The sequence below is a fragment of the Kitasatospora sp. NBC_00315 genome (assembly GCF_041435095.1).
In the GTDB taxonomy this organism is placed as follows: Bacteria; Actinomycetota; Actinomycetes; order Streptomycetales; family Streptomycetaceae; genus Kitasatospora.
Genome location: NZ_CP108025.1, coordinates 1,435,283 through 1,550,625 on the forward strand (window position 1 = coordinate 1,435,283; position 115,343 = coordinate 1,550,625).

The window sequence follows — 115,343 nt, forward strand, 5'->3', positions numbered from 1 at the left end:
CTGGACGCCGGCGAGTTCGCCGTCGCGCAGGACGGCGATGCGGTCGGCGAGCTGGAAGATCTCCTGCATGCGATGGGAGACGTAGATGACGGCGGTGCCCTCGTCGCGCAGGCGGCGGATGAGGGCGAAGAGGGCGTCGACCTCGTGCTCGGAGAGGGAGGAGGTGGGTTCGTCGAAGGCGATGACCTTCGCCTCGCCGGCCAGGGCGCGCATGATCTCGACGAGCTGACGCTGGGCGGGGGTGAGGCGGGAGCCGATCGTGTCGGGGTCGAGGACCTTGTCGAAGCCGTAGCGGTGCAGGTCGGCGGTGATGCGCCGGCGCAGTTCGGTGCGGTCCAGGCGGCGTGCGGCGGTGCGGGGCAGGGAGCCCGCGTAGACGTTCTCCGCGACGGAGACGTGCGGGATGATCTCGGGTTCCTGCGGGATGATCCGGATACCGGCCCGGCGGGCGTCGGCGGGGGAGGCGAGGTCGATGCGCCGGCCGTCCAGGACGACGTGGCCGTCGGTGGGCTGGTGGTCACCCGTGAGAATCTTCAGCAGGGTCGACTTGCCCGCGCCGTTCTCGCCCATCAGGGCGGTCACCTGACCGGCCGGGAAGTCCAGGGTGACACCACCGAGAGCCTGCACCGGACCGAACCGCTTCGTGATCCCACGCACTGACGCGCCTGCGCCGCCGGTACCGGTACCAGTGGTGGCGCTGGCGGTGCTGTGGTCGGTGGGTGGTCGGGGATCCGGGTTCGAGCTGCGCGCTCTGCTCATGGTGCTTCACCTCTGCAGGTCATACGGGAGGGTTGGTGGGTCTGCCGCCCCGGCCCGCGCGGGGGAATACGGGCCGGGGCGGCGGTCATGGGGGGAGCCGGCGTCAGCTGCAGGTGACGCCGGAGGTCTTCCAGGTGGTGGCGTCGACCATGGTGGTGGGGGCGAAGGCCTCGGCGGGCATGTCCTTGCTGTTCTTGAGCTTGTCGTACATGGTCTGGACGGCGAGCGCTCCGACGTCCTTGCCGTTGATGAAGAGGGCGGCCTTCATGCCGGAGGGCTTGGTGCCGCTCCAGTCCTTGCAGGCGAGGTAAGCGCCGAGGCCGACGCCGACGACGTTGTCGGCGCTGACGCCGGCGTTCTCCAGTGCGGTGACGCCGCCCTGGACGTTCTCGTCGTTGCAGCCCCACACCACCCAGTGCTTCACGCCGGCGTTGGCGGTGATCGTCGCGGCGATCTTGTCCTGTGCGCCGGTGGGGGTGTTGTCGGTGGCGACGTCGATGTTCTGGACGCCGGTGACGGCCGCACCGAAGGCGTCCTTGGCGGCCTTGACGCGGTCGCCGCAGACGGTGACGTCCTGCTTCCACGCGGAGATGGTGCGGGTCTCGGCGGGGTTCCAGCCGGCCTTCTGGTACTCGGCGGCGGCGCGCTTGCCGACCTCGCCGCCCATCTGCGACCCGGAGAAGCCGATCCGCGGCACCAGGTCGCTCTTCGCGCAGGCGGACGGGTCCGGGCCGGTGGTGCAGATCTGGTCGTCGGAGGTCAGCAACGCCACCTTGCCGTCCTTCGCGGTCTGCACGACCTGCGGGCCCACCGCCGGGTCCGGCACCACGATGATGATGCCGTTGCTCTTCTGCGCGACGGCGGACTGCACCTCGCTGATGGTCTTGTTCGCGTCGTTGCCCAGGTTGACGACCTTCAGGTCCACCCCCAGCTCGGCCGCCTTCGCCTTCGCACCGGCCGCCTCACCGACGAAGTACTCCTGGTCACCCTGCTTCTGCAGGTACGTCATCGAGATCTTGCCGGACACCGGGGCCGCCGGGGCGTCCGCACTCGTCGCCTCCTTACCGGTGGAACAGGCGGTGGTGAGACCCAGGGCGAGCAGCAGGGCCGCCGCTGCGGCGGAACGGCTGGTGGTACGGGACATGGGGAGCTCCTTCGGGGCCACACCCGTGGCGGTCGGTGCCGTAGGGGGTGTGGGTGGTGTGAGGGCGGCGCGGGCCGGGGGCGTGCGACGGGGAGGAAGGGAAGCACGCCGGGAGGGTGGATGGTACGGCCCAGGGGTGGTGGGTTCACTCACTCGTGGTTCAAACGTAAACCATCAGAATCAAACACTTACGAACGCGATGGGGATATGACACCCCCGTTACGGAAGCCGCGTCAAGGGCCCGGGGAAGCCGAGACGCCCTTGTGATGTTTGCGCAACCTTGACCGGGCGCCCCGGCCCGGCCCCCGACGGGCGGATCCGGCCACCTGCGGCGCTGCCCCGTTCACCGCACGGAACCCCGTCCGCCCTCCGTCCAGCAGGGCCTGACCCCGGCCCGCCACTCGACAGGTGTGTGCGCAGCCACAGTAGGAGTCGGGCTCCGCCGGCGTCGGGACGTGTCGATGGTTTCCGGTTGAACGACTTGTCGGCGCCCATGGAGGCCCGGGCCTCGTCCGACCGACGCCCCCGAACGACGCCCCCGAACGACAACTCCGAACGACAACCCCCGCCGACTGCCGACCGACTGCCGGGTGACGCGCCCGCCGTCACGGCGCGACCACCGCGGACGGCGGACGGCCGGAGCACCGCGCCGTTCACGGCCGATCCCGCCCCGCACAGCCCGGACCGGCATCGCCCCGGACTCCTGAGCACCGGCACCCGGACTGTCCCCCGAACCTGCGCCGGGTCGGCAGAAACCCTTGACACCGCCGAGATGCGCTCCGAAACTCTCACTCGGCTACTTGTTTGCGCCAACATGGCAATCCGCCGCAAGGATGCGACAAGTCGTCAGGTCCCGGCCGACTCCCTGGACAGGAGGAAGCGGGGACACCGGGCGGCACATCACCCCCCACCGCCCCGCGCATGCCCACCCCGGCCCTGGCCCCGCCGGCGGACGCCTCACCTACGCCGGCCGGCCGGGACAGGGCCCATCACATCCGGCCGGCCGGCCGGCTCATCCCCCACCCAGATAGCAGAGGCGAAGAATCGCCCGGCCTCCTCTTCCCCCGCACGGGCCGCAGAGGAAACCGGAGCCTTTCTCCGCCGGTCCGACCACCCACGTGACCCCCCGGCATGTTCGCGCTGCCGTCTCACCTGGTGCCATCGGACCAGCACAAGAGAGCAGAGGTAGCAGAACCGTGCCGCGACTCAGATCCATCCTCTTCCCCACCCTTCTCGCCCTGGTCCTCCCCCTCCTCGGCGGTGTCGGCACAGCCCACGCCGCCGTGTCGACCGTCACCAGCGGCACCCAGTTCGCCGACACCACCGGAAGTCCGGTCCAGGCGCACGGCGGCGGTGTCATCAAGGTCGGCCAGTACTACTACTGGTTCGGTGAGGACCGCAACGCCGACAACACGTTCCACTACGTCTCGGCGTACCGCTCCACCGACCTGAAGACGTGGGAGTTCCGCAAGCACGTCCTGACCGTGGCCAGCAGCGCCGAACTCGCCGCCGGCGCCAACATCGAGCGGCCCAAGGTCATCTTCAACAGCACCACCAACCAGTTCGTGATGTGGATGCACAAGGAGGGCAGCAGCACCGACTACAGCGAGGGCAGGGTCGCGGTCGCCACCTCCAGCTCGGTCGACGGCGACTACAGCTACCAGGGCAGCTTCCGGCCGCTGGGCTACGACTCGCGCGACATGACGCTGTACAAGGACGACGACGGCACCGCCTACCTGCTCTCGTCCTCCAACGGGAACGCGGACCTGCACATCTACCGGCTGAGCGCCGACTACCTCACGGCGGAGGCCCTGGTCGCCAGCCCGTCCAACGGGCAGTGGCGCGAAGCCCCGGCGCTGTTCAAGCGGGGCGGTGTCTACTTCCTGCTGACCTCCAGCGCCACCGGCTGGTCCCCCAACCAGCAGCAGTACCAGACGGCCACCAGCATCACCGGTTCCTGGAGCTGGCTGCAGAACGCCGGCGACCCCACCACCTACCGCAGCCAGACCGCGTACGTCCTGCCCGTCCAGGGCACGGCCGGCACGGGCTACCTGTACATGGGTGACCGCTGGGGCAACTCCATGGGCGGCACGGTCAACGACTCGCAGTACGTCTGGTCGAACCTCAAGTTCCCGACCAGCACCACGCTGACGATGGACTACTCGCCGCAGGTCGCGATCGACACCGCCGCCGGCACCGTCGCTTCCGTGGGCGGCCCCTGGGAGAGCATCAGCGCCGCCAACAGCGGCAAGTGCGCCGACGTCGCGGACTACTCCTTCGCGCAGTCGTCGCAGGTCATCCAGTGGGGCTGTGGCGCGGGGGCGAACCAGAACTTCTGGTTCAAGAGCCTCGGCACCACCGGCTACGTGCAGATCATCGCCCGGCACAGCGGCAAGTGCCTGGAGGTGGACGGCGCCTCCACCGCGGACGGTGCGGCCGTCGTCCAGAACACCTGCACCAGCGCCACCTCCCAGCAGTGGAAGGTCCAGAAGATCACCGGCACCACCACGTACGTCAAGCTCGTCGCGCGCCACAGCTCCAAGTGCCTCGACGTCACCAACCAGTCGACCGCGGACGGCACCGCGCTGGAGCAGTGGACCTGCAACACCGGCACCAACCAGCAGTGGCACCGCGCCACCGTCTGACCGTCTGACCGGCTGACCACCGCTCGGCCGGCTGACCGGCACACCCGTCAGGCCGTCAGGCTCACCCTTCTCGCACCGACACGCCCCTCCCCTCTCCCGACGGGAGGGGCGTGCCGTCTGCCTGCCCTGATCCGGCCGGTCCACACCGGTCCACCCGTCCCCACCCGTCCCGACCCCCGGAGATTCCCGTGTTCCACACACGCAAGAGATCTGCTCCAGGCTCACGCAGAGGCCGTACCAGCCTCGGCGCCGCGGTGCTCGCCACCGCCTCGCTCGTCGCGAGCGGCCTCACGGCCCAGCCCGCGGCGGCCGACCCGAACGCGGCCGTGCTGTCCGTCCGGCTGGATCCGAGCTACCAGCAGGCGCCGTTCCAGGGCTGGGGCACGGCGCTGGCCTGGTTCGCCAACGTGACCGGCGGCTGGCCCGACGCGCAGCGCAACCAACTGGCCGACGACCTCTACGGTGCGAACGGCCTCGGCTTCACCGTGGCCCGCTACAACATCGGCGGCGGCGACAGCCCCGAGACGCAGCCGTACCTGCGCCCCGGCGCGGCCGTCCCCGGCTACTGGAACCGGCCCGGCCCCGAAACCCCCGACTGGTGGAACCCCGCCGACCCGGCCGACTGGAACCCGAACGCCGACGCCAACCAGCGGTGGTGGCTCCAGGCGGCCAAGGCCCGCGGGGCGGACACCTTCGAGGCGTTCTCCAACTCGGCGCCGTACTTCATGACCAACAGCGGCCTCGTCTCGGGCGCCGTCAACAGCTGGGAGGACAACCTCCGTTCCGACCAGTACGACCGCTTCGCGACGTATCTCGCCGGCGCGGTCAAGCGCGTGCAGGCCTCCACCGGCGTCACCTTCAACGCCCTCTCCCCCATCAACGAACCGAACACAACCTACTGGCACGCCGGCGGCCCTCAGGAGGGCTCCCACTGGGAACCCGCCTCCCAGGCGCACATGATCACCAGCACCCGCACCGCCCTCACCGCGGCCGGGCTCAGCACCCCGGTCGCCGCGATGGACGAGACCAACCCCGACATGTTCCGCACCGACTGGGACTCCTACGCGGCCTCGGTCCGGACGGCCGTCGGCAAGCTGAACACGCACACGTACAGCACCGGCGGCCGTACCGGCGCGCGTGACGTCGCCAAGGGCGCCCACACCCCGCTGTGGATGTCGGAGGTCGACCTCGGAGGCAGCGTCGGGCAGAGCTTCACCGACATGACCCCGGCGATCGAGTTCGCCCAGCACATCAACGGCGACATCAGGGAGCTGGAGCCCAGCGCCTGGGTCATGTGGCAGGCCGTCGAGGACTACGAGAACATGACGCCCGCCCACGAGAACTCCAACTGGGGCCTGATCCAGACCGACCTCACCCCGGCCGACCCGGCCGTCGAGCCGCTGCGCAAGAACAAGAAGTACTGGGCCATGGCCAACTACAGCCGCTTCATCCGGCCCGGTGCCCGCGTCATCGACACCGACTCGGACGGCACGCTCGCCGCGCTGCGGCCGAACGGCGGCGCGGTCGTGGTCCACACCAACTCCACGAACGCGCCCCAGACCGTGACGATCGACCTCGCCGGCTTCCAGAGCGTCGACAGCACCGTGCCGGTGCAGCGGTACACCACCGACGCCACCAAAGACCTCCAGCGTGACGCCGACCTGAGTACCACCGCCGCCAAGACCCTCACCACCACGGTGAGCCCCGGCTCGGTCACCACCTTCGTCATCCCCGGCGCGACCGGCGTCGACACCACCGCCGCGACCGCGCCGACCGGCGCCGCCCGCCAGCTGCTCAACGACAACAGCGGCATGGCCCTCGCCGTCGGCTCGACCAACAAGAGCCCGCTGACCCAGCGGACCTCGAACAGCTCCGACAGCGCCCAGCAGTGGACCTTCGCCAAGATCTCCGGCGGCTGGAACAGCACCGCCGCGTACCGCCTCACGAACACCAAGTACGGCAAGGCGCTCGCGGTCAGCGGTGACGCGCTCACCCTCGTCACGCCCGGTACGACTGCGGCGCAGCTCTGGATGCTCTCCACCACCGGGGACGGCCACAACACGCTGATCAACAGCTCGACCGGCAAGCTGCTCGACGTCTCGAACGCCGCCACCAACGACGGAGCGGCGGTGGCCACCTACCAGCCCACCACCGGCAGCAACCAGTCCTGGAAGCTCCGCAGCACCGCCCCGGACACCTGGAACGTGCTGCGCATGCGGAACAGCAACAAGTGCACGGACGTCTCGGGTGCCTCCACCACGGCCGGCGCCGCCGCCGTCCAGTACACCTGCGGCACCGCCACGAACCAGCAGTGGACCATGCGGCCCGCGAGCCCCGGCTACGTCAACGTCGTGGTCCGGCACACCGGGCAGTGCCTGGACGTCGCCGGCATCTCGACCGCCGACAACGCCCCGCTCGTGCAGTACCCCTGCAACGGCGGCAGCAACCAGGAGTGGTCGGTCCGGACCACCGCGACGGGCTACCTCACGCTGGTGGCGCGACACAGCGGCAAGTGCCTGGACGTCTCCGGTGCCTCCACGGCCGACAGCGCCGCGCTCGTGCAGTCCGCGTGCACCGCGAGCAGCAGCCAGCAGGTCCACATCGGCTGACAACACCGGGCTGCCGGGGGCGGTCTCATCGACGCCCCCGGCAGCCTGCTGCCCGGCTCACGCCCGCGCGGCACCCGGGCACGGCCCGGAGCTGGCGCGGACCACCAGCTCCGGAGAGACGGTGATGACCTGATTGGTCCGTGCGCCGCCGTGGCTGTCGATCTGGTTGAGCAGGAGGGCCACACACTGGCGGCCCACCTCCTCGAAGTCCTGCCGGACGGTGCTGAGGGGCGGCCCGAAGTACGCCGACTCGGGGACGTCGTCGAAGCCCACCACGCTCACGTCCTGCGGCACCCGGCGACCCGCCTCACGCAGCGCGAGCATGAGCCCGAGGGCCATGTGGTCGTTCGCCGCGAAGACGGCCGTGACCTCGGGGCGAGCCGCGAGCACCTTGCCGATCCGGTGGCCCGACTCGGCGGTCCAGTCCCCCAGTTCGAGCGCCGGGACGGGAGCGCCCGCGGCCTTCAGGGTGGCGTGCCAGGCGGCGGCCCGGCGGCGTGCGGCGTACGAGTCCTGGGGGCCGCCGACGTGCCAGACGGTGCGGTGCCCGAGGTCGAGGAGGTGCTGCGTCGCGGCGCTCGCCCCGGCCGCCTGGTCGGTGTCGACGGCCGGGAACCGGTGCTCGGGGTCGCCGTCCGCGACGACCACGGGCACCCCGGTGGAGACGCTGAAGCCCGGCCGGTCGAGGATCTGCGCCTCGATCACGACGAGGCCGTCCACCGCCTGGTCGGTCAACTGGCGGACGGCCTGCTGCACCGCGTCCTCGGTCTGTGCCTCGGCGCACACGATGTTCACCGAGTAGCCGGCCGCCTGCGCGGCCCGGGAGATGGCGGCGAGCGTGCGGGCGTTGCCGTGCGCACTCAGGTCGAACATCACCACGCCGAGCACGTGGAACCGCCCGAGGGTGAGGGCGCGGGCCGCGCTGTTGCGCTGGTAGCCCAGTATCCGCATCGCCGACAGGACCTTCTCGCGGGTCTCCGGCTCCACGTTGGAGCGGCCGTTGGCGACCCGCGAGACCGTCTGGGAGGACACCCCCGCCAGTGAGGCGACATCGGCCTGCGAGGCGGGCCGTCGCTTGCCCTCCGCAGCCGGTCCGGGACGGTCGACCTCCGCGTCCACGGGCTTCCCCCTGTGATCCATGAGCTCCTCCTACGTGTCTGCGCGAACATATTAACCCCCAGTAACCCGGGCCCGATCAAGGGGGGGGGTCGGCCTGTGCGGACGGGCGCCGGGCGGCTCTCCCCCGCGTCAACGCGGCAGACACGCGCAGGTAACGATGCCGCAACTCGGCGGCAAGGCCTTGACGGCGCGGCTGCCCGCAGCTGAGACTGGCGGCCAGCCAAGCGTGTTCGCGTAAACATGGCCCGCACATTGCAAGGGATTGAACCGTGCGCACATTGTCACCACCCTCAGCGCAGAGCAGTGGGAACTCGGCCCCGCCGAGCCGCAGGCCGAGCCGCCGACGCTCCAGCACCGCAGGAAACGGCCGGTTCGGGTACGTGCTCCTGTCCCCCTTCCTGCTGGTCTTCGTGATCGGGATCGTCGGGCCGCTGGTCTACGCCGTCTACCTCAGCTTCTTCCGGGAGCGCCTGATCGGCGGCAACACCTTCGTCGGCTTCGAGAACTACGCCCGTGCGCTGGGGGACCACCTGCTGATGGCAGGGCTGTGGCGGGTCGCGCTCTTCCTTGCCGTCCAGGTGCCGGTCATGCTCGCCATCTCCCTCCTCGCGGCGCTCGCGATCGACAGCGGCAGGCTCCGCTGGGCCGCGCTCTTCCGGATCGGCATCTTCATCCCCTACGCCGTGCCGGCCGTGGTCGCCTCCCTCATGTGGGGCTACCTCTACGGCGACAACTTCGGCCTCGTCGGCCAGCTCGGCCGGGCCGTCGGAGTGCAGGTCCCGCACCTGCTCGACCAGTCCTGGATGCTCGCGTCCATCGGCAACGTCGTGACCTGGGAGTTCGTCGGCTACAACATGCTGATCCTCTACGCGGCCCTGCGCGTCATCCCGGAGGAGCTCTACGAGGCGGCCGCGATCGACGGCGCCGGCGAGTTCCGCAAGGCGTGGAGCATCAAGCTCCCCGTGCTGCGCCCCGCACTGCTGCTGGCCACGATCTTCTCGATCATCGGCACCTTCCAGCTCTTCAACGAGCCGAACATCATGCAGTCGCTCGCACCGAACGTGATCACCACCAGCTACACGCCCAACATGTACGCCTACAACCTGGCGTTCAACGGCCAGCAGTTCAACTACGCGGCAGCCGTCGCCGTGATCCTCGGCCTGGTCACCGCCGTGGTCGCCTACGCGGTGCAGTCCCGCGCCACCAGCAGGGAGCAGGCCCGATGAGCACGACGACCGCCCGCAAGGGCCGCTCCCCCCGGCGGAACCGCCACAGCACCGCCCTGACCGTCGCCATGGGCCTGATGCTGCTCTACGCCTTCCTCCCCCTGGTGTGGCTCCTGCTCGCGAGCACCAAGGACAGCAAGTCCCTGCTGAGCAGCTTCGGCCTGTGGTTCGGCGACGGGTTCCACCTCTTCACCAACATCCACGACGTGCTGACCTACGACGACGGCATCTACGTGCGATGGTTCGGCAACACCCTGCTGTACGCGGTCGTGGGCGCCGGCGGAGCCGCCGTCATCGCGACCGCCGGCGGGTACGCGCTGGCCAAGTACCGCTTCCGCGGCCGCAACGCGGTGTTCGCCCTGGTCCTCGGCGCCATCACCATCCCCGGCACCGCCCTGGCCGTTCCGACCTACCTGCTGTTCAGCAAGGTCGGCCTGGTGGACAGCCCCTGGGCCGTGCTGCTGCCCTCGATGGTCAGCCCCTTCGGCCTGTACCTGATGCGCGTCTACGCACAGGACGCGGTACCCGACTCCGTCCTGGAGGCCGCCCGGATCGACGGCGCCGGCGAGCTGCGCACCTTCTTCACCATCTCGCTGCGCCTGCTCGGCCCGGGCTTCGTCACCGTCCTCCTGTTCTCCCTCGTGGCGACCTGGAACAACTACTTCCTGCCCCTGATCGTGCTCAGCGACCCGAAGTGGTTCCCGCTCACCGTCGGCCTCAACCAGTGGAACAGCTTCGCGACCGGCGCGGCCGGCAGCGGTGCCACGACCACGGGGTTCTACCCGCTGATCGTCACCGGGAGCGTCCTGGCGATCGTGCCGCTGGTGGTCGCGTTCCTCTTCCTCCAGCGGTTCTGGCAGTCCGGACTGGCCTCCGGCAGCGTCAAGCAGTAGCCACCGGGCCGACCCTCCCTCTCCGCCCTCCCCCCGCCGCCCGGTCCCACCCGGTACGGCACCCCCTGCAAGGAGCAACCGACATGTCCCAGCACAAGACCCAGCTCAGAAGACTCCTGGCCACGCTGCCGGCCGCCGCCCTGGTGCTCAGCCTCGCCGCCTGCGGCAGCAGCGGCGACGGCGGTGGCAGCAAGCCGGGCGACCCCGCCACGGCGCTGGACACGCCGACCACCCTGACGTTCTGGACCTGGGCGCCGAACATGGACAAGGCGGTCGCGGGCTTCGAGAAGAAGTACCCCAAGATCAAGGTCAACGTCGTCAACGCCGGCCAGTCCGCCGCCGAGTACACGAAGCTCCAGACCGCCATCAAGGCGGGCTCGGGCGGGCCGGACGTCGCCCAGGTCGAGTACTTCGCGCTCCCCGAGTTCGCGCTGAGCAAGCGGCTGGTCAACCTGGACGAGTACGGCGCGGCCGACCTCAAGGCGAAGTTCACGGCGGCCGCCTGGTCGCAGGTGACCAGCAACGGCGGGGTCTACGGCATCCCGCAGGACACCGGCCCGATGGCGATGTTCTACAACGAGAAGGTCCTCGGCGAGTTCGGCATCGCCCCGCCCAAGACCTGGGCCGAGTTCGAGGCCGCGGCCGCCAAGATCCACCAGGCCGACCCGAACCGCTTCATCACCTCCATCGACCCCGGTGACGCCGGCGGCGTGGACAGCCTGCTCTGGCAGGCCGGCAGCCGCCCGTTCCAGCAGAAGTCCGCCACCTCGGTCGGCGTGAACCTCGCGGACGACGGCGCCAAGAAGGTCTCCGAGTTCTGGTCCGGCCTGCTGGCGAAGAAGCTCGTCGACCCGGCGCCCGGCTGGACGAACGAGTGGTGGCAGTCGATGGCCAGCGGCAAGTACGCGATGTGGATCATCGGCGCCTGGGCTCCCGGCAACCTGGCCAGCACCATCCCGCAGACCTCCGGCCAGTGGCGCGCCGCGCCGATCCCGCAGTGGGGCACCGGTGACCCGGTGTCCTCCGAGAACGGCGGATCGGCCAACGTGGTGCCCGTCACCAGCACGCACAAGGACGCGGCCGTCGCCTTCACGAAGTGGCTGAACTCCGACCCCGACGGCACCAAGGCACTCTCCGACAACGGCCTGTTCCCGGCCACCACGGACATGCTGAAGGACCCGGCGTTCCTCGACAAGCCGATCGAGGTCCTCGGCGGCCAGAAGGCCAACCAGGTCTTCGCCCAGTCGTCCGCCGCCGTGAGCCCGAACTGGCAGTTCCTGCCGTACCAGGTCTACGCGAACTCGGTCTTCAAGGACACCGTCGGCCAGGGCATCGCCGGCAACGGCTCGATCTCCTCCGGCATGGAGGCCTGGCAGAAGCGCATCACCGACTTCGGCACCCAGCAGGGCTTCTCGATCACCGCTCCGTGACCTGAGTCGTGGCGTGGCGTGATCTGCGCCCGCGCCACGCCACGGCTCCGCTTTCCCCCGCCCCACCGCATTACCCCGCCTCTCCCCGCACCACCGCCGCGTCGAGTCGTCGGCCTGCTCCGCGGAGCAGGCCGACGGCCCTGTCGGCATCACCACCGACCGGCCGCCACGCACGGCGCACTCACCACCGACCCACCGCTTTCACCGCGAGTACTGGAGCAGCCCATCATGTCCGCCCTTCAGATCGACGCCGAGGGATTCCGGCTCGACGACAAGCCGTTCCGCATCCTCTCCGGCGGGCTGCACTACTTCCGTGTGCACCCGGAGCAGTGGGCAGACCGCCTGCGCAAGGCACGCCTCATGGGCCTGAACACCGTCGAGACGTACGTCCCGTGGAACCTGCACGAGCCGCGCCCCGGAGAGTTCCGGATGGACAGCGGGCTGGACCTCCCGGCCTTCCTCGACCTCGCCGCGCAGGAGGGGCTGCACGTCCTGCTCCGCCCGGGCCCCTACATCTGCGCCGAGTGGGAGGGCGGCGGGCTCCCGTCCTGGCTCCTCACCGAACCCGACATCCGGCTCCGCACCCAGGACCCGCGCTACGTGCGGGCGGTGGAGTCCTACTTCGGACAGCTGCTGCCGCCCCTGCTGCCGTACCTGGCGACCCGTGGCGGGCCCGTTCTCGCGGTGCAGCTGGAGAACGAGTACGGCGCCTACCACCAGGACCCGGCGCACCTGGGCCATCTCGCCACCGTGCTGCGGACCTGCGGCATCGACGTCCCGCTGTTCACCTGCGACCAGCCCGCCGACCTCGCGCAGGGCAGCGTCGACGGGATCCTCAGCACGGCCAACTTCGGCAGCCGCGCGGCACAGAACCTGGTCGAGCTCCGGGCCCACCGGCCCACCGGCCCCCTGATGTGCTCGGAGTTCTGGATCGGCTGGTTCGACCGCTGGGGCGGCCGGCACGTGGTGCGGGACGCCTCGGACGCGGCCGCCTCGCTGGACGAGCTGCTCGCGGCCGGCGCCTCGGTGAACTTCTACATGTTCCACGGAGGCACGAACTTCGGCTTCACCAACGGCGCGAACGACAAGCACACCTACCGTCCGACCGTCACGTCGTACGACTACGACGCCCCGCTCGACGAGGCCGGCGATCCGACCGAGAAGTACACGGCCTTCCGCGAGGTGATCGCGAAGTACGCCGCCGTCCCCGACGAGCCGGTGCCGGCCCGCGGCGACAAGCTCGCCGTGCCCGGCATCCGGCTGGCCCTGAGCGCGCCGCTGCTCCCGCACGCGTCCGCGCTGGGCACGGCGGTCCTCTCCGAGCAGCCGATGACCTTGGAGGAGCTCGGCCAGGACTTCGGCTTCGTCCTCTACGAGACCACCCTCCCCGCCGCCGGGCCGGCGCTCCTGGAGACCCGCGCGGTACGCGACCGCGCCCAGGTGTTCGTGGACGGCCAGCCGGTCGGCGTACTCGAACGGGAGAACCACGAGCACTCCATCGCGTTCACCGTGCCCCGCCCCGGTGCGGTGCTGAGCCTCCTCGTCGAGAACCAGGGACGCGTCAACTACGGCCTCGGCATCCACGACCGCAAGGGCCTGGTCGGCACGGTGTCCGTGGACGGCACCGTGCTGACGGGCTGGACGAACCGGCCGCTGCCGCTCCGCGCCCTGGACGGCATACCCTTCGCCGAGACCGTCGCGTCACCGGTCGGCCCCACCTTCCACCGCGGCACGGTCGACATCGACGTGCCGGCCGACACGTTCCTCAGCACGGCCGGGTGGACCAAGGGCAACGCCTGGGTCAACGGTTTCAACCTGGGACGCTACTGGTCCCGGGGGCCCCAGCACACGCTCTACGTTCCGGGCCCGGTCCTGCGCCCGGGGCGCAACGAGATCGTCCTGCTCGAACTGCACGCCGCGCACCGCGAACGGACGGTCGGTCTCCGCGACACCGCGGACCTCGGGCCCGTCGAGGAGTAGCACCGGCGGCTCGGGATCCCGCTGCACACCGGCGCCCCGGCCGCTCCCCGCCAAGGTCGATCTTGGCGGGGAGCGGCCGGGGCGCCGCCATGTGGGCGGACCGGTCCGGCGGTTCATCCGTGAACGGGCCCGGTCACCACGATCAGCTCGCCGACGGCCTTGCCGAGGACGGCCCGCGCGCGGTCGTCCAGGTACGCGTCGGTGACGAAGACGTCGGCCTCGGCCAGGGCGGCGAACCCGCTGAGACCGACGACGTCCCACTTGGTGTGGTCGGCGACCACCATCACCCGCCGCGCGCAGGAGACCAGGGCCCGGTTGGTCTGGGCCTCGGCGAGGTTCGGCGTGGTGAGGCCGGCCCGCTCCGACACACCGTGGGCGCCCAGGACCAGCAGATCGACGTTCAGCGACCGGATGCCCTGGTCGGCGAGGGGCCCCACCAGGGCGGCCGAGCGCGTCGTGGTGCCGCCGGTGACCAGTAGGGCGGGCGCGGCGTCGCCGCGCTCCCGGGCGGCGGTACGCAGCAGCTCGGCGACCGGCAGGGAGTTGGTGACCACCGTCAGGCGCGGGACGTCCAGCAGGCGGGAGGCGACCGCGAAGGCCGTCGTGCCCGCGGAGATCGCGACGACGCCGCCGGGATCGACGAGAGCCGCCGCGGCGTTCGCCACGGCGGCCTTGGCCTCGGACTGGAGCACCGCCTTGGCTTCGAAGCGCGGCTCGACGACGCTCGCCCCGTCCGTCAGCACGGCGCCGCCGTGCACCTTCTCCACGGCGCCGCTGCGCGCCAGGAGCTCCAGGTCCCGGCGGATGGTCAAGGCGGAGACGCCGAGCCGGTCGACCAGTTCGGCCACCCGCACCACACCGTCACGGCGCACGTCCTCAAGGATGAGAGCACGGCGCTGGGGAGCCAGCAGCCCCGGGTCCGACATGGGCCTCTCTCCGTCTGCGGGTATCCATGGCCAGGTTGAACGGCCGGCGCGGCCGGGCGCTCTCGATCCACCGGAAGCACCCCGGAGGTACGGCTGCGCGCGACCGGCCCGTCGCTCGGCCCCCGGACCTTGGCCAGGTCCGGGGGCCGCCCGCATGTCAGGCTCCGAGGACGTCTGCGACGAGTGTGCGGGCCTCGTCCTGGACGCGGGCCAGGTGCTCCGGCCCGTGGAAGCTCTCGGCGTAGATCTTGCAGACGTCTTCGGTGCCGGAGGGGCGTGCGGCGAACCAGGCGTTCTCGGTGCGGACCTTGAGTCCGCCGATGGGTGCGCCGTTGCCGGGTGCTTCGGTGAGGATGGCGGTGATGGGTTCGCCGGCGAGGGTGTCCGCGGTGACCTGTTGGGCGTTGAGGCGGCCCAGCAGTGCCTTCTGCGTGCGGTCGGCGGGGGCGTCGACGCGTGCGTACGCCGGGTCGCCGTGGCGTGCGGTGAGGTCGCGGTAGTGCTGGGAGGGGGTGGTGCCGGTGATGGCGGTGATCTCGGCGGCGAGGAGGGCGAGGAGGATGCCGTCCTTGTCGGTGGTCCAGACGGAGCCGTCGCGGCGCAGGAAGGAGGCGCCCGCGGATTCCTCGCCGCCGAAGGCGACGGTGCCGCCGAGCAGGCCGTCGACGAACCATTTGAAGCCGACGGGGACCTCGACGAGGTCGCGTCTGAGGTCGGCGGCGACGCGGTCGATCATGGAGGAGGAGACGAGGGTCTTGCCGATGCCGGCGGCGGCGGGCCAGTCCTGGCGGTGGCGGTAGAGGTAGTCGATGGCGACGGCGAGGTAGTGGTTGGGGTTCATGAGTGCGCCGTCGGGGGTGACGATGCCGTGGCGGTCGGCGTCGGCGTCGTTGCCGGTGGAGATGTCGTACTGGTCCTTGTGTGCGATGAGGGAGGCCATCGCGTGGGGGGAGGAACAGTCCATCCGGATTCTGCCGTCCCAGTCGAGTGACATGAAGCGCCAGGCAGGGTCGGTGAGCGGGTTGACGACGGTGAGGTCGAGGCGGTGGATGTCGGCGATGCGGGCCCAGTAGGCGACGGAGGCGCCTCCAAGGGGGTCGGCGCCGATCCGCAGGCCTGCGGCGCGCACGGCGTCGAGGTCGAGTACGGAGGGGAGGTCCTCGACGTAGTGGGTGAGGTAGTCGTGGCGGGCGGTGGTGGGGGCGGTGAGGGCGCGGGTGTAGGGGATACGGCGTACGCCGGCGAGGCCGTCGGTGATGAGTTGGTTGGCGCGGTCCTGGATCCAGCCGGTGGCGTCGGAGCCGGCGGGGCCGCCGTGCGGCGGGTTGTACTTGAAGCCGCCGTCGCGGGGCGGGTTGTGGGAGGGGGTGATGACGATGCCGTCGGCGCCGCCGGCCGGGTGGGCGCGGTTGTGGGCGAGGATGGCGTGGGAGACGGCGGGGGTGGGGGTGTAGTTGTCGGCGCTGTCGATGAGGACGGTGACGCCGTTGGCCGCCAGGACCTCCAGGGCGGTGGCGAGGGCGGGTTCGGACAGGGCGTGGGTGTCGGCGCCGAGGAACAGCGGGCCGTCGGTGCCCTGTTGTGCCCGGTACTCACAGATCGCCTGGGTGGTCGCGGCGATGTGATCCTCGTTGAAGGCGGTGTCCAGGGAGGAGCCGCGGTGTCCGGAGGTACCGAACGCCACCCGCTGTGCGGGCTCCGCCGGGTCGGGGTGCAGCGTGTAATAGGCCGTCACCAGCCTCGCCACGTCCACCAGATCCCCGGGCTCCGCCTGCAAACCGGCCCGTGCGTGCACCATCGCGATCTCCTTCGCCCCGACACGGGGATGGTTCGGCGGGTGGCGGGCACTCAGGCCCGGTCGTCCGGCCCGCGCTGGTCCGGCACGCCGTCCGGGAGGACGAGGACGGCGTCGCGGCGGTGGCGGACCGCCTCGGGCGAACGGGCACGGAGCAGCGCGGCGTCGAGCGCGTCCGCGGAGCTGTGGGCCCACTCGACGAAGCTGTGCGTGCCGCGGCGCCGGTCCGGGTTGCGCATCGGCAGGGTGACGAGCCACGGCGAGCGCCCGTCCTGTCTCCGGCCCTGCTGGAGGAGACGGACGTGGGGCTGATCGTGGTGGATCGTCCGCGGGTTGGCGGCGGTCGACTGTACCGGGCTTGAGGTGAGGAACACTGGTCGCTCCGACGGTGCTGCGGGTGGAGGGGGGCTCTGTCGCCCGGTGCCGGGCGGTTCCCCCGCCGGCGAACTGTTGGGGCTGTCGGCGGGGGAAGTCGGTGGGGGCGGGCCCGGTGGTCGGCGAGGCGCCGGCGGACTCCGTGACGGCATCGTCGATCATCCTGTTCGGATCCCGCGGCCGGGGTACGGAGCCGTCGGCCGACGAAATCAACTGGCAACATAATCAAACAAGACACATCATTAGTCAACACATAGGACACATGGGGCTCCGCGCCGCGCCGCGGCGCCGTACCGGATCCGGTGGCAGCGGGCAGAGCGGCGGCCCGACCGCCGGCGCCGGATGGCGCCACGCGCCCGACCCGCGCGAATGTTTACGTAAACACACCAGGGGCCGAGTCTCACGTCGGGCCCTCGGGGGTGTCAAGCTCGGCGCGGCGGCGCCGCCGCACACGTCGCACCGACCGGCCGCCGCCCGCAGTGCGCCGACCTGACATCGGCAGCGCACCGCCCTCGCACCGGCACAACCGGCCTCCGCATGGGGCGGGGGCCGGCTGTGCACCGGACGAAACGACCGTACGCACCCGTACTTCGGCCCACCCCGCCGTCGGCGGTGCGGACCGGGACATATCGGCGGGGCCACGTTTCCGCGCACCCCCTTGACACCACCTGCCCCAACCTCGAACAATCTCGCTCCACCAGCCCGTGATTGCGCCAACATGAAAGGGATCCCACCGAGGCGCGGCCCGCTCCCTCCCGGACACCAGTCCCCTCCGGGCCGGACGGCAGAAGCCGCAGGAGCCGCATCCCCCGACCGCGACCGCGCTGCGCACGACACCGGCCGGCCTGAACCGCCCAGCCACCACCGCCCGGCCCTGTCGTCAGGACAGCGCCCGGCCCGACGACCCCGGCCATCGGCCGACCCACCCCACGCGTCCTCGGAGGCTCCCTCCACCACCCGGCACACCCCGCCCCAGGGGGTGTGGTCCGGCGCAGGCCACCCTGCCGCCGAGGCGCAGCATGACGTCCTGCCAAGGCCATCCACTCGCATGTCCGCGCGACGACATGCGGCCACGGCCGTCATGCCTGGATCCACTGATACGAGGTATGTGACCATGCCCAACAAGAAGACAGCCCTGCTCGCCACCCTGCTCGCCCTGGCCGTCGCCCTGCTCGGGGCCTTCCAGCCGGCCAGCGCGGCCGGCACGGACGTGACGATCACCAACGCCACGCAGTTCGCCGACACCACGGGAAGCCCGGTTCAGGCCCACGGCGGCGGTGTGATCAAGGTCGGCGCGTTCTACTACTGGTTCGGCGAGGACCGCAACGCCGACAACACCTTCCGCTACGTCTCCGTGTACCGCTCCAGGGACCTCATGACCTGGGAGTTCCGCCGGCACGTGCTGACCCAGGCCACCAACCCGGAGCTGGCCACGGCCAACATCGAGCGGCCGAAGGTGATCTTCAACAGCACCACGGGCGAGTACGTCATGTGGATGCACAAGGAAGGCAGCAGCACCGACTACAGCGAGGCGCGGGCCGCGGTCGCCACCTCGAAGACCGTCGACGGCAACTACGCCTGGCAGGGCAGCTTCCGGCCGCTCGGCGACCAGATGTCGCGCGACATCACGCTGTTCAAGGACGACGACGGCAAGGCGTACATGATCTCGGCCTCGAACGAGAACGCCGACCTGCACATCTACCGCCTCACCGCCGACTACAAGGCCATCGACGCCCAGGTGCAGAACCTGTGGGTCGGCAAGTCCCGCGAGGCGCCCGCGATGTTCAAGCGCAACGGCGTCTACTTCCTGCTCACCTCCGGCGCCACCGGATGGGGACCCAACCAGCAGAAGTACGGCACCTCCACCAGCATCACCGGCAACTGGAGCGGCCTGAAGGACATCGGCGACTCCACCACCTTCGGCACCCAGACCGCCTTCGTGCTCCCGATCCAGGGCAGCAAGGCCACCGAGTACCTCTACGTGGGCGACCGCTGGGGCAACTCGATGGGCGGCGGCGTCAACGACTCCCAGTACGTCTGGCTGCCGCTGTCGTTCCCCACCAGCACCTCGATGAGCATGGAGTACTTCCCGCAGATCTCCCTCAACGCCGCGACGGGCAGCCTCGCCGGCGTCGGCAACCCCTGGGAGCTGCTGTCCGCCGGGCACAGCGGCAAGTGCGCGGACGTCTCCGACAAGTCCGCCGCGGGCGGCCGCCCGGTCCTCCAGTGGGACTGCAACTGGGGCCTCAACCAGCAGTACTGGTTCAAGGACGTCGGCGGCGGCGCCGTGCAGATCGTGGCCCGGCACAGCGGCAAGTGCCTCTCGGTGAACGGCGGCTCCACCGATGACGGCGCCGCCGTCGTCCAGAACGCCTGCGGCACCGACCTGTCCCAGCAGTGGAAGCTGCAGGCCACCGGCACCGCGTACAACGTGATCGGCCAGGGCAGCGGCAAGTGCCTCGACGTGGCCGACAAGTCGACCGCCAACGGCGCGGCGCTCATCCAGTGGGCCTGCAACGGCGGCAGCAACCAGACGTGGACGCGTTCCACCTGATCCGGTCGTAGGGTCCCGGCCCCGACCAACCCGACCACCCCGGCACGTCCTGGCACGCCCCCTCGCCCGCGCGGCGAGGGGGCGTGCCCCTTCCCCCCTCGTGCACCACCGCCCCGCCATCGGAGCCGACTCCATGAACCTTCCCGACGTACCCCCGGGCGCAGACAGTTCATCACCGGGGTCGCGCTGACCATGAGCGCGGTCGTGCTGCCCGACCACCTCTTCCCGCCCCACCCCGTGCCGAGGCCGCCGTGCCGCCGCAGGTCACCCTGCCGGAACGGGGCATCTACGACACCGTCCCCGCCGCGGCGCGGACGTATGCCCGATTTGCTGGGACGGTCTCAAGCCATTTCCCCAGGTGGAAGCGTTTCGCGTTCGGACCTGGGACAGACTGGGACAGCCCCGCCCGGCCCGGCTGTTGTCCTCTGACAGGCGATCCTGACCGATTGCCAAGCGGCCTTGACCGACGTCGGGTTTCTGTCAGGTGATCTTGACCGGTTGAGGAGCTGTGGCCACGTTGGGTGCGACTTCGCCGTGCCGGTCACCAGGTGGGGCTGCCGGCCCGTTGGGCCGGCAGCCTCGCTCCGTCAGAGGGCGCGGAGCGCGGGGCTCACGACTCGTCCGGCTCGCCCTTGCCGCCGCGGCCGAAGTCCGACGTGAAGGGGGCTGCGGCATCGCCGAAAGTGTTGAGCCCAGGCGTGACGCCGTTGACGGCCGTGATCGCGTCGGAGTACACCGGGCCCCCCATCGCCTCGCCCACTGTGTTGATGACGGGCGCCGACGTCTCGATGAAGTCCTTGAGCTTGTTGAGGGAGTACCCGAAGAACCTCTTCTCGGCATGGGGGGCATCGGCGGCGGAAGCGGCCTGGGCTGCGGGGGCGGCGCCCGTCACGGCTACCAATGCGCCGGCGGTGACAGCCATGGTCTTCACGAACGACTTCACGGAGATACCTTTCTTCGTGGGCGGGCCGCTTAGGAGTGCGGCCGGCACGGATCTCCGTGGACAACGAGCCCGGATCCGATCCGAAACGATCAAGCGCTGGACGGTCACCCACGGGGGCAGCGCGAGCCGGCGCCACCCTGCAGCCACGCGCCGTTCCGATCCTCACCGAAGGCCGACCCGGTGCGGCCGCAGTCCGCTCGGCCGAGCGGTCAAACTCACCTGTCAATCGGTCAAGATCACTTGGCAGAGGACAGCTGTCTGCGGGCTGGAGAGTATGCGCCGGGCCTCCTCGGCCGCGGTCGGCCCGGTCCGGCTTCCGAAGCGATCCGTAGCCCGTTCCGCCCTCGCGGGGCTGGCCGCCGTCCCGCGAGCCGACGCCCGACCCGCAGGTTGACATCCGGCCCGCACCCGGTGTGGTGGGAGCTGCCGTACCGTCGCACAGCCGCAGCGGTCGGCCGCCGGTGAGCCTCCGGTGACCGCACCGCCGACCCCCTGGGAGCGGGGCTTCGGGGACTGCGACGTCCTGCTGGCGCTCCCGCAGCTCGGGGCGGGCTGGCAGCTGGCCGGTTGGAAGACCAACACCCTCGCCTACTTCGTGCTCCACGACGGGGAGATCGTCGGTTGGGTCGAGATCGGCATCGCCGCCGTCCCGCGCAGGGCCGCCATCACCGACGGCCACCTCCTCACCGGCACCGACTCCGGGGAACCGCTCTTCCACGCCAGCCCGGAACTGGCGGCCCGCACCGTCCGGCAGGCCCGCCTCGCGACCGGCGCGCGCAGCCCCCACGCCTGCGCCGGCCAGTCGCTTGCCAGGCGATTGGGCAGCAGTCTGCCCTGCGATTGGCCGTCAGCCCCATTGCCGTGTGGCGGCAGCCGTCCGTGGCCGGCAGCCGCCAGGAGGTTATCCAGGTACGGCCGTGGGCCAGTTGGCTTTGACGACCTTCATTGCGGTGGTCAGCTGCGTCTGGGTCGGGAAGAAGGGTGTGCCCTCGACGGTCGGCAGCTTGGCGGCCAGTGCGGTGTCCAGGGTGCCGTTGTGCGCCATGGCGTCCATCAGGACCGGGCGGGCGTAGTCCACGAGCCGCAGGTTCTGGCCCTCCGGGGAGGCGAGGTACTCCTCCCAGAGCCGGGCCGCGGCGGGGTGCGGGGCGTCCTTGTTGATGGCCTGCGCGTAGTACTGGGCGAAGCTGCCGTCGAAGGGGATAGCCACCTTCCAGTCCACGCCCGCCGCGCTGAGCCCGTCGGTGTGCTGCAGGTTGAGGTAGTCCCACTCGATGCTGATGGGGGTCTGGCCGGCGGCGATGGCCTCCACGCTGGAGTTGGCGTGGTTGAAGTTGCCGATCCGGTCCAGGTGGGCGAAGAAGTCGATACCGGGCTGGATGTTGTCGTACGAGCCGTCGTTGGCAAGGGCGGCCGCGTACACGGCGGCGAAGGCAGACCCCGCCGTGGTCGGCTCGCCGGTGAGCGCGACCATGCCCTTGAACTGCGGCTTCAGCAGGTCGGCGAACGACGCCGGGCAGGTCTTGACGCGTTTGGCGTCGCAGCCGATGGCGACGTAGCCGCCGTAGCTGTTGTACCAGCGGGCCTTGTGGTCCTTCTGGGAGGCCGGGATCTGGTCGTAGGTGGCGCTGCGGTACGGGGCCAGGAGGTCCTGTTCCGCCGCGGACTGGGCGAAGGAGTCGCCGAGGTCGAGCACGTCAGGGGCCTTCGGCTGCCCCCGGTAGCGCTTCATGTCGTCGATCTCCTGCTGGCTGGAGCCCTCCGGGTTGTCGTTGACGACCTTGATCCCGTACTTCTTCGAGAACCCGTCCATCAGGCCGCCGTAGTTTGCCCAGCGGGGCAGCAGGGTGGTCGTGTTGAGCTGGCCCTCGGCCTGCGCCTGCTTGACCAGCTCGTCCATGCCGCCCACCGCCCGCGCGGAGATCGCCTGGGACGCGGGCACCACCCGGTCGGCGCTCTGCCCGCCGCAGGCGCCGAGTCCGACGGCCACGAAGCAGAGACAGACTGACAGCACGACTGCGCGGCCTCGGCGAGGACTGGTCACGACGCCTCCACGAAGGTGAGAGAACGGACGGGTCGCCGGCGCGGGGCAGCGGTACGGCGTCCTCGATGACCGCGGCGCCGCCGCGTGGGCCGAGCCGCGTAGCCGGGGCACCGCCGGCCCGTCTCCCGCTGGACGCGGGCCCGAGCGTTCCGGAAGCGGCATCGCCAGGACGGACCACCGGACGGTCCTTGGAAGGTCACAGCGCGTTCCGGATTCGCGGCCGCGGTGACCGTGATTACCAGACTACCGGCCGACCTGCAATTTCGTCGGCCCCCGGAAGGCCCGACACCTCGACACCCGCGCAGTCCCGGGTGCTGCCACACCCAGTGCCGGCAGCACCCGGGACCACCCGGACGTCCAGGCGGTGGCGCAGCGCGCCGCTCACGGTCCATGGCCGACGGGGCGCCCCCAGCGTGTGGACCCGGCCGGGACAGCCAGGCGGCTGCGGCCGGGCCCGCTCCACGGGGCAGACCTCGGCCAGCAGGTCCGGCAGGTACTCCGTCACGCGGCCACTCGTTGGCCGCGACCAGCACCGTGCTTCCGTCGCGCACGGTGGCAAGAACGGTAAGTCCTTCCTCACGGAGGACTCCACCCCATCAGGATGGTCGACACCACCAACTGGCGGGCCGTGGGTCTCACCTGCAACGGACCCGGACCCCCGCGTCGGGTCGCAGTCCGCCCGTCCGTCCGCAGTCCGACCTTCCCTGCGCAGGGAGAACACCGGGTCCTGACGATCACTTGCAACCCTTTGAGTGTTGACGCAAACATGTGATGGTGAGAGTGTCAGGGTAATCGGTGCTGTCACGAGTTCCGGCCGATTCTGCCTGGCCTCCGAGGGGCACGGTGGGCCAGGACACGCGAGGCAGACCGGATGTGGCAGGGCGTCCGGCTGGTCGGGTCCGCGTTCGGGTCCGCGTCCGGGTGCGGCCGTCCGCAAGGTGGCCGGTCCCTGCGCCGGCTGATCCGGGTGATTCTGTGGGAATCGGCCAGGTGTCCTGGGTGAGGGGTCCCGGCCAGGACGGCGGCGATTCGGCGGGCGCGGCCGGCTGCAGCTGGTGGCAGGTTGGCGAACCGTTCGTCGGTGTCTTCGGCCCCACATACAGCTCGGCCTCGACAGTGCCGACGCGGACCCGGAAGGTCTGCTGAGGCTCTACTGCAAATGTTTTCAAGATCGACGGCAAGGAATGCACATGACGGACGCGCCCGTACGGATCGGACTGGCCGGCTACGGCTTCGGCGGCAGGTACTTCCATGCGCCGCTGCTCGCCTCCACCCCGGACTGTGAGTTCCTCGGGGTGGTCACCACCTCCCCCGAGCGCCGCAAGCAGATCGCCGGTGAGCTGGGCCGGCCGGCGTACGACTCGTTGGAGGAACTGGCCCGGGCCGGAGCGGAGGCGGTCGCGATCTCCACTCCGGCGGCCACACACATCCCGTTGGCCCAGGAGGCGCTGAAACTGGGTTTGGCAGTGGTCTGCGACAAGCCGTTCGCGCTGGACGCCGCCTCGGCGCGGGAGACGACGGAGCTGGCGGAGCGACTGGGGATTTCGCTGACGGTCTATCAGAACCGGCGCTGGGACTCCGATTTCCTGACGCTGCAGCGGCTGCTGGCCGAGGGCGAGCTCGGTACTCTGACCCGCTTCGAGTCGCGTTTCGAGCGGTTCCAGCCCGAGCCGGGCCCGCCGGCCGCGGGCGGCGGCACCCTGCTCGACTTCGGCAGTCACCTGGTCGACCAGGCTCTGGTCCTGTCCGGGCCGGTCGAGCGGGTGTATGCGGAGATGCGGAGCCGCGACGGCGGCGAAGGGCTCGACGAGGACGTCTTCGTCGCGCTGACCCACCGCAGCAGCGCCCGGTCACACCTGTCCGGCAGTTGGCGGCAGGGCGCGCCCGGCCCGCGCTTCCGCGCCACCGGCACCACGGGGACGTACCTGGTCGACGGCGTGGACGGTCAGGAAGCCCTGCTGCTCGCGGGCGCCTCCCCGGCCTCGGAGGGTGAGCGCTGGGGCATCGAGCCCGAGCCGCGTTGGGGCCAGGTGCTGCGCGGCGACCACGCCGAGCCCGCACCGTCCGCCCGCGGCGAGTGGGACCTCTTCTACCCGGCCTTCGCCGCCGCGCTCCGCGGCACCCGTCCGCTGCCGGTGGACCCCTGGGACGCCGTGACCACGGCGACCGTCCTGGATGCCGCGCGCACCAGTGCCGCCACCGGCGAGGTCGTACGCCTGTCCTGACCCCCAGGCGGCCGGGACCGCGTCAGCACGGCCGCAAGGGAGCAACGAAGGCCGGCCCGGGACCTGTTCCCGCTGCAGTCCGGGGCCGGCCCGGTCGTCTCTCGCGCGTCCCGGCCGTCCTCCGCCCGCTCCCTGAGGCCGCTGCCGCCCGCCGGCGGGCGGGCGGGCCCTCGTAGTCCGGGTGTGCACCGGGACGGCCTGCGGGCGTCGGGTCCGGCCCCGGACCGGACCTGCTTCCTGCTTTCCGGCGGGGTGCGGACGGCGCCGGGGGTAGAGGTGCGGACATGGCGCAGGACGTGTGGGACAAGCCGGACGAGGGGCCGGACGGCGCCGAGTCGGTGGCGTTGGCGGTCGGAGTGCTGCGGTGTCGGATGGCCGAGGTGGCGCCGGGTGACAGCAGGCGGAGGGACAGAGGACGGGCGCAGAGCCCGGAATGCAGAAAAATACGCCGTGCACCGCCTCCGGTTTACGGGCGATTTTCCAGGCCTATCTGGTGGGTAATCCGCAGCGACGGTCAGGCTCCCGAAGCATCCCGCCGGAGTCGACAGCAACTGACAGTGACTGGCTGCGACCAATGTTCGCAGGGCACGCGGCGGTGGCCATTACGGAGAGTATCGGCAACCTCGTTCTGCGCAGCCGTTCCGGATATTTCGACGATCCCGCCCAAGAGTTTCTTGCCAGCAGCGTACCGAAGCGGGATAAATAGGGGGTATGAGCCTAAATTCGGGCATTCACTGGAGCTGGACGACCCGCTCCGGTACCTCCGGCAGAGCGGGCCCGCGGCTGCCCGCGGCCGGCGGACGCCCGCAGGCGGACGACGTCCGTGCGCGGGCGCCGGGAGGCTCACCGCGGAAGGAGGAGGCGGCGCCGTACACCCGCCGGCCGAGCCCGCGCAGTTTCGCCCGCGAGGTCTTCCTCCTCCAGCTGGTGCTCGTCCTGTTCCTCGTCGCCGCCGCGGTGGTGGCCCTCGTGGTGCAGACCCGGCACGACACCATGGCCGACGCCCGGCACCGCACCCTCGCCGCGGCCGAGTCCTTCGCGCACGCTCCCGGACTCCTGGCGGCCCTGGACGGCCCGGACCCCACCGCGACGCTCCAGCCGCTGGCCGAGGCCGCCCGGCATGCTTCCGGCGTCGACGCCCTCATCGTGTACCGGCTCGACGGAGTCACCCTCACGCACAGCGACCCCACGCAGCTGGGCAAGCACGTCATCGGTCCGTACGCCGGAGCCGCCGAGGGAAAGCCCTTCACCAGCACCTTCAAGGGCGCGCTCGGCCTCTCGGTGATCTCCGCCGCTCCCGTCACGGACCCGGCGGGCAACGTGGTGGCCATCGTCTCCGCCCCGGTCACCGTCGAATCGGTGCAGAACACGGTGAACCGCCAGCTTCCCGTCTTCCTGGCGAGCGCCGGCGTGGCCGTCGCGCTGGCCGCCGGCGGCGCGGCCCTGGTCAGTCGCCGGCTCGGGCGCCAGACCCACGGGCTGGGACCGGCCGAGATGACCCGGATGTACGAGCACCACGACGCCGTCCTGCACGCGGTGCGCGAGGGCGTGCTCATCACGGAGAACGACGGCCGGCTGCTGCTGGCCAACGACGAGGCCCGGCGGCTGCTGGACCTCCCGGCGGACGCGGAGGGCCGCCGGATCGACGACCTGGGGCTCAGCACCGACACCGCCGACCTCCTGGCGTCGGACCGGATCGCCAGCGACGAGGTCCACCTGGCGGCGGACCGCCTGCTGTCCCTCAACAAGCGCTCCACCACTCCCTTCGGGGTGCACCGCACGAGCGTGGTGACCCTGCGCGACACCACCGAGCTGCGGACACTGTCGGGCCGGGCGGAGGTCGCCCGGGAGCGGCTGCGTCTGCTCTACGACGTCGGGACGCAGATCGGCTCCACGCTGGACGTGGTGCAGACCGCCCAGGAGCTGGCGCAGGCGGCGGTACCCCGGTTCGCCGACGTCGTCACCGTTGAGCTGCGGGACCCGGTGCTGCGCGGCGACGAACCCGAGGGATCGAGCACCGAGCTGCGCCGGAGCGCGGTCGCCGGACTCGCGGAGGACCACCCGCTCTACCCCGTCGGCAAGCTGATCAATTTCGCGCCCGGCACGCCGATGGCTGCCGGTGTCAGCCTCGGCCGGTCCGTGGTGGAGCGGGATCTGGCCGCGTCGGCCGGCTGGTGGTCCCAGGACCCGTCGCGCGCCCAGCAGATCCTGGACTACGGGATCCACTCCCTGATGGTCGTGCCGCTCCAGGCCCGGGGCGTGGTGCTGGGCCTGGTGAACTTCTGGCGGGCCGGAGCCTCCCCGCCGTTCGACGAGGACGACCTGGCCTTCGCCGAGGAGGTCGGCCGCAAGGCCGCGGTGTGCATCGACAACGCCCGGCGCTACACCCGCGAGCACGCGATGGCGGTGACACTCCAGCGCAGCCTGATGCCTCGCGGGCTCCCGGAGCAGGAGGCGCTGGACGTGGCCCACCGCTACCTCCCCGCGCAGAGCGGGGTGGGCGGCGACTGGTTCGACGTGATCCCGCTCCCCGGCGCCCGGGTCGCCCTGGTGGTCGGCGACGTGGTCGGACACGGCCTGCACGCCGCGGCCACCATGGGCCGGCTGCGGATGGCCGTCCACAACTTCGCGGCCCTGGACCTCCCGCCCGACGAACTGCTGAGCCACCTGGACGATCTCGTGGCACGCATCGACAGCCAGGACGAGGACGCCGCCGACGACGTCCAGGCGCTGACCGGCGCCACCTGCCTCTACGCCGTCTACGACGCCGTCTCCGGACGGGTCACGGCAGCCACGGCCGGCCACCTCCCGCTGGCCGTGGCGGGCCCCGACGGGACGACGACATTCCTCCGCCCGCCGGTGTCGCCGCCGCTCGGTCTGGGCGCCGGCCTGCCGATGGAGACCGCCGAACTGACCGTGCCCGAGGGCTCCCGGCTGGTCCTGTTCACCGACGGCCTGCTCACCTGCCGCAACCGCGACGTGGACGCGGCGCTGGAGGTCCTGGGCGAAACCATCGGCGTCCCGGGCCGGGCTCCGGAGGCGACCTGCGACGCCGTCATCGAGGCGCTGCTGACCTGCCGGCCCGACGACGACGTCGCGCTCATGGTCGCGCGGACCCGGCTGCTCGCCCCCGAGCGGGTCGCCGAGTGGGACGTCGCCCGCGACCCGGCGGCGGTGTCGCCGGTCCGCCGGGCCTGCGCCCGCCAACTGGAGGAGTGGGGCCTTGACCACATCGGCTTCGGCACCGAGCTCATCCTGAGCGAACTGATCACCAACGCCGTCCGGTACGGCGCCGAGCCGGTCCACGTCAGGCTGCTCCTCACCGACACCCTGGTCTGCGAGGTCTCCGACGGGACCAGCACCGCGCCGCACATCCGCCGTGCCAAGGACACCGACGAGGGCGGCCGCGGTCTCTTCCTCGTCGCGCAGTACGCCGAGCGCTGGGGCACCCGCTACTCGCCGAGGGGCAAGACCATCTGGACCTCCCAGGTGCTCACCGGCGGCGCGGCGCCGGCCGAGGAGTCCGTCGAGGACATCCTCGGCCAGTGGGACGACGTGGAGCTCTGACCGGCGACGGGCCGGGCGGCGACCGGCCGGGGAAACGCCCATGGGCGGCGACCGGCCGGGGGAGTGACCTGACCGGGGAGCAGGCCGGCACGCCGCCGGGCCAGGGTCGGGCGGGACGGGCGCCGCCGCTGCTCCTACCGCCGGCGCCGCAGGCAGAACGGGGCGGGTAGCACCGGAGCATGCCCGCCCGTCGGACGGGGCACCGGTCGACCCGGCTCATGTTGGCGCAATCACGGTTCACCCCGGACAGACTCCCATCGCCCTGGGCAAGCACCACGAAAAGCCAGCGAAGCGGTCGGCGTTCCCCGCCGCGCTCTTCTCCGGTCCGCCACGGCGGACCAGCTCGCGGGCGGGACCGGGACACCCCCCACCTGGCATGTCGTGCGACTTCCGCCCGAACCGCCCGGCGGTGGCGGCGGCGGGCCGTGCCATCGGACCCGCCCCGTCGGCACGAGCCCCCGCGCGCACCAGGCGCCCACAAAGCCGTCCGCTTCTCCTTGACTCCGGACCATCGACGGTGAAAACTGAGCGCCACTTCCTGTTCGCGCAAACATCTGCGGCTGGGACGCGCTCCCCCGGGTCCCTGTCGCCTGCCTCGCCGAACGGCGGGGCAGGACGGCCGCGTCCCGACGACCGGTGCGCCCGCAGGACTCACGGGACCACCGGCCGCGCGCATCGGCTGCGAACACACAGCTACGGAGAAAAGCACCCTGTGCCGGCCCACAGCAGCCGTGGCGCAGACCTCGTCCGGCCAGACACCCAGCCGAAGGCACCAGCCGCCGGCCGTCCCGTCCGCACCCGCGACGGGACACAGAGGCACCCCCTCCGACCAAGGACGGCCCCGCACCTCTCCCGGCCCGCCGCGCACGGCCGCGCCGGCCGGGGTCCCCGTCCGCCCGTCCCCCCACTCCCTTCGGTTGCGTAGGAGTTCCCCGGATGAACGACGATTCCACCCCCGGCGTGAGCCGGCGTGCCCTCCTCGGCAGCGCGGCCGCCGCGGCCGCCATGACCGCGCTGCCGAGCGCGCTCCGCCGGGCGATGGCCGCCCCGGTCACAGCCGGGACCGGTACGATCGCCGACGTCAAGCACGTGGTGATCTTCATGCAGGAGAACCGCGCCTTCGACCACTACTTCGGCTCCCTGAGCGGAGTCCGCGGCTTCGGCGACCGCAACGCGGTCAGCCTCCCGGGCGGCAGCCCCGTCTGGTTCCAGCCCGCGTCCAACGGTGCGGGCTACATCCTGCCCTTCCGGATGAACACCACCACCACCTCCGCCACCTGCGCCAACGCGCCGGCCATGGACTGGCCGACCGACCTCTCCATCTGGAACGGCGGCCGGTATGACGCGTGGAACACCGCCCGGGACCCGGGCGTCGGCATGGGCTACTTCACCCGCCCCGACCTCGACTTCTACTACCAGCTCGCGGACAATTTCACCATCTGCGACCACTACTTCCAGTCCACCCTGACCCAGACCAACCCCAACCGGCTGCACGCCTTCACCGGCAGCAACGGCCTCTCGACGGGCCGGCCGGCGGTCATGGACAACACGGAGCCGAGCGCCGGGTTCGGCTGGACCACCTACGCCGAGCGCCTGCAGGCAGCCGGCGTGAGCTGGAAGGTCTACCAGCAGGCCGACAACTTCGACGACAACGCACTCGCCTGGTTCAGCACCTTCAAGCAGTCGGGGGCATCAAGTCCGCTCCGCACCAAGGGGCTCGCCACCGTCGCGGACATCGTCACGGCCTTCGGCAACGACGTCGCACGCGACACGCTGCCGCAGGTCAGCTGGATCATCGCCCCGACGGCCCTGTCCGAGCACTCCAACTACCGCCCGGCCGACGGCGAGAACCTCACCGCGAAGCTGCTCGCCAAGCTCGCCGCGAACCCGGCCGTCTGGTCCAGGACCGCGTTCATCCTCAACTACGACGAGAACGGCGGCTTCTTCGACCACGTGCCACCGCCGATGCCGCCGGCCTCCGACTCCGACGGGCTGTCCACGGTCTCCACGGCCGGGGAGATCTCCGACGGGAAGCCGATCGGGCTGGGCTTCCGGGTGCCGCTGATCGTGGTCTCCCCGTGGACCCGCGGCGGGTACGTCTGCTCCCAGGTCTTCGACCACACCTCGGTGATCCGCTTCTGCTCCCAGGTCTTCGGGGTCGCCGAACCGAACATCAGCCCGTGGCGCAGGGCGGTGACCGGAGACCTGCTGTCGGCCTTCGACTTCGGCTCCGCGAACACCACCTGGCCGGCCCTCCCGAACACCGGCACCTACCCTGCCCAGGCCGCCGCACAGTGCAGCAGCCTCCCCTCGCCGACCGTGCCCGCCGTCCAGACGCTCCCCGTGCAGGAGGCCGGACAGCGCAAGGCCCGGGCCCTGCCCTATGCGTTCGAGGCCTCCGGCCGCGTCACCACCGGGGCCTTCTACATCGACATGGCCAACAGCGGCGCAGCCGGGCAGTGCGTCCACCTCTACCCCAACGCCTACCGTGCGGACGGCCCGTGGCGGCACACCGTCGAGGCCGGCAAGACCCTGACGGACTACTTCGTCAGCGGCAGTCCGGCCGGCGCCTACGACCTCTCCCTCTACGGCGCGAACGGCCTGCACCGGCGCTTCCGCGGCAACCGGGTCACCGCGACCACCGCCGGGCAGGCCAACCCCGAGGTCACCGCACAGGCCGACGCCACGAACGGCCGTCTCACCCTCACCCTGGCCAACAGCGGCACGGCTCCGTGCACCATCACCGTCACCGCCGGCGCCTACCGCACCGACGGCCCCTGGACCTTCGCCCTGCCCGCCTCCGCGACCGTGCAGAACTCCTGGACGATCAGCTCCGCCAACGGGTGGTACGACCTCACCGCCACCGCCGACACCACCGACGGCTTCCTGCGCCGGTTCGCCGGGCACGTGGAGAACGGCCGGGAGAGCATCACCGATCCCGCCGTCACCAGCATCCTCAGGACCAGCGTCCGGTACGTCGACAGCGAGGAGACCGGCGGCGAGAACGGCGCCGCGGTCAACGCCGTCGACGGCGATCCGCAGAGCATCTGGCACACCCGGTGGTCCCCGGCCCCGGCTCCCCTGCCGCACGAGATCCAGCTCGACACCGGCGGACCCCACACGGTCACCGCGCTGCGCTACCTGCCGCGGCAGAGCGGCGGGGCGAACGGCCGCATCGGCCAGTACGAGGTCTACGTCGGCAACGACGCCACTGCCTGGGGCACCCCGGTCGCCACCGGCACCTTCGCCGACGACGCCCAGACCAAACTCGTCACCTTCCCCCCGGTCAACGCGCGGTACGTCCGACTTCGCGCCCTCACGGAGGCGGGCGACCGCGGGCCGTGGACCTCCGCCGCCGAGATCTCCGTCATCGGCACCTGATCCCGCTCCCCCACTGACCGATCCCGCTCCGCACTGACTGTTCCCGAGCCGACCGGCTGTGCCTGAGCCGACCCCCGACACCCACCAGATCCCGCCCGATGCATCCGATCGGGCGGGATCTCCGCGTCGTGAGCCGCCGGCGGAGGTGCCCGTACGCCTGCTCGGCGCCCAGTGCCGGATCCCGGGCGTCGACGTCGCGGCGTCACCTCTCTGGCGTGCGCTGGCACTGTGCGCCGGGCTGAAGGCGGTGCTGGAGCGCCAGCAGCACCGCACGGTGATGGTATTCCGGCTGCAGGTCCTCCCCGCCCAGGCAGGGGGCCAACCGACTGGGCAACGCTACGACCGCCACGTCCCCGGGGCCTCTGCGCAGGCGGAGGTCAACCGCGACCCGCTGCCGTCTCCATCGTCCAGGTTGGCGGTAGTGGCTCAGGAATCCCCGGTCTCGATCGCCGCCGAGTCCAAATACAGGTCGCCGACCAGCGAGAACGCATGTGGGGAAATGGTTTGTGTCCCCTCGGACACCAGTCATTTCCCCACGGGGAGATGCAGTGCTCACAAGGTGCGGGTCGAGGTTCACCTCGACCCGCACCTTGCTTTCACCCGGGTAGTAGGTGCCTCGCAGCCCCACGGCCTGGTGGACGGTGTCTTCACCTCGATCTTCGCGTGGCTGATCGCGGCTGCCATGTCGGGCGATCTCGGCGACCGGAGCCCATGGCTGCCATGGGTGCGCTCAAGGCGGCCGGGGGCGAAGGCGCGGCCGATCCGGGCATCCAGTGGCCGGACGAGGTCCGCTTCGCGGACATGGATCCGACCGCCCCACACCCACGGGGCCCAGGCGAACCGGCTCCTGGAGCGAGCCCGTCGCCGCTCCGCGTCGCACGTTGCCGCAGGTCGCCATGAGAACCGCCGGAAACACCCGACCCGTTCCCGGGCGGTTCCCGACCGCCACGGCAGGCCGGAAGCCCGCAGTCGATGCTTACAAGATCCGTCCGGCTCGGGTGTCGCGGGGCGAGAGTCGGTGCGATGCTGAGACCGAGAAGACGCCGGTGAGGCGCTCGCGCGGCTGCGTGGGGCAAGGCAGGAAAGCCGGCCGGAGAGGGCCGGGGAACCGAGGCGCCCATGGCGGAATTCGCACGGGAGAACCGCAGGGCTGCGCCGGACCGGTCGGAGGGATTCGGTGAGCGGCTGCTGGGCCGGCTGCTGGACAGAGCGCACGAGATGCCGCCGCAGCTGATCGCTCCGCTGGTGGCGGACGAGGTGCACGCGATCGGCGGCCGGGACGTCTCGATCCTTCTGCAGGACTACGGCCAACTCATGCTGGTGCCCCTCCCGGGCCGGGGACTCACCGGCGGAGGTCCGGTGCCCATCGACGATTCCCGGGCCGGCGAGGTCTTCCTTCGCGCGACCCCGGCCGAGCACGCCCAGGCCGACGGGATACGGATGTTCCTGCCGCTGTTGGACGGCGGTGACGAGGTCGGAGTGCTGGCCGTCACCCTGGACAGCGTCGATGACGACGACCGCCGGTTGCTACGGCGTCTCGCAGGGCTGGTCGCCGACATGCTGGTCACCAAGAACGGCTACACGGACCGGTTCTTCCAGGCGCGGCGCCGCGAGCCGATGAGCGTGGCCGCGGAGATCCAGTGGTCGCTGCTGCCCCCGCTGTCGATGGACACCCCGCAGGTCGCGGTCGCCGGAATCCTGGAGCCCGCCTACAACGTCGCCGGCGACAGCCTGGACTACGCCCTCAACGACGACATCCTGCATCTGGCCATGATCGACGCGATGGGCCACGGCCTGAACGCCGCCGTGTTGGCGACCATCGCCGTGGGCGCGTACCGGCATGCCAGGCGCGCCGATGTCGGGCTCGCCGAGCTCTACGCGTTCATGGATACCGCCATCGACGAGCAGTTCGGCCCCGACCACTTCGTCACCGCGCAGATGATGCGCCTGGACATCGGCACGGGCCACCTGCAGTGGGTCAACGCCGGCCACCCGGCCCCGCTACTGATCCGCGACCACCGGGTCATCCAGGCCCTGGACAGCCCCGGAACCCTGCCGGTGGGCTTCGGCGGTGACACACCGCAGATCAGCACGCGGCAGCTCCGGCGCGGCGACCGGCTGCTCTTCTACACCGACGGCGTCGTCGAGGAACACCAGAGCGGCGGGGAACAGTTCGGCGAGGAACGCCTGATCGCCACCATCGAGCGCGTCGGCCCCGCCGGTGGAGGCGTGCGGGAGATGGTGCGGGCCCTCTCCCACGGTCTGATGCGAGAGCGGGGCGGAACCACAACCGACGACGCGAGCCTCTTCCTGGTCGAGTGGCGCGGCGGTACCGCCGACCACCTCGCCGACCCAGAGGTGTAGAGCAGGGTGCAGACCCGGCAGGGGGAGCACATGAAATCGGACATCTCCGGCAACCCTTGAGAGCGGGACGCCGACGTACTGCCACCCGGTCCGCAAGTCGTCACCGGCCGACCTCTGCTCCCGGGCGGGCGCCGGCCCTGGCCGGAGTACGGTGGAAGGGCTCGTCGTCGGCGGATTGCGGATTGCTTCGGGGGTGCCCCGGCTGCAGCACCTGGTCGTCCAGAGCCCGGGGTAGGTGTTCGACATGACCGCGACCTTCGATCCCGCCATCGGCCGGCCGTCGGGGCCGGAACCGCCGGTCCGGCTCTCGCTGACGCCCGAGGGGGCCACCCCCGGCCGGCTGGACGGGGCCTGGTGGCCCCGCTCGCACGACCTCCTTCGTGAACTTCCCCCGCTGGCGGCGGCGCTGGACCCCGGGTGGGGGCGGATCACCCGGGTCACCGTGAATCCGGCGCACTGGCCGGTCATCCCCCAGCGGGTCCCGGTCGCAGGCCACGTCATCCACGTCGGATGGTTCGAGCAGGAGCAGGACGCGGACGAGGTGATGGTGTGCTCCTTCGTCCCTCTGCGCCTGGAGCTCCTGGTGATTCCCCCCGACGCCGAGGCCTCCGCCGTCGAGTGGCTGATGACAACGGCGTCCGACCCGGCCAACACGCGCACCGGCACCGACCTCCTGACGGCGGCAGGTGTCGCGACAGCGGACTGGCCGCAGGCAGGCGGATGACGCCACCGGTGACGGGGCGGGCCGAGGCCGCCCTACCGGCTGTGACCGGGCCGACTACTCACGTGACCACTCGCTCTCGGCCTGGGGCTCGCCGACCGAGTGCCCCTCCCAGAGGCGGACCTTGATCGCTCGAGGGCCGGGAGCGGGCCGGGCGAGCGTGCGCACGAACACGTCCCGCAGGTGGCTCGCCGCCTGCTGGGGCGGTCCGTCGTATTCCAGGGGGTTCGGCATGGGCGCGCCGTCCTGCCGGGACCACTGGCCGGCGTCGTCCTGGGCTTCGAGGTCCCACCGGTAGTTCCGCATCCCGGCCTCCTGTGATGACGATCAGCCGCCAGATCACGACCGTACGGGCCCGGCGGGCCGACGGCCACCGGTGGGCAGTTGCCAGGCCGTCCGAAGTGCGGAGCAGCGGCGGCGGATGCCCCGCAGCGGGCACCCGGTCCGATCGGCCCACCGAGTCGACGCGAAGGTGGGCACGGCCGCGGGCATGGTGGTGTTCAGGTCGGGAAGGAGATGGTTGGTGGGTCTAGGACCCCACCGTCGAGTGACGACGCATGGGCGGCAACCGGCGTGATGCCGGACGGCGGTGCGGAGGAGCGATGGCGCGGCTCGTGGTGGAGGGCGATGACCTCATCGTCGACCTGTCGTGGTGGGAGAAGGCCGCAGCGCGTCGCCGTGAGGTCCGCGTGCCCGTGTCCGCAATCCATCAGGTGAGCGTCGAGCCCGACTGGTGGCGTGCTCTGCGCGGCGTGCGGGGACGAGGTACCTGGATTCCCGGCGTCCTGTCCTACGGCATCCGTCCACATGCCCGGGAGAAGGACTTTGCGGCTGTCCGGGTCCGGGCCCGGCAACCCGTCGTCTGCGTCGACCTGTGGGGAGCCTCGCCGTACGCCCGCCTGGCTGTCACCGACCCGGACCCCGACGACACGGTACGAGCCATCCGCACCGCCACCGGCGTCTGACCGCCTCTCGAGTCGCGCCCCCGATGAGTCGGCAGCGGCTGTCAGAGGTGGAAGGCGTGCTCGCGGTCGCCGATGCCGGCGGCGCCGAGGTTGAACTCGCCGATCTGACCGGTGCCGCGTGTGCCAACCTCCTGAGAGCGAAGCGCGCCCGTCTCCCTCGGGAAGCCCCTGACCACGACCCGTTGCGCGTGGCCGGTCGACGGCCGGCTGACCGGTGAGGGCCGATGCCGGTCGCAACCGGATCCCGGGTGACCGGCCCGCCGCCGGGTGGCTCTCGTCCACGATCCAGTCGTGCAGCCGCCGGGAGGCGGGAGCATCATGGGCACCAGGAAGACTGAGGAGGTCCGGGCGATGAACATCTCGTTGGTCACCGATCGGCTCGTCATTCGGGACTGGTCCGTCGACGATGCCGAGGACGCCCTGGCGATCTACGGTTCGCCGGATGTCGCGCGGTGGCTCACTCCGGCGATGGAACGCGTCGGCGACGTGGCAGCGATGCGCTCGGTGTTGCAAGCCTGGCAGGAGGCGCAGTCGAATCTGCCGGCACCTCGGGGACGGTGGGCCATCCAGCGCAGGGACGACAACGCGGTCGTCGGTGGCCTCGGCATCAGGCTGCTGCCGCCGTACGAGGATGACCTGGAGATGGGCTGGCAGCTGGCCCCCGGGGCGTGGGGGCAGGGCTATGCCACCGAGGGCGGCCGCGCACTCATCGCCTGGGCGTTCACCCAGGACGCCGAAGAACTCTTCGCGGTCGCGCGGCCGAAAAACGTCCGCGCCATCACCATGGCGCGGCGGCTCGGCATGGAGTGGGTCGGCGAGACCACCAAGTACTACGGACTCAGCCTGCAGGTCTACCGCATCCGCCCCGGCGACCTGAAGACCTGACCGGCACCCCGCCGGGACCCCGCCGGGACCCGCCAACAGCAACACCGGAAGACCCGGCTGTAGAGATAGATGGCGTCCGGTCGAAAGATCCACACGTGCGCGCCGCCGCCTGAGAAGGCGCAGTTTGCGAGCCCGATCGAGGAGTGGTCCGGCGGCGTGCAGGGGATCCGCCGGCGGACCTGCCATCGGCGGCCATGGGCTGCCGGTGGGCGGGGCCGTCCGGCGGGCCCGGAGTCGGAGTGGCCGTGTTCGCCTAAGCCGACGCCCCGCTGCGGGCGAGGAACGTGTACGAGGGTGCGGGCCTGCTCGAACAGGTCGCGGCGGCCGCTTCACCGGAGGGATCGTCGCACCGGCCGGCCGGCGCTCCTGCCCCGGCGCCGGCGGTGCATTCCCGAGGTACGCCGACAGGTTGCGCGCCTCGGATCAGCCGGTTGCCGTCAGTGCCGCGCGTGCGGTGGCGAGGATCTCCTCGGAGAGCGGGGAGCCCTTGGTGGCCCGGGCCAGGACGAGTGCGCCGAGCATGGTGCACAGCCGGATGATGCCCTCCTCGTCCTCGGTGGCGAGCCACTCGGCGAAGTCGCCCACTCCCTCGGTGTAGACGCGGCGGGCCTCGCGAGCTCCTGGTTCGCGCGCCATGTCGGTGGCGAGCGCAGCGACGGGGCACCCGTCTGCCGCACTGTCGCGATGCCCGGTGGAGAGGTAGGTGTCGATCAGCGCCCGCTGGGCACTGTCGCGCTGCCCGGCGTGCTGTGCGAGTCCGTCCCGGTGGAGCCGGGCGAGTTCGTCGAACGCGTACGCGGTGGCTTCGTCGATGAGCGCCTCCTTGGAGGCGAACTGCTTGTAGAAGCCGCCGTGGGTCAGGCCGGCCTCCTTCATGAGGTCGGCGACGCTGACGTGGGTGCCCTGCTCCCGGAACATCCGGGAGGCGGTCTCCACGACCCGCCGCCGGTTCTCCTCCGCCTGTGCCTGCGATACGCGGCCCATCAGCCACCTCCCGATTGGATGTCGATTGCAATCTATCCTAGACCAGGGTTAGATTGTGGTCATCATCTAATTTCGCGGGTCGCCGGACGGCGCCCGCAGCACCGGGAGAAGACATGGAACTGAAGAACGCGGTCGCGGTGGTCACCGGCGCCAACCGGGGGCTCGGACGGCATCTGGCCACCCGGCTCGTGGCGAGCGGCGCGAAGGTGTACGCGGCGGTCCGCCGCCCCGAGACGGTGGACCTGCCGGGCGTGGTACCGCTGCGGCTGGACGTGACGGACGAGGAGTCGGTCAGGGCCGCGGCACAGCTCGCATCCGACGCGACGCTGCTGGTGAACAACGCCGGGATCTCCACCGGCACCCCGCTGATCGGCGGCAGCCTCGACGCGGTGCGCCTGGAGATGGACACGAACTTCTTCGGTCCGCTCGCCGTGACCCGGGCCTTCGCCCCGGTCATCGAGGGCAACGGCGGCGGTACGGTCCTCAACGTCCTGTCCGTGCTGTCCTGGCTGCACCCGGCCGGGCTCGGCTCCTACGCGGCGTCCAAGGCTGCGGCGTGGGCGCAGACCAATGCCGTCCGCGAGGAACTGGCACCCCGCGGCATCACCGTCTCAGGACTCTACGTCGGCTACATGGACACCGACATGGCCGCCGGCGTTCCCGCCGATCAGAAGGCCGACCCCGCCGATGTCGCCGCACAGGCCCTGTACGCCATCGAGAAGGGGCTGCCCGAGATACTCGCCGACGAGACCACCCGGTACGTCAGGCAGAACCTGGCCGCCGCGCCGAGCGCGGTGTGAGGCGCACAGCACCGCCGTACCTATCGATCTTGAGTAAGGACAGCTGATGCGTTCCACGACCTTCGGACACCGCACCGGGCTGCGCGTGACGTCCAACTGACCCCCAAGCAGTTCGCCCGCCTGTCGGAGGTGAGCGCAGTGTCGCTCGGCGTTCCTCACGAGGCGATCGCCGGTTCCCTGGGCGGCATCCAGGGAGGCGACTCCAGCCGAGTCATCACCCCGGTCGCCCCGGTGGCCTGACGCCCGAGACCCGTGGGCCGGTTCCCGGTGGCGGCGCCGCTCATGGGGCCCGCCACAGCGCCGCACCGGTGACGACCGGCCGCCGCATCGGCGCGGGGCTCCCGAGGAACCGAAGCTGATGCCGCAAAGCGGCTCGTACTGAGAGAAGCCCAGGACGAGCGGAGACCCGCTCCCTTCGCGGACGAGAAACGGAGAAGACGATGAAGGCCTTCATGATCGAGAAGTACGGCGACAAGGCCGGCGTGCACGCCGCCGAGATGCCCGACCCGCAGGTGGGTGCCGACGACGTCCTGGTCCGGATCCACGCGGCCGGCGTCAACCCGTTGGACCTCAAGCTCCGCGACGGGGCCTTCAAGGCGTTCCTGCCGTACCGTCTGCCGCTCGTCCTGGGCAACGACTTCGCCGGCGTGGTGGTCCGGGTGGGATCGGCCGTCACGCGGTTCGCGGTGGGCGACGAGGTCTACGCCCGCCCCGGCAAGGACCGGATCGGCACCTTCGCCGAACTCATCGCCGTCCACCGGGACGACGTGGCGATCAAGCCCGCCACGCTCACCATGGAGGAGGCCGCGTCCCTCCCCCTGGTCGCGCTGACCGCGTGGCAGGCGCTGGTCGAGCGCGCGCAGGTGCGGCCGGGCCAGAAGGTCCTCATCCACGCCGGCGCCGGCGGCCTCGGGTCCATCGCCGTCCAGCTGGCGAAGGCGCTGGGCGCGCAGGTGGCCGCCACCGCGAGCACCGCCAAGATCGACCTGGTCAGGGAACTGGGCGCGGACATCGTCGTCGACTACAGGCAGCAGGACTTCGAGACGGTCCTCGACGGCTACGACGTCGTCCTCGACAGCCTCGGCGGCGAGAACCTCGCCAAGTCCCTGCGGGTCCTCAAACCCGGCGGGAAAGCCATCAGCGTCGCGGGCCCGCCCGACGCGGCCTTCGCCCGCGAGCTGGGCCTCAACGCGATCCTCCGACTGGTGATGAGCGCGCTGAGCTTCAGGACCCGGCGCCGTGCCAAGCGCCGCGACGTGACGTACTCCTTCCTGTTCATGAAGGCCGGCGGCAACCAGCTGCGCGAACTCACGGCGCTCATCGACGCCGGGAAGATCCGTCCCGTCGTCGACCGGGTCTTTCCGTTCGATCAGACCCGAGAGGCCATGGACTACGTCGAGAAGGGCCGAGCGAAGGCCGGCAAGGTCGTCGTCGCGATGACGTGAGGACGGGAACGAGTCCAGGGTGCCGGTCACCTCGGACAACCAGAAGATCCCGCACACTCCGCTCCCCCCGCAGAGACCGGCTTCACCTCGACCCGCACCTTCTTTTTCACCGGGCCGCAGGTGCCCCGCGGCCCCAGGGGTTGGCGGGCGGGCTTCTCCCCTCGATGACCTGCCTCCCCGAGACGGAGCCCCCACCCTCTCGTTCGCCACGGCGGGCCGGATCGCTCCCCGCCGCCCGACCGAAGTACCCGGCACCGCCCCCACCCCGCCTCGGCCTGCCGAACGTCACGCGTAGGCGTACGAGCTCGACGAGTATTCGGAGTACTCCCCACCGCCGTCGGGAAGCAACTGCACGTCACTGTCGCAGCGCGCACACCTGACAGGTCGCCCGCCGTCCGCACCCCGGATGGTGATCCATGCGCCACCGGTACCAGCCAGGATGTTCCTCAGCTTCTCCCTGTCGTGATGCCCGTCGTCCACCGCGGTCTTCACGAAATCCAGGAACGTGGTCACCCGGTCGCAGTGACCGCACTGGTGGTCGATGACCTTGAGCGGCCCCACGATGCTCCCGGACGATGTGGCGAGGTATTCCGCCAGTTCCTCGACTTCGGCATCGCTCATCCGGCGGAGCGTCGGCGAGGTGTCCAGCGGAAGGCGCTCCAGGACATCGCTCGCCACCTCGTAGGTACGGGTGTGCGGCGGTCTTCTCCGTACGAGCTCCATCACATCGTCGTAGCCGAGCTTCACCGCGCACTCCTTCGTCGCTCCGATTTTTTCGCCTTCTGGGACGTCCGAGTCGTAGCGGACGAAGTCCTCCTCGCCGTGCGCGATGTCCTGCACGGCCGCACGACGTATCACCGGTCGGGCACGCCATCGGCGCCTGCGGTAGCCGGCGCGGAAGGTGCGGGTCGAGGCATCGACCCGCACCTTCCGCGTTCCCGGCGTTCCTCCGCCCGCTGCCCCGTCCGGCCCGGACCCGACCGGGCGCCGGACACAGACCGGGCGCAGAAAACGAGCGTCGGCCGCCCCCGCCCCCGGTACTACATCGGCACCGGCCTGATCACCGCGAAGGCCGCGCCCTGCGGGTCCGCGACGACCGCCATCCGGCCGGCCGGCATGTCGAAGGGCGGGACGAAGACGTTTCCGCCCCGCTTGACCAGGGCGTCGACCGTGCTGTCGGGGTCGTCCACCGCGAAGTAGGTCAGCCAGTGCGGGGGCGTGCCGGGCGGGTCGTGGGAGAGCTTCGTCGCGCCGCCGACCGCCTTGCCGCCCACGTTGACCGCGTAGTACTCCTCCATGCCCTCCATCAGGGCGATCTCGATACCGAAGACGGCCCGGTAGAAGGCGGTGACCGCGTCGACGTCGCCCGTGTGGAGCTCGTTCCAGACCAGCGCTCCGGCCTCGTTGACCACCTGGGCACCGATGAAGTCCACCGGCTGCCAGACGCCGAAGACCGCGCCGCTCGGGTCGGCGGCGACCAGCATCCGACCGGTGGTGCCGACGTCCATCACCGGCACCATCACGGTGCCGCCGGCCTCGGTGATGGCGCGCTGGGTGGCGTCCGCGTCGTCGGTCGAGAGGTAGGTGGTCCAGACGGTCGGCGGCGTGGGCTGACCTTCGGGCGCCATCGCCGGGCCGATTCCCGCCACCGGCTTGTCGTTCAGCGCGCACACCGCGTACCCGCCGAACTCGGCCGGCCCGACCTCGCCCTGCCAGCCGAGGACGTCGCGGTAGAAGTCCAGAGCGGCCTGCTGGTCCTTGGCCATCAGGTCGACCCAACACGGGGTGCCGGGCGTGTACGGAGTGGTAACTTCAGGCATCTCGTCTCCCTGGTGGTGCCCCCGACGCCCACCTTCCCCGCTCGGGCCGGGAGCTGCCACCGGAGTGCCGCCCACCGGAGCGCCATCGGTGTTCGCGGCCCGGCACGGCCGCTCCGGACGGACCCCGACACCGGTACCGGACCGACCTGTACCGGCCCGACCCGCCCCGACCCGTACCGACCCGTACCGGCCCGGCCGAGCCCGGCGCGATCAGATCATCGGCCGACCGGCCCGCCGGGTCACCGACGGGGACGGGCCCACGGGCGGAGCAATCCGGCTCGGCCGACCGGGCGACCCTGCGACGGCGGCTACGGGGATCGGCCGCCCGGCTGTGCCTAGTCTCCGGGGGCAGGGCGTGCCGGTCGCGGGGCCGGCGCCCGGGACGGCCCGGTCGGAGCCCTGCCCGTCGAGAGGACCCCATGCCAGAGCAGATCCGCGACAACGGGCGCCGGAACATGATTCGCGGGCTGGTCGGCGGCGGCGCCGTCGCCGCACTGGCCGGCCCGGCGGTGCTGCGACCCGCCGTCGCCCGGGCGGACGCCCCGGCCGCGCCCGGGGGCGACCCGTTCGCGCTCCCGGCGTTCGTCCCCAGTGGCCGGGTCAGGGAGTTCTGGATCCAGGCGGACTCCTTCGAGCACAACGCGGTGCCCAACGGCATGGACGCCATGATGGGCCGGCCCTACACGACGGAGCAGACCACCTTCTGGGCGGTGGGCTTCCGCGCCTACACCGCCGACTGGGCGAGCCCGCTGGACGGCGACTTCGGCCCCGAGGGGATCGGGGCCAACTCCGGCATCCCCGGACCGGTGCTGCGAGCCGAGGTGGGGGACGTCGTGCGGGTGCACTTCCGCAACAACGACGACCACTACAGGTGGCCGCACAGCATGCACCCGCACGGTGTGGTCTACACCCCGGACAACGACGGCGGCTGGCTCTCGGACGACGCGCAGCGGATGGGCAGCGCCGTGGCGTACGGGGAGAGCTACACCTACACCTGGCTCTGCCACCCGAGTTCGGCCGGGACCTGGCCCTACCACGACCACTCCGTGCCGCAGACGCCCGGCGTCGCCGGCGCCTCGACGGGATCGGGAAGCGCCGACGCCGCCGTACGGCACGGACGCGGCGGCCAACCGGCCGAGCAGCGCCGGGACAACGGCCCGGACCACGGCGGAGGCCACGACGACGGCGGCGCGGACGGCGGGAGCAACGGCGGCGGTCACGACGGCGGCGGCGGGAGCAACGGCGGCGGGGACGGCGGGAGCAACGACACGGACCACGCCGGCGGCGGGCAGAACAACCCCGGCTCCCCCGCCGCCCCCGGCGACTCCGGTGCCCCCGCCGCCCCCGGCGACTCCGGTGCCCCCGCCGGCCAGGGCGACAGCAGCCACGACACCATGGTGATGGAGATCGGCGCCGAGCTCGGCCTGTTCGGCATCCTGGTCGTGACGGACCATCAGACACCGTCGGTCGACCACGAGTTCGTTCTCTTCCTGCACGACCTGAGCAAGCGCAGCGCCCGCTCGCTCGCACTTCCGCTCAACATGTTCAACGGCGGCGCCTTCGTCGACAACACGCCGACGTACACGGCCAAGGTCGGCGACCGGGTGCGGTGGCGGATCGCCGCGCTGGGCGAGGAGTTCCACGTCTTCCACATCCACGGGCACCGCTGGCGCAGCAGGCAGGGCTACCAGGGCTGGGTGGACTCGCAGATCGTCGGGCCGTCCACCACCCTGACCATCGAGTACACCGAGGACAACCCCGGCGACTGGATCTACCACTGCCACGTCACCCACCACATGTCCGGCGGCATGGTGGGCCGCTACCGCGTGACCGCGTGACCTCCTGAGCCCGCACCCGCCTACCCTTGGCCCCCGCACCCCCATACCCCCGTACCCCTGCACCCGGGCCCCGAAGAGCCCGAACCGCCCCCGGCCCGTTCGCGAACACGGGCCGGGGGCGGCTGTCACGGCGTCGGATCAGCTGCCGGGCACCGTGTCCGTGAACGTGGTGCCGGCCGTGCGGTACCCGGAGACCTTGCCTGCCACCTGGCTCGGGCTGAGCACCTGGTCCTTGACGAAGTAGACGTAGTCCACCTGCTCGTCGTACGACCGTGCGGTGTTGCCGGTCTGGCCCGCGAGGTCGATCAGCCAGTGGTTGAAGTCGATCCACTGCGGCGTCTCGGGCAGGTACGGCTCGCCGTGGGTGGCCACGACCTGGCCGTCGATGTAGTAGGTGATGTTGCTGCTGTCGATGGTGATCTGCAGGTCGTGCCAGCCGTCCAGGCTGCCGTACTGCTGGCCGTGGGCGTTGACCGCGTTCCACGGGTCCGGGTTGTACGTCTCCCAGGACGTCTCGTACATGATGTTCTGCGTCTCGCCCCAACCGCCGTTGGGCAGGTACTCGAAGTCCTGCTCGCTGTAGTTCGGGTCCATCGGCTGGTTGAGCGGGGTGAAGGTGAAGAAGGTCTGGTTGACGTGGTCGCCGTCCGGGCCGCCGGTCGGGGTGTCGTCGAACTTCACCCGCGCCGCGTAGGTGCCGTTCTTGAACTTGCGCGCGGCGGTCTGGAGTTCGGTCTCCTTGGTGCCGGACGCCGTGCCGTCGGTGGTCAGCCTCATGTTCATGATGCTGTTGCCGCCGGAGGACTGGAAGGTGATGTCCTGCGGGGACCAGGTCGCCCCGGCCACGCCGGGGCCGCCCTGGCCGGACTTGACCGTCCAGCCGTGCTGCTGGACGGCGGCGTCGGCGCTGGTGGCGTAGTTGAAGTCGTCGAAGAGCGCGGGGGCGTTGGGATCGGTGGGCGGGTTGGTGGGAGGGGTGGTCGGCGGAGTGGTGGGCGGGGTGGTCGGGTCGTTGCCGGCCGGGGCGGTGCCCCAGACGACGGCCCCGCCGCGCTGCAGGGTGACCTTGGGGGCGTTGGCGTAGGAGGTCTGCGCGCCGTTGAAGGAGTAGTCGTCGGACTGCGTCAGGGTCTGCCAGTCCGAGCGGTAGAAGCGCAGCTGCATGTCGCCGGTGTTCTGCCCGGGGGCGAGCGATCCGGCGCCGGCCGTGAAGCCGATCTCCAGGTAGCGGTCGGCGGTGGCCGTGGGGTTGGCCAGGGTGCCGAACGTACCGGTGATGTTGGCGCAGCCCTTGACCGCCCAGGAGCAGGCGAAGCGGTAGGTCGTGCTCGGGCCGTCGGCCTTGAAGTAGTACCGCAACGTCACACCGCTGAGTGGCACGGTGGTGGTGCCGGTGTTGGTGATCTCCAGCCACGGTTCGGACTGGTCGGCGGTGGCACCGCCGGCGCTGGTCCGGTACTGCGCGGTGAGCGAGTCGCTCGCGGCCGAGGCCGGGACGGCGACGAGCGCCGCGCAGGCGAGGCCGGCGGCCGTGCAGACGGCCATCGCCGTCCGGACCCGGGCGGGTATGCGGAGTCCTGCAGACACGGTGATCCCTTTCAGAGTGGGGGCTGTGCGGGATTACTGCGGGGTGCGCGATGGTGCGCGGTGGTGCCTACTGCGGGGTGGTGCGGTTGATCCCCAGCGCGTCCAGGCGGGGGCCGTGGTCGCGAAGGGCGGGCAGGAAGTCGGTGGTCCAGTCGCTGGACGGGTTCCACGCGCGGTCGGCCAGCGCGCAGAGCCGGGGGTAGGCCAGGTAGTCCGACTGGGCGGGGGTGGTGATGAACTCGCTCCACAGCTGCGCCTGGGTGCCGAGCACCCGGGCGGCCTCGGCGGGCTCCCAGTGCTCGGGGGCGGGCTCGTTGTCGTGCACGGCGCGCAGGTCGACGACCTCGCCGGCCTGGCCGAGCGGTTCCTCCGGCCCGGCGGACTGCGGGTAGTCCAGGTAGGTGGAGCGGTGCGGCGCCATCACCACGTCGTGGCCGCGGCGGGCGGCGGCCAGGCCGTGGTCGCCGTCACGCCAGGGCATCACCGTGAACTCGGCCGGGAGCGAGGACATGCTGTCCTCGGCCCAGCAGAGCGGCCGGCGGCCGGCGTCCACCAGGAAGGACCCGATCCGCCCCAGGAACCAGCCGTGCAGCTCCTTCGGCGCGGCCAGCCCCAGCTCCTCGGCCCGGCGACGGGCGGCCGGGCTCTCCTCCCACTCCCGGGTCGGGCACTCGTCGCCGCCGATGTGGACGTAGCGGGACGGGAAGACGTCGAGCACCTCGCCGAGGACGGTGCGGCAGAACTCCAGCACCTCCTCGTGCACGCCGAGGATGTTCTCGCACACTCCCCAGTCCGTCCAGACGTCGAGCGTGCGGCCGGGCACGTTGCCCAGGTGCGGGTAGGCGGCGAGGGCGGCCCTGGTGTGGCCCGGCATCTCGATCTCCGGCACGACGGTCACCCCCCGGGCGGCCGCGTAGTCCACCAGGATGCGCAGCTCGGCGACGGTGTACGAGCCGCCGTGCGGCCGGTCGTCGTAGCGGGTGCTGCCGGCCTGCCCGAGCATGGAGCGGGCCCGGGTGGCGCCGATCTCGGTGAGCAGCGGATAGGCGTCGCTGGGCATCCGCCAGCCCTGGTCGTCGGTGAGGTGCAGGTGCAGGACGTTCAGCTTGTGGAAGGCCAGCAGGTCCACGGTGCGCAGCAGGAACGGCAGCGGCTGGAAGTGCCGGGCCACGTCGACCATCGCACCGCGCCAGCCGAAGCGTGGCACGTCGGTGGTCTCCAGGCAGGGGATCCGCCAGGCCACGGCGGGCTGCGGGCGGTCGGCGAGTGCCTCGGGCGGCAGCAGCTGGCGCAGGGTCTGGACGCCGTGCAGCAGTCCGGCGCTGTGGGCGGCGCGCAGCCGTACGGCCTCGGGGGTGACGATGAGGTGGTAGCCCTCGGCGCCGAGGGCGTGGTCCGCCGGGTCGAGGGTCATGGTGATGCCGGCGGTGGAGCCGGTGGCCGGTGCGAGCGGCAGTCCGGTGGCGGGCGACAGCAGGGTGCGCAGCAGCCGCGCCGCGTCCTGCGCACCCTCCGCCGCCAGGACGGTGGTGGTCGGACCGAGTGTGTAGGCCCCGGGGGCACGGACGAGCCGGCCGGGCTTCGGAATGATCACGGTGGGATGCTCCAGGGGGCGGTGGGGGCGGGGTCAGCCCTTGACGGCGCCGGCGGTCATGCCGGAGGTGACCTTGTTCTGCAGGACGAGGAACACCAGCAGGACCGGCAGCATGAACAGCGAGGAGGCGGCCATCGTGGCGCCCCAGTCGGTGCCGAAGACGTTGGCGAAGGAGGAGAGCCAGACCGGCAGGGTCCGGGCGTCCTGGTTCTTGATGATCAGGGTGTTGGCGAAGGCGAACTCGTTCCAGGCGGTGATGAAGCCGAAGAGCGAGGTGGACAGCAGTCCCGGGGCGAGCAGTGGCAGGGTGATCCGGCGGAACGCGCCGGCCCGGCTGCACCCGTCGACCTGGGCGGACTCCTCCAGTTCGACCGGGATCGCGGCGAGGAACCCGCGCAGCGTGACGATGGTGAACGGCAGGGTGGTCATGAAGTAGACCAGCGTCAGCATCGAGAGGCTGTCCAGCATGTCGGTGTCCCGGGCGATCACGTACATCGGGATCAGCAGCGCCTCCCAGGGCGCCATCTGGGCGATGAACACCATCAGGATGAACGCCCGCCGCCCGCGCCAGCGCATCCGGCCGACGGCGAACGCCGCGAGCAGGGCCACCAGCAGGGACATCAGCACGGCGCCGAGGGTGACCATCAGGCTGTTGCGCCAGAACGTGCCGAATCCGGCGGCGTGCACGGCGGTGCGGAAGTGGTCGAGGGTCGGGTGCAGCGGCAGGAAGGACGGGGTGTCGGCCTGGATGTCGGCGGTGGGCTTGAAGGCCGTGATCGCCATCCAGTACACCGGGAAGACCGAGACGGCGAGGACGGCCAGCGCGGCGGTGTTCAGCGGCACCCGGCGCAGGGTGCGGCTCAGTGGGTGCCTCACAGTTCCTCTCCTTCCTGACGGAACATCCGGCGCAGATTGAACACCAGCGCGCCGGTGAGGATCAGCACGGTGAGGGTCGAGACGGCCGAGCCCAGGTCGTACTTGTGCAGGGCCTGCGCGATCTGGAACGCGTAGACCGGGAGTGTCGTGGTGGCGTTGTCCGGGCCGCCCTGGCTGATCACCCAGATCTGGGCGAAGCACTTGAAGCACCAGATCACCTCCAGCGAGGTGACCAGGGCGAACAGCGGCCGCAGCACCGGGAAGGTGACCAGGCGGAAGGTCTGCCAGGCGCCGGCGCCGTCCAGGCGGGCCGCCTCGTACAGCTCGGCCGGCACGGTGGTGAGACCGCCGTAGAGGGTGAGCGCCGCGAACGGGACGGACTGCCAGACGACCAGTGCCACCAGGATGGCGAAGGTCGAGCCGCCGTGGGCGAACCAGGCGTAGTTCCGGAAGGAGTGGAACCCGAGCTGGTCCAGTGACCAGTTGACCACTCCGAAGCGGGACTGGAACAGCCACTGGAAGATCGTGGTGGCGGCGATCACCGGGGTGGCCCAGGTGAGCACCAGGCCGCTCATCACGGCCAGCCGCATCCACCGGCCGAGCTTGTCGAGCATGAGCGCGATCAGGGTGCCCAGGAGCAGGATGAGGCCGGTGTCGAGCGCGGTCCACCAGAGCGTACGGCGGACGACCGTCCAGAACTCCGGATCGCTCAGGATCGCGCCGTAGTTGGCGAATCCGATGAACTTGGCCCCGCCGTGGATGAGTTCGGCCATCCGGTAGTGCTGGAAGGACATCAGGATGTTGCGGGCCAGCGGGTAGAGCAGCAGGAACGCCGTGCCCGCCAGCGTCGGGGCGATCAGCAGGTACGGCCGGGCGGCGGCCACGACGCCGCGCCGGGCGGGGCGTCGTGCCGGCGGTGGCGGCGCCTTGGCGGTCGGCCTGGTCGCGGCCGGGGGTGCGGTGAGCACGGCGTGACTCCCGTCGGAGGTGCTGTTCTGGATCTCAGGGGTGTGGCCCGGGGCGGGCGGGGTGGCTTCGGGAGGTCAGGAGGTGCTGTTCAGCGCCTTGGTGATGGCCTCCGAGGCGGTCTTGCCGGCGACGGCGGGGTCGGCTCCGGTGAGGACCTGGGTCATGTACTGCTTGATCGGGTTGTTCGCCTCGACCGCTGCCCAGTTCGGGGAGTTGGGCGTGGCGTGGCCGTTGACCGCGCCGGCGGCCATCGCGGAGGCACCGGGGTCGCCGGAGAGGACGCCGGCCAGCGAGGTGCGGTTGGGGACGTAGCTCATCTCCTTGGCCATCGCGCTCTGCCAGGTGTCGCCGGCCAGCGCCTTGACCACCTCGTACGCGGCCGCCTGGTGCCGGGAGGACTCCGGGATCACCAGGTCCGAGCCGCCGGTGAAGACGGCGCCGGGCTTGTCGGCGCTCTTGCCGGGGATGGGGAAGAAGCCGAGCTTGTCCTTCAGCGCCGGGTTGGCCTTGAGGATCGCGGCGGCCCCGCCCGGGGTGGAGAGGACCTGCGCGCTCCTGCCCTTGGCGAACACCTCGGCCTGCAGGGGCTTGGCCTCGTCGGAGTCCTTCGGTCCGCTGCCGAGGGCCTGGAGCTGCTGGTAGAACGCCATGCCCGCCTTGGCCTGCGGGGTGTCGAGGGTGCCGGTCCACTTGCCGTCGGCGCCCTTGGCGGCGAGGTCGCCGCCCTCGTCCCAGACGAAGCCCGCCAGTGCGTACCAGGTCTGTCCGGAGAGGTAGATGCCGTCGTTGCCGCCGGTGTTGAGCTTGGTGGTGTCGGCGATCCACTCGTCCCGGGTCTTGGGCGGGGTGGTGATGCCGGCCTGGGCGAAGAGGTCCTTGTTGTAGATGACGACCCGGTTCGCGGCGTACCAGGGGATGCCGTACTGCTTGCCGTCGATCTTCCCCGGTTCGGCCAGGCCGGGGATCCAGTCCTTGCCCTGGAGGTCGTCGACCTTGTCGCTGAGGTCCTGGACGCCGCCGCTGGCCGCGTACTGCGCGACCTGCGTGTTGCCGACCTCGATGACGTCGGGGGCGTCCTTGCTGGCCAGTGCGCTGGTGATCTTCTGGCCGATGCCGTCCCACTCCTGGATCTGGACGTCCAGGGTGGTGCCCTGGTGGGCGCCCTCGTAGTCGGCCCTGAAGCGCTGGAGGAAGCTGTCGGAGACGCTGTCCCGCATGATCCAGACCGTCAGCTTGGACGGTGCTGCGGCGGTGTCGCCGGATCCGGCGGACGAGCCGCACGCGGTGAGGCCGCTGAGGGCCAGGGCGGCGACCGCGACGAGAGCGGCTGCGGAGCGGGGTCGCAGGCGGGAGGACACGGGGGGTCTCATGGAGGACGTCACCTCGAAGGGAGCGGGTGTGGAACTTACCAGTTGCCGACTGGAGCGGCACTGGTAAGAGAAGGTGGCATGGACCACTGGGCGCGTCAACCCCTGCGGTCGTACCGGATTCGCCGGAAACCTCGACGTAACCGGGCCGACTGGTCAGTACCCGGCGAGCGGGGAGAACGCCGATCTGGACCGGGGTCGGCCGGTCCGTGCCACCGGTAGCGCCCTTCCGTCGGATATCGGGCGTTGGCAAACTGGTCAACATCTGGCTAGTCTCAGCTGGTCATATCCAGCGTCAGGAAAGGAGACCCGACCATGGGCGCCGAGGACTCCGGTCCCGTTCTCAAGCGCACGCGAGTCCGTGACTACCTCAGAAATCTCGTCGAATCGCAGGCCGCCGGCGACCCGATCCCCTCCGAACGGACCCTGTGCGAACAGCTCGGAGTGTCCCGGCCGACGCTGCGCGCCGCCGTGGACGAACTGGTCACCACCGGGCTGATCGTGCGCGAGCACGGCCGGGGAATGTTCGTCGCACCCGCGAAGATCACCCAGGAACTGGCGATGGCCACGGAGGACAGCGCCTTCGTACTGCCGCGTGCCGCCGGCAGCTGGGCCAGCCGGGTGCTGGAGTTCTCCGTGATCCAGGCCGGCGCCCGGGTCGGACGCAAACTGCACATCTCCCCCGCCGCCGAAATCGTCTACATCGCCCGGCTGCGGCTGGTCGACGGCGAACCGATGGCGATCGAGCATCTGCACGTCCCGCTGGCCCTGGTTCCGGGGCTGACGCCGGCCGACATGGAATCCGGGGACTTCTACGAACTCCTGCGGGACGAGCACGGCATCCAGGTGCACCAGGCGGTCCAGTCCATCGAACCCACCGTCACCAGCGAGCGGGAGGCGCGGCTGCTGAGCGTCCCCGTCCTCTCCCCCGCGCTGCTCTTCGAGCGGCTGACCACCGACGGAACCGGCCGGCCTGTGGAGTACGTCCACTCGCTCTACCGCGGCGACCGCTACCGGATCGTCTCGCGGATCTCGCTGGCCGACCACGGCGCCCCCGCACCGGCGGCGGAGCAGGACGCCTCGCGTCACCACCCCGGTATCCCCCCGGGCGACCTGACCAGTGGTGCGGGCGGGCGGACGGTGACCGTCGGCGACATCCAGCCGACCGGCTGAGAGCCCGCTGGCCGGCCGCGGCCCGGTGGGGCCGGGCCGCGTAGGGCCACCGAGCGGGCGCCGGCCCGACGGTGGGGCCGGGCCCGGGTAGCGGCACCCGGGCCCGACCCCACCGGGCCGCGGCTCAATCGAAGCGGGGCCCGGGCGCCGCTCCCGCCCCTGTGCCGGGCACCCGTCCGAGCCCCGTCCGACACTCCGTCCGACCACCGCGAGGGCCCGGCCGGTCGGCCCCGGCGGATCACCCCGGCGGCCCGCCGCATGACCGTCGCCACAGTCCACACCCTTGCGCGGGTGGCGGCCCAAGGCGTTGACTAGCATCGCTAGTTAAGAGCGGCCGCTCCCCGACGGACGTCACAACGGTGCGGAGCCGGCCCGCCGGCCCAGGAGAGGACGACCCCGTGCAGCGGTACACGGACCAGTACATCGGCGGGGCCTGGCGCCCCTCCCTCGCGAGCGCGTCCGTGACGGTGGTGGACCCGGCCACCGAACTGGCCCTCGCCAGCGTCCCGGCCGGCGGGGCGCCGGACGTCGACGCGGCCGTCGGCGCCGCCCGGGCCGCCGCGCGCTCCTGGGCGGCGACCACCCGCGAACAGCGGCTGGTGCCGCTGACCCGGCTGCGCGACGGCCTCGCCGCCCGGCAGCAGGAGATCGCGGAAACGATCACGGCCGAACTCGGCTGCCCGATCGGCTTCGCCACCGCCGTCCAGGCCGCCGTACCGCTCGCCGTCGCCGACTCCTACCTGGGCATCCTGGCCGGGTACGCCTTCGAGGAGCGGGTCGGCAACTCCACCGTGCTGGCGGAGCCGGCCGGAGTGGTCGCCGCGATCACGCCCTGGAACTACCCGCTGCACCAGATCGTCGCCAAGGTCGTCCCGGCCCTCGCGGCGGGCTGCACCGTCGTCCTGAAACCGGCCGAGGACACCCCGCTGGTGGCCCGGCTGTTCGCCCGGATCGTGGACGAGGCGGGCTTCCCCGCCGGTGTGTTCAACCTGGTCACCGGCCTCGGCCCGGTCGCCGGCGCCGCCCTGGCCGAGCACCCGCAGGTCGATCTGGTCTCCTTCACCGGCTCGACCGCCGTCGGCCGGGAGATCGCCGCGGCGGCGGGGCGCGGCATCAAGCGGGTCGCCCTGGAACTCGGCGGGAAGTCCGCCAACGTCGTCCTGCCCGGTGCGGACCTCGCCCGCGCGGTGAACGTCAACGTCGGCAACGTCTTCAACAACTCCGGCCAGACCTGCAGTGCCTGGACCAGGCTGCTGGTGCACGAGGAGCAGTACGAGGAGGCGGTGGCCCTCGCCGCCGAGGCCGCCGGGAAGTACGTCCCCGGCGACCCGGCCTCGCCCCGGACCCGGATCGGTCCGGTGGTCAGCGCCCGCCAGCGCGAGCGGGTGCGCGGGTACATCACCGGCGCGCTCGCCGAGGGCGCCCGGCTGGTCGTCGGGGGCGCCGATGCTCCCGAGGGGCTGGACCAGGGCTTCTACGTCCGGCCGACCGTCCTCGCCGACGTCACGCCGGAGATGACCGTGGCCCAGGAGGAGGTCTTCGGCCCGGTGCTCTCGATCCTCCGCTACCGAGACGAGGAGCACGCGCTGGAGATCGCCAACGGCACCGCGTACGGTCTGGCCGGCGGCGTCTGGGCGGGCGACGACGCGAGCGCCGCGGCCTTCGCCCGGCGGATGGACACCGGCCAGGTCGACATCAACGGCGGCCGCTTCAACCCGCTGGCGCCGTTCGGCGGGTTCAAGGGTTCGGGGGTCGGCCGGGAGCTCGGGCGGCACGGCCTGGAAGAGTTCCTCCAGCCGAAGTCCCTGCAGTTCTGAGCCCGTCCGCCGCCCTGTCCTCCCCCGACGAAACCGAGGTACTCCCATGGTCCGCGCCGCCCTGCTCACCGCTGTCGGCAGCCCGCTGGAACTGGTCGAGATCGAGCTGCCCGCCCCCGGCCCCGGCCAGGTCAGGGTGAAGCTGGCCGCCGCCGGCGTCTGCCACTCCGACCTCTCGCTGGCCACCGGCGTGCTGCGCACCGCCACCCCCGTGGTGCTCGGCCACGAGGGAGCCGGCACCGTCACGGAGGTCGGCGAGGGCGTGCTCTCGTTCCGCCCCGGTGACAGCGTCGTGCTCAACTGGGCTCCCGCCTGCTGGTCCTGCCACCTCTGCACGCTCGGCGAACCGTGGCTCTGCGAGAACTCCGGGGCCGGGTCCACCTCGACGTACGCCGCGCTGGCCGACGGCACCGGCGTCCACCCGGGCCTGGGCGTGGCCGCCTTCGCCGAGGAGACGGTGGTCCCCGAGCGCGCCCTGATCCCGCTGCCGGACGGCGTACCGCTGGACGCGGCGGCCCTGCTCGGCTGCGCGGTGCTCACCGGCTACGGCGCGGTGCACCACTCGGCGCGGGTGCGGGCCGGCGAGTCGGTGGTGGTGTTCGGCCTCGGCGGGGTGGGCCTCGCGGTGCTCCAGGCCGCCCGGATCGCGGGGGCCGGCCGGATCATCGCGGTGGACGTCTCCGCGGAGAAGGAGGAGCTGGCCCGCCGGCACGGCGCGACCGGCTTCGTCCTCTCCGACGACGGCACGGCCAAGGCCGTCCGGCAGCTGACCGGCGGCCACGGCGCCGACCACGCCATCGAGTGCGTCGGCCGGGGCGCCACCATCCGTACCGCGTGGTCCTCCACCCGGCGCGGCGGGCGCACCACCGTGGTCGGCATCGGCCGCAAGGACGACCTGGTCTCCTTCTCCGCCCTGGAGGTCTTCCACTTCGCCCGCACGCTCAGCGCCTGCGTCTACGGCAACAGCGACCCGGCGGTGGACGTCCCCGTGCTGGCCGAGCACGTCCGGGCCGGGCGGCTGGACCTGGAGTCGCTGATCACGGACCGGATCACGCTGGACGAGATCCCCGCCGCCTTCGAGCGGATGGCGGCCGGCAAGGGCGGCCGCTCACTGATCGTCTTCCCCTGACCGCCGCCCGCCGACCCGCCACGCGGACCCACTGCGCCGCCCACCGCGGTGATCCGCCGCGCTGACCCATCGTGGTGATCCGCCGCGCCGTCCGGGTGACACTCCGGGCGGCGTGCGGCGGACGGGCCGGGCGCCGCTGCCAGCATGGCCGTGACCGGGAGCCGCGACCGGGCTCCGCCTCCCCGGGAGTGAGGAAGTGCCGCCATGCGACTGCCCGTACGACTGCCCGCCGCCCCGCGTGCACGGCTGCGCGGCCTGCTGACCGCCCTGGGGACGGCGGCCCTCGTCCTGGGGGCCACCGCCCCCGCCGCGCTCGCGGACCAGCCCGCCGAGGCCCCCGAACAGTCCACGCTGATCGGTTGGTTCGCCTACGGCCCGCTGCCGGACGCCGGCGCCCCGCTGGCGCTCGTGCCCGCCTACGGACGCCCCGAACCGCGACCGGCCCGCTGACGCCACACCACCGCGGCGCCGGGGAACCCGCCGAGGAACCCGCCGAGGAATGCGCCGGGACCGTGGCACGGCCGGGTGACGCGGCCGGAGGCGCAACCGCGGACGGGATCGCGGAGGGGATCGGCCGCGACCGGCCGGCCCGCCGCGGGCGGCCGGCGGAGTACCGGCCGGCCCGCGGCGCGAGGCCGCGTCAGGACAGGTCGACGCCCGGGTAGAGCGGGAACCCGGCCAGCAGGTCGGCCGAACGCTTGGCGACCTCCTCGCGCAGCGCCGGATCCAGCACGTACTGGGCCTTGGAGGAGGCTCCGGCGGCCGTGGTGGTGGGCGTGGTGCCGCGCAGCACGCTGTCGATCAGGCCGGCGATCTCGTCCATCTCCACGACGCCGAGGCCCCGGGTGGTCAGCGCGGGGGTGCCGAGCCGCACGCCGGAGGTGTACCAGGCGCCGTTCGGGTCCTGCGGGACGGAGTTGCGGTTGGTGACGATGCCGGCGTCGAGCAGCGCCGCCTCGGCCTGGCGGCCGGTCAGGCCGTGGCCCGAGACGTCCACGAGGACGAGGTGGTTGTCGGTGCCGCCCGTGACCAGCCTGCCGCCGCGCCGCAGCAGGCCCTCGGCGAGTGCGTCGGCGTTCTCGACGATCCGGCGGGCGTAGTCCCGGAACTCCGGCCGGCGGGCCTCGGCCAGGGCGACCGCCTTGGCGGCCATCACGTGCGAGAGCGGGCCGCCGAGCACCATCGGGCAGCCGCGGTCCACGTGCTCCGCCAGCTCCGAGGTGCAGAGCACCATGCCGCCGCGCGGGCCGCGCAGTGACTTGTGCGTGGTCGTGGTGACGATCTGGGCGTGCGGCACCGGGTCGAAGTCGCCGGTCAGGACCTTGCCGGCGACCAGGCCCGCGAAGTGCGCCATGTCGACCATCAGGGTCGCCCCGACCTCGTCGGCGATCTCGCGCATCAGGCGGAAGTTCACCAGCCGGGGGTAGGCGGAGTAGCCGGCCACCAGGATCAGCGGACGGAACTCACGGGCGGTCGCGCGCAGCGCGTCGTAGTCGATCAGGCCGGTGGCCGGATCCGTGCCGTAGCTGCGCTGCTCGAACATCTTGCCGGAGATGTTGGGGCGGAACCCGTGGGTGAGGTGGCCGCCGGTGTCGAGCGACATGCCCAGCATCCGCTGGTTGCCGAGCTCCCGTCGCAGTTCGGCCCAGTCCTGGTCGGTCAGGTCGTTGACGTGCCGCGCCTGCGCCCGGGCCAGTGCGGGGCTCTCGACCCGCTGGGAGAGCACCGCCCAGAAGGCGACCAGGTTGGCGTCGATGCCGGAGTGCGGCTGGACGTAGGCGTGCTCGGCGCCGAACAGCTCGCGGGCGTGCTCGGCGGCCAGCGCCTCCACGGTGTCGACGTTGCGGCAGCCGGCGTAGAAGCGACGGCCGACGGTGCCCTCGGCGTACTTGTCGCTGAACCAGTTGCCCATCGCGAGCAGGACCGCCGGGGAGGCGTAGTTCTCGCTGGCGATGAGCTTGAGGGACTCGCGCTGGTCCTCGATCTCGGCGCCGATGGCGTCCGCGACGCGCGGCTCGACCTGGCGGACGACGTCCAGCGCGTTGCGGAAGGCGGCGTTGGCGGCCGGCGACGCCTCGGTGTGCGGCGCGGCGGGCGTGGTGTTCTCGGAGGCCTGGGCAGGCAAGGGTGTCTCCTCGCTCGGTACGGACGGCCCAGGCGCACGGCAGCAGACGTGAGACACGGAGCCGCTTCCCGATGGTTGAATCCATCCCTGCGCGCCAGTCGCGGCTCACCGGGATGCTACCAACGGGCCCGGGCGCTGCGCCCCGGTGATCTCACCATGCGGGCACGACTCCCCTCGCACCGCCGGCCGGAACCGGCAGGCCGGATCCGGCCGGTCCGCCTCGCCCTGCCGGCCGGCCCGGCCCTCCCGATCCCCGATCCGCCTCGCCCTGCCGGCCGGCCCGGCCCGACCGCCGCGACGACCCTCGGCCCGCCGGGCGCCCGCCGCTTCGGTCGACTGCGCCGCGCAGGGGTATTGATGAGGCGGTGAATCACTGCTTCACTTCTTGCCATGGCCTACCGAAAGACCCCGGCCGTCCAGGCCCGGCTCGACGCCCAGCGGGACGCCGTGCTCGCCGCCGCCACCGAGTTGCTCTCCGAACACGGTTACGCCGCCTGCTCGGTGGCGGCCGTCGCGCAGCGCGCGGGGATCGCCACCGGCAGCGTGTACCGGTCGTTCCCGAACAAGGCCGAGCTGGTGGCGGAGCTCTTTCGCAGCGTCGTCGGCCGTGAGGTCGCCGCGGTGCGGGCGGCCGCCGCCTTCGAGGGCGATCTGCCCGCCCAGGTCGCCTCGGTGATCGGGACGTTCGCGGGCCGGGCCCTGCGCAAGCCCCGGCTGGCGTTCGCCCTACTGGCCGAGCCGGTCGACCCCGAGGTGGACGCCGAGCGGCTGGTCTTCCGGCTGGCCTTCAGGGATCTGATCGCCGGTCTGATCGCCGAGGGCGTGGCCGCCGGCCGGCTGCCCGACCAGGACCCCCAGCTCACCGCGGCGGCCCTGGTCGGGGCGGTGGGCGAGGCGCTGGTCGGCCCGCTGGCCGACTGCTCGTCCGCGGCGGAGCTCGTCCCGGCGTTGTCGGCGTTCGCCCTGCGCGCCCTCGGTCACCCCACACCCTCGCCCGCACCCACCGGAGCCGACAGATGAGCGAAGCCACCTCCACCCGGACGGCCGACCGCGAGCAGAACGCCGAGCGGCTGCTGCGGGTCTCCGCCAGGCACTCCCACGACCCGCTCACCGAGATCGACTGGGACGCCCCGATCGATCCGGACCAGTTCGCCGTCCCGCCGCACCGGGTCTCGCTCTACGGGACCCCGCTCTGGGAGCGGATGACACACCGCCAGCGGGCGCAGCTGAGCGTCCACGAGCTGGCCAGCACGATCTCCGCGGGCATCTGGTTCGAGCTGATCCTGATGGAGGGTCTGGTCCGGCACGTCTACGCGAGCGACCTGACCACCAAGCACGCCCAGTACGCGCTGACCGAGGTCGCCGACGAGTGCCGGCACTCGACCATGTTCGCCCGCTACATCGCCCGGACGGGCTACCCCTCGGCCCGCCCCAGCCGCCGGGCGCAGCGGCTCGGCAACCTGCACATCCTGCTCAACGACACCACCATGACCTTCGCCGGCGCGATCTTCGTGGAGGAGTTCACCGACGCCCTGCAGCGCGAGATGATCCGCGACGAGAGCCTCCAGCCGCTGGCCCGCTCGGTGGCCCGGATCCACGTGATCGAGGAGGCCCGCCACATCGGGTACGCCAAGCCCGAGCTGGAGCGCCGGTGGGCCGCGTTGAGCACTCCGCGCCGGGCGCTGTTCCGGCAGGCCCTGGGCCTGCTGGCCCGGCAGTCGGTCTCCGAGATCATCCATCCCCGGGTGTACGCGTTGGCCGGCCTCGACCCGAGGGCCGCCCGGCAGGCGGCCGCCGGGAACCCGCACTGGCAGCAGGCGAAGACCGACTGGTCCCGCAAGGCGGTGGTGTTCTTCACCGACCTCGGGATCATCGACCACCGCTCGGCCCGCCAGTGGCGCCGGGCCTCCCTGCTGGCGGCCGCGCCCCGCTAAGCCCTGTCTGGAGTTGTGACCGGGCGGTGTCCGGTCGGCCACGGGCCGCCGCGGTCAGTTCGGCGAGCAGCTCCGGGCCGCTCCAGCGGCGGGCCGTGCCCGGGGCCGCCGCCTCGGCCTCCCGGACCAGCGCGATCAGCCGGGCGTTGGCGGGAGCCGGTCGGCCGTGGCGGGCGGCCAGCGCGACGATCTCACCCTGCAGCGCGTCGATCTCGGTGCCGCGACCGCGCTGGAGGTCCTCCCACATCGAGGAGCGGGCCTGCGCGTCGATCCTCAGCGTGGCTCCCGCCAGCCGGTGGAACAGCCGGTCGGGCAGGGCGAGCACCCGCGGCATCCAACCGGCCGGCACCGGGCCGAGCCGGGCGGCGGCGAGCCGGGCCGCCCGGAACGCACCGAGGGCCTCGTACTGGCAGAGCGCGAGGCAGGCACGGTAGTCGCGTCGGCCGAGCTGTTCGCGCAGCGGCAGGCCGGAGAGCGCGTTCACCGCGTTGTTGAGGTTCATCAGCAGCTTGGCTGCCTGCACGGCGGGCATGTCCCGGCGCAGCGTCAGATCGAGCCCGCCCGCCCGGGCCGCCCGCGCGAACGCGGCGCTCCGCCCGTCGACCCGCTCGGGATCGGCCTCCAGCATCACCTGCCCGCCGCTGCCCTGGTGGAAGGCCGCCGGAGCGCTGTGCACCACGTTGTAGGGGACCATGCCCGCCAGCACCCGGTGGCCGGCCAGCTCGGCCCGCAGCAGCCGCGCGTTGTGCAGCCCGTTCTGGAAGCTGAGCACGACCGCGCCGGGCGCCAGGTGCTCCGCGACCTCGCGGGCGGCGGCCACCGTGTCGGCGGACTTGACCGTCACCAGGACGTAGTCGGCCCCGGCCGCCGCGGCCGCCCCGGTGGCCGTACGAAGATCGCGGACCTCACGCCGGGCGGCGTCCGGACCGGTCAGGGTGAGGCCGCGCCGCTGGATCGCGGCCATGGCGTCCGGGCGGCCGATCAGCGTGACGTCGGCGCTCCGGGCGAGCATGCCGCCCAGGTGGCAGCCGATGCTGCCGGCGCCGAGCACGGCGATCCGCGGCCTCGCCGGGCCGGGGGTGGTGGACACGGTCTCGCTCCGCTCGGAGGGTTCGGGGCGGCCGGCGCCCGGCGGGCTGCTCGCCCTGCCGGGGCGCCGGTCGCGCGCTCGGTCGACAAGGTCGGGATCGGGGGCGGTGATCCGGCCCCACCGCGGGCGGGTCTGGAACCGGCCGGCCGCCGGTCTGCGCCCGGGGGGTCAGCGCCGTCCCGCGGTCGACGAGGCGGGGCCCGCCGGCGGCCCGGTCGACGGCAGCGTGGTGCTCACGGCGGCCCCGGGAGGTCGGCGACGGTGCGGACATCCGAAAGATACCCGGTCGGCTCGAACGCCGTTTCCCGGGGCTCCTGCTGACCGCCCTCAGCGCCGAGCACCCGGAGGACGCCACCGGCCCCCGGGCCGGCGCTCCCGCGCACCGGTGCCGTGACCGCAGCCCGACAGCGACGATCCGTCAGCCCGGAGCGGCAGCCGCCCGGTGCACCAGCCGGCCGAGCGCGGCGCCCGCGACGTACCAGAACAGGTCGGGGACGTTGAAGGTGGTGCCGAGGACGAGCCGGGCGAGGACGCTCCACCGGGACAGTTCGGCCGGGATCCCGGTGGCCTGGAAGAACTCCACCGCCCAGCTCACCCCCAGAGCGACCGGCGCGGCCCTCTCCGGCCTGACGCGCGGCGCGGCCAGCACGACCAACGCGTACACCAGCACGGTGTACAGCACGTCCCCGGCCACCTTGGCGCCCTCTCCCGGCAGGACTCCCCTGCTGCCCAGGCCCACCGCGACGGTCAGCGCCGCCGCGCCGAGCGCCGCGAGGCGCACTTTCAGAGCGCGGCCGTTCCGGCGGAGATCATCCATGCCGACAACCCTAGGGTCTTCGGACGCAGGGCCGGGTCGTCCTGCAGAACCGGCGCCGGGCGGTCGGGCGCCGGACCCGCGAGAGCTGCTCCGGCGTCCGCGCACGACCGCGACCCGGTGCCCCGGTGACCCCGGGTGGTGACAGCACTAGCCGGGGTACCACTCCCCCGGACCGAACGTCACCCCCGGGACGGCCGCGGCGTAGCGCAGCCGCTCCTCCTCCCGGGCGGCCAGCCGGACCGTCCAGCCGGAGCGGTCCGGCTCGGACCAGGCGACCGCCAGCAGCCCCTCGCCGACGTACTGCCGGGTGAACAGCTCCGGGCCGGGCAGCCGGTGCAGCGGGGTGAGCAGCCGGGCGCACCGCTCGGCGGTCAGCCCGGCCGCCCCGGCGCCGTACCGGGCGCCCTGGACGGACTCGTGCACGAGCAGGGCCGTCAGGAACTGCGAGAGCCGCAGGCCCTCGTGGTGCGGCTCCCAGTCGTCGCCGCCGCCCACCCAGCGCTGGTGGACCACCGGATCCCCGTCGCCGGGCTCGACCCCGAACTCCTGCGCGCCGAAGTCGTCCCCGCAGAAGGCGAGCAGCCCGCCGTCCTCGTACAGGTCCTGCGGCGCGACGATCCTGTGGTTGAAGAGCACCGGGCGGCCGTAGCCGGCGACGACGCCGTACCACTGCTCCAGTGCCGGTGGCAGGCGCTGCTCCGCCGGGCTGCCCCGCTCCGACGGCTCCGTCACCGGATCCGGCGCGCCGCCGGCCTCCGGCACGACCGCCGGCGGCCCGACCGGCGCGGGCCGGTCGGGCGGCCCGTACCAGTCGGCGAGGAAGCCCTCCGGGCCGGCGTCGTCGAGGAGTCGGTGCACGGGGTCAGTCTGCCGCCGCCGGCCCGCGGCGGCCGGTCAGCCCCGCCGCGCGGTGCTGACGACCAGGCAGACGGCCGCCACCACGATCGCGCCGCCGCACAGGATCGGCCCGGTGAGCGGCTCGGCCAGGACCAGCCAGCCGAGCAGCACCGCGACCACCGGGTTGACGTACGCGTAGGTGGAGACCAGCGTCAGCGGGGCGGACTGCAGCAACCAGGCGTAGGCCGTGAAGGCGACCAGCGAGCCGAACACCACCAGGTAGGCGAGGGCCAGCCAGGAGCGGGTGGAGACCTGGGAGAGCTCGAAGCCGTGCTGCTCACCGCGGGCCAGACCGACCAGCAGGCCGGCCAGGCCGCCGGCGATCATCTGGTAGGCGGCGGCCGCGAAGGCGTTCGGCGGCATGGCGATCCGCCCGGCCGCGAACGACCCGGCGGCCCAGGTGAGCGTCGCCGCGACGACCGCGATCACACCGGCCGGCGCGACGTCGCCGCCGAGCGCGGGCCAGGAGAGCACCGCGAGGCCGGCCAGGCCGAGCAGCACCCCGCCGAGCGCGGCCGGGTGCGGGCGCCGGCCTCCGAAGGCGAGCGGCAGCAGCACCATCCAGAGCGGGACGACCGCGACCAGCAGCGCGGCGAGGCCCGAGGGGATCGAGTTCTCGCCGAGCACCACCAGGCCGTTGCCGCCGGTGAGCAGCAGCAGGCCGACCAGCGCGGCCGAACCGAGCTGCCGGCGGGTCACCCGGATCGCGGAGCCGCCCTGGCGCCAGGCCACCAGGCCGAGCAGCAGCAGGCCGGCGACCAGGGAACGGGAGCCGGCCGAGAGGAACGACGGCAGCGTCTCCAGCACGATCCGGATCGCCAGGTAGGTCGAACCCCAGAGGACGTACACGATGGCCAACGCCGTCCAGACCGTCCCGCTCACCCGGGGGCGCTCCTCCAGGGAAGGCTGCGGCGCCGACGTCCCGACGGGGGTCGAGGGTCTCTGCGGGGCCGGTGCGGTCATGGGTGTCTCCCTGGAACGGTGCTGTACGACGAACGCCATGACACCGCACCACCGGCCTCTCGCGCCAGTGCGATTCCGGTCCGGACGGTCCGGAGCACGGATCCCGCTCCCGCTGCGGGCGCGGCCGGGACACCAGGTGCGGCCGGGGCCACGGGTACGACCGGTGCCACGGCCGCCACCACGGCTCCGACTCCGACCTCCGACCTCCGACCTCCGACCTCTACCGTGGCCCTCTGCCCAGCCCGAGGAGGCTCGCCGTGCCGCCCGATCCCCCTGCGTGTGGCCCCGGCCCGGCCGGTGCGCCCGCCGGGCTCCCCTTCTTCGTCTACGGCACGCTCCGCCCCGGCGGGCGCAACCACCCCGCGCATCTCGCCGGGCGGATCACCGCCGTCCGGCCGGCCCTGCTGCCCGGGGCCGCCCTGCACGCCGGCCCCGGTTTCCCGTACGCGCTGCCGGATCGGGATCGCCACGTATTCGGGGATCTCGTCACCGTCCGGCCCGACCTGTACCCGGCCGTGCTGCTCGCCCTGGACCGCCTGGAGGACTGCCGGCCCGACGGCTCCGGCGAGTACGTCCGCCACCGCCTGCCCGTACGGCTGACGGACACCGGCGCCGCCGTGGTGGCCTGGGTCTACCTGGCCGGCCCCGGAGCGGCCGCCCGGCTGCGCGCCCGGCCCGCGCCGATCCCCTCCGGGGACTGGACGCGGCGCGGCGGATGAGCCGGCCCGTCCGTGCCGGAGCCGCCCGCGCTCCGTGACGCGCGGGCGGCTCCGGTGGACTACGGCCGGTCAGCCCTTCCCGACACCGGCGGCGACCCGGTCGCCGAGATCCTTGTCGACGTTGCGCCAGTACTGGACGGCGCGCTCCAGGACGGGGGCGCTGACGCCGGCGAGCAGGTGCCCGACGATGTTGGAGACCAGCCGGTCGCGGGCCGCGTCGTCCAGCACCTCGCGGACCATGGTGCCCGCCTGGCCCCAGTCGTCGTCCTCCCGGTGCAGCGAGTACGCCTCCCGGACCATCTCGCCCGAGGTCTGCCAGCCGGCCGCCGGGTCGTCGTAGCGCTCCGGGGAGGCGGCCGGTCCGCCCTTGGAGTTGGGGGCGTACGGTGCGGCGACCCGGGCCGGCTCGAAGCGCATCGGGCCGTCCTTGGCGTAGGAGTGCACCGGGACGTGCGGCCGGTTCGGCGGCAGCTGGGTGTAGTTGGGCCCGATCCGGTACCGGTGGGTGTCGGGGTAGGAGAAGATCCGGCCGAGCAGCATCTTGTCCGGCGAGACGCTGATGCCCGGCACCACGTTGCTGGGCTCGAAGGCGGCCTGCTCGATGTGGACGAAGTAGTCCTCGGGGTTGCGGTTGAGCGTCATCCGGCCGACCTTGATCAGCGGGAAGTCGCCGTGCGGCCACACCTTGGTCAGATCGAACGGGTTGAACCGGTAGTCCGGCGCCGCGTCGAAGGGCATGATCTGCACGAACAGCGTCCAGGACGGGTTGTCACCGCGCTCGATCGCCTCGTAGAGGTCCTGGCGGTGCAGGTCCGGATCGGAGCCGGCGAGGCGGTCGGCCTCCTCCTGGGTGAGGAAGTCCACGCCCTGGTCGGTCTTGAAGTGGTACTGCACCCAGAACCGCTCGCCGTCCGCGTTGATCCACAGGTACGTGTGCGAGCTGTACCCGTTCATGTGCCGGTAGGACCTGGGAATGCCCCGGTCGCCCATCAGCCAGGTGACCTGGTGCGCGGACTCCGGTGACAGCGTCCAGAAGTCCCACTGCATGTCGTGGTCGCGCAGGCCGTTGTCCGGCCGCCGCTTCTGCGAGCGGATGAAGTCCTGGAACTTGATCGTGTCGCGGACGAAGAAGACCGGCGTGTTGTTGCCCACCAGGTCGTAGTTGCCGTCCTCGGTGTAGAACTTCAGCGCGAAGCCGCGCGGGTCACGCCAGGTGTCCGGGCTGCCCTGCTCACCGGCGACGGTGGAGAAGCGGGCCAGCATCTCGGTGCGCTTGCCGGGCTGGAAGAGTGTCGCCTTCGTGTACCGGCTGACGTCCTCCGTGGTCTCGAAGACCCCGTACGCGCCGGACCCCTTGGCATGCACCACCCGCTCCGGCACGCGCTCCCGGTTGAACTGGGCCATCTTCTCGATCACGTAGTGGTCGTGCAGCAGGATCGGGCCGTCCCGGCCCACCGTGAGCGAGTGCTCGTCACTCGCCACCGGGATTCCGGCGTTGGTGGTGGTGTTCGGGACCGCTGACTCGGACATGGTGCCCTCCGTTACGTGCTGAGGTACCCCCTCGCGAACCTAACCCGGTGGCGCGTGACCTGCATCTCGCCGGCGACGCCCCGGGCCCCCCACGCTCGGCTACCCCGGGTCCCGGCGGGCAACCGCACCGGCGCCGGCGGCGGTCGGCCCCGCCGTGACCGGTGCCGGGCGCCGTCCGGCCGCCCGGTACCGCCAGGTAGGCTGCCGCTGCCCCCTTCCGGACCTGCGAGGAGTCTCTGTTGGCCACCCCCGTCCCTGCCCCGGCGCCGACGGGCCCGCCGATCACCGTCGTCGGCATCGGCGCCGACGGCTGGCCGGGCCTGGCCGACACCTCCCGCGCGGCCCTGCGGCAGGCGCAGGTGGTCATCGGCGGCCCTCGGCAACTGGACCTGCTGCCCGCCGAGGTCACCGCCGAGCGCGTCCGGTGGCCCTCCCCGCTGCGTCCCGCCGTCGCCGGGGTGCTCGCCGCGCACGAGGGCCTGCGGATCTGCGTCCTGGCCAGCGGCGACCCGATGTTCTTCGGGATCGGCCGCACCCTCGTCGAGACCGTCGGCGCCGAGCGGCTGCTGGTCCTGCCGCACCCCTCCTCGGTGTCGTACGCCTGCGCCCGGCTCGGCTGGCCGCTGGACGCCACCGAGGTGGTCAGCCTGGTCGGCCGTCCGCCGGACTCCCTCACCCGGGCCCTCCACCCCGGCCGTCGGCTGCTGGTGCTCAGCGCCGACGCGCACACCCCCGCCGCGGTCGCCGCCCTGCTCACCGCCCGCGGGTTCGGTGCCAGCCGGCTGCGGGTCCTGGAACAGCTCGGCGGCCCGGCGGAACGCCGGTTGGAGGGCACCGCCGACGGCTGGCCGCACCCGGCCGGGGATCCGCTCAACCTGATCGCGGTGGAGTGCGCGGGCGGGCGCCGCGGATCGGTGGTGCCCGGCCTGCCCGACGACTCCTACGAGAGCGACGGCCAGCTGACCAAACGCCACGTCCGGGCCGCGACCCTGGCCGTGCTGGCGCCGGCGCCCGGCGAACTGCTCTGGGACGTCGGCGGCGGCTCCGGCTCGATCGCCGTCGAGTGGCTGCGCGCGCACCGCGACTGCCGCGCCGTCAGCATCGAGCGGGATCCGGTCCGCGCCGGACGGATCACCCGCAACGCCGCCGCGCTGGGCGTGCCCGGACTGCGGGTGGTCACCGGCCCGGCGCCCGCCGCACTGGCGGGCCTGCCCGCTCCCGACGCGGTGTTCATCGGCGGCGGGCTCACCGTCCCCGGCCTGCTGGAGACCTGCTGGGCGGCGCTCGCTCCGGGCGGCCGGCTGGTCGCCAACACCGTCACGCTGGAGTCCGAGGCGCTGCTCACCCAGTGGTACCGCCGTTGGGGAGGTGAGCTGCTGCGGCTCGCCGTGGCGCACGCCGTCCCGGTCGGCGGCTTCACCGGCTGGCGCCAGGCGATGCCCGTCACCCAGTGGTCCGCCGTCAAACCGCCGGCCGACCGATCCACCAGCCGTCCGGGAGAGCACTCATGACCGTCTACTTCATCGGGGCCGGCCCCGGCGCCGCCGACCTGATCACCGTGCGCGGCGCGCGGACCCTGGCGCGGTGCGGCGTCTGCCTGTACGCGGGCAGCCTGGTGCCGCGGGAGCTGCTGGCCGAGTGCCCGCCGGACGCCCGGCTGGTCGACACCGCACAGCTCGACCTGGACCGGATCATCGGCGAGATCACCACCGCCCACGCGGCGGGGCAGGACGTCGCCCGTCTGCACTCGGGCGACCCGTCCGTGTTCAGCGCCGTCGCCGAGCAGATGCGGCGCCTGGACGCGGCCGGCATCCCGTACGAGGTCGTCCCCGGAGTGCCGGCCTTCGCGGCGGCGGCCGCCGCGCTGAAGCGGGAGCTGACCGTGCCGACCGTCGGCCAGACCGTCATCCTCACCCGGGTCGCCAAGCGCGCCACCCCGATGCCCGAGGGCGAGGACCTGGCCACCCTCGGTCGCAGCCGCGCCCTGCTGGTACTGCACCTGGCCACCGCCTACGTGGACGACGTGGTCGAGGAGCTGCTCCCGCACTACGGCGCCGACTGCCCGGCCGCCGTCGTCGCGATGGCCAGCCGCCCCGACGAACTGGTGCTGCGCGGCACCCTCGCCGACATCGCCGGCCAGGTGAAGGCCGCGGGCGTGGTGCGCACCGCCGTGATCCTGGTGGGCCGCACGCTCGGCGCCGAGCAGTTCCGTGACAGCCACCTGTACTCGGCCGAGCGCGAGCGCCCGCACGAGCCCTGCGGCGCCTGATGGCCGTCGGCAGCGGCGAACGGCCGCGCCATGTGCTGATCCTCGGCGGCACCACCGAGGCCCGCCGGCTCGCCGCCGAACTCGCCCGGCGCGCGGACCTGCGGGTCACCAGCTCGCTGGCCGGACGGGTGGCCGAGCCCCGGCTGCCCGTCGGCGAGGTGCGGATCGGCGGCTTCGGCGGCCCGGCCGGCCTCGCCGAGTGGCTGCGCACCCACCGGGTGGACGCGCTGGTCGACGCCACCCACCCGTTCGCCGAGGTGATGTCGCGCAACGCCGCCCGCGCGGCGGCCGACACCGGCGTGCCGTTGCTCGCCCTGCGGCGACCCGGCTGGACACCCGCCGAGGGCGACCGCTGGCACCGGGTGGCCTCGCTCGCCGAGGCCGCCGACGCGCTGCCCGCCCTCGGCCGCCGGATCTTCCTCACCACCGGACGCCTCGGCCTGGCCGCCTTCGCCCACCTGACGGACCTCGACTTCCTGGCCCGCTCGGTGGACGCCCCGCAGCCACCGCTCCCGCGCCGCACCGAGATCCTGCTCGACCGGGGGCCGTTCACCCTGGAGGGGGAGCGCGCCGTGCTTCGCGCGCACCGGATCGAGGTGCTGGTCACCAAGGACAGCGGCGGGGCGGCCACCGCCCCCAAGCTCGGCGCGGCCCGCGAGCTCGGCCTGCCGGTCGTCGTCGTCCGCCGCCCCGAGCCCCCCTCGGGTGTGCCGGTGGCCGTGGACGTGCCGGGCGCCGTGGCGTGGCTGGCCGGCCGCTGAAGCAGGGCCGGGTGCCGCTGCCCGGGCTGCCGGTCCGGGGCGGGGCCGCCGGCGCGGGTCAGTGACCGCCCGGGGTGGTGGGCCCCAGCGGCTCCGCCCGGCCGACCACGGCGCCCTCCCGGTCGATGCAGATCACGTCGACGACGACCGGTGACCCGACCAGCACGTCGAGCGCGGTGGCCCGGGCTGCCCGCGCGACCAGGTCGCCGAGCGGCACACCGGCCGCCCGGCAGAGCTGGATCGCCTCCAGCGCCGTGTTGGCGTCGGCGACCGCCTGCACCAGCTCCGGCCCGGCGCCGCCGGTACGGGCCAGGGCGGCCAGCTGGCCCTTGTCGACCTGGGAGCGGGCCGAGTGCAGGTCGAGGTGTCCGGCGGCGAGCTTGGAGAGCTTGGCGAACCCCCCGGCGATGGTCAGCCGGGGCACCGGGTGGCGCTTGAGGTACTTCAGGACGGCGCCCGCGAAGTCGCCCATGTCCAGCAGGGCGTCCTCGGGCAGGCCGTGCACCGCGACCGCGACCTTCTCCGAGGTCGAGCCGGTGCATCCGGCCACGTGCGTGCGCCCCGCGGCCCGCGCCACGTCCACCCCGCGCCGGATGCTGTCGATCCAGGCGGAGCAGGAGTACGGCACGACGATGCCGGTGGTACCGAGGATCGACAGGCCGCCCAGGATGCCCAGGCGCGGGTTCCAGGTGGAGCGGGCGATCTCCTCGCCGTGGTCGACGGACAGCTCGACGAGCACGTCCCCGCTGCCGCCGTGGGCCGCCGCCACCTCGGCGACGGCGTCCCGCATCATCTGGCGGGGCACCGGGTTCACCGCCGGCTCCCCCACCGCCAGCGGCAGGCCCGCCTTGGTGACCGTTCCCACCCCCGGCCCGGCCCGGAACACCACACCGGCTCCGGGCTCGCCGTGCCGGACGGTCGAGCGGATCAGCGCGCCGTGCGTGACGTCCGGGTCGTCACCGGCGTCCTTCACCACGCCCGCCATGGCCCCGCCCGGCGTCGACTCCTCCACCGCCAGGGCGAAGGCCGGCTGCTGGCCCTTGGGCAGGGTGATCGTCACCGGGTCCGGGAAGGCGCCGGTGAGCAGCGCGGTGTAGGCGGCCTTGGTGGCCGCCGTCGCGCAGGCGCCGGTCGTCCAGCCGTGCCGGAGCCCGCTGCTCTTCAACTGCGCCGCCCGGCCACCGGGCGCGGCCACCTGCGCCTGCGCCGTCCCGCCGTCCGGGCGGCCCGCCCGCCCCTGCCCGCCGCCCGTGGACGTACCCATCGACGCCACCCGTTCCCTTCGCCCGTCCTGCCGCTCACCGGGCGGCCGGGGCGGCCGCCTCCGTCCATGGTCCCCTGTCGACCGGGCACCGTCCCGGTCGGGTCCGGGTCGGCCGCGGCCCGGCCGACGGGCGGGCACCGGTCGGGCAGGCAGGCAGGCAGGCGGGCGGGCGGGCCGAGAACGCGTCGGGGGCGGGGGCGGGCCGGGCGCCGCCCCGGGCGGATTCACACCGGCGCAGCACGGTGTTCGCACTCCTCGGCCACGCTGGAACGGGAGCGGACGCTCCGTCACCACCTCGGCCCGAGGAGCAACGATGACCATCGAACGCCGCCTTCACCTGGCCCTCTCGCTGGACGGCTTCGGGGCCCACCCGGCCGCCTGGCGGCGCACCTCGCGCACCCCCGAGTCGGCCTTCGGCTCCGGCGACCTGCACCTGGACGCCATCGCGCGGGCCGAGCACGGCCTGCTCGACTTCGTCACGCTGGACGACACCTGGCCGCTGCACGCCGAGCGCCCCGGGCGGGCCCGGGGCCGGCTGGAGGCCGCCCTGGTGCTGGCGGTGGCGGCCGCGCGGACCAGCAGGATCGGGCTGGTGCCGACCGCTCTCGCCAGCCGGCTCCCGGGCGAGGTGGCCGACCGGATCGCCACTCTGGACCACCTGAGCGCCGGCCGGGCCGGCTGGCGGCCCCGGGTGGACGTGACACCCGAGCAGTTGGCGCTGGTGCTCGCCGACCAGGGCGGCCCGTTCGTCGTCGAGGCCTTCGCCGGCGCGGACGAGTTCGTCCAGGCGGTTACCGGGTTCTGGGACAGCTGGGCGCCCGGCGCGTTGGTCGGTGACCGGGAGAGCGGGCGGTTCGCCGACCAGGAGCTGATCCGCCGGACGGACTTCGCCGGGCAGCGGGTACGGGCCTCCGGCAGCGCCGCCGTTCCCCGCCCGCCGCAGGGACGGCCGGTCACCGCGATCCTCGGACACGCCACCGTGCCGTACCGACTGGCCGCCCGGCACGCGGACGTCGCGTTCGTCACCCCGACCGACCGGGACGGGCTGATCGCGATCCGCGAGGAGTTGGAGGGGCTCCGCAAGGAGGCCGGGCGCACCGACGGCGACGGCCGCCTGTTCGCCGACCTGAACGTGGTGCTCGCCGGGACGCAGGCGGCGGCGCACCAGCGGCTGGCGGACCTCGACGGGCTCGACGGCGAGCCCTTCAGCAGTGACGCCACCACCTTCGCCGGTACGCCCGCCGAGCTGGCCGATCTGCTGGAGGACTGGTTCCGGGAGGGCGGCGCGGACGGGTTCCGGCTCCGCCCGGCGCTGCTCGCCGAGGACCTCGACGCGGTGGTGGAGGGCCTGGTCCCCGAACTCCGACGACGTGGCCTCTTCCGCACCGCGTATACGGCCGACACGCTCCGCGGGCACCTTGGCCTGCCGGCCGCGGAGCGCTCGGCGTAGCGACCCGGCCGGACCAGACCGGGCGCCGCCGCACGGGGACGACCCCGCGGCGGCGCCCGGTCGGGTCCGGCGCAGGGGACGGTCCGGCGCGGGCGGCCTTGACAGCGAGGGCGGCCTTGACAGCGAGGGGCATCCGGAATGAACATTCATTCCGTGGCCAGGAACTCCGACATCGCCCAGCTGCTCCTCGACAGCGCCGTCTCCCTCTTCGCCGAGCGCACCTACGAGGGCACCCAGATGCCCGCGGTGGCCCAGCGCGCGGGGGTGGGGGTCGGCAGCATCTACCGGTACTTCCCCAGCAAGGAGGCGCTCGGCAACGCCGCCTTCCAGTACGCCAAGCGCGGGCTGCTCGACCGGCTGACCGCCGCCCTCGCCCCGGACGGCGGGAGCGGGGAGGTCGGCGGCAGCGGCGGGGCACCCTCCGTGCGCGAGGAGTTCGGCCGCCTCTGGCTCGGGTTCACCCGGTACGCGGGCGAGCACCACGACGCGTTCGTGTTCCTCGAACACCAGCAGCACGACACCTTCCTCGCCCCGGAGAGCCTGGCGCTCTCCGCCGAGGTCGACGGCTTCGCCCGCGAGTTCATCGAGCGCGGGCAGCGCGCCGGCGAGATCCGCGACGGGGACGCGCGACAGCTGGTCGCCCTCGCGATCGGCGCGTTCACCGGGTTGGTCAAGCACCTGCGCCCCGGCGGCATCGCCCAGCTCTCCCCCGAAGCCCTGGCCACGGCGGAGGACGCCGTCTGGGATCTCCTGCACCGAAAGGCCACGTCATGAGCCACCCGAGGACCGCCCCGAAGAGCGTCCTGATCACCGGCTGCTCCACGGGCATGGGACGGCGGACGGCGCTCGCTCTGCACCGGCTCGGCCATCACGTCCACGCCACCGCGCGCCGCCCCGAGACGCTGGCCGACCTCGCCGCGCAGGGCCTCTCCACGCTCGCCCTGGACGTCACCGACGAGGGCTCCATGGCGGCGGCCGTCGCCCGGGTCGAGGCCGAGCACGGCGCGGTGGACCTGCTGATCAACAATGCCGCGTACGGACTGCACCTGCCGGTCGAGCTGGCCACCCCCGAGGAGGTGCGCCGGCAGTTCGACACCAACGTCTTCGGGCTGGTCCGGATGACCCAGCTGGTGCTGCCCGGGATGCGCCGGGCGGGCGGCGGGCGGATCGTCAACATCTCCTCCATGGCCGGCCGCTTCTCCCCGCCCGGCGGGGCGTTCTACCACGCCAGCAAGCACGCGGTGGAGGCGATCAGCGACTCGCTGCGGCTGGAGGTCGCCCCGTTCGGCGTGAAGGTGGTGGTGGTCCAACCCGGCCCCACCATCACCGAGTTCGCCGACACCGCGGTGAACACCATGCACGGCGGGGCCGAGCACTCCCTCGGCGACGGCGAGGACCCGTACGGCCGCTTCCGGGCCGAGCTCGCGGACATGTACGCCAACCGGACGTTCCGTCGCCGCAACGGCGCCGTCCCGGCGGAGACCGCGACCAAGGTGATCGTCCGCGCGGCCACCACCGGCCGCCCGCGCGCCCGCTACGCCATCGGCGCGCTGGCCCGCGGCACGATGATGGCCAAGCGGCTGCTGCCGGACGTCGCCTTCGACGCCGTGATGCGTTTCAACTTCCCGGTCGCGGCCGGACGGTAGGCCGCCCGCGCGGCGGCTCCGCCGGGCCACCGCAGGCCCGTACCGCAAGCGCGTACCGCAGGCGCGTACCGCCGCAGGCCCGGCGGGTCGCCCCCGGGGCGGACGAGTCGTCCGCCCCGGGTTCCGCCGGAGCGGGCCGCCTCAGACCTCCGGATAGCGGCGGGGCGTCCAGACCACCTGGGTGCCGTTGCCGCGCGTGACCGCCCGGGTCTGCGAGGAACCGATGAGCAGGATGGTGCGCATGTCGACCTGCGCCGGATCGAGGTCCGCCAGGCACACGGTGCGGACCCGCTCGGTGGGGCCGCCCACGTCGCGGGCCATCACCACCGGGGTGTCGGGGGCGCGGTGCTCCAGCAGCAGGTCACGGGCCAGAGCGACCTGGGTGGTGCGGGACTGCGAGCCGGGGTTGTAGAGCGCGAGGACGAGGTCGGCGGAGGCCGCGGCGGCCAGCCGCTCGGCGACCACCTTCCACGGCTTCAGACGGTCGGAGAGCGAGACCACGGCGTAGTCGTGCCCGAGCGGGGCGCCCGCCCGGGAGGCCGCCGCGTGCGCGGCCGTCATCCCGGGGACGACCCGCACCGGCACGTCGCCGTAGCGCTCCTCGCAGGCGACCTCCAGGACCGCGGTCGCCATCGCGAAGACGCCCGGGTCGCCGGAGGAGACGACCGCCACCCGGCGGCCCTGCCGGGCCAGGTCGAGGGCGAACTCGGCGCGCTCGGACTCGACCTTGTTGTCGGAGCCGTGCCGGCGCTGCCCCGCCCGCACCGGCACCCGGTCGAGGTAGGTGGTGTAGCCCACCAGGTCGTCGGCGGCGGCGAGTTCGCCGCGCGCCTCGGGGGTGAGCCAGAGCGGCCCGGCGGGACCGAGACCGACCACCACGACCTCGCCGACCCTGCCCGCGCTGCCCGCCCCGTCGGCCGCATCGGCCCCGTCGGCCTCAACGGCGGCTCCAACCGCAACCGGCGCCGGTTCGGCGGGCAGTCCGATCCGGCTCGGCAGCACGGCGACGGAGAAGTACGGGACGGTGTCGGGGTCGACCTCGGCCAGCGGGGCCGTCCGCTCGGCGTCCATGGTGGCGCGCTCCACGTACTGGGCGTCCGCCAGCCGGCCGGCCCGCTCCAGAGCCCGTCGCACGGCGGGGAAGGTCCGGCCGAGCTTCATGATCACGGCCGAGTCGGTGGACGCCAGGCGGGCCGCCAACTCCTCCTCCGGCAGCGTGCCGGGCAGGATGGTCAGCACCTCCTCGGCCTCCACCAGCGCCCGCCCGAGCCGGGCCGCGGCGGCGCTGACGGAGGTCACCCCCGGCACCACCTCGGTCGGGTAGCGGTGGGCCAGGCGCTTGTGCATGTGCTGGTAGGAGCCGTAGAAGAGCGGGTCGCCCTCGGCGAGCACCACCACGTCCCGGCCCGCGTCCAGGTGGGCGGCCAGCCGGGCGGCGGCCTCCTCGTAGAACTCGTCGATCGCGCCCCGGTAGCCGCCGGGGTGGTCGGTGGTCTCGACCGTGAGCGGGTAGACCAACTGCTCCTCTATCTGACCGTCCGTCAGATAGCGCTCGGCGATCGAGCGGGCGATCGAGCGGCCGTGCCGGGCACTGTGGTAGGCCACCACGTCGGCCTTGCCGATGAGTTCGGCGGCGCGGACGGTGACCAGCGACGGGTCACCCGGGCCCAGACCCACCCCGTAGAGCCGGCCGGGGCCGCCTGTCGTCGACTGAGGCTGCGTCACTCTTCTTCACTCGCAATCGCGTTGATGGCGGCGGCGGCCATGGCACTGCCGCCACGGCGGCCCCGGACCACCAGATGCTCCAGGGCGCTGGGGTGTTCGGCCAGGGCCTGCTTGGACTCGGCGGCGCCGATGAAGCCGACCGGGACGCCGATCACGGCGGCCGGGCGGGGCGCGCCCGCCTCGATCAGCTCCAGCAGCCGGAAGAGCGAGGTCGGCGCGTTGCCGACGGCGACCACCGCGCCCTCCAGCCGGGGCAGCCACAGCTCCATCGCGGCGGCGCTGCGGGTGTTGCCCATCTTCCTCGCCAGCTCGGGGACGGAGGGGTCGGAGAGCGTGCAGAGCACCTCGTTGCCGGCGGGCAGCCGCTTGCGGGTCACCCCGCTGGCGACCATCGAGACGTCACACAGGATCGGGGCGCCGGCGCGCAGCGCCCGGCGCGCGTCGGCGACCACGTTCGGGGACCAGAGCAGGTCCCGCACCAGGTCGGTCATGCCGCACGCGTGGATCATGCGCACCGCGACCTGGGAGACGTCGGCGGGCAGACCCGCCAGATCGGCCTCGGCCCGGATGGTGGCAAAGGACTCGCGGTAGATGGCCGCCCCGTCCCTCTCGTACTCGATCACTTCGTCCTCCGGGCCCGGGCCACTGCGTCGGGCATCTGTTGCGTTGTCGTTGACTGAGAGGCGGACGGAGCGTGCGGGCGGCGTACCGCCACCTCGTACCCGTCCCCCGTGGCGAGCACGTCCACCCACTCCCCCGCCGGGTGCCCGCACCGCCGCGCGCACCCGGACCAGTGCACGGGCAGCAGGCGCGCCCCGGGCCCGGCGGGCGGCCCGGCGGCCGCCAGCGCGCGCGCCGCGTCGCCGCGGACGTCCGCCAGCGACTTCGCGCAGCCCGGCGTCCCGGTGCAGGCCATCGCCAGCTCCCAGGGCGAGTGCGGATCCAGGCCCAGCCCGGCGGCCGACAGCCGCCCGGCCCACTCGCGGGCGCCGTCCGGCGCCAGTCCGGGCAGGACCACGCCGCGCCAGGGGGTCACCCGGAGCTCACCGGCGCCCTGCTCCGCCGCCCGGGCGAGCAGCCGCCACGCCCCGGCCGGCGCGCGCCCGAAGCGCAGGCCCGCCGAGAGCGCGTGCCGTCCGTCGGGCCCGGGCACCGGACCGGCCTGCGGCAGCGTCCCCGCGAGCGCCGGCAGCGGCGCGGCGACGAGGCCGGGCACGGTGAGCCGGGTGCCGTCCGGGTCCGCCTCGCGGATCCGCCAGGCCCCGGTGCCGGTGGCCCCGAGCAGCGCGAGGAAGGCCCCGGCGGCGGCCAGCGCCGCAGCGACGGCCTCGCCGGCCGGCACCCGCAGCGCACCGGTGGCACGGCCGAGGCGCAGGAGTGCCCCGCCGCCCGGCGCTGCGATCAATGTCACATCGGCGTCGAGCCCGGCGACGTCGCCCCGGCCGTCGTCGAGCGCGAAGAGGAATCGGCCGGAGAGGGCGGCGGACCAGTCGGCGGCGCACAGCGCCGCGTCCAGTTCGCGGGCCCAAATCGTCACGTCCGCAGACCCGTTGCCGTCGAGGCCGGCGAGCGGCGTGGCGACGATGTTGCGGATCCGCTCGTGCCGCTCGGAGGGCAGCAGTCCGGCCGCGCGCAGCCGGTCGCCGAGCTCCGGACCGCAGCCCTCGGACAGGCCGCGCAGTTGGACGTTGCCGCGCGAGGTGGTCTCCAGCCGGCCGTCACCGAGCGCCTCTGCGGCGTCGGCCAGCACATCCGCCTGACGGAACGTCAGGAGACCACCGGGCAGGCGTACTCGGGCGAGCGCGCCGTCGTCGGCCGTATGTAGGCGAAGGGCCCCCGGGCACGCGTCCTCGCGCGCCCGGCCGGGCCCGCCGGGGCCCGGTTCCGCGGGGTCGGGTGAGGGTGACATGGCCGCGAGCATACCCAGGAACCGCCCCGGGACTCTGTCCCGTGGATCACCTGTACCGCCTACTATGCTCCCGGGCGGATCCTTCGGGGTCCGCTCACGCCAGAGACGGCGCAAAGGGGAGGAAACCGGTGCAAACCCGGTGCGGTCCCGCCACTGTGACCACGGTTCACCAGCCGTGGGAGCCAGGAACTCCTGCCGTCCCGACTCCGCCTGCCCCCGGCAGGAGGTACCCCCACGGGGCGCGGACCCCGAGGAAGGCTCCACCTATGCGCCGCCGCACGCCTGTGCCCGGGCTCCCGCCCGCGGCCACGCCCATGGCTCTGCCCCTGCCCGCCCACGAGGCCGGGAGGGCCTTCGCGTGATCCTGCTTCTGTCGACCTCGGACACCGACCTGCTGAGCGCCCGCGCCGCCGCGGGACCGGTCCCCTTCCGGCTGGGCAACCCGGCCCGGCTCACCGCGGACGACCTCCCCGGCCTGCTGGAGGACACCGATCTGGTGGTCGTCCGCCTGCTCGGTGGCCGCCGGGCCTGGCAGGAGGGCCTGGACGCGCTGCTGGCCGGCCCCCGCCCGGTGATCGTGCTCACCGGCGAACAGGCGCCGGACGCCCAGCTGATGGAGCTCTCCACCGTCCCGGCCGGGATCGCCGCCGAGGCGCACGCCTACCTCGCGCACGGCGGCCCGGCCAACCTCGCCGAGCTCGGCGCCTTCCTCTCCGACACCGTGCTGCTCACCGGCCACGGCTTCGCCGCCCCGGCGTCGGCCCCCGAGTGGGGCCCGCTGGAGCGCACCCCGAGCGCCGGGAACGCCGACGGCCCGGTGATCGCGGTGCTCTACTACCGGGCCCACCACATGAGCGGCAACACCGCCTTCGTCGAGACGCTGTGCCGGGCCATCGAGGACAAGGGCGCCCGCCCGCGCCCGCTGTACTGCTCCTCGCTGCGCGGCGCGGAGGCCGAGCTGCTGGCGGAGCTGGGGCAGGCCGACGCGATCGTCACCACCGTGCTGGCGGCCGGCGGCACCCGCCCCGCCGACGCCTCGGCCGGCGGCGACGAGGAGGCCTGGGACGCGGGCGCGCTGGCCGCGCTCGACCGCCCGATCCTGCAGGCCCTCTGCCTCACCTGGTCGCGCGCCGCCTGGGAGGCCAGCGACGACGGCCTGTCCCCGCTGGACACCGCCACCCAGGTCGCCGTGCCCGAGTTCGACGGCCGCCTGATCACCGTCCCGTTCTCGTTCAAGGAGCTGGACGAGGACGGCCTGACCGTCTACGCCGCGGACCCGGAGCGGGCCGCCCGGGTGGCCGGCATCGCGGTGCGGCACGCCCGGCTGCGGTACATCCCGGCCGCCGAGCGACGGTTGGCGCTGGTGCTGTCCGCGTACCCGACCAAGCACGCCCGGGTCGGCAACGCGGTCGGGCTGGACACCCCCGCCAGCGCGATCCGCCTGCTGGAGCGGCTGCGGGCGGAGGGCATGGACCTCGGCCCGCTGGACGGCCCGGACGCCCTGCCCGGTCTCGCACCCGCGCCCGAGGGCGACGAGAGCCACGAGGGCGACGCGCTGATCCACGCGCTGATCGCGGCCGGCGGCTACGACCAGGACTGGCTGACCGAGGACCAGCTCTCCCGCAACCCCGTGCGGATCCCCGCCGCCGACTACCGCCGCTGGTACGCCGAGCTGCCCGAGGGCCTGCGCGAGCAGGTCGAGCGGCACTGGGGCCCGGCCCCGGGCGAGCTGTACGTGGACCGCAGCCGCAACCCCGAGGGCGACATCGTGCTGGCCGGCCTGCGCGCCGGGAACCTGCTGGTGCTGATCCAGCCGCCGCGCGGCTTCGGAGAGAACCCGGTGGCCATCTACCACGACCCGGACCTGCCGCCCTCGCACCACTACCTGGCCGCCTACCGCTGGATCGCGGCCGCCCGGGAGGACGGCGGTTTCGGCGCCGACGCCGTCGTCCACCTGGGCAAGCACGGCAACCTGGAGTGGCTGCCCGGCAAGACCGCCGCGCTCTCCGCCGACTGCGGTCCGGACGCCGCGCTCGGCGACCTGCCGCTGGTCTACCCCTTCCTGGTGAACGACCCGGGCGAGGGCACCCAGGCCAAGCGCCGCGCGCACGCCACCCTGGTCGACCACCTGGTGCCGCCGATGGCCCGCGCCGAGAGCTACGGCGACATCGCGCGCCTGGAGCAGCTGCTCGACGAGCACGCCAACATCGCCGCGATGGACCCGGCCAAGCTGCCGGCCGTCCGGGCCCAGATCTGGACACTGATCCAGGCCGCCCGCCTGGACCACGACCTCGGTCTGGACGAGCGTCCCGAGGACGACGGCTTCGACGACTTCCTGCTGCACGTCGACGGCTGGCTCTGCGAGGTCAAGGACGCCCAGATCCGCGACGGCCTGCACGTACTGGGCCAGGCGCCGGCCGGCACCGACCGGGTGAACATCGTGCTCGCCATCCTGCGGGCCCGCCAGATCTGGGGCGGCGTCAGCGCGCTGCCGGGCCTGCGCGAGGCGCTCGGCCTGGACGAGTCCGCACCCACCCTGGGCGCCGCCGACGCGGCCGAGGCGAAGGCCCGTGAACTGGTCGAGGCGATGGAGGCCGAGGACTGGGCCCCCGAGGCCGTCGAGAAGACCGCCGCCGGGCTGCCGCCGGCCGTCGCCGAGGTGCTGGACTTCGCCGCCCGCCAGGTCGTCCCGCGTCTGGCCGCGACCACCGACGAGCTGGACGCCGTGCTGCACGCGCTCGGCGGCGGCTTCGTCAAGGCCGGCCCCTCCGGATCGCCGCTGCGCGGGCTGGTCAACGTGCTGCCGACCGGCCGCAACTTCTACTCCGTCGACCCGAAGGCGGTGCCCAGCCGGCTCGCCTGGGAGACCGGGCAGGCGCTGGCCGCCTCGCTGGTCGATCGCTACCGGGCGGACAACGACGGCGCCTTCCCGCCCTCGGTCGGTCTCTCGCTCTGGGGCACCAGCGCGATGCGCACGGCCGGCGACGACATCGCGGAGGCCTTCGCGCTGCTGGGTGTGCGCCCGGTCTGGGACGACGCCTCGCGCCGGGTCACCGGCCTGGAGCCGATCGGGCTCGCCGAGCTCGGCCGCCCGCGCATCGACGTGACGCTGCGGATCTCCGGCTTCTTCCGGGACGCCTTCCCGCACGTGGTCAACCTGCTGGACGACGCGGTGCGCCTGGCCGCCCGCCAGGAGGAGGCGGAGGAGGACAACTTCGTCCGCGCCCACGTCCAGGCGGATCTCGCGGTGCACGGCGACGAGCGCAAGGCCACCGTCCGGGTGTTCGGCTCCCGCCCGGGCACCTACGGCGCCGGTCTGCTCCAGCTGATCGACAGCCGGGACTGGCGCACCGACGCCGACCTGGCCGAGGTCTACACGGTCTGGGGCGGCTACGCCTACGGCCGCGACCTCGGGGGCCGCCCGGCCCGCGAGGAGATGGAGACCGCGTACAAGCGGATCACCGTGGCCGCGAAGAACACCGACACCCGCGAGCACGACATCGCGGACTCGGACGACTACTTCCAGTACCACGGCGGCATGGTGGCCACCGTCCGGGCGCTCACCGGCAAGGCACCGACCGCGTACATCGGCGACTCGACCCGCCCGGAGAGCGTCCGCACCCGGACGCTGACCGAGGAGGCGGCCCGGGTCTTCCGCGCCCGGGTGGTGAACCCGCGCTGGATCGAGGCGATGCGCCGGCACGGTTACAAGGGCGCCTTCGAGATGGCGGCGACCGTCGACTACCTCTTCGGCTACGACGCCACCACCGGCGTCGTCGCCGACTGGATGTACGAGAAGCTCACCCAGGAGTACGTGCTCGATCCCACCAACCGCGAGTTCCTGGCGGGCGCCAACCCCTGGGCCCTGCACGGGATCAGCGAGCGGCTGCTGGAGGCGGCCGGCCGGGGGCTGTGGGCCGAGCCCGACCCGGAACTGATCGAGCAGCTGCAGGCCGCGTTCCTGGAGTCCGAGGGCGACCTGGAGGGCGAGGGCTGACCTCCGCTCCCACCCGGCTCCGCCGCCCCGACCCGCCGTGGTCGGGGCGGCGGCGTCGTTGCGGGTCCGCACGGCGTCGCGCTCGGTACGGGGCAGGACCGTGACCGGAGCCCCGAGCCCCGAGCAGGAGCGGGCCGAGGACCGCGGAGCCGTCGCCGGATCCGCCGGAACCGGCCACGCGATCTGGTGACATGCACCCGGGGAGCGGACAATCGGAGGATGTCGCTCCGAACAGCTCTGACCCAGCCGGCCCGTTACGCCTCACTGGTGGCCGGCGCCGTTCCGGTGCTGTGCTTCCCCGCCGCCGGGCTCGGCGCGCTGGCCTGGGTCTGTCTGGTGCCCGGGCTGCTGCTGATGCAGCGCGCGCCCGGCGCGCGGGAGGCGGCCGTCCGGGGCTGGTGGTTCGGCGCCGGCTTCATCCTCACCGCGATGTACTGGCTCATCCCCTCGATCGGTCCCGCACTGCCGGTGCTGGCGCTGCTGTTCGGCGCGCTCCAGTCCGCGGTCGGCCTCGCGGTGTGGCTGCTGCTGCGCCCACCGGTGACGGCCCGGCGGGCGCTGGCCGCGCTGGTGGTCGTGCCCTGCGTCTGGGTCACCGCCGAGTTCGCCCGTTCCTGGCACGCGCTCGGCGGCCCCTGGGCCCTGCTCGGCGCCACCCAGTGGCAGCACCCCGCCGTGCTCGCACTGGCCTCGGCCGGCGGGGTCTGGCTGGTCAGCGCCGCCGTGGTGGCGGCCAACACGGCGGTGGTGGTGGTGCTGTGCGCCCGGGTGTGGCCGGTGCGCGCGCTGGCGGCCGGCGCCGGAGCCCTGGTCGTGCTGACCGGCCCGCTGCTGTTCGCCCTGCGCACGCCACCGGCCCGGGACGGCCACGCGACGGTCGCGCTGGTCCAGCCGGGCATCGTGCAGGACGCCGGGCAACGCCTGGACGCGAGCGCCCGGGCCACCGAGTCACTGGCGGGCCGGCCGCTCGACCTGGTGGTCTGGGGTGAGAGCAGCACCACCGCCGACCTGGACCGCGACGGCGCCACGATGGCCCGGCTGCGCGCGCTCTCGGCCACGACCGGCGCCCCGCTACTGGCCGGCGAGGACGCCCGCAAGGCCGACGGCAGGATCTCCAAGGACGCCGTGCTGATCGGACCGGCGGGCATCGAGGACCGCTACCGCAAGATCCGGCTCGTCCCGTTCGGCGAGTACATCCCGCTGCGGCCGCTGCTCGGCTGGATCGCCGGCGTCAGCCGGGCGGCCGGCGAGAACCGCGCGTCCGGCAGCGCCTTCCACGTGCTGGAGCCGACGGGCGCGGACGGCCGGCCGCTGACCTTCGGCGCGCTGATCTGCTTCGAGTCGGCGTTCCCCGACATGTCCCGGGCGGCCGCCGACCAGGGGGCCCGGATGCTGGTCTACCAGTCGGCGACCTCCACCTTCCAGCACACCTGGGCCCCGGAACAGCACGTCTCGCTCGGCGCGCTGCGGGCCGCCGAGACCGGCCGCCCGGTCGTCCAGGCCTCGCTGACCGGGGTCTCGGCCGCCTTCGACGCGCAGGGCCGCGAGATCGCCCGGCTCGGCACCGACCGCACCGGGGCCCTGACCGTACGGCTGGCGACGGCCGCGCCGGGGAGCCGGACCTGGTACGACCGGGTCGGCGACGTCGTCCCGACGGCGGCGCTCGCGGTGACGGCGGGGGCCGGGGTGCTCGCACTGCGCGCCGGGCGCGGGCGCCGGCGCCCGGGCGGGAGCACCGCCGGCGCCACCGGCGCGGATCAGCCCTCGGTGCCGGCCAGGTAGATCCCGAAGACCGCGCCCTGCGGGTCGCGCAGGACCGCGATCCGCGGGCCGTCCGGCACCGAGGTCGGTGCCATCAGCACCTCGGCCCCGAGCGCGCCGGCCCGGCTCGCGGTGAGGTCGACGTCCGCGACGGCGAAGTACGGCAGCCAGTGCGGCGGCAGCTGCGGCGGGAACTGCTCGCCCATCGCCAGCATCCCGCCGAAGTCGGCGCCGTCGATGCCCCACTGGGTGTACGACTCGCCCGCGCTCACCGTCCAGCCGAAGACCTCGGGGTAGAAGACCCTGGCCCCTTCGACGTCCCGGGTGAGCAGTTCGGCCCAGCCGAGCGCACCCGGGTCGTTGAAGACGCCCGCGCCGGAGAACGTCCGGGCCTGCCAGAGCGCGAACACCGCGCCGGCCGGGTCGGCGACCACCGCGAACCGGCCGACGTCGAGCACCTCCATGGGCTCCATCAGCACCCGGCCGCCGGCCCCGGTGATCCTCGCGACGGTGGCGTCGGCGTCCCGGGTGGCGAAGGAGACCGTCCAGGCGGTCTGCTGCTCCGGGCCGTAGAGCGGGCTGAGCCCGGCCGCCGGGGCGTCGCCCAGGTGCATCACGGTGTAGCCGCCGGCCTCGGGGCGCGGGTCGGTCTCCGCGCGCCAGCCGAAGAGTTCGCCGTAGAAGGCCTTGGCGGCGGCCGGGTCCGAGGTGGCGACCTCGGCCCAGCTGGGCGCCCCGACGGTCACGCTGGTGATCTTCATCCGTGCTGTCCCTTCCGGTGCTGCCGGGAGACCGGCATGCCTTCCCACAGCATGCGGCGGCGCCACCGCGGCGGCCCGGGCCTGATCGGCCGAACGGGGCGCGGCGGCGGAGAAAGGGGAGTTGTTCAAATTGGAACTACAGGGTACGGTCGGCCTTCTCACCGGTTCGGCCAACATCCTGCCCAGCGGTTCGATTCCGTCCCGTCCACCACAGCCCCGGAGGCCTCGGCATGCCGCAGTACGAAACCGCCACCGTGCGCTCAAGCGTGCGCATCCCGTTGACCTTCCCGGACGGCTACCGCGCCGACGCCCAGGTCTTCACCTTCCACGGCCTGGCCGACGGCGCCGAGCACCTGGCGCTCGCCCTCGGCGAGGTACGCGGCACCCCGCTGGTGCGACTGCACTCCGAGTGCCTCACCGGTGACGTGTTCGGCTCCGACCGCTGCGACTGCGGCCCGCAGCTGCGCGAGTCGGTCGAGCGGATCAGCACGGCCGGCGGCTACCTGCTCTACCTCCGTCAGGAGGGCCGCGGCATCGGCCTCTACAACAAGCTGGACGCCTACGCCCTTCAGGACTCGGGCCTGGACACCTACCAGGCCAACACCGCGCTCGGTCTGCCCGAGGACGGGCGCGACTACACCGCCGCCGCGCAGATGCTCAGCGCGCTCGGCGCCACCCGGGTCCAGCTGCTCAGCAACAACCCGGACAAGGCCGGCCAGCTGGCCGACCTGGGCATCGAGGTCGCCGAGCGGGTGCCCACCGGAGTGCACCTCTCCGACAGCAACGTCCACTACCTGCGCACCAAGGCGGGCGGCACCGCTCTCACCCTCGGCCACGGCATCGAGCTGCTCCCGGTCGGCGCCTGAGCGGGAGCGCGCGTGTGACCCGCGGCACAGCGACTTGTGATGTTCCGGCAAAGTTGTCTAGCCTTCGGGCGTCCGCTGGAGCGGACACGCACCCGGTACGCCTAGTCCCGTCCACCGGATAGCGGTCTTCCGAGCATCGGACGGGAGCGGGGGAACCAGGTAAGTCGTCGTACCCGCTCCGCATCCGTGCGGTCGTGGGCACGACTTGGGGTGAAGCCGCACCACAGGCGGCCGGGCTACCTCACGGTCCGAATCCGACAGCTCACCTCGTAGGCGTCGCGAGGTTCTGTCATGCCCATGATTTCCAAGCCCGGGTTGGCCGCGATCACCGCGGCCGGCCTGTTCATCCTGCCCCTGGTCGGCACCACCGGCGCCCAGGCGTACGGCGCCGCCTGGTGGAAGCGACCCGCCCCCAGGCCCACGCCCACCGCGTCCCCCACGCCGACGCCCGCTCCCACGGCCGCGCCGAGCGCGACCCCGACGCCGACACCCACGCCGGCCCCGAAGCCCACGGCCACTCCCACGGCCACCCCCACGGCGACGGCCGCACCGACCGCGACGACGAGCCCGACCCCCTCGGCCGGCGCCTCCGGCACGCCGACGGCCACGGCGACAGCGACGGCGACCGCATCGCCCACCGCCTCGCCCACCGCCTCGCCGAGCGCCTCGCCCGCCGTCGGGGCCTCCGGCATCGGCTGCCCGTACACCGGCGCCACCGCCACCGCCGTCCGCGACGCCTCCAAGGCGCCGTACAACGCGGTCGGCAACGGCTCCACGGACAGCTACACCGCCATCCAGAAGGCCATCGACGACGCGTCCGCCGCCGGGGGCGGCGTCGTCACCCTGCCCGCGGGCACCTTCCTGACCAACGGGCACCTCCAGCTGAAGAGCAACGTGGCGCTCAAGGGTGCGGGCTCCGGCGCGACCACCCTCAAGGCGGGCCCGTCCTTCCTGAAGACCTCCGGCCCCGACGGCGGCTACCCGGTGGTGACCACGCACGGCGCGAGCAACGTGACGATCGCCGACCTGAAGGCCGATCAGAGCGGTGACGTGCTGGATCAGTTCAACCTGTCCGGCCGGCTCGCGGCCTACCTGATCGACGTGCGCAACTCCACCAACGCCGTGGTGAGCGGGGTGGCCACGACCAACCCGGCCTCGTACTCCATCGCCGCGGTCGGCAGCACCCGGTTCTGCGTCCAGCACAGCAGCACCCAGGTCACCACGACCGGCAAGTACGACCAGCTGGACGGCATCCACGTGCTGTCCTCCACCTTCGGGTACGTGCTCGGCAACACCGTCGACCAGCGGTTCAACGGCAACACCGACGGCGACGACGGCCTCGTCGCGCACACCATGACCAGCGCCCCGACCCACGACGTCACCTACGCGGACAACACCGTGCGCGGTGGCAACAACGGCAACGGCATGCAGTTGGCCGCGGGCAACGGCGACATCTACAACATCACCATCCGCAACAACGAGTTCTGGGGCTCCACCGAGGGCATCCGGACGGGCTGGTACGACAACCAGACCGGACGGGTGCACGACGTGGTCGTCGGTGGGTCGGCGGCCGCCGGCAACACGATCCGCGACCTCGTGCCCGGCACCGGCGCGAAGGGCTCCTTCCCGTCCGGCGGCAAGGCGATCTGGTACTTCGCCGCGCCCTCCGTGGCCTCGAACGTCCCCAGCGCCATGACGGTGACGTACAACACGACGTGCCACGCGGGCACCCCGCCCATGTCGGTCGTCTCCGGTGGCAACAACGTGGTCTCCGACAACAAGACCTGCTGATCTCCGGCGGGCGGGGCGCACCGGCGCCCCGCCCGCCCCTGCACGGGGGTCAGTGCGCGGTGCGCCGCTCGACCAGGCCCACCGCGCCCAGTGCCAACCGCCGCAGCCCGGGGTTCGCGCTCACCACCGCTTTGGTCCGGTCGAGCGAGGCCACCTGCCAGCGCCGCAGCGCCGGCAGGGCCGTGCCGCGCTCCACCCGGCCCTGCGCCACCATGACGTCGCCGGTCTTCAGTGACTCCTTGTACCGGTCGTGCCCCTTGCCGAGGTCGATCCGCCGCAGCCCCAGGCCGGCGGCGGCCTCCAGCAGGTGGAGATAGAGCAGCAGCCCCGGGGAGTGGCGCGCCAGCGCGGCGTCGTAGACCGGCAGCCAGGACGAGAGCAGATGCCGGGCGCGCAGCGAGTAGAGCATCGAGACGGGCCGGCCGCCCGCGTACAGCACCGACAGGACGCCGGCGCAGCCCTCGGCCCGTGAGTCGGCCAGCTCCCGGACCACCGACAGCAGCCCCGGCTGGGCGAAGACGTCCCGGCGGCCCTTGGCCAGGCACTGCGCCGTCTTCCAGGCGGCCAGCGTCCGCAGCATCGCGGGATCGCGCTCGTCGAAGACGAAGCGCAGCGGGCCGGTCTCCCGCTCCAGCCGGGCCCCCTTGCCCCGCACCCGGTGGAGGAGCTTCGCCGAGTGCCCGCCGAGCCGGGCGGCGTACGCCTGGTAGCCGTCGCCGACGTCGATGACGGGAGAGGCCGCGCGGTGCACTCCGTTGGCCTCGAAGGCCGTCTGGCCGGCGACGAGGTGGTCGAACTCCCAGACCCTGAGCCCGCAGTCCGCCAGCAGCGAGACCGGGTCCCAGTCCAGTCCGCGGCGGTGCACCAGCCCCTGGCAGTCGCAGAACCCGGCTCCGATCGGCTTGCCGATCCCGAGGGCGCGGCGCTCGAACGGGAAGTAGGCGGCCGGCCCGGAGCCGTCGCAGAGCACCGCCACCCGTGCGGCCGGGCGCCGCCGTCCGACGGCGAGCGCGAACTCCGGCGAGAGGAAGGGACTCGTCAGGGAGTCGTCGCGGAGCTGCATCTGCCGCCAGCCCGCCAGTTCGGCGGCGGTGAGTTCGTCGGGACGGACGGTCGTGGTCGTCATGTCGGTCACCTTCATGGGTGCGCCCCGCCCAGCCGGGCGGCGAGCGCGGCGTAGTCGCCGAGCGAGGCGCCCGGCGTCGCGTGGTGGTGGAGGTCGGCGTCGAAGGCCCACATCAGCCCCCGCAGGCCGCAGGACGACAGCTGGCGCGCCACCGCGTCCATGGTCCCGGGGTGGTAGGCGCTCACCTGGGGGCCCGCGCTCTCCCCGGCGAGGGCGAATCCGCTGCGGTCCGCGACGGCCGCCACCCACCGCACGGAGGACCATGTGCCGGCCTCGGCGGCGGAGGCGCTCGCCACGTCCACCAGCCGGTCCGTGCTCGCGCAGCCGTTGTCCGCGGGAGCGCCGGAGCCGTCGACGACGGAGGTGGCGACGATCCGCACCCCCGGGCCCGGCCGGACGAGCGGGACGGTCCGCTGGAACGCCACGCCCAGGCCCATCCAGCGGGGCTCGACCGTGCCGTCGAGGAGCCGGTCGACGGCGGCGCGGTACTCCCAGGGGCGGATGCCGGTCCCGGGCACGAGCACGTCGAGGTGGCCGCGGAAGTGCCGCGCGCCGTAGAGGTCGATCTGCCAGTTCACCGCGCCGGCGAGGGCTGCGAGGTACCAGCGGGCCCAGGTGTCGGCGTCCTGCGCGGTGAACGGCCGCCCGTCGTGGGCCGCCTCGCCGGGTCGCCAGCCGGGGAACGGGTTGGCGGGCACGCCGGCCGGCCGGGCGCCGTCCCCCGCCGGGGCCTGGGCGCCCGGGTCGAACGCCCAGTAGGCGTTGGTGTGCGAGCCGTCCCCGGCCGTCGGCGGGTAGCTGAACTCGCCGTCCGCGTCGACGCCGACCCGGATCGCCCAGAACTGCCCGAGCCCCAGGTCGCGCGAGACCATGTCGACGTAGTGCCGGGCCTTCTCCCGCGCCGTCGGGCTGAAGACCAGGTTGGGCGCCCCGGTGTACCGGTCGCCGTACTGGTCGACGAACGCCGTCGCCGGATAGACCGAGGCCAGCCAGGCCGGCGGGTGGTTCAGGCCGAGGGACGCCTCGATGCGCAGCCCCGCGCTCCGCAGCGTCCGGATCCGCGCCCGGACCGACTCGACGTACTGCGGGTCGTGGACTCCCTCGCGGGGTTCGTAGCTGTCCCACCGCAGCTCCAGTTCGGCGACGCCCAGGCCGCTGCGGTGCTCCTGGACGGCTCGCGCGGGATCGGTCTGCAGGGTGCCGAAGTAGCGGGCCGCCGTCGGCGCCGGTGTCGGCGCCGGCGCCGCCCACGGGGCGCACAGGGCCACCACGGCCGCGAGCACGAGGAGCACGCGGTGGCGCGGGAGGCGCCGCGACCCGGCCGCCATGCTCAGCCACCCGCCGACCCGGGCAACGGCAGCTCGTACAGCGCGATCGTGCCGTAGGAGCGGCCGTGGAACACGTACAGCAGCCGGCCCTCGCGCATCAGCGCCCGGGCCTGGTCCGGGGTCGCGGTGGAGTAGCCGTGCTCGACGGCCTGCGGGAACACGACCGCGTACCTGGCCTGCGCGGCGGCGCGCTGCGCCGGGGTCACCCAGGCGCCGACCCGGTAGCGGTCGGTGAGGATCAGGTCCGAGTCGCCGCCCACCGTGGCCACCGCGGCCCGCGCCGGCACGTGCGCCGCCATGTAGGCCCGCAGCTCGGAGTACCCGTCGTCGGGCGTGATCCGCCCGGTGGCGTACGCGGCCCCGGAGAGGCCGAGCGCGAGCGTCAGCGCGACGAGCGCGGCGACCGCCGCCCGGGTGACCGGGCGCCGCACCACGGGTGCGGCGAGCACCACCGAGATCATCGTGGGCACGAGCAGCAGGTAGAGCGCCTGCTCCTCCAGGGTGCCGAACAGCAGCGCGTAGACGAGCGTGACGGCCGCCGAGGCGTGCAGGAGCGCGAGCAGGCGCCGGGCCTGGTCGCCGCGCCGCAGCAGCCGGTACAGCGCCACCGCGCCGACGGCCAGCAGCAGGTAGGTCACCCCGAAGGTGGACGCCTGATGGCCCAGCCGGGACCAGAGCGAGGGGGCCCGGGGTGCGTTGAACCCGGTCTCCTGCACCAGGCCCAGGAGCCGCTGGACGCCGACCGTCTTGGTGTTCACCAGGTCGACGAGATGACCGTTGGCCGCCACCACCACGACGTAGACGGTGTACGGCAGCAGGCTCGCGGCGGCCGCCCACGCCAGCAGCCGGCGCGGTGGACCCCAGCCGAGGACCATCGCCACCAGCACGGGCACCGTGGTCATGAGCGCGGCCTCGTCCTTGGTCAGCACGGCCAGGCCGAGGAGCAGGCCGCCCGCCAGCGCCCGGGCTCCGGGACGGGCGGGCAGCGGTCGGCGGGTCAGCCCGATCAGCACCAGGTAACCGAGCAGCACCCAGAACATGGTGGCCGTTTCGAGCAGCACCCGGTCGTTGACCCTCAGCACGAAGGGGTCGAGGGCGAAGAGCGCGGCGATGGCGGCGGCGGCGTACCGCGACCGCAGGCGGGCCACCAGGACGACCAGGACGGCGGCGGTGGCGCCGGCCAGCACGGCGTTCAGGGAGCGCATCTGGTAGATGCCCGCCACGATGTCCGGCCGGTAGCCGAACAGCCGCTGCCAGCCGGCCTCCAGGTAGAAGTAGCCGGGCGGGTGGAGGAAGAACAGCTCGCCGCCGTCCCCGGGGAAGTACGGGAAGCCGCCGGAGGCGACGCTGTTGCCGATGGCCCGGTAGTACACCTCGTCGCCGAAGATGTCCTGGGCCCGGCCGAGGCCGACCAGGCGCAGCAGGGTGGCGACGACGAAGGCGGCGCTCGCGAGGGCCGCTGTTCGCAGCGCCGGTCCGCGGGGCCTGCTGCGGGCGCCCGCGGGCGTCGCTCCGGTGGGTCCCGGGCCGGGCGGCGACGAGGCCGCGGTGCCCGGGACGTCCGCTCTGGTGTTGGCCGACATCACGTCCACTCCTTGGCGCCGGCGAACGAGCGGCTCGCCAGCAGGTAGATCTCGGGGACGAGCGGGACGACGCCCCGGGGGAACATCGCACCGACCTGGGTGCGGTAGGCCCGCACCAGGGCCGCCTTGGCGGCGAGTTCGCGCTCCCAGAGCATTTCGACGGATGCCGTCCGGCGGGCGAAGCCCGGGTCGACGGCGTACCGCTGGTTGTAGGGGAAGTCGCTGTAGAAGACGGCGGGGGCGCCGGCCCGCTCCACGGCGGCCCGCACCAGCAGGTGGTCCACGTTCCCGCCGACCGCCGAGGGCGCGAGCAGCAGGCCGGGCCGGTCGGCCGCCAGCACCTCGACGGAGTTCTGGATGCGGCGCAGCGTGTCCGAGTCCGCGGCGGCGATCCGCCCGGAGGCGAGGTGCAGGCGGTAGGTGGGGTAGACGTGGTCCAGTTCGGGCACCAGCCGGCCGGCCAGCCGCGCCCGCCGGGTCGCGGGACGCGGCCGGCGCCGGAACAGGCCCTCGGTCAGGCCGAGGTGGCACCAGCGCACGCCCATCCGGTCGAGCACGGCCCGGTCCTCGGCGCGGCGGTCGCGGTAGAGCGTGGCGGCGTCGGGGGCGCCGACCTGGTGCAGGTAGCGCCGGGCGGAGAGCGTGTACGGCCGCGTACCCGCCTCGGTGAAGAAGGTGACGACGGTGACCGGCACGCGCAGGGCCGCGTGCATCATCAGGGCGCCGCAGGACAGCACCGCGTCGTCGAGATGGGGGGACAGCACCACGAGCGGGACGCCCTTGTCGATGGCCGTGGTCAACGGGTCGGTACCCATGACGCCTCTCCTTGTTCCGAGGTCGCGGCGTCCGGCTCCGCGGTGGGAGCCGGTCGCAGCAGGTCTCGGGCGAGCGCCAGGTAGCGGCCCGTCGTCTCGTCCCAGCTGAACCGCCGGACCGCCTCGTGGGCGAGCCCGGCCAGGTGTTCGCGCGCCTGACGGTCGGAGGCGACCTCCCGCATCCGGTCGGCGAGCGCGTCGACGTCGAAGGGCGGCACACTGACGTTCCCCGATCCGCCGAGCCAGCGGAGCGAGGGGAGGTCGAAGTGCAGCACCGGCTTTCCGTGGGCCATCGCCTCCAGCGCCGTGATCCCGAACGCCTCGTGCCGGGACGGCATCACCATGAAGGCGCTGCGGGCCAGCAGCCGCTGCTTCTCGGCGCCGTCCACGTGGCCGAGCCACCGGACGCCGGGGCCGGCCCGTCGCAGCAGCGCGGCGAGCTTGCGCTCCTCGGAGCGGGTGCCCGCGCCGGCGAGGAGCAGCGGCATCGGCACGGCCGCCCGGGTGTACGCCTCCAGCAGGAGGTCCAGGCCCTTGAGGTTGGTGTCGATGCGGCCCAGGAAGAGGATGTGCTCGCCCTCTCCCAGTCGGGCGCGGTCCACCGGGCCGGCCTCGATGCCGTTCGGGATGACGTGCACGGCGGTCGCGCCGTGCCGGCCGGCTGCGGCCCGGGCGGCGGCGTTCAGGACGACGAGGTCGCGGTAGCACCGGAAGCCCACGTCCTCGATCAGGAAGAACGGGATGTGGTACTTGCGCCACATCGCCTCGCCGCAGGCGGCCTGGTCGATCCCGACCACCGGGGCGCGGGAGAACAGCGGGAGGAAGCTGGTCGAGAACGGCGGAGTGAAGCTCTCCATCCACAGGTCGTGCGGCATCCGCCGGGCCAGCAGCGGGAGCATCGCGTGGAAGAGCAGCTGGCCGCCGCGCGGGCCCGCCCAGCCGATCGGCAGGTAGTGGTAGCGCACGCCGCGACGGATCCGGGTGCCTCGGCTCCCGGCGGTCACGACCGTGACGTCGAACTCCTCGGAGAGCCGGCGGGCCACCTTCTCGATGACGACCGCGCCGCCGCCGGCGTAGTGCGGATTGTCGACGTCGTCGAAGATCGAGATCACGACGCGCTTCCTGGCGCCCGCGGGCGGGTGCGTGTTCATCGGGTCCACATCCTTCGTGTGCCGGCGACGACCGGCGGCAGGTGCAACCGGGTCCCGGCCACCGTGCGGAGGGTTTCGAGGTCGGTGCGGCCGAGGGCGCCGCGGTCGGGCAGCAGCAGCCACCGCGCGGCGCCGGGGCCGGTGGACCGCCCGGCCGGGTGGAAGGTCCCGCCCGGTCCGCGCGGGACCCAGATCCCGGGCCGGCCGGGGGGCCGCAGCGCCCGCCAGGCGTACCGGCCGAGGGGGGCGACCCGCAGGGTCCGGCCGTCGGCCGTTCCGGGCGGGACGGTGAGGCCGGAGGCCGACCGGGGCATCCAGCAGAGGACTTCGAGGGCCCGGTCCGGGTCGCCCTCCGGCCGGTCCTGGCCGCCGAACAGCAGGTACCCGGGGAGCCCGTCGGCCGGCAGCCCGTCGGCCGGCAGCCGGTCGGCCGTGGAGACCTCGTGCCAGAAGTCCGCCGGCTCGGTCCGGCCGTCGGTCAGCTGGAACGGGTACGCGGGCCCCGGGCGGGCGGGCGGGGCGGGCGGGGCGGCGTCCGCCCCGTCGTCGGCGGCCGGCGGCCGGCCCGGGGCGGTCTCGGCGGCGGCACCCGCCACGGCGGGCACCTCGGCTGTGGCGGCGGCAGTGGCGGGTGTGGCCGAGGGGACGGCACTGTCGGCGACGGGCGGGTCCGAGGCGACGTGGTGACGCAGGAACCGGACGGAGGCCCGGATCCCGACGGCCGCCGCGGCAGCCAGCCACAGCACCGGACGCGGGCTCAGCAGGGCCAGCAGGCCGGCGCAGAGCAGCGGTTCCACCAGCTGCGAGCCGGCGAGCACCCGGCCGCCGTGCTGGCGCCGGAACCGGAGGGCGAGCAGGCCGAGCGCGGCCAGGCCGCCGACGGCCGCCCCGGCGGCGAAGCCGGGAACGCCTCCGAGGCGCCAGCCGACCAGCAGTCCGAGCAGGTAGCAGAGCACGCCGACGACCTGCCGGCGTGCGCAGCGGAAGTCGTCGGCCGCCTGGGCGAACGTCACCAGCAGGCTGACGCCGCCGATCGCGAAGCCGGCGATCGCCGTGAACGCCAGGTAGGTGCCGATCGACCGGTAGCCCGTCGGGAAGACCGCGGCGAGCAGCGCGCCCGGCGCGGTGGCCATCACCGCGGCGAGCGGCAGCGCCACGATGACGTACATGCGCACGGCGCCGGCCGCGAGCGGGGAGCCGGCCTTGCGTCGGGACAGGGCCGGGAAGAAGGCCGTCGCCAGCGCGGTGGCCACGAACAGGGGCACCCTCGCCAGCACCACGCTGGCCTGGTAGCTGGCGACCGCGGCGCGGTCGCCCGGCAGGAGGGTGACCAGTACCTGGTCGACCGCGAGCAGCAGGGCCACCATCCCCTGGAGGCGCGCCATGCCGAGCGAGCGGCGCCACAGATCGCGGTCGGCGGTCGCCCTGCGCCAGGAGCGGCGGCCACCGCCGCCCCGCAGGCGCGGCCACCAGATCAGCAGCGGCAGCAGGCCGGCCCCGAAGGCGGCCAGCGCACCGGCGTCGCTCAGGCCGACGACGCCCACGAGGAGGAGCCCGGCGGCCGTCTTGAGGACGACCTCGCCGATGTCCACGGCGGCCAGGGTCCGCATCCGCTCGGTCCCCTGGAGCCAGCCGATGGTGACCCGGGTGACGTAGATGAGCATCGTGACGGAGGCCAGCACCAGCACCGTGGTCGCGTCGGCGAACTGGGCGGCCACGGCCGCCACCACGGCGCTGACGACGATCCCGCCGCCGGTCGCGATGACGACGGCGAACCGGACCGCGTCGGCCCGTTCGGCCTCGGAGCGCGCGCGTGCCAGCGACTTGGCCAGGACCCACGGCACCGAGACCATGGCGACCGTGGCGGCGGCGAGGAGCAGCCCCTGGCCCGCCGCGAAGCGGGCGTACGCGTCGACGCTCAGCAGGTGGGTGAGGAGCAGCGCGTAGCCGTAGTTCCCGACCCCGATCACGAGGAAGGCCACGGTGAACCAGCGCGCGCCGTGCACCGCGCTGAGCTCGTCGCGGCGTACCGCGCTCGCCCCGTGGACCTCCGCTCCCGTGGTCATGTCGCACTCGACTCGGGCCGCACCAGGAGGTCGCTGCGGCTGGCGAGGGCGACGGCGGCCTGCTGTCCGACGCCCAGCCGCGCCAGAACTCCGTGGGCGAGCACCTCGTCGCAGCCGTGGAGGACCAGCCGGAACGCGTCGCCCCGTCGGCTCCATCCGTCGGTGCCGCGCAGGGCGCCGTCCAGCGTCGCCTCCAGCGCGTCGCCGTCGGCCGTCTCGAAGTGCGTGACGACGGCCAGGTCGTGGGCCTGGCGGCGGGAGCGGCGGTGCCGGCGGACCCGCCGGATCTCCTCCTGGACCACCCGCGCGAGCCGGTCCGCGCTGTCGCCCCAGCCGAAGCCGTCGGCCCAGCCGCGGCACCGGCCGGCCATCCGCTCGCGGGCGGCCGGGTCGGCCAGGGAGTCCAGGGCGGCGGCCGTCAGGTCGGCCAGGTCCGCGCCGGCGGGCAGCAGCCACCCGGTGCGGCCGGGCCGGACGGCGTCCCGCAGGCCGGGGACGTCGAAGGCGACGGCGGGAGTGCCCAGGCTGTTCGCCTCGATGACCGCGAGGCCCCAGCCCTCGGCGACGGAGGGCACCACGGTCAGCCAGGCACGCGCGAGCAGTTCGCGCTTGCGCTCCTCGCCCACCCAGCCGTGGAAGGTCACCGCGCCGCCGACTCCCAGGCCCTCGGCCAGGGCCCGCAGCCGGCCGAGTTCGCCGCCCTGGCCGGCGATGTCGACCCGGAGGTCCGGGTGGCGCCCGAGCAGGGCCGGCAGCGCCCGGACGAGCAGGTCGAGCCGCTTCTGCGGCACCAGCCGGCTCACCACGGCGATTCTCGGCGACTCGCTGCGCGCCACCCGGGCGGGCTCGGAGTGCGGGCTGCCGTTCGGCACCAGGAACACCGGGTTGTGGAAGCCGAGTTCACGGCGCACACCCTCCCGGGTGGAGGGCGAGACGACCACGATCGGCCGGTTGCGGTAGACGATCCGGCTGACCTGCTTCTCCAGCAGGCGCCCGACCGCGTTCGCCGGCCAGCGGAAGAACAGGTCGAACTGGTCCTGGTGGACGTGGTGGATGACGCAGACGTCCGCCGTCCAGCGCGGGACGAAGGCCGCGGAGAAGAACGGGATCCCGTTCTGGAAGTCCACCACGGCGTCGTACGCGTGCCGGTTGCGCAGCAGGTGCCGGACGGCCGCGGCGTAGACGCCGAAGGTGCCGCCCTGGCGCAGGATGCGCACGCCGTCGGTGTACTCGACCGCGGCGGCGCCGGGGCTGCGGGAGGCGAACAGCGTCACCCGGGCTCCGGTGCGGGCCAGCCGCCGGGCGATCTCGAAGCAGTAGGTCTCCGCGCCCCCGGCCTGCGGATGGGCCGGATCGCGCCAGTTGAGGAAGAGGATGTCGGTGTGCGCGAGGGTCGACGAAGCGGTCATGGCGGTCACCGTGAGAGGGAGATGCGGAGCAGGTCGGCCATCGAACGCATGCCGTCCCGCCGGGGGGAGAAGGTCGATCCGGGGACGTCGGACCACGCGACCGGTACCTCGACGGCCTGCCGGCCCTCCCGCACCACGCGGGAGAGCAGTTCGACGTCGAAGGCGAAGCCGTTGATCCGGCAGTCCCGGACGAGGTCGCGGACCAGCGGTCCGTCGAAGAACTTGAAGCCGCACTGGGTGTCGGCGATACCGGGAACGGCCAGGTGGGCGCAGGCGCGGAAGAGCCAGCCCCCGCCGCGCCGCAGCACCGACTGCTCCACCTGGTAGCGGGCTCCGGCGCAGCGCCTGGAGGCGATGACCGCGCCGTAGCCCTGCCGCAGCAGCGGGACGACCTGGTCGAGGGCCTCGATGGGGGTGGCGTTGTCGGCGTCGACGAAGCCGACGAAGCGGGCCGAGGAGGTGGCGATGCCACGCCGTACGGCGGCGCCCTTGCCGCGCTCGCTGCAGCCGATCAGATAGGTCTCGACGGGGGCCTCGCCGAGGTGCTCCAGTGCCTCCGCGGTCGAGTCGACGCTGTCGTTGTCCACCACGACGACGGCGGAGCTCCAGGGCTGCCGGGCGAGGTAGTCGGCGGTGGCACCCAGGGTCAGCGGCAACCGCCTCGCCTCGTTGTAGGCGGGGATGATCACCTCCAGATCCACCGGGGGCCGCCTGAGCGGCGCGGGGACGTCGGGTACGCGGTGCGCGCGGGTCGCGGCGGCCCGGGGCGTGGCGCCGCCGCGGGTGTCATCGGAGAGCGATCCGTGGTGCCGGGCTGTCGAGGAGTCGGTGAGGTACATCCGGATGAACCTTTCTGTGCGGGCGGGCGGCGGAGCCGGTGGGCGGTGGTCGGTGTGGGGCTTGCGGGCGGTGTCCGGTGCCGCGGTGTCCGGTGCCGCGGTGTCCGGTGCCGGGCGCGATGCCGGCGGGCGGTGGTCCGGTGCCGGCGGGGGTGTCAGTCGACGGCGGATCCGGCGATCGGGTGGCCCAGGCGGGCCCGGGTGCGCCGGTAGGCACGCCCGCCGCGGGTGGAGAGCGACTCGGCCAGGGGCTGGAGACCGGCGCCCCGCCCCTCGGCCCACTGCTGGAAGCGCGCCGGCGCGGTGTCCGCGGTCACCAGGAGCCGGGGGATCCGGTACGGGTTGTCGGCGGCCGAGCTGAAGGCGTTGCCGACGGTGGCGCCCGAGGTCCAGCCCGCCGCGGCCAGTGCCCGGTGGACGGCCGGGCTGGAGTAGCCCCCCGGATAGGAGAAGGCGGTCACGGCATGGCCGACCGCCTCCTCCAACTCCCTCTTGCTGGCACCTATCTCCTCGGCGAGGCGGCGTGCGGGGACGATGTCCAGCTGCGCGTGGGTGCGCGAGTGGCCGCCGATCTCGAACCCGAGCGCGTCGAGGGTGCCGATCTGGCGCCAGTTGAGCATCGCCGCGGGCGGCAGCAGGCTGCGCGGCATCGCCCGGCCGGGCGAGTGCACCGCCCCGGTCGTGATGTACACCGTGGCGGGCAGGCCGCGTTCCGACAGGATGGGCGCGGTCGTCCAGTAGAAGTCCTCGTAGCCGTCGTCGAAGGTGAGCACGGCGGCGTCGTCCGGCAGCGTGACGCCGCCGCGGACGGCCGAGACGAGTCGGCGCAGCGGGATGACGGTCCGGCCGGCGGCGGCCAGCCGGTCCAGCTGGTCGGCGAAGGCCCGGCGGGTCACCGCGCGGGGGGCGCTCCACGGCGCCGGGTGGTCGGAGACCGAGTGGTAGACGAAGACGGGCACAACGGTGTTCATGTCACGCCTCCGGGGACATCGCGCGGGGCGGCGGCGCGGGCGGCCGACCGACGGGACCTGGCGCGCGGGACTGCCCGGAGCGTGGACCGGTGCAGCCGGCGGTACGACGACCGGCGGGGAGTGCGACGCGGACGGCTCGCGGGCCGACGGGATGACGGCGGCCCGGCGCTTCGCGCCACGGCGGCCCGCCGTCCCGTCCGGGCAGCGGCCCGGGGGCGCCGCACAGGGCGCGGTGGACGTGCTGGACGTGGTGACGCGGCCGCGGCACGGCGCGCGACGGACGGCATCGACCGGCACCCGGCAGAGCGTGGCGAGGTCGCCCGCGGTGCCGTTGGCCGGGGCCGGACCGAGCAGGTGCCCGCACAGCCGCACCCACGCCGGCACGCACCCGTCCACGGGGATCGGCCCGGTGCCTTCGGCCGGGCAGTGCCCGCCCGGTCGACGGAGGTCCGGTCCGACGGATCGGACGGCGGTGCTGAGCGAGTAGCGGGCGGCAAGGTACGGGTAGGCGGCTGCGGTGCGCCGGTCGGAGCCGTTCATCATCGCTCCCCCACGGCATCGGGCGTCGCGGACCGGGCGCCGGGGCGCTCGGCGAACAGGGTCCGCAGCACCCTTCGGCCGTCGGAGACGGCGTGCGGGTGGGAGCGACCACTGCGGCGGGGAAGTTCGAGGCTGGGCACTTCGGCGATGCGAAGGCCGCAGCGGAGGGCGTACGCGATCATCTCGGTCTCGATCTCGAAGCCCGGGGAGCGCAGCTCGTGCGCGTCCAGGAACGCGCGGCGGAAGGCGTAGTAGCCGTAGCAGAGATCGGTCATGCTCGCGTGGAAGAGCCGGTTGGCGACGGCGAGCAGCGCCCGGTTGCCGATCGAGCGGGCCAGGGTGCTGTCGAGTGAGCCGCCGCCGGGGATGTGCCGCGAGCCCTTGACGAAGTCGTAGCCGAGGTCGAGGAAGTGCAGGAGGCTCGGGATCTCGCCGGGCCACATCGAGCCGTCCGCGTCCATCATCACGATGTACTCGCCGGTGGCGGCGGCGAAGCCGGCCCGCAGCGCTCCACCCGTGCCGGGCGCGCTGCGCCGGACCCTGCGGACCGTCGGCGGACAGTGCTCGGCCTCCGCCACGGCGGCGTCCACCCGGGAGCCGCCGACCAGCACGACCTCGTCCACGCAGCGCGGGATCTGCTCGAACACCCAGGGGATGTTGCGGGCCTCGTCCCGCACGGGGACGACCAGGCTGACCGTGTGCCGGGTGGCCGGGGCGTCCCCGGCCCGGCGCATCGGACGGCCGAGCAGGGCGCGGTCGGCCGCTCGGCGCATGGGCCGGTCGACGCCGTACGGGAGGGCGTGCGGGGGCAGGGTGGTACTCATCGAAGAGCTGCCTCTCGGGAGGCGAAGGGCACGACGGTGCCCTTGGCGTGCCTCTGATGGCGGGACGGGCTCAGACGGTGGCCGAGCGCGGTGCGCGGCCCCGACGGCGATCCCGGGGGCGGAACGGTGGTGCGCGGATCACGGCGAGTGGACCGCCGTACGCGGCGTGCTACCCGTCGGTGGCTCGGAGTGCCCGGCACCCGCGAGTTGCCGCGTGCCGGTTGCCGTGCGCTGATCGCGGGTGCTGCTCCGCTTCGGCGCCGAAGCGCCGGTCCTGCATGGGCGCCGAAGCGCCGACTTCACGAACTGGCCAATGTGCTCTCCGCACGAGGTGCGGTGCCAGGGCTTCATCGTGCCCAGGAACCTCTCGACAAGTCAAGAGATTTGGGAGCAATTGTCCGATATTGCACCGGATCCGTTGCGGACCACCGCGGACCGCTGCGGCCCACCGCGCGGTCGCCGCCTCGCCCGGGGCGCGCCGCACCGCCCGGACCGCGCCGGACCGGACCGACCGGACCGACCGGACCGCTCCGGACCGCTCCGGACGGACCGCACCGCCCGGACCGCGCCGGCTAACGCGCCGACCGCGCCGCACCGCCCTCGGCGATCCTTCGGGCGATCTCCCCCGGGCGAACCGGCCGCCCGAAGTGCCAGCCCTGCGCCCAGTCGCAGCCGATCGCCCGGAGCCGGTCGGCGTCGCGCGCGGTCTCCACGCCCTCGGCGGTGACGGTCAGGCCCAGGGTGTGCGCGAGCGAGACCAGACCGCTGACGATCCGCCACCCCGTGGGCTCGTCCTTGCGCGGGTCGTGCAGGTCCCCGACGAAGGAGCCGGCGATCTTCAGCCCGGAGACCGGCAGGTCGCGCAGGTACGCGAGGTTGGACCAGCCGGTGCCGAAGTCGTCGATGGCCAGCGAGACGCCCAGGTCGACCAGCTTGTGCAGGGTCTTCAGTGCCTCGTCCTCGGGCCCGACCACGGTGCTCTCGGTGATCTCCAGCTGCAGGCGGCGCGGGTCCAGGCCGCTGGCCCCCAGGATCCGTCCGACGTCGGCCACCAGCCCGGCACTGCGGGCCTGCCGGACCGCCAGGTTGACGTTCATCTGCGGCGCCGCGTCGCCGAACCGCCGTACCCAGTCGGCCGCCTGACCACAGGCCTGCTCCAGCACCCAGCGGCCCAACGGCATGATCAGGCCGGTCTCCTCGGCCGTCGCCACGAACTCGTCCGGGCCGAGCACGCCCAGCTGCGGGTGGCGCCAGCGCACCAGGGCCTCGACGGCCGCCAGTGAGCCGTCCGCGAGCGCGTGCAACGGCTGGTAGTCGATGAAGAACTCGCCCCGGTCCAGCGCGGCCGGCATCCGGACCGAGACCGCGTAGCGGCTGACCGCCCGTGCGGTCTCCTTGGGGTCGAACAGGGTCCAGCGCCCGCGCCCGGCCTCCTTGGCGCGATAGAGCGTCAGGTCCGCGGCCCGGACGGCGGCGCCGGGAGTGGTGGTGGCGACCCGGCGCTCCAGGACGCCGACGCTGGCGCCGACCGCCAGCCGGTGGTCGCCGATGTGCACCGGACCGTCCAGCGCGCTCAGCACGGTCTTCGCGGCGGCCACCGCCTCCTGCTCGCCCCGGCAGTCCTCCAGCAGCACCACGAACTCGTCACCGCCGAGCCGTGCCACCAGGTGACCGAGCGGGGCCAGCGCGGTCTTCAGGCGCTCGGCCACGGCCGTGAGCAGCTGGTCGCCGGTCTCGTGGCCGAGGCTGTCGTTGACCACCTTGAAACCGTCGAGATCGACGTAGCAGAGCCCGAACCTGGCCCCCGGCTCCGGATCCTCGAAGATCTTCTCCAGCCGCTCGAAGAAGGCCGCCCGGTTCGGCAGGCCGGTCAGCGAGTCGTGGGTGGCCTGGTGGCGCAGCCGTTCCTGCAGGCGGTAGCGGTCGGTGATGTCCTCCAGCATCGCCACCTGGTACTGCGGCACGCCCTCCTCGTCCCGGATCAGCGAGACGGTCAGCTGGGTCCAGACCACCTCGCCGTCCCGGCGGTAGTAGGGCTTGTCGAACTGGAGGTACTCCCGCTTGCCGGAGATCAGCTCCTCGTACGCCTCCCAGACGCCGGGGGTGTCCTCGGGATGCACCAACTCGTTGACCTTGTGGCCCTGGAGGTCCTCCGGGCGGGCGCCGAAGATGTCCTGGAGGGCCTTGTTGACCGCGAGGATGTTGCCCTCGGTGTCGCCGATGCCGATGCCGATCGCCGCGCTCTCGAACAACGCGCGGAAGCGCGCCTCGGAGGCCTTCAGGGCCTTCTCCGCCTCCAGCCGGGCACTGTCCGCGGCGGTCCTGATCGCCTCCTGCTCGCGCAGGGTCCGCTCCCGCAGGGCGGCGGCCCAGCCGGCCGCGAAGGCCCCGCAGAGCACCGGGCCGCGCCCGTTCTCGTCCGGCTGCTCGTGCAGCAGGCCGACGGCGCGGGCCAGCACCGCCGGGTCGGTGAAGTGGGCGTCCACCAGCAGGGCGCCCGCCTGCTCGGCGTAGGCCGCCTCGAAGGGCTCACCGTTGCGGGCGCGGTGCAGCAGCCCGGCGGTGCGTGAGACCAGGCGGTGCAGGATGCCGGGATGAACGGCCGCGCCGTGCCCGCTCGCCAGCAGTCCGGCCCAGGCCTCCTGGAACCGGACCGCCTCCGCGTCCACCAGCTCGTCGCTCACGGACGCAGCCCTACACCCGCCATGCCGGTCATCCGCTCCGGGTGCTCACCCACGGCCTTCGGGTTCTCCGGGTGCCACTCGGGCAGGTAGACCACCCCGGGGTCGACCAGGTCGAAGCCCTCGAAGAAGGAGGCGATCTCCTCCTTGGTGCGCATCGTCAGCGGTGTGGGTGTGGAGCGGTACAGCGCCTGGTGGTCCTCCGCCTGGTCGGGGCGGCCCTCCAGCGAGGCGTGCGACAGCACCAGCGCGCTGCCGGGCGGCAGAACCTCCCGGACGGCCCTCACCGAGCGCCACGGGTCCTCCTCGTCGGTGACGAAGTGCACCACCGCGACCAGCAGGACGGCGATCGGCTCCCCGGCGGCCAGCATCGCCTGCACCTCGGGGCGGGACAGCAGGTCGGGGGCGTCCCGCAGGTCCGCCTGGACGACGCTGCTCAGCGGATCCGCCTCCAGCAGCAGCCGGCTGTGCGCGACCGCGACCGGGTCACGGTCGATGTAGACCACCTCGGCCTGCGGACGGACCGCCCGCGCCACCTCGTGCACGGCGCCGAAGGTCGGGATGCCCGAGCCGATGTCCAGGAAGTGGGAGAAACCGCGCTCGGCGAGGTACTGCACCGCACGGCGCAGGAAGGCCCGGTTCGACCGCATGATCATCGGAAGGTCGGGCCAGAGCGCCATCGCCTTGCGCGCCATCTGCCGATCGACCTCGAAGTTGTGCGATCCGCCCAGGTAGTAGTCGTAGACCCGCGCCGCGTTCGGCTTGTCGAGGTCCGTTCCAGCCGGTACCCAGTCCGGTCGCCGCATGACGGTACCCCTTGTTTCCCGGCTCAGTCCCGGATCGGAGGAGACAACTATGCACACAAGATCATCCCTTGCACCCCGAGCGCGTGCAAGTGGAGTTCGTGGTGGATCGTCCGGAACTGGCAAGGTCACCGGAGGGCCGGATAATAGCACTTGAAGGTCAACTGACCAGAGGGGCCGCATGACCGGACGCATAGAGGACTACGCCCTGATCGGCGACCTGCAGACCGCCGCCCTGATCGGACGGGACGGCTCGGTCGACTGGCTCTGCCTGCCCCGCTTCGACTCCCCCAGCTGCTTCGCGGCCCTGCTCGGTGAGCCCCGGCACGGCGGCTGGCGGCTGGCCCCGGCCGCCGGAGGGCACTGCGACACCCGGGCCTACCGGGGCGACAGCCTCGTCCTCGACTCCGAGTGGCACACTCCGACCGGCGTGGTCCGGGTCACCGACTTCATGCCGCAGCGCGAACGCCACCCCCGGCTGGTGCGGATCGTGGAGGGCGTCGAGGGCAGCGTCGAGATGCGCGGCGAGCTGCGGCTGAGCTTCAACTACGGCCGGATCGACCCCTGGGTGCGCCGCACCGACCACCACCGGATCGCCGTCGCCGGGCCCGACTCGGCCTGGCTGCGGGTCCCACCCGGCGTGCACACCTACGGGACCGACGGCACCACCGCCTCCGACTTCACCGCCACCCCCGGCCGGCGGACCGCCTTCGTCCTCACCTGGCAGCCCTCCCACCTGCGAACCAGCGCACGGATCGACCCCGAGCAGGCGCTGCTCGACACCCTCGACACCTGGCGGACCTGGGCGGCCGGATGCCGCTACCGCGGCGAGTGGCGCGATCCGGTGCTGCGCTCGCTGATCACGCTCAAGGCACTCGCGTACGCGCCCACCGGCGGGATCGTGGCGGCGCCGACCGCCGCCCTGCCCGAACGGATCGGCGGTGAACGCAACTGGGACTACCGCTTCTGCTGGCTGCGCGACTCCAGCATGACGCTCGCCGCTCTGCTGCGCGGCGGGTTCCGGGAGGAGGCCGCCGCCTGGCGGCAGTGGCTGCTGCGGGCCATCGCCGGCGATCCGCGCGATCTGCAGACCATGTACGGCGTGGCCGGTGAGCGCGTGGTCACCGAGACGGTGGCGGGCTGGCTGCCCGGGTACGAGGGCTCACGCCCGGTGCGCTTCGGCAACGCCGCCGTCGGCCAGCTGCAACTGGACGTGTACGGCGAGGTGGTGGACACCCTGCACCTCGCCCTGCTGGCCGGGATCCCGATGGAACGGCACGTCTGGAGCCTGCTGCGGTCGCTGATGGGCTACCTGGAGCAGCACTGGCGCGAACCGGACGAGGGCCTCTGGGAGATCCGCAACGGGCGCCGGCACTTCGTCCACTCGAAGGTGATGTGCTGGGTCGCCGCCGACCGCGCGGTAAGGATGGCCGAGGCCACCGGACTGCCGGCCCCCGTCGAACGCTGGCGCGCGATGCGCGACGCGGTGCACGCCGACGTCCTGGCCAACGGGTACGACCCGCGCCGGGGAGTGTTCGTCCAGTACTACGGCGGAGAGGAGTTGGACGCCGCCACCCTGTTCGTGGTGAAGAGCGGCTTCCTGCCGCCGGACGACCCCCGGGTGCTCCGAACGGTGGACGCGGTGCGCAGCGGGCTCGACCACGGCGGCTTCGTCCGCCGTTACGACGGACACGGCGCGGGGCCGGGGCCGGGGCCGGGGCGGGACGGTACCTGGCCGGACGGAACCTGGCCCGACGGAACCTGGCCCGACGGCCTGCCGGGCGGCGAAGGCGCCTTCCTGGCCTGCTCGTTCTGGCTGGCGGACGCGCTGCTGGCGACCGGGCGCCGGGAGGAGGCCCGGGAGCTCTTCACCCGGGTGGTAGCGCTCGCCAACGACCTGGGCCTGTTGGCGGAGGAGTGGGATCCGGTGTGCGGGCGCCAACTTGGCAACATGCCACAGGCGTTCACGCATGTCGCGCTGGTCAACACCGCCTTCGCGCTGGCCGAGCCGCCGCAGCCCTGAGAGCCGTCGCAGCCCTGACGCCGTTCGGCGGGGTCCACCCGGGCCCGCTTCCACGGCGGAGCGTTCTGTCACCAGCGGGTTCTGCCACCGGACCGCTCTGCCACCGGCTCGCGCCCCGGACGACCTGCCGAGCCGCGCGGGCCGATGGCCGGGGCCCTGTGAGCGCGCCGGCCATCGGTGCACGCACGCACGTCCGGCCGGCCCCTGGATCAGGGCCGGCCGGACGCTCAGTGCCGGTGCGTCAGCTCGCGGTGCAGGTGAGCGTCGGCGCGGCGTTGGTGCCGCTGTAGCTGGCGCCGAAGCCGAAGCTCGTGTTCGCGCCGACGGCCAGGGCCCCGTTGTAGCCGGCGTCGGTGACGCTGACGGCGGTGCCGGTCTGGGTCTTGTTGCCGTTCCACAGGTTGGTGACCACCTGGTTGCCGCCGAAGCTCCAGGTCACCTTCCAGTGGCTGCTGGCGGTGGTGCCGGTGTTGGTGACGGTGACGTTGGCGTTGAAGCCGGCGCCCCAGTCGTTGGTGACGGAGTAGACCGCGGCGCAGCCCGCGTTGCCGGTGCCGCCGCCGGTGGTCGCGGCGGTGGTGACGGAGACGCTGTTGGAGGCCGCCGAGACGTTGCCCGCCGCGTCGTGCGCCTTCACCGAGTAGCTGTACGCCGTCGAGGCGGTCAGACCGCTGTCGGTGTAGGTGGTGGAGGTGCTGGTGCCCACCTTGGTGGCGCCACGGTAGACGTCGTAGCCGGTGACGCCCACAGCGTCGGTGGAGGCGGTCCAGGAGAGCGAGACGCTCGTCGAGGTGGTGCCGGTCGAGACCAGGCCGGACGGCGCGGTCGGCGCGGTGGTGTCGGTGGTGCCGCCGGCCGCGGTGGTGGCCGAGACGCTGTTGGAGGCCGCCGAGACGTTGCCCGCCGCGTCGTGCGCCTTCACCGTGTAGCTGTACGCCGTCGAGGCGGTCAGACCGCTGTCGGTGTAGGTGGTGGAGGTGCTGGTGCCCACCTTGGTGGCGCCACGGTAGACGTCGTAGCCGGTGACGCCCACAGCGTCGGTGGAGGCGGTCCAGGAGAGCGAGACGCTCGTCGAGGTGGTGCCGGTGGCGGCGAGCGCGGAGGGCGCGGTCGGCGCGGTGGTGTCGGTGGTGCCGCCGGTGGTGATGGGCGGGTAGGCGTTCTTCAGCAGCTCCTGGAACTGCGCGGAGAACCAGTCACCGGCGAGCGGCGCATCCGGCAGGGCTCCGGACATCTGGTTGCCGTTGCGTGCGTTACCCGTGTAGGTCGGGTCGCACATGCGGTCGAAACCCTTGCCCTGGTCGTTCGCGATGGCCTTGCTCGCACCATCGGACTCACCCGGGGGCTTCACCCAGACGTAGGCGTCGATACCGGCGGCGGGGGCAGCGGTCGGGCGCTCGCCGAGACCGGCACCGGACTGGTTGCACCAGTTGCCGGCCTGGAAGCGACGGTCGATGCGGCCGCCGTTCACGTAGGCGTCACCGCTGGTCGTCGGGCCGGGGCCGGTGGGCCGGTTGGCGCCGCCCCAGCCGTTGCGGGAGGTGTCGATCAGCATGCCGACGTTGGTGTCGAAGCCGCTCGCGACGGCCTTCTGACGGAACGCCACGGCGTAGGACTGCTCGTCGACGTAGCGGTTCCAGTCGACCCACTTGGAGGTCGCGCGGATCGGCTGGCCGGCGACCACGTCGTCAACCGTGAAGTTGGGCTCCTTCAGCGCCGAGTAGTTGGCGGTGTTGACGATGAAGCCGTGCACGTTGGCGACGGTGCTGCCCGAGGAGGTGGCCGCCGTCTTCAGCAGGTCGATCGTCGGCTGGAGGTTGGAGTCCCAGCCCAGCCAGCCGTGGTGACCGGCGTCGATGTAGTTGTAGACGTTGGAGATGGCACCGAGCTTGTTCAGCGCGTAGCCGACACCGTTGACGTAGTTGCCGTTGGCCTTCATCGTGTCGCAGTTCGCGGTGGCGGTCGCGGTGCCACCGGCGTTGGTGATGAGGTTCGGCAGCGAGTCGATCTCGATGGTCGTCACGATCCGCAGGTTCGCGTAGGCCGGGTCGGCCAGGATCGCGGCGATCGGGTCGATGAACTCGGACTCGTAGCGCGGCAGGTCGGTCGGGCCGAGCTCGCCGTTGGAGGCCAGGGCGGCACAGTCACGGCCGGGCAGGTCGTAAACGACGAGCTGGACCACGTACGGCTTGCCCGCGGCCTGGGTCACGGCGGCGTTCAGGTGGGCCCGCAGGCCCATCGAGGTGCTGGAGCCCTGGATCGCGGCGATCCGGTCCAGCCAGACCGCGGTCGGCTGGTTCGAGACCGCGCTGCCACCGGGCTCGGCGGCGGCGTGGGCGGCCCACTCCGGGTTCACGTAGACGCCGGCGCCGACATACGGGTTGTCGACCTTGGCGGTCGCGGCGTGGGCCGGGACCGCGGCAGCGATCGGGAGGATTGCTGTGGCGCTGAGCGCAACGGCGACGGCCGTTGTCCTGAGCCGCGCAAGAAGCTGTGCTGACACTTCTTGGATCCTTTCGGGTGGGGGGGGATCCAGGGGGAAATGAGTGGGAGCGCTCCCATCTTCGTGGGGCGAAGTGGGAGGGCGACCCGTTCCTCTCGGCATATAAAGCCACGGGACCAGTGCTCCGTCAAGGCATTGGACGGATTTCGACAATTCGACAGAGGGTGGCCGGGCAGGCCCTAGCGGGTCGTCAACCGTGGGAGCGCTCCCGGGCGTTGACCGCGCCAGCAGCATCGAAGCGTCCCGCCGGGCTCCGCGGAGGGCGGTCCCGAGCACGGCCCAGGGACCCCGACGGACCGACGGAACGGGACGCCGGAGCGGGGCACGCCGCCCGAACGACAGGGCGTGCCGGCCGACCGGAGGGCGAGGCCGGACGCTCCGAGCGGCGAACGACCCACGACCGAAGGGCGAACGTGCCGTATTCGAACGGCATCGGCGTGGAATCGACCGTGCACGGGCCTGCATCCCGTCGCGGGGAGCGGTGGACGGCAGTGGCGGCGGACCCTCGGGCGACTGACGACCAACGGTTGACGACTGACAGATTTCAGATATCGGATAGCCGATGACCGATTACCGATGAGGGGCGACAACTGACGAGGCGACAGCCACCCGGCACTGGCACGGGCACGGGCATCGGCACCACCCCACCGCCACCGGCACCCGCCGCACCCGACCGCCGACCGCCGACCGCCGACCGCCGACGGCCGACCGCCGACCGCGTTAGCGTGACAGCGAGCCGCCCCGCCCCTGCCCCGGAGGTCCGAGTTGGACGCGTTCGATCCCGCATCGCAGACCGCCGCCCGCGCCGGCGGCCCCGCCGCCCGGCCCGTTCCCGACCCCGCCGACCCCAGCGCCCCCGCCGCCGGGCCCGCCCCCGCCCCCGCTCCCCCCGCCCCTCCCACCCCTCAACCCTTCGACCAATTGTTCGATCAGCCCTTCGACCGCACCGGCACGGACAGCACCAAATGGGCCACGGCCGAGGGCCGGGGCGGGGTGATCGCGCTGGGCCTGGCCGACATGGACCTCCCGGGCCCGCCCGCCGTCGCCGCCGCGCTGGCCGCGCGGGCGGCCCACCCCGCGTACGGGTACACCCGCGCCGACCCGCGCGGGCGCGAACTGGTCGCCGACTGGTACCGGGCCCGGCACCGGGTCGGCATCGACCCGGACTGGGTCCTGCTCCTGCCGTTCAGCCCCCGCACGGCGCTCCGGCTGCTGCTGGAGGCGCTCGCCCCCGCCGGGCCGGTGGTCCTCCCCACGCCGGAGTGGGGCGGTTTCGCCGAGATCTGCCGAGCCGCAGGACTGCCGCTGCGCGAGCTGCCGCTCACGCCGGACGAGCACGGATACCGCCTGCCGGTCGAGGAGTTCGCCCGGTCGAGGCCCGGGGCGATCGTGCTGAGCAGCCCGAACAACCCGACCGGCCGGCTCTGGTCGCGGGCGGAGATCCGGGCGCTGGCCGAGATCGCGGCCGCGAGCGGAACCGGTGGCGTGCTACTCGCCGACGAGCTGCACGGTGATCTGCTGCATCCGGACCACGGGCTGCACCACCCCGTCGCGGTGGACGCCGCCGGGGATCTCGCCCGGCACACGGTCACACTGAACTCGGTGGGCAAGACCTTCAACGCCTCCGGCATCCCCAGCTGCTTCGCACTCGTCCCGGACCCGGTGCTCCGCTCCCGGCTGACCACGCTGATGGCCGGATTCGGCCTCTGGGAGGGCGGCCTGCTCGAACAGACCGTCCAGCAGGCCGCGCTGCGCGACGGCGGCCCCTGGCTGGACGCACTGGTGCGACACCTCGTGACCGTACGTGAGCGCCTCACCGGGGTGCTCGGCGAGGCGGTGGTCGCGGTCCCGCAGGCCTCGTTCCTGCTCTGGCTGGACGCCGCCCGCCTGGGCCTGCCCGCCGGGGACGCCCGGGCCGCGCTGCTCGAACGCTGCGGTCTCGAACTGTCCGACGGAGCCGCGTTCGGCCCGGCCGGCCGGGGTCGGCTGCGCCTCAACTACGCCGTTCCGGCGCCGCTGCTCGAACAGGTGGTGGCCCGGCTCGGCCGACTCGAAACGGTGACCGAACGTGCTCGTTAAACCCCATCTGACCTGCTTGAACACCCGTTCACCGGATATTTGCGCGGCAGATCCGCATGCCCCGTAGCAGACTGGGCAGGAAGACCGGGCCGCAATCGAGATCCCGAGGATGGTGAGTCCGGTGATACCGGTGTCCCCGAATCACGCGCCCGCCAAGCGGACGGCGCAGCAGCTCCCACAGCGGCCGCAGGCGGTCACTCCGCTGACGGAATCCATGGCCGAGAGCCACGTGGCGGGAGTCTGTTTCAAGATCGGACCGCCCCGGCTGGTCGGGGTGGAGGTCGAGTGGTTCGTCCACGACGACCGATGTCCGGGCCTACCGGTCGCGCCCGAGCGCGTCACGGCGGCCATCGCGTCCCTGCCACCGCATCCCGACGAGCGGGCACCGGAGGGCCGGGCACCCGTCGGCCCGGCGCCCGACGGCCGGGCGGCGAACATCCGGGCGAACACCCCGGCGGACCCCGCGGTGATCGGCCCGAGCGCGAACACCCCGGTCCTTCCCGAGGGGTCCCTCGTCACCCTCGAACCCGGCGGACAGGTCGAGCTCAGCTCCCCGCCCGCAGACAGCCTCGGTGCCTGCGTGGAGGCCACCCGTCGCGACCTCGCCGTTCTGCGCTCCGCCTTCGCGGCGCAGGGCCTGCGCCTCACCGGCACCGGCACCGATCCGCTGGACCGCACCCGCCGGATGGTCCTGGACCACCCCCGCTACCTCGCGATGGAACGTTTCTTCGCCCGGGGCGGCCCGTGGGGCCGGATCATGATGACCGGCACCGCCTCCGTCCAGGTCTGCGTGGACGCCGGCGCCGAGCAGGGCCCGCACGCACTGCGGGACCGCTGGCGCCTCGCCCACCTGCTGGGTCCCGTCCTGGTCGCCGCTTTCGCGAACTCGCCCCTGTTGGACGGCAGGCCCACCGGCCACCGGTCCACCCGGCAGCTGGTGTGGTCGCGGATGGAGCCGAGCCGCACGCTCGCCCCCGCCACCGACCACGGCGACCCGCGCGCCGCCTGGGCCTCCTACGTGCTCGATGCCGAGGTCCTCTGCATCCGGCGGCCGGACGGCATGCCCTGGACCGCGCCGACCGGGCTGACCTTCCGGGACTGGCTGCGCGGCGGCGGAGACCGGCCGCCGACCCTCGCCGACCTGGACTACCACCGCACCACACTGTTCCCGCCGGTCCGCCCGCGCGGCCATCTGGAGCTGCGGATGATCGACGCCCAGCCGGGGGACGGCTGGGTCGTCCCCGCCGCGTTCACCGGCGCCCTGTTCGACGACCCGGTGGCCGCGGACGCCGCGCTCGCCGCGCTCGAACCGCTCGGCGCGCTCGAAGGCCCCGGCACTCAGCGCGACGCACTGCCCCCGCGCAGCGCGGTCTGGCAGCGCGCGGCCACCCAGGCCGTCGGCGATCCGCACCTTCGCCGGGCCACCCTGGCCTGCTTCGCCGCCGCCGACGCGGCGCTGGCCCGGACCCCGGGCGCCGACCATCTGCGGGCGGCGGTGGCCGAGTTCGCCGACCGATACCCCGCCCGGGGCCGATGCCCGGCGGACGACCAGCTGGACGCGCTCCGCTCCGGCGGAAGGCTCTCACCCCCGGAGGGTGCATCGTGCTGAACCACACGGCCACGAACCACGACCCGGGCCCCGCCGACGGCGGCGCCGAGACGAGCCCGGGCGCCGGCACCAGCACGGGCACCGGCACCAGCACGGGCACCGGCACGGGCACCGGCACGGGCACCGGCACGGGCGCCGGCGGGCTGCGCGAGCGGATCGCCGCCGAGCTGCTGGCCGCCCGCGAGCGGACCGCCGCCCTGACCGACTGTGTCGAGGACCCGGATCTCACCGCCCAGCACTCGCCCCTGATGTCCCCGCTGGTCTGGGATCTCGCGCACATCGGCAACCAGGAGGAGCTCTGGCTGCTGCGCAACATCGGAGGCCGCGACCCGATGCGCCCCGAGATCGACCCGCTCTACGACGCCTTCGAACACCCCCGCGCCGAGCGGCCCACCCTGCCCCTGCTCCCCCCGCACGAGGCCCGCGCCTACGCGCGGGAGGTGCGCGGCCGGGTGCTGGACCTGCTCGACGCCAGCCCGATGGAGGGCGACCCGCTGCTGTCCGGCGGATTCGCCTTCGGAATGATCGCCCAGCACGAACAGCAGCACGACGAGACCATGCTGATCACCCATCAGCTCCGTAGCGGACCGGCCGCACTGACCGCCCCGGCGCCCCCGCCGGCCCCGGCCGACGCCGACGCGCTGCCCGCCGAGATCCTGATCCCCGCCGGCCCCTTCACCATGGGAACCGACACCGAACCCTGGGCACTGGACAACGAACGCCCCGCCCACCGGATCGAGTTGGACGACTTCCTGCTGGACACCACGCCGGTCCGCAACGGCGCCTACCAGCGGTTCATCGAGGACGGCGGCTACCGGGACGAGCGCTGGTGGACGCCCGCGGGCTGGGAGCACCGGATCCGGGCCGACCTGACCGCCCCGCTCTTCTGGAGCCGGGAGGGCGGCCAGTGGCTGCGCCGGCGTTTCGGCGTCACCGAGCCCGTCCCCGAGGACGAACCGGTGCTGCACGTCAGCTGGTACGAGGCGGACGCGTACGCCCGCTGGGCCGGACGCCGGCTGCCGACCGAGGCCGAGTGGGAGAAGGCGGCGCGCCACGACCCGGTCTCCGGCCGCTCCCGCCGCTACCCCTGGGGCGACGGGGACCCGGGGCCGGAGCACGCCAACCTCGGCCAGCGCCACCTGCGGCCGGCCGCCGCGGGCAGTTATCCGGCCGGCGCCTCGCCCTACGGGGTCCGCCAGCTGATGGGCGACGTCTGGGAGTGGACGGCGAGCGACCTGCGCCCGTACCCGGGCTTCCGGGCCTGGCCGTACAAGGAGTACTCGGAGGTGTTCTTCGGCCCCGAGTACAAGGTGCTGCGGGGCGGCTGCTTCGCCGTGGCGCCGGTCGCCTGCCGCGGCACGTTCCGCAACTGGGACTATCCGATCCGGCGGCAGATCTTCGCCGGCTTCCGGACGGCACGCGACCCGGAGCGCGGCTGATGCGCGGCCGGACCGGGCCCGGGTGGTCCTGATGTGCCGCCATCTCGCCTATCTCGGCGAGCCGCTGGCCCTGCGCGAGCTGGTCTGCGATCCGCCGGCCGGCCTGTACCGGCAGTCCTGGGCGCCCAGGCTGCAGCGGTACGGCACGGTGAACGCGGACGGCTTCGGCGTCGGCTGGTACGCGGAGGGCGACCTCGTCCCCGCGCGCTACCGGCGGGCCGGACCGATCTGGGCCGATCCGTCCTTCGCCGACCTCGCCCGGGTGGTCCGCACCCGGGCGCTGCTCGCCGCCGTCCGCTCGGCCACCGAGGGCTGCGCGCCCGGCGAGGCCGCCGCCGCGCCCTTCGCGGCCGGGCCGTGGCTGTTCAGCCACAACGGCGCGGTGCGGGGCTGGCCCGACAAGCTCGACGCGGTCGCCGCGCTGCTGCCGCCCGCCGAACTGCTCTCCCTGGAGGCGCGCAGCGACTCCGCGCTGGTCTGGGCCCTGGTGCTGCACCGGCTGCGCGCCGGCGCCGGCCTCGGTGAGGCCCTCGCCGCCGCGGTGGCGGACGTCGCCGCCTGCACCGAGGCCCGGCTCAACCTGCTGCTGACCGACGGCAGCTCCATCGCCGCGACCACCTACGGCGACACGCTCTTCCACCGCTCCCGCCCGGGTGACCAGGTCCTGGTCGCCTCGGAGCCCGCCGACGACGGCCCCGAGTGGGTGCCGGTCCCCGACCGGTCCCTCCTGCTGGCGACCGTCGAGGGCGTCACCGTACGCCCGCTCTGACCCACCCGGTCAGTTCCCACCCTCGAAAGGACGAGCCGCCGTGCCCACCTTCGACCTCACCCGCCTGCTGCCCGCGGACCACTTCGACCGCGCGCTGCGCCACGACGTGCGCACCGGCCTGGGCTCCGAACCCAAGTGGCTGCCGCCGAAGTGGTTCTACGACGCCCGGGGCAGTGAACTCTTCGAGGAGATCACCCGACTGCCGGAGTACTACCCGACCCGGGCCGAGCGGGCCATCCTCACCGCGCGGGCCACCGCGATCGCGGCGGCCACCGGGGCCCGGACGCTGGTCGAGCTGGGCTCCGGCTCCTCCGAGAAGACCCGGCTGCTGCTCGACGCGCTGCGCGGGCAGGGCACGTTGGAGACCTACGTGCCGGTGGACGTGAGCGAGAGCGCGCTGACGGCGGCCGGGCAGGCGCTGGCGGCCGACTACCCGGGCCTGGCGGTGCGCGCGGTGCTGTCCGACTTCACCGCCGGCCCCGGCCTGCCGCCGGACGGCGGCCCCCGGCTGGTGGCCTTCCTCGGCGGGACGCTCGGGAACCTGCTGCCCCCCGAGCGGGCCGAGTTCCTGCGCACGCTGCGCGGCATGGTCGAGCCCGGTGACTTCCTGCTGCTGGGCACCGACCTGGTGAAGGACCCGGCCGTGCTGGTCGCCGCGTACGACGACAGCGCCGGGGTGACCGCGGAGTTCGACAAGAACGTGCTCAGTGTCCTCAACCGGGAGCTGGGGGCCGACTTCGACCCGGCGCAGTTCGATCACGTCGCGCTCTGGGACGCCGATCAGGAGTGGATCGAGATGCGGCTGCGCTCGCGCGGTCCGCAGACCGTGAAGATCCCCGCGCTGGACCTGCTGGTGCAGTTCGAGGCCGGCGAGGAGCTGCGTACGGAGGTGTCCGCGAAGTTCCGCCGGGAGCGGGTGGCCGAGGAGCTGACGGCGGCCGGGTTCCGCCTCTCGCAGTGGTGGACCGACGAGGCCGGCCGCTTCGGCCTTTCCCTGGCGGAGCCGCTCTAGCGAGTGCTTATGTTCATCTTCTGAACGATAGATTGCCGCATTCCTGCAGCTTTGAGCTTGCTCTATCGATTCGTACGAACATATCTTGAACGCGCGTTGCGGCAACCCGGCCGCAGGGCGTTCATGCTATGCAGGCTCACAGTTGAGCCGCGGAAGAAGGATTCCGTGCGCGTCACCCAGTCGTCGACTCCGGTCGACCACGCCCCCGGGGCCCCCGCCCCGGCCCCCGAACGCCTCGGCTTCGTGGTCTTCATCGCCGCGGCCGCCGCACTCGGCGGGTTCCTGTTCGGCTACGACAGCTCCGTCATCAACGGCGCGGTCTCCGGCATCCAGGACAGGTTCGGCGTCGGCGACGGCGTGACCGGGCTGATCGTCTCCTCCGCGCTGCTCGGCTCGGCGGTCGGAGCGGCCCTGGCCGGCCGCTTCGCCGACCGGTACGGGCGGATCAGGGTGATGAAGGCCGGCGCCGTGCTGTTCGGGGTCAGCGCCGTCGGATCGATGATGCCGTTCGCCGCCTGGGACCTCGCCCTGTGGCGGGTCCTGGGCGGTGCGGCCATCGGCATCGCGTCGGTGATCGCGCCGACCTACATCGCCGAGGTCGCGCCCACCCGGTACCGGGGGCGGCTGGCCTCGTTCCAGCAGGCCGCCATCGTGCTCGGCATCGCCGTGTCCCAGCTGGTCAACTGGGTGATGACGGACGCCGCCGGCGGAGACACCCGCGGGCACCTGCTCGGCCTGGAGGCCTGGCAGTGGATGCTCGGCGTCTGCGTCGTGCCCGCCGTCGTCTACTTCGTGCTGTCCTCGCTGATCCCCGAGTCCCCGCGCTTCCTGATCTCGGCCGGCCGGCTGGACGAGGCCCGCAGCGTGCTCAGGGACATCGAGGGCCCGGCCGCCGGCACCGACGCCCGGATCGCCGAGATCCGGGGGCTCATCGCCTCCGACCACCGCCCCCGCTTCAAGGACCTGCTGGGCGGCCGCTTCGGCCTGCTGCCGATCGTCTGGACGGGCATCGGCCTGTCGGTCTTCCAGCAGCTGGTCGGCATCAACGTGATCTTCTACTACTCGTCGATCCTCTGGCAGTCGGTCGGCATCGACCAGAGCAACTCGCTGCTGATCAGCTTCTCCAGCTCGGTCATCAACATCATCGGCACGGTGGTCGCGATCCTGCTGGTCGACCGGATCGGCCGCAAGCCGCTCGCGCTGATCGGCTCCACCGGCATGGCCGTCGCCCTGGGCGCCTGCGCCTGGGCGTTCTCCTCCGCCACCGGCAGCGGCGACGACGTCGCGCTCCCCGATCTGCAGGGCACCGTCGCACTGATCGCCGCCAACGCGTTCGTGCTGTTCTTCGCGATGTCCTGGGGCGTGGTCGTCTGGGTGATGCTCGGCGAGATGTTCCCCAACCGGATCCGGGCCGCCGCCCTCTCGGTGGCCGCCTCGGCCCAGTGGATCGCCAACTGGGCGATCACCGTGTCCTTCCCGTCGATGGCCCGCTGGAGCCTCTCCGCGACGTACCTGATCTACGCGCTCTGCGCGGCCGGGTCGGTGTTCTTCGTGGCCCGGTTCATGAAGGAGACGAAGGGCGTCCGCCTGGAGGACATGGGCTGACCCACCATGGGCTGACCCGGCGGGCAGCGCGCGGACGGGCGGGCCGAAGCCGCCCCGAGCGGCACCCGGGCGGCCGGGCGGCGACCCGAGCCCCTGCACCCTAGCGCCTGGCGCCCGGGTGCAGGGGCCGATTCGTTCACTCTCTGCGGCCGGGCACACACATCCGGTACTCCTGGAGCCGGGAGGGATGATTCTTGATCTTCAACCGGCTCCGCACCCGCAGACCCGCACCACCCGTACCGGCCGCCAGCTGCCCGTACGGTCACACCGCTCCGCAGCCGTACGCGGCGCCGTACGCGTCCGGGACGGCCCCGGTGCGACCACCGGCACCGGTGCGGTCGACCGTTCCGGCGCCGACCGCGGCGGGGTTCACCGATCCCGAGCTGGCCGCCGACTTCGTCCGCCGGTTCCACCTGGAGCGGCCCGGCGGCCTCGGCCACCGCCCCCGGCTGCGCCAGGTCATGGACGAGATCGACCGCACCGGTACGTACGAGCACACCGCCGAGGAGCTCGCCTTCGGTGCCAAGCTGGCGTGGCGCAACGCCGCCCGCTGCATCGGCCGGCTGTACTGGCGCAGCCTGGTGGTGCGCGACCTGCGCCATCTCTCCTCGGCCGACGACGTCGCGGAGCAGTGCTTCGAACATCTGCGGCTGGCCACCAACGGCGGCCGGATCCGCCCGATGGTGTCGGTGTTCGCCCCCGACCGGCCCGGCCGGCCGGCGCCGCGGATCGTCAACCAGCAGTTGGTCCGGTACGCGGGGTATCCGGCGCCGGGCGGCGGCTGGACGGGCGATCCGGCCGGCGTGCAGCTGGCGGCCCGGGCCCGTGACCTGGGCTGGAAGTGCGGCGAGGAGCCGTTCGAGGTGCTGCCGCTGCTGGTGCAGGAGCGGGCGGGCGCCGCACCCAGGTGGTACGAGGTGCCGGACGACGCCGCGCTGGAGGTGGATCTGACGCACCCGGAGCACGGGTGGTTCGCGGAGCTGGCGCTGCGCTGGTACGCGGTGCCCGCGATCAGCGACATGACGTTGGAGATCGGCGGGGTGCGCTACCCGACGGCGCCGTTCAACGGCTGGTACATGGGCACCGAGATCGGTGCCCGCAACCTGGCCGACGCGGACCGCTACAACCTGCTGGCCGAGGTCGCCGGGCGGCTCGGGCTGGACACCTCCTCGGAGCGCACGCTCTGGCGCGACCGCGCGCTGGTGGAGCTGAACGTGGCGGTGCTGCACTCGTTCCAGGAGGCCGGGGTGACGATGGCCGACCACCACACCGAATCACAGCGGTTCCTCAAGCACGTCGCGCAGGAGAAGCGGCAGGGGCGGCCGACCCCGGCGGACTGGAGCTGGATCGTGCCGCCCGTCTCCGGCGGCCTCACTCCCGTCTACCACCGGTACTACGACCCGGTGGACCCTTCGCTGCGGCCGGCGTTCGTGGCCCGCGAGCCCTGGTGACCGGCGGGGTGCGAGGGGCCCACGGTCCGCGCGTAGCGCAGTTCCAGGCCGTCGAGGAGGGCCTCCAGCCCGGTCTCGAAGGCGCCCTCGTCGATCGAGCCGCGGTGCTCGGAGAGCAGGTGGGCCTCGCCGAGGTGCGGGTATCCGTCGGCGTACAGCCCGGCGTCCCCGGAGAAGCCGGCCGCGAAGGAGGCCAGCGCCGAGCCGGTGACGAAGTAGCGCATCAGCGCGCCGATCCGGGTGGCCTGGCCGCGGGGCCAGCCCGCGTCGACCAGGCAGCCGAAGACGGCGTCGGCCAGCCGTAGCGCGTTGGGCCGGCGCCCGGGGCCCTGGGCGAGGACGGGGACGATGTTGGGGTGGGCGGCGAGCGCGGCCCGGTAGGAGCGGGCCCAGTCGGCGAGCGCCGCCCGCCAGTCGTCCGGCGCGTCGAACATCGCGAGGTCGACCTCGCCCATCACGGTGTCCACCACGGCGTCCAGCAGGTCGTCCTTGG

At 73.1% G+C, this 115,343-nt stretch carries 84 protein-coding genes, 1 pseudogene and 3 riboswitches (2 of these 88 running past the window's edge); of the genes and pseudogenes, 43 read left to right on the top strand and 42 right to left on the bottom strand.

From position 1 onward, the window contains the following. Together OG823_RS06025 and OG823_RS06030 are read right to left on the bottom strand one after the other, a co-directional pair. Nucleotides 1-657, bottom strand: partial view of a sugar ABC transporter ATP-binding protein gene (locus tag OG823_RS06025; protein WP_371478126.1) — the start only. Its footprint begins 843 nt before the window's first position; the window shows 657 of its 1,500 coding nt (coding positions 1-657); the start codon lies at nucleotides 655-657; its stop codon lies off the left edge, out of view. Nucleotides 658-862: 205 nt separating this feature from the next. Beyond that, on the bottom strand, nucleotides 863-1,903 hold the full coding sequence (locus OG823_RS06030) for a substrate-binding domain-containing protein (protein WP_371478127.1): 1,041 nt from the start codon (nucleotides 1,901-1,903) through the stop codon (nucleotides 863-865). Between the two features lie 1,196 nt (nucleotides 1,904-3,099). Between OG823_RS06030 and OG823_RS06035 the strand changes: the two genes are divergently transcribed. Beyond that, on the top strand, nucleotides 3,100-4,548 hold the full coding sequence (locus OG823_RS06035; protein ID WP_371478128.1) for an RICIN domain-containing protein: 1,449 nt from the start codon (nucleotides 3,100-3,102) through the stop codon (nucleotides 4,546-4,548). Nucleotides 4,549-4,802: 254 nt separating this feature from the next. Next, nucleotides 4,803-7,157: an RICIN domain-containing protein gene (locus OG823_RS06040; RefSeq protein WP_371478129.1), complete on the top strand. Its 2,355-nt coding sequence runs from the start codon at nucleotides 4,803-4,805 to the stop codon at nucleotides 7,155-7,157. A gap of 57 nt (nucleotides 7,158-7,214) precedes the next feature. Here the strand turns inward: OG823_RS06040 and OG823_RS06045 are convergent, their stop codons facing one another. After that, complete coding sequence (locus OG823_RS06045) at nucleotides 7,215-8,297, bottom strand: LacI family DNA-binding transcriptional regulator (protein ID WP_371478130.1); 1,083 nt, start codon at nucleotides 8,295-8,297, stop codon at nucleotides 7,215-7,217. 248 nt (nucleotides 8,298-8,545) lie between these two features. On the opposite strand from OG823_RS06045, the gene OG823_RS06050 reads away from it, so the two are divergent. From OG823_RS06050 to OG823_RS06065, 4 genes are all read left to right on the top strand, one after another. Then, nucleotides 8,546-9,502 carry a carbohydrate ABC transporter permease gene (locus OG823_RS06050; RefSeq protein WP_371478131.1) on the top strand — a complete coding sequence of 319 codons (957 nt, stop codon included), beginning with the start codon at nucleotides 8,546-8,548 and terminating at the stop codon, nucleotides 9,500-9,502. Further along, nucleotides 9,499-10,395, top strand: coding sequence for a carbohydrate ABC transporter permease (locus tag OG823_RS06055; protein WP_371478132.1), 897 nt, complete (start codon nucleotides 9,499-9,501; stop codon nucleotides 10,393-10,395). Before OG823_RS06050 ends, OG823_RS06055 begins: the two co-directional genes overlap by 4 nt. Before the next feature lie 83 nt (nucleotides 10,396-10,478). After that, on the top strand, nucleotides 10,479-11,825 hold the full coding sequence (locus tag OG823_RS06060) for a sugar ABC transporter substrate-binding protein (RefSeq protein WP_371478133.1): 1,347 nt from the start codon (nucleotides 10,479-10,481) through the stop codon (nucleotides 11,823-11,825). 228 nt (nucleotides 11,826-12,053) lie between these two features. After that, nucleotides 12,054-13,805, top strand: coding sequence for a beta-galactosidase family protein (locus tag OG823_RS06065; protein ID WP_371478134.1), 1,752 nt, complete (start codon nucleotides 12,054-12,056; stop codon nucleotides 13,803-13,805). A 113-nt stretch (nucleotides 13,806-13,918) separates the two neighbouring features. On the opposite strand, the gene OG823_RS06070 is transcribed toward OG823_RS06065, so the two are convergent. The 3 genes from OG823_RS06070 to OG823_RS06080 all read right to left on the bottom strand — a co-directional run bounded on the left by OG823_RS06070 (nucleotide 13,919) and on the right by OG823_RS06080 (nucleotide 16,900). Continuing rightward, nucleotides 13,919-14,731 (bottom strand): DeoR/GlpR family DNA-binding transcription regulator, encoded by an 813-nt coding sequence (locus OG823_RS06070; RefSeq protein ID WP_371478136.1) that lies wholly within the window; start codon nucleotides 14,729-14,731, stop codon nucleotides 13,919-13,921. Nucleotides 14,732-14,888: 157 nt separating this feature from the next. After that, nucleotides 14,889-16,529 carry a phosphoglucomutase (alpha-D-glucose-1,6-bisphosphate-dependent) gene (gene pgm, locus OG823_RS06075; protein WP_371478137.1) on the bottom strand — a complete coding sequence of 547 codons (1,641 nt, stop codon included), beginning with the start codon at nucleotides 16,527-16,529 and terminating at the stop codon, nucleotides 14,889-14,891. A gap of 50 nt (nucleotides 16,530-16,579) precedes the next feature. Next, nucleotides 16,580-16,900, bottom strand: coding sequence for a hypothetical protein (locus OG823_RS06080; RefSeq protein WP_371478138.1), 321 nt, complete (start codon nucleotides 16,898-16,900; stop codon nucleotides 16,580-16,582). A 1,115-nt stretch (nucleotides 16,901-18,015) separates the two neighbouring features. Here OG823_RS06080 and OG823_RS06085 point away from each other — a divergent pair. Continuing rightward, entirely contained in the window at nucleotides 18,016-19,455 is a 1,440-nt protein-coding gene (locus OG823_RS06085; protein ID WP_371478140.1) for an RICIN domain-containing protein, read from the top strand. Between the two features lie 610 nt (nucleotides 19,456-20,065). On the opposite strand, the gene OG823_RS06090 is transcribed toward OG823_RS06085, so the two are convergent. Both OG823_RS06090 and OG823_RS06095 read right to left on the bottom strand, forming a co-directional pair. Beyond that, nucleotides 20,066-20,398: a hypothetical protein gene (locus OG823_RS06090; protein ID WP_371478141.1), complete on the bottom strand. Its 333-nt coding sequence runs from the start codon at nucleotides 20,396-20,398 to the stop codon at nucleotides 20,066-20,068. A 901-nt stretch (nucleotides 20,399-21,299) separates the two neighbouring features. Then, nucleotides 21,300-22,412 (bottom strand): ABC transporter substrate-binding protein, encoded by a 1,113-nt coding sequence (locus OG823_RS06095; protein ID WP_371478143.1) that lies wholly within the window; start codon nucleotides 22,410-22,412, stop codon nucleotides 21,300-21,302. 1,220 nt (nucleotides 22,413-23,632) lie between these two features. Between OG823_RS06095 and OG823_RS06100 the strand changes: the two genes are divergently transcribed. From OG823_RS06100 to OG823_RS06125, 6 genes and pseudogenes are all read left to right on the top strand, one after another. After that, nucleotides 23,633-24,667 (top strand): Gfo/Idh/MocA family protein, encoded by a 1,035-nt coding sequence (locus OG823_RS06100; protein ID WP_371478145.1) that lies wholly within the window; start codon nucleotides 23,633-23,635, stop codon nucleotides 24,665-24,667. A 711-nt stretch (nucleotides 24,668-25,378) separates the two neighbouring features. After that, entirely contained in the window at nucleotides 25,379-28,234 is a 2,856-nt protein-coding gene (locus OG823_RS06105) for a SpoIIE family protein phosphatase (protein ID WP_371478146.1), read from the top strand. A 936-nt stretch (nucleotides 28,235-29,170) separates the two neighbouring features. Next, on the top strand, nucleotides 29,171-31,615 hold the full coding sequence (locus tag OG823_RS06110) for a phosphocholine-specific phospholipase C (RefSeq protein ID WP_371478148.1): 2,445 nt from the start codon (nucleotides 29,171-29,173) through the stop codon (nucleotides 31,613-31,615). Between the two features lie 217 nt (nucleotides 31,616-31,832). Next, nucleotides 31,833-31,985, top strand: a pseudogene (locus OG823_RS06115) (PhoH family protein); the annotation flags it as partial. 749 nt (nucleotides 31,986-32,734) lie between these two features. Further along, nucleotides 32,735-33,979, top strand: a complete 1,245-nt coding sequence (locus tag OG823_RS06120; RefSeq protein WP_371478149.1) for a PP2C family protein-serine/threonine phosphatase — start codon at nucleotides 32,735-32,737, stop codon at nucleotides 33,977-33,979. A gap of 244 nt (nucleotides 33,980-34,223) precedes the next feature. Next, entirely contained in the window at nucleotides 34,224-34,703 is a 480-nt protein-coding gene (locus tag OG823_RS06125; protein WP_371478150.1) for a DUF5994 family protein, read from the top strand. A 54-nt stretch (nucleotides 34,704-34,757) separates the two neighbouring features. Here the strand turns inward: OG823_RS06125 and OG823_RS06130 are convergent, their stop codons facing one another. Next, on the bottom strand, nucleotides 34,758-35,006 hold the full coding sequence (locus OG823_RS06130; protein WP_371478151.1) for a hypothetical protein: 249 nt from the start codon (nucleotides 35,004-35,006) through the stop codon (nucleotides 34,758-34,760). Nucleotides 35,007-35,302: 296 nt separating this feature from the next. Between OG823_RS06130 and OG823_RS06135 the strand changes: the two genes are divergently transcribed. Together OG823_RS06135 and OG823_RS06140 are read left to right on the top strand one after the other, a co-directional pair. Further along, nucleotides 35,303-35,665, top strand: coding sequence for a hypothetical protein (locus OG823_RS06135; RefSeq protein ID WP_371478153.1), 363 nt, complete (start codon nucleotides 35,303-35,305; stop codon nucleotides 35,663-35,665). Between the two features lie 351 nt (nucleotides 35,666-36,016). Next, complete coding sequence (locus tag OG823_RS06140; protein ID WP_371478154.1) at nucleotides 36,017-36,550, top strand: GNAT family N-acetyltransferase; 534 nt, start codon at nucleotides 36,017-36,019, stop codon at nucleotides 36,548-36,550. A gap of 423 nt (nucleotides 36,551-36,973) precedes the next feature. Here the strand turns inward: OG823_RS06140 and OG823_RS06145 are convergent, their stop codons facing one another. Next, on the bottom strand, nucleotides 36,974-37,534 hold the full coding sequence (locus OG823_RS06145) for a TetR/AcrR family transcriptional regulator (RefSeq protein ID WP_371478155.1): 561 nt from the start codon (nucleotides 37,532-37,534) through the stop codon (nucleotides 36,974-36,976). Nucleotides 37,535-37,647: 113 nt separating this feature from the next. Between OG823_RS06145 and OG823_RS06150 the strand changes: the two genes are divergently transcribed. Both OG823_RS06150 and OG823_RS06155 read left to right on the top strand, forming a co-directional pair. Continuing rightward, nucleotides 37,648-38,334, top strand: a complete 687-nt coding sequence (locus tag OG823_RS06150) for an SDR family oxidoreductase (protein WP_371478157.1) — start codon at nucleotides 37,648-37,650, stop codon at nucleotides 38,332-38,334. 440 nt (nucleotides 38,335-38,774) lie between these two features. After that, nucleotides 38,775-39,779: an NADP-dependent oxidoreductase gene (locus tag OG823_RS06155; protein ID WP_371478159.1), complete on the top strand. Its 1,005-nt coding sequence runs from the start codon at nucleotides 38,775-38,777 to the stop codon at nucleotides 39,777-39,779. Between the two features lie 285 nt (nucleotides 39,780-40,064). Here the strand turns inward: OG823_RS06155 and OG823_RS06160 are convergent, their stop codons facing one another. After that, nucleotides 40,065-40,619 carry a hypothetical protein gene (locus tag OG823_RS06160; protein ID WP_371478160.1) on the bottom strand — a complete coding sequence of 185 codons (555 nt, stop codon included), beginning with the start codon at nucleotides 40,617-40,619 and terminating at the stop codon, nucleotides 40,065-40,067. Between the two features lie 200 nt (nucleotides 40,620-40,819). Beyond that, nucleotides 40,820-41,599, bottom strand: a complete 780-nt coding sequence (locus tag OG823_RS06165) for a VOC family protein (RefSeq protein ID WP_371478162.1) — start codon at nucleotides 41,597-41,599, stop codon at nucleotides 40,820-40,822. Nucleotides 41,600-42,018: 419 nt separating this feature from the next. Between OG823_RS06165 and OG823_RS06170 the strand changes: the two genes are divergently transcribed. After that, nucleotides 42,019-43,437: a multicopper oxidase domain-containing protein gene (locus tag OG823_RS06170; protein ID WP_371478163.1), complete on the top strand. Its 1,419-nt coding sequence runs from the start codon at nucleotides 42,019-42,021 to the stop codon at nucleotides 43,435-43,437. Between the two features lie 138 nt (nucleotides 43,438-43,575). On the opposite strand, the gene OG823_RS06175 is transcribed toward OG823_RS06170, so the two are convergent. The 5 genes from OG823_RS06175 to OG823_RS06195 form a co-directional block, all read right to left on the bottom strand. Further along, nucleotides 43,576-44,982, bottom strand: a complete 1,407-nt coding sequence (locus tag OG823_RS06175) for a cellulose binding domain-containing protein (RefSeq protein WP_371484328.1) — start codon at nucleotides 44,980-44,982, stop codon at nucleotides 43,576-43,578. Between the two features lie 109 nt (nucleotides 44,983-45,091). After that, nucleotides 45,092-46,618 (bottom strand): beta-N-acetylhexosaminidase, encoded by a 1,527-nt coding sequence (locus OG823_RS06180; protein ID WP_371478164.1) that lies wholly within the window; start codon nucleotides 46,616-46,618, stop codon nucleotides 45,092-45,094. 33 nt (nucleotides 46,619-46,651) lie between these two features. Further along, entirely contained in the window at nucleotides 46,652-47,494 is an 843-nt protein-coding gene (locus OG823_RS06185; RefSeq protein ID WP_371478166.1) for a carbohydrate ABC transporter permease, read from the bottom strand. Beyond that, complete coding sequence (locus OG823_RS06190) at nucleotides 47,491-48,462, bottom strand: carbohydrate ABC transporter permease (protein WP_371478168.1); 972 nt, start codon at nucleotides 48,460-48,462, stop codon at nucleotides 47,491-47,493. The genes OG823_RS06185 and OG823_RS06190 overlap by 4 nt, the downstream gene beginning before the upstream one ends. 75 nt (nucleotides 48,463-48,537) lie before the next feature. Beyond that, a complete protein-coding gene (locus tag OG823_RS06195) occupies nucleotides 48,538-49,833 on the bottom strand; it encodes an extracellular solute-binding protein (RefSeq protein ID WP_371478169.1) in 1,296 nt (431 codons plus the stop codon). Between the two features lie 312 nt (nucleotides 49,834-50,145). Here OG823_RS06195 and OG823_RS06200 point away from each other — a divergent pair, with 312 nt between their 5' ends. The 4 genes from OG823_RS06200 to OG823_RS06215 all read left to right on the top strand — a co-directional run bounded on the left by OG823_RS06200 (nucleotide 50,146) and on the right by OG823_RS06215 (nucleotide 54,399). Further along, entirely contained in the window at nucleotides 50,146-51,003 is an 858-nt protein-coding gene (locus OG823_RS06200; RefSeq protein WP_371478170.1) for a GntR family transcriptional regulator, read from the top strand. A 398-nt stretch (nucleotides 51,004-51,401) separates the two neighbouring features. Next, nucleotides 51,402-52,820 carry an aldehyde dehydrogenase family protein gene (locus OG823_RS06205; RefSeq protein WP_371478171.1) on the top strand — a complete coding sequence of 473 codons (1,419 nt, stop codon included), beginning with the start codon at nucleotides 51,402-51,404 and terminating at the stop codon, nucleotides 52,818-52,820. Nucleotides 52,821-52,866: 46 nt separating this feature from the next. Continuing rightward, nucleotides 52,867-53,949 (top strand): Zn-dependent alcohol dehydrogenase, encoded by a 1,083-nt coding sequence (locus tag OG823_RS06210; RefSeq protein WP_371478173.1) that lies wholly within the window; start codon nucleotides 52,867-52,869, stop codon nucleotides 53,947-53,949. A 204-nt stretch (nucleotides 53,950-54,153) separates the two neighbouring features. Then, nucleotides 54,154-54,399 (top strand): hypothetical protein, encoded by a 246-nt coding sequence (locus OG823_RS06215; protein WP_371478175.1) that lies wholly within the window; start codon nucleotides 54,154-54,156, stop codon nucleotides 54,397-54,399. A 190-nt stretch (nucleotides 54,400-54,589) separates the two neighbouring features. Here the strand turns inward: OG823_RS06215 and OG823_RS06220 are convergent, their stop codons facing one another. Next, the gene (locus OG823_RS06220; RefSeq protein WP_371478176.1) at nucleotides 54,590-56,074 is read right to left on the bottom strand and encodes a glycine hydroxymethyltransferase; all 1,485 of its coding nucleotides are present in this window, start codon (nucleotides 56,072-56,074) and stop codon (nucleotides 54,590-54,592) included. 19 nt (nucleotides 56,075-56,093) lie between these two features. Beyond that, a riboswitch (ZMP/ZTP riboswitch) is annotated at nucleotides 56,094-56,186 on the bottom strand. 278 nt (nucleotides 56,187-56,464) lie between these two features. Here OG823_RS06220 and OG823_RS06225 point away from each other — a divergent pair. Together OG823_RS06225 and OG823_RS06230 are read left to right on the top strand one after the other, a co-directional pair. Then, a complete protein-coding gene (locus OG823_RS06225) occupies nucleotides 56,465-57,094 on the top strand; it encodes a TetR/AcrR family transcriptional regulator (protein ID WP_371478178.1) in 630 nt (209 codons plus the stop codon). Continuing rightward, a complete protein-coding gene (locus tag OG823_RS06230) occupies nucleotides 57,091-58,008 on the top strand; it encodes a diiron oxygenase (protein ID WP_371478180.1) in 918 nt (305 codons plus the stop codon). The genes OG823_RS06225 and OG823_RS06230 overlap by 4 nt, the downstream gene beginning before the upstream one ends. Here OG823_RS06230 and OG823_RS06235 read toward each other — a convergent pair. The 4 genes from OG823_RS06235 to OG823_RS06250 form a co-directional block, all read right to left on the bottom strand. After that, a complete protein-coding gene (locus OG823_RS06235) occupies nucleotides 57,944-59,098 on the bottom strand; it encodes a 2-dehydropantoate 2-reductase (RefSeq protein WP_371478181.1) in 1,155 nt (384 codons plus the stop codon). The two genes, OG823_RS06230 and OG823_RS06235, sit on opposite strands and share 65 nt — an antisense overlap. A 418-nt stretch (nucleotides 59,099-59,516) precedes the next feature. Further along, nucleotides 59,517-59,915, bottom strand: a complete 399-nt coding sequence (locus OG823_RS06240; RefSeq protein ID WP_371478183.1) for a DUF2809 domain-containing protein — start codon at nucleotides 59,913-59,915, stop codon at nucleotides 59,517-59,519. Between the two features lie 147 nt (nucleotides 59,916-60,062). Further along, nucleotides 60,063-60,773, bottom strand: coding sequence for a hypothetical protein (locus OG823_RS06245; RefSeq protein WP_371478185.1), 711 nt, complete (start codon nucleotides 60,771-60,773; stop codon nucleotides 60,063-60,065). 36 nt (nucleotides 60,774-60,809) lie between these two features. Then, nucleotides 60,810-61,775: an EamA family transporter gene (locus OG823_RS06250; RefSeq protein WP_371478186.1), complete on the bottom strand. Its 966-nt coding sequence runs from the start codon at nucleotides 61,773-61,775 to the stop codon at nucleotides 60,810-60,812. 257 nt (nucleotides 61,776-62,032) lie between these two features. Here OG823_RS06250 and OG823_RS06255 point away from each other — a divergent pair, with 257 nt between their 5' ends. Then, nucleotides 62,033-62,494: a gamma-glutamylcyclotransferase family protein gene (locus OG823_RS06255; protein WP_371478187.1), complete on the top strand. Its 462-nt coding sequence runs from the start codon at nucleotides 62,033-62,035 to the stop codon at nucleotides 62,492-62,494. Nucleotides 62,495-62,563: 69 nt separating this feature from the next. Here OG823_RS06255 and OG823_RS06260 read toward each other — a convergent pair whose 3' ends face one another. Further along, nucleotides 62,564-64,024 carry a catalase gene (locus tag OG823_RS06260; RefSeq protein WP_371478189.1) on the bottom strand — a complete coding sequence of 487 codons (1,461 nt, stop codon included), beginning with the start codon at nucleotides 64,022-64,024 and terminating at the stop codon, nucleotides 62,564-62,566. A 239-nt stretch (nucleotides 64,025-64,263) separates the two neighbouring features. On the opposite strand from OG823_RS06260, the gene cbiE reads away from it, so the two are divergent. Genes cbiE through OG823_RS06275 form a run of 3 tightly spaced genes read left to right on the top strand, consistent with a single transcriptional unit; the run spans nucleotide 64,264 to nucleotide 67,054 of the window. Further along, entirely contained in the window at nucleotides 64,264-65,535 is a 1,272-nt protein-coding gene (cbiE, locus tag OG823_RS06265) for a precorrin-6y C5,15-methyltransferase (decarboxylating) subunit CbiE (protein WP_371478190.1), read from the top strand. Continuing rightward, complete coding sequence (gene cobM / locus OG823_RS06270; protein WP_371478191.1) at nucleotides 65,532-66,293, top strand: precorrin-4 C(11)-methyltransferase; 762 nt, start codon at nucleotides 65,532-65,534, stop codon at nucleotides 66,291-66,293. Before cbiE ends, cobM begins: the two co-directional genes overlap by 4 nt. Continuing rightward, a complete protein-coding gene (locus tag OG823_RS06275; RefSeq protein WP_371478192.1) occupies nucleotides 66,293-67,054 on the top strand; it encodes a cobalt-precorrin-6A reductase in 762 nt (253 codons plus the stop codon). The genes cobM and OG823_RS06275 overlap by 1 nt, the downstream gene beginning before the upstream one ends. A 58-nt stretch (nucleotides 67,055-67,112) precedes the next feature. Here OG823_RS06275 and OG823_RS06280 read toward each other — a convergent pair whose 3' ends face one another. Beyond that, nucleotides 67,113-68,318 carry a cobalt-precorrin-5B (C(1))-methyltransferase gene (locus OG823_RS06280; protein ID WP_371478193.1) on the bottom strand — a complete coding sequence of 402 codons (1,206 nt, stop codon included), beginning with the start codon at nucleotides 68,316-68,318 and terminating at the stop codon, nucleotides 67,113-67,115. Between the two features lie 313 nt (nucleotides 68,319-68,631). On the opposite strand from OG823_RS06280, the gene OG823_RS06285 reads away from it, so the two are divergent. The 3 genes from OG823_RS06285 (at nucleotide 68,632) to OG823_RS06295 (ending at nucleotide 71,414) form a co-directional block, all read left to right on the top strand. After that, on the top strand, nucleotides 68,632-69,768 hold the full coding sequence (locus OG823_RS06285) for an LLM class flavin-dependent oxidoreductase (protein WP_371478195.1): 1,137 nt from the start codon (nucleotides 68,632-68,634) through the stop codon (nucleotides 69,766-69,768). A gap of 138 nt (nucleotides 69,769-69,906) precedes the next feature. Next, the gene (locus tag OG823_RS06290; RefSeq protein WP_371478196.1) at nucleotides 69,907-70,542 is read left to right on the top strand and encodes a TetR/AcrR family transcriptional regulator; all 636 of its coding nucleotides are present in this window, start codon (nucleotides 69,907-69,909) and stop codon (nucleotides 70,540-70,542) included. Continuing rightward, on the top strand, nucleotides 70,539-71,414 hold the full coding sequence (locus OG823_RS06295; RefSeq protein WP_371478197.1) for an SDR family NAD(P)-dependent oxidoreductase: 876 nt from the start codon (nucleotides 70,539-70,541) through the stop codon (nucleotides 71,412-71,414). The genes OG823_RS06290 and OG823_RS06295 overlap by 4 nt, the downstream gene beginning before the upstream one ends. A 141-nt stretch (nucleotides 71,415-71,555) precedes the next feature. On the opposite strand, the gene OG823_RS06300 is transcribed toward OG823_RS06295, so the two are convergent. The 3 genes from OG823_RS06300 to cobG are packed head-to-tail and all read right to left on the bottom strand — an operon-like array spanning nucleotide 71,556 to nucleotide 75,060. Then, nucleotides 71,556-73,139, bottom strand: coding sequence for a precorrin-2 C(20)-methyltransferase (locus OG823_RS06300; RefSeq protein WP_371478199.1), 1,584 nt, complete (start codon nucleotides 73,137-73,139; stop codon nucleotides 71,556-71,558). Further along, nucleotides 73,136-73,762: a precorrin-8X methylmutase gene (locus tag OG823_RS06305; protein ID WP_371478201.1), complete on the bottom strand. Its 627-nt coding sequence runs from the start codon at nucleotides 73,760-73,762 to the stop codon at nucleotides 73,136-73,138. Before OG823_RS06305 ends, OG823_RS06300 begins: the two co-directional genes overlap by 4 nt. Continuing rightward, nucleotides 73,759-75,060, bottom strand: coding sequence for a precorrin-3B synthase (gene cobG / locus OG823_RS06310; RefSeq protein WP_371478202.1), 1,302 nt, complete (start codon nucleotides 75,058-75,060; stop codon nucleotides 73,759-73,761). The genes OG823_RS06305 and cobG overlap by 4 nt, the downstream gene beginning before the upstream one ends. 77 nt (nucleotides 75,061-75,137) lie before the next feature. Beyond that, a riboswitch (cobalamin riboswitch) is annotated at nucleotides 75,138-75,263 on the top strand. A 143-nt stretch (nucleotides 75,264-75,406) separates the two neighbouring features. Between cobG and cobN the strand changes: the two genes are divergently transcribed. Beyond that, nucleotides 75,407-79,045, top strand: a complete 3,639-nt coding sequence (gene cobN / locus OG823_RS06315) for a cobaltochelatase subunit CobN (RefSeq protein ID WP_371478204.1) — start codon at nucleotides 75,407-75,409, stop codon at nucleotides 79,043-79,045. 219 nt (nucleotides 79,046-79,264) lie between these two features. Further along, nucleotides 79,265-80,827 (top strand): apolipoprotein N-acyltransferase, encoded by a 1,563-nt coding sequence (lnt, locus tag OG823_RS06320; RefSeq protein ID WP_371478206.1) that lies wholly within the window; start codon nucleotides 79,265-79,267, stop codon nucleotides 80,825-80,827. On the opposite strand, the gene OG823_RS06325 is transcribed toward lnt, so the two are convergent. Beyond that, the gene (locus OG823_RS06325) at nucleotides 80,803-81,567 is read right to left on the bottom strand and encodes a VOC family protein (protein WP_371478207.1); all 765 of its coding nucleotides are present in this window, start codon (nucleotides 81,565-81,567) and stop codon (nucleotides 80,803-80,805) included. The genes lnt and OG823_RS06325 overlap by 25 nt on opposite strands. A 230-nt stretch (nucleotides 81,568-81,797) precedes the next feature. On the opposite strand from OG823_RS06325, the gene ribA reads away from it, so the two are divergent. Together ribA and OG823_RS06335 are read left to right on the top strand one after the other, a co-directional pair. Then, nucleotides 81,798-82,433: a GTP cyclohydrolase II gene (ribA, locus tag OG823_RS06330; protein ID WP_371478209.1), complete on the top strand. Its 636-nt coding sequence runs from the start codon at nucleotides 81,798-81,800 to the stop codon at nucleotides 82,431-82,433. A 119-nt stretch (nucleotides 82,434-82,552) separates the two neighbouring features. Next, nucleotides 82,553-82,721, top strand: a riboswitch (cyclic di-AMP (ydaO/yuaA leader). Nucleotides 82,722-82,724: 3 nt separating this feature from the next. Next, complete coding sequence (locus OG823_RS06335) at nucleotides 82,725-84,224, top strand: glycosyl hydrolase family 28-related protein (RefSeq protein WP_371478210.1); 1,500 nt, start codon at nucleotides 82,725-82,727, stop codon at nucleotides 84,222-84,224. 49 nt (nucleotides 84,225-84,273) lie between these two features. Here OG823_RS06335 and OG823_RS06340 read toward each other — a convergent pair whose 3' ends face one another. From OG823_RS06340 to OG823_RS06395, 12 genes are all read right to left on the bottom strand, one after another. After that, nucleotides 84,274-85,350, bottom strand: a complete 1,077-nt coding sequence (locus OG823_RS06340) for a GNAT family N-acetyltransferase (RefSeq protein ID WP_371478212.1) — start codon at nucleotides 85,348-85,350, stop codon at nucleotides 84,274-84,276. A gap of 11 nt (nucleotides 85,351-85,361) precedes the next feature. Continuing rightward, entirely contained in the window at nucleotides 85,362-86,678 is a 1,317-nt protein-coding gene (locus tag OG823_RS06345) for a hypothetical protein (protein WP_371478214.1), read from the bottom strand. A 2-nt stretch (nucleotides 86,679-86,680) separates the two neighbouring features. Beyond that, complete coding sequence (locus tag OG823_RS06350) at nucleotides 86,681-88,261, bottom strand: ArnT family glycosyltransferase (protein WP_371478215.1); 1,581 nt, start codon at nucleotides 88,259-88,261, stop codon at nucleotides 86,681-86,683. Next, the gene (locus OG823_RS06355) at nucleotides 88,261-89,076 is read right to left on the bottom strand and encodes a PIG-L deacetylase family protein (protein WP_371478216.1); all 816 of its coding nucleotides are present in this window, start codon (nucleotides 89,074-89,076) and stop codon (nucleotides 88,261-88,263) included. The genes OG823_RS06350 and OG823_RS06355 overlap by 1 nt, the downstream gene beginning before the upstream one ends. Continuing rightward, nucleotides 89,058-90,227, bottom strand: coding sequence for a glycosyltransferase family 4 protein (locus OG823_RS06360; RefSeq protein ID WP_371478217.1), 1,170 nt, complete (start codon nucleotides 90,225-90,227; stop codon nucleotides 89,058-89,060). Before OG823_RS06360 ends, OG823_RS06355 begins: the two co-directional genes overlap by 19 nt. Further along, the gene (locus tag OG823_RS06365) at nucleotides 90,224-92,293 is read right to left on the bottom strand and encodes a lipopolysaccharide biosynthesis protein (RefSeq protein ID WP_371478218.1); all 2,070 of its coding nucleotides are present in this window, start codon (nucleotides 92,291-92,293) and stop codon (nucleotides 90,224-90,226) included. The genes OG823_RS06360 and OG823_RS06365 overlap by 4 nt, the downstream gene beginning before the upstream one ends. Next, entirely contained in the window at nucleotides 92,290-93,702 is a 1,413-nt protein-coding gene (locus OG823_RS06370) for a glycosyltransferase family 4 protein (protein ID WP_371478220.1), read from the bottom strand. Before OG823_RS06370 ends, OG823_RS06365 begins: the two co-directional genes overlap by 4 nt. A gap of 5 nt (nucleotides 93,703-93,707) precedes the next feature. Further along, nucleotides 93,708-94,541 (bottom strand): glycosyltransferase, encoded by an 834-nt coding sequence (locus OG823_RS06375; protein ID WP_371478222.1) that lies wholly within the window; start codon nucleotides 94,539-94,541, stop codon nucleotides 93,708-93,710. Between the two features lie 155 nt (nucleotides 94,542-94,696). Beyond that, on the bottom strand, nucleotides 94,697-95,512 hold the full coding sequence (locus OG823_RS06380) for a polysaccharide deacetylase family protein (protein WP_371478223.1): 816 nt from the start codon (nucleotides 95,510-95,512) through the stop codon (nucleotides 94,697-94,699). A 539-nt stretch (nucleotides 95,513-96,051) separates the two neighbouring features. Then, entirely contained in the window at nucleotides 96,052-96,876 is an 825-nt protein-coding gene (locus tag OG823_RS06385) for a glycosyltransferase family 2 protein (protein ID WP_371478224.1), read from the bottom strand. Nucleotides 96,877-97,448: 572 nt separating this feature from the next. After that, on the bottom strand, nucleotides 97,449-99,560 hold the full coding sequence (locus OG823_RS06390) for a putative bifunctional diguanylate cyclase/phosphodiesterase (RefSeq protein ID WP_371478225.1): 2,112 nt from the start codon (nucleotides 99,558-99,560) through the stop codon (nucleotides 97,449-97,451). Further along, a complete protein-coding gene (locus OG823_RS06395) occupies nucleotides 99,557-100,363 on the bottom strand; it encodes an SAM-dependent methyltransferase (RefSeq protein WP_371478227.1) in 807 nt (268 codons plus the stop codon). Before OG823_RS06395 ends, OG823_RS06390 begins: the two co-directional genes overlap by 4 nt. 178 nt (nucleotides 100,364-100,541) lie before the next feature. Between OG823_RS06395 and OG823_RS06400 the strand changes: the two genes are divergently transcribed. Beyond that, on the top strand, nucleotides 100,542-102,383 hold the full coding sequence (locus OG823_RS06400) for a glycoside hydrolase family 15 protein (protein WP_371478229.1): 1,842 nt from the start codon (nucleotides 100,542-100,544) through the stop codon (nucleotides 102,381-102,383). A 241-nt stretch (nucleotides 102,384-102,624) separates the two neighbouring features. On the opposite strand, the gene OG823_RS06405 is transcribed toward OG823_RS06400, so the two are convergent. Beyond that, nucleotides 102,625-104,988 (bottom strand): glycoside hydrolase family 6 protein, encoded by a 2,364-nt coding sequence (locus OG823_RS06405; RefSeq protein WP_371478231.1) that lies wholly within the window; start codon nucleotides 104,986-104,988, stop codon nucleotides 102,625-102,627. Nucleotides 104,989-105,807: 819 nt separating this feature from the next. Between OG823_RS06405 and OG823_RS06410 the strand changes: the two genes are divergently transcribed. The 7 genes from OG823_RS06410 (at nucleotide 105,808) to OG823_RS06440 (ending at nucleotide 114,850) form a co-directional block, all read left to right on the top strand. Beyond that, complete coding sequence (locus OG823_RS06410; RefSeq protein WP_371478232.1) at nucleotides 105,808-106,965, top strand: aminotransferase class I/II-fold pyridoxal phosphate-dependent enzyme; 1,158 nt, start codon at nucleotides 105,808-105,810, stop codon at nucleotides 106,963-106,965. A gap of 130 nt (nucleotides 106,966-107,095) precedes the next feature. Then, complete coding sequence (gene egtA / locus OG823_RS06415) at nucleotides 107,096-108,574, top strand: ergothioneine biosynthesis glutamate--cysteine ligase EgtA (RefSeq protein ID WP_371478234.1); 1,479 nt, start codon at nucleotides 107,096-107,098, stop codon at nucleotides 108,572-108,574. 143 nt (nucleotides 108,575-108,717) lie between these two features. Further along, entirely contained in the window at nucleotides 108,718-110,013 is a 1,296-nt protein-coding gene (egtB, locus tag OG823_RS06420) for an ergothioneine biosynthesis protein EgtB (protein ID WP_371484329.1), read from the top strand. 31 nt (nucleotides 110,014-110,044) lie between these two features. Further along, a complete protein-coding gene (gene egtC, locus OG823_RS06425) occupies nucleotides 110,045-110,782 on the top strand; it encodes an ergothioneine biosynthesis protein EgtC (RefSeq protein ID WP_371478235.1) in 738 nt (245 codons plus the stop codon). 40 nt (nucleotides 110,783-110,822) lie between these two features. Further along, nucleotides 110,823-111,794 carry an L-histidine N(alpha)-methyltransferase gene (gene egtD, locus OG823_RS06430; protein ID WP_371478237.1) on the top strand — a complete coding sequence of 324 codons (972 nt, stop codon included), beginning with the start codon at nucleotides 110,823-110,825 and terminating at the stop codon, nucleotides 111,792-111,794. A 165-nt stretch (nucleotides 111,795-111,959) separates the two neighbouring features. Next, nucleotides 111,960-113,399, top strand: a complete 1,440-nt coding sequence (locus OG823_RS06435) for a sugar porter family MFS transporter (RefSeq protein WP_371478239.1) — start codon at nucleotides 111,960-111,962, stop codon at nucleotides 113,397-113,399. 332 nt (nucleotides 113,400-113,731) lie between these two features. Then, nucleotides 113,732-114,850 carry a nitric oxide synthase oxygenase gene (locus tag OG823_RS06440; RefSeq protein WP_371478241.1) on the top strand — a complete coding sequence of 373 codons (1,119 nt, stop codon included), beginning with the start codon at nucleotides 113,732-113,734 and terminating at the stop codon, nucleotides 114,848-114,850. Here OG823_RS06440 and OG823_RS06445 read toward each other — a convergent pair. Then, a protein-coding gene (locus OG823_RS06445) for a TetR/AcrR family transcriptional regulator (RefSeq protein ID WP_371478243.1) crosses the window boundary here: on the bottom strand, nucleotides 114,793-115,343 show its 3' portion. The gene runs 154 nt beyond the window's last position; the window shows 551 of its 705 coding nt (coding positions 155-705); its start codon lies beyond the right edge, outside the window; its stop codon occupies nucleotides 114,793-114,795. The two genes, OG823_RS06440 and OG823_RS06445, sit on opposite strands and share 58 nt — an antisense overlap.

Excerpts from the sequence above, each read along its gene's own strand:
- OG823_RS06030 (WP_371478127.1), bottom strand. The coding sequence starts at position 1,903 with ATGTCCCGTACCACCAGCCGTTCCGCCGCAGCGGCGGCCCTGCTGCTC.
- OG823_RS06045 (WP_371478130.1), bottom strand. The coding sequence starts at position 8,297 with ATGGATCACAGGGGGAAGCCCGTGGACGCGGAGGTCGACCGTCCCGGA.
- OG823_RS06055 (WP_371478132.1), top strand. The coding sequence starts at position 9,499 with ATGAGCACGACGACCGCCCGCAAGGGCCGCTCCCCCCGGCGGAACCGC.
- OG823_RS06060 (WP_371478133.1), top strand. The coding sequence starts at position 10,479 with ATGTCCCAGCACAAGACCCAGCTCAGAAGACTCCTGGCCACGCTGCCG.
- OG823_RS06065 (WP_371478134.1), top strand. The coding sequence starts at position 12,054 with ATGTCCGCCCTTCAGATCGACGCCGAGGGATTCCGGCTCGACGACAAG.
- OG823_RS06070 (WP_371478136.1), bottom strand. The coding sequence starts at position 14,731 with ATGTCGGACCCGGGGCTGCTGGCTCCCCAGCGCCGTGCTCTCATCCTT.
- pgm (WP_371478137.1), bottom strand. The coding sequence starts at position 16,529 with ATGGTGCACGCACGGGCCGGTTTGCAGGCGGAGCCCGGGGATCTGGTG.
- OG823_RS06085 (WP_371478140.1), top strand. The coding sequence starts at position 18,016 with ATGCCCAACAAGAAGACAGCCCTGCTCGCCACCCTGCTCGCCCTGGCC.
- OG823_RS06100 (WP_371478145.1), top strand. The coding sequence starts at position 23,633 with ATGACGGACGCGCCCGTACGGATCGGACTGGCCGGCTACGGCTTCGGC.
- OG823_RS06105 (WP_371478146.1), top strand. The coding sequence starts at position 25,379 with ATGAGCCTAAATTCGGGCATTCACTGGAGCTGGACGACCCGCTCCGGT.
- OG823_RS06110 (WP_371478148.1), top strand. The coding sequence starts at position 29,171 with ATGAACGACGATTCCACCCCCGGCGTGAGCCGGCGTGCCCTCCTCGGC.
- OG823_RS06120 (WP_371478149.1), top strand. The coding sequence starts at position 32,735 with ATGGCGGAATTCGCACGGGAGAACCGCAGGGCTGCGCCGGACCGGTCG.
- OG823_RS06125 (WP_371478150.1), top strand. The coding sequence starts at position 34,224 with ATGACCGCGACCTTCGATCCCGCCATCGGCCGGCCGTCGGGGCCGGAA.
- OG823_RS06130 (WP_371478151.1), bottom strand. The coding sequence starts at position 35,006 with ATGCGGAACTACCGGTGGGACCTCGAAGCCCAGGACGACGCCGGCCAG.
- OG823_RS06135 (WP_371478153.1), top strand. The coding sequence starts at position 35,303 with ATGGCGCGGCTCGTGGTGGAGGGCGATGACCTCATCGTCGACCTGTCG.
- OG823_RS06140 (WP_371478154.1), top strand. The coding sequence starts at position 36,017 with ATGAACATCTCGTTGGTCACCGATCGGCTCGTCATTCGGGACTGGTCC.
- OG823_RS06145 (WP_371478155.1), bottom strand. The coding sequence starts at position 37,534 with ATGGGCCGCGTATCGCAGGCACAGGCGGAGGAGAACCGGCGGCGGGTC.
- OG823_RS06150 (WP_371478157.1), top strand. The coding sequence starts at position 37,648 with ATGGAACTGAAGAACGCGGTCGCGGTGGTCACCGGCGCCAACCGGGGG.
- OG823_RS06155 (WP_371478159.1), top strand. The coding sequence starts at position 38,775 with ATGAAGGCCTTCATGATCGAGAAGTACGGCGACAAGGCCGGCGTGCAC.
- OG823_RS06165 (WP_371478162.1), bottom strand. The coding sequence starts at position 41,599 with ATGCCTGAAGTTACCACTCCGTACACGCCCGGCACCCCGTGTTGGGTC.
- OG823_RS06170 (WP_371478163.1), top strand. The coding sequence starts at position 42,019 with ATGCCAGAGCAGATCCGCGACAACGGGCGCCGGAACATGATTCGCGGG.
- OG823_RS06175 (WP_371484328.1), bottom strand. The coding sequence starts at position 44,982 with ATGGCCGTCTGCACGGCCGCCGGCCTCGCCTGCGCGGCGCTCGTCGCC.
- OG823_RS06195 (WP_371478169.1), bottom strand. The coding sequence starts at position 49,833 with ATGAGACCCCCCGTGTCCTCCCGCCTGCGACCCCGCTCCGCAGCCGCT.
- OG823_RS06200 (WP_371478170.1), top strand. The coding sequence starts at position 50,146 with ATGGGCGCCGAGGACTCCGGTCCCGTTCTCAAGCGCACGCGAGTCCGT.
- OG823_RS06210 (WP_371478173.1), top strand. The coding sequence starts at position 52,867 with ATGGTCCGCGCCGCCCTGCTCACCGCTGTCGGCAGCCCGCTGGAACTG.
- OG823_RS06215 (WP_371478175.1), top strand. The coding sequence starts at position 54,154 with ATGCGACTGCCCGTACGACTGCCCGCCGCCCCGCGTGCACGGCTGCGC.
- OG823_RS06225 (WP_371478178.1), top strand. The coding sequence starts at position 56,465 with ATGGCCTACCGAAAGACCCCGGCCGTCCAGGCCCGGCTCGACGCCCAG.
- OG823_RS06230 (WP_371478180.1), top strand. The coding sequence starts at position 57,091 with ATGAGCGAAGCCACCTCCACCCGGACGGCCGACCGCGAGCAGAACGCC.
- OG823_RS06240 (WP_371478183.1), bottom strand. The coding sequence starts at position 59,915 with ATGGATGATCTCCGCCGGAACGGCCGCGCTCTGAAAGTGCGCCTCGCG.
- OG823_RS06250 (WP_371478186.1), bottom strand. The coding sequence starts at position 61,775 with ATGACCGCACCGGCCCCGCAGAGACCCTCGACCCCCGTCGGGACGTCG.
- OG823_RS06260 (WP_371478189.1), bottom strand. The coding sequence starts at position 64,024 with ATGTCCGAGTCAGCGGTCCCGAACACCACCACCAACGCCGGAATCCCG.
- cobM (WP_371478191.1), top strand. The coding sequence starts at position 65,532 with ATGACCGTCTACTTCATCGGGGCCGGCCCCGGCGCCGCCGACCTGATC.
- OG823_RS06275 (WP_371478192.1), top strand. The coding sequence starts at position 66,293 with ATGGCCGTCGGCAGCGGCGAACGGCCGCGCCATGTGCTGATCCTCGGC.
- OG823_RS06280 (WP_371478193.1), bottom strand. The coding sequence starts at position 68,318 with ATGGGTACGTCCACGGGCGGCGGGCAGGGGCGGGCGGGCCGCCCGGAC.
- OG823_RS06285 (WP_371478195.1), top strand. The coding sequence starts at position 68,632 with ATGACCATCGAACGCCGCCTTCACCTGGCCCTCTCGCTGGACGGCTTC.
- OG823_RS06290 (WP_371478196.1), top strand. The coding sequence starts at position 69,907 with ATGAACATTCATTCCGTGGCCAGGAACTCCGACATCGCCCAGCTGCTC.
- OG823_RS06295 (WP_371478197.1), top strand. The coding sequence starts at position 70,539 with ATGAGCCACCCGAGGACCGCCCCGAAGAGCGTCCTGATCACCGGCTGC.
- cobG (WP_371478202.1), bottom strand. The coding sequence starts at position 75,060 with ATGCTCGCGGCCATGTCACCCTCACCCGACCCCGCGGAACCGGGCCCC.
- lnt (WP_371478206.1), top strand. The coding sequence starts at position 79,265 with ATGTCGCTCCGAACAGCTCTGACCCAGCCGGCCCGTTACGCCTCACTG.
- OG823_RS06325 (WP_371478207.1), bottom strand. The coding sequence starts at position 81,567 with ATGAAGATCACCAGCGTGACCGTCGGGGCGCCCAGCTGGGCCGAGGTC.
- ribA (WP_371478209.1), top strand. The coding sequence starts at position 81,798 with ATGCCGCAGTACGAAACCGCCACCGTGCGCTCAAGCGTGCGCATCCCG.
- OG823_RS06335 (WP_371478210.1), top strand. The coding sequence starts at position 82,725 with ATGCCCATGATTTCCAAGCCCGGGTTGGCCGCGATCACCGCGGCCGGC.
- OG823_RS06340 (WP_371478212.1), bottom strand. The coding sequence starts at position 85,350 with ATGACGACCACGACCGTCCGTCCCGACGAACTCACCGCCGCCGAACTG.
- OG823_RS06345 (WP_371478214.1), bottom strand. The coding sequence starts at position 86,678 with ATGGCGGCCGGGTCGCGGCGCCTCCCGCGCCACCGCGTGCTCCTCGTG.
- OG823_RS06350 (WP_371478215.1), bottom strand. The coding sequence starts at position 88,261 with ATGTCGGCCAACACCAGAGCGGACGTCCCGGGCACCGCGGCCTCGTCG.
- OG823_RS06355 (WP_371478216.1), bottom strand. The coding sequence starts at position 89,076 with ATGGGTACCGACCCGTTGACCACGGCCATCGACAAGGGCGTCCCGCTC.
- OG823_RS06360 (WP_371478217.1), bottom strand. The coding sequence starts at position 90,227 with ATGAACACGCACCCGCCCGCGGGCGCCAGGAAGCGCGTCGTGATCTCG.
- OG823_RS06365 (WP_371478218.1), bottom strand. The coding sequence starts at position 92,293 with ATGACCACGGGAGCGGAGGTCCACGGGGCGAGCGCGGTACGCCGCGAC.
- OG823_RS06370 (WP_371478220.1), bottom strand. The coding sequence starts at position 93,702 with ATGACCGCTTCGTCGACCCTCGCGCACACCGACATCCTCTTCCTCAAC.
- OG823_RS06375 (WP_371478222.1), bottom strand. The coding sequence starts at position 94,541 with ATGTACCTCACCGACTCCTCGACAGCCCGGCACCACGGATCGCTCTCC.
- OG823_RS06380 (WP_371478223.1), bottom strand. The coding sequence starts at position 95,512 with ATGAACACCGTTGTGCCCGTCTTCGTCTACCACTCGGTCTCCGACCAC.
- OG823_RS06385 (WP_371478224.1), bottom strand. The coding sequence starts at position 96,876 with ATGAGTACCACCCTGCCCCCGCACGCCCTCCCGTACGGCGTCGACCGG.
- OG823_RS06395 (WP_371478227.1), bottom strand. The coding sequence starts at position 100,363 with ATGCGGCGACCGGACTGGGTACCGGCTGGAACGGACCTCGACAAGCCG.
- OG823_RS06400 (WP_371478229.1), top strand. The coding sequence starts at position 100,542 with ATGACCGGACGCATAGAGGACTACGCCCTGATCGGCGACCTGCAGACC.
- OG823_RS06405 (WP_371478231.1), bottom strand. The coding sequence starts at position 104,988 with ATGCCGAGAGGAACGGGTCGCCCTCCCACTTCGCCCCACGAAGATGGG.
- egtC (WP_371478235.1), top strand. The coding sequence starts at position 110,045 with ATGTGCCGCCATCTCGCCTATCTCGGCGAGCCGCTGGCCCTGCGCGAG.